General features: G+C 38.7%; 85 protein-coding genes and 1 pseudogene (1 of these 86 running past the window's edge). 45 read left to right on the forward strand and 41 right to left on the reverse strand.

What is annotated here, in order from left to right; genetic code table 11:
* A partial coding sequence (locus D0T85_RS22515) for a hypothetical protein (protein WP_203558452.1) occupies positions 1–198 on the forward strand: 198 nt, incomplete at its 5' end.
* Positions 199–375: 177 nt separating this feature from the next.
* Here the strand turns inward: D0T85_RS22515 and D0T85_RS09985 are convergent.
* The 7 genes from D0T85_RS09985 to D0T85_RS10015 all read right to left on the reverse strand — a co-directional run bounded on the left by D0T85_RS09985 (position 376) and on the right by D0T85_RS10015 (position 7,446).
* Positions 376–1,239: a phosphodiester glycosidase family protein gene (locus D0T85_RS09985; protein WP_163212835.1), complete on the reverse strand. Its 864-nt coding sequence runs from the start codon at positions 1,237–1,239 to the stop codon at positions 376–378.
* Positions 1,236–1,619 (reverse strand): LytTR family transcriptional regulator DNA-binding domain-containing protein, encoded by a 384-nt coding sequence (locus D0T85_RS09990; RefSeq protein WP_163212837.1) that lies wholly within the window; start codon positions 1,617–1,619, stop codon positions 1,236–1,238. The genes D0T85_RS09985 and D0T85_RS09990 overlap by 4 nt, the downstream gene beginning before the upstream one ends.
* A gap of 191 nt (positions 1,620–1,810) precedes the next feature.
* Positions 1,811–2,161, reverse strand: a complete 351-nt coding sequence (locus tag D0T85_RS09995) for a four helix bundle protein (RefSeq protein WP_163212839.1) — start codon at positions 2,159–2,161, stop codon at positions 1,811–1,813.
* 91 nt (positions 2,162–2,252) lie between these two features.
* Positions 2,253–5,102 (reverse strand): aminomethyl-transferring glycine dehydrogenase, encoded by a 2,850-nt coding sequence (gene gcvP, locus D0T85_RS10000; RefSeq protein ID WP_163212841.1) that lies wholly within the window; start codon positions 5,100–5,102, stop codon positions 2,253–2,255.
* Positions 5,103–5,216: 114 nt separating this feature from the next.
* Entirely contained in the window at positions 5,217–5,855 is a 639-nt protein-coding gene (locus tag D0T85_RS10005; protein WP_163212843.1) for an MBL fold metallo-hydrolase, read from the reverse strand.
* Between the two features lie 96 nt (positions 5,856–5,951).
* Positions 5,952–6,581 carry a 16S rRNA (guanine(527)-N(7))-methyltransferase RsmG gene (rsmG, locus tag D0T85_RS10010; RefSeq protein WP_163212845.1) on the reverse strand — a complete coding sequence of 210 codons (630 nt, stop codon included), beginning with the start codon at positions 6,579–6,581 and terminating at the stop codon, positions 5,952–5,954.
* Between the two features lie 4 nt (positions 6,582–6,585).
* Positions 6,586–7,446, reverse strand: a complete 861-nt coding sequence (locus tag D0T85_RS10015; protein ID WP_163212847.1) for an RsiV family protein — start codon at positions 7,444–7,446, stop codon at positions 6,586–6,588.
* Between the two features lie 235 nt (positions 7,447–7,681).
* Here D0T85_RS10015 and D0T85_RS10020 point away from each other — a divergent pair, with 235 nt between their 5' ends.
* Positions 7,682–9,898, forward strand: coding sequence for a TonB-dependent receptor domain-containing protein (locus D0T85_RS10020; protein WP_163212849.1), 2,217 nt, complete (start codon positions 7,682–7,684; stop codon positions 9,896–9,898).
* Positions 9,899–9,907: 9 nt separating this feature from the next.
* On the opposite strand, the gene D0T85_RS10025 is transcribed toward D0T85_RS10020, so the two are convergent.
* From D0T85_RS10025 to D0T85_RS10040, 4 genes are all read right to left on the reverse strand, one after another.
* A complete protein-coding gene (locus D0T85_RS10025; protein WP_163212851.1) occupies positions 9,908–11,464 on the reverse strand; it encodes an ATP-binding protein in 1,557 nt (518 codons plus the stop codon).
* 82 nt (positions 11,465–11,546) lie between these two features.
* Positions 11,547–13,769: a cation-translocating P-type ATPase gene (locus D0T85_RS10030; protein ID WP_163212853.1), complete on the reverse strand. Its 2,223-nt coding sequence runs from the start codon at positions 13,767–13,769 to the stop codon at positions 11,547–11,549.
* Between the two features lie 288 nt (positions 13,770–14,057).
* A complete protein-coding gene (locus tag D0T85_RS10035; protein ID WP_203558453.1) occupies positions 14,058–14,630 on the reverse strand; it encodes an AraC family transcriptional regulator in 573 nt (190 codons plus the stop codon).
* A gap of 4 nt (positions 14,631–14,634) precedes the next feature.
* On the reverse strand, positions 14,635–15,630 hold the full coding sequence (locus D0T85_RS10040) for a Gfo/Idh/MocA family protein (RefSeq protein WP_163212855.1): 996 nt from the start codon (positions 15,628–15,630) through the stop codon (positions 14,635–14,637).
* A 220-nt stretch (positions 15,631–15,850) separates the two neighbouring features.
* Between D0T85_RS10040 and D0T85_RS10045 the strand changes: the two genes are divergently transcribed.
* The 7 genes and pseudogenes from D0T85_RS10045 to D0T85_RS10070 all read left to right on the forward strand — a co-directional run bounded on the left by D0T85_RS10045 (position 15,851) and on the right by D0T85_RS10070 (position 22,665).
* A complete protein-coding gene (locus tag D0T85_RS10045) occupies positions 15,851–16,921 on the forward strand; it encodes an isochorismate synthase (protein ID WP_163212857.1) in 1,071 nt (356 codons plus the stop codon).
* Between the two features lie 101 nt (positions 16,922–17,022).
* A complete protein-coding gene (menD, locus tag D0T85_RS10050) occupies positions 17,023–18,690 on the forward strand; it encodes a 2-succinyl-5-enolpyruvyl-6-hydroxy-3-cyclohexene-1-carboxylic-acid synthase (RefSeq protein ID WP_163212859.1) in 1,668 nt (555 codons plus the stop codon).
* Between the two features lie 76 nt (positions 18,691–18,766).
* Positions 18,767–19,585 (forward strand): 1,4-dihydroxy-2-naphthoyl-CoA synthase, encoded by an 819-nt coding sequence (menB, locus tag D0T85_RS10055; RefSeq protein ID WP_163212861.1) that lies wholly within the window; start codon positions 18,767–18,769, stop codon positions 19,583–19,585.
* A pseudogene (locus D0T85_RS23190) lies at positions 19,585–20,616 on the forward strand (o-succinylbenzoate synthase); the annotation flags it as partial. The gene menB and the pseudogene D0T85_RS23190, both read left to right, overlap by 1 nt.
* 48 nt (positions 20,617–20,664) lie before the next feature.
* The gene (locus D0T85_RS23195) at positions 20,665–21,585 is read left to right on the forward strand and encodes an AMP-binding protein (RefSeq protein WP_370459949.1); all 921 of its coding nucleotides are present in this window, start codon (positions 20,665–20,667) and stop codon (positions 21,583–21,585) included.
* A 45-nt stretch (positions 21,586–21,630) separates the two neighbouring features.
* Entirely contained in the window at positions 21,631–22,296 is a 666-nt protein-coding gene (locus D0T85_RS10065) for a phosphatase PAP2 family protein (protein ID WP_163212865.1), read from the forward strand.
* Between the two features lie 36 nt (positions 22,297–22,332).
* Positions 22,333–22,665 carry a zinc ribbon domain-containing protein YjdM gene (locus D0T85_RS10070; RefSeq protein ID WP_163212867.1) on the forward strand — a complete coding sequence of 111 codons (333 nt, stop codon included), beginning with the start codon at positions 22,333–22,335 and terminating at the stop codon, positions 22,663–22,665.
* A 33-nt stretch (positions 22,666–22,698) separates the two neighbouring features.
* On the opposite strand, the gene D0T85_RS10075 is transcribed toward D0T85_RS10070, so the two are convergent.
* The 4 genes from D0T85_RS10075 to nth all read right to left on the reverse strand — a co-directional run bounded on the left by D0T85_RS10075 (position 22,699) and on the right by nth (position 26,564).
* A complete protein-coding gene (locus tag D0T85_RS10075) occupies positions 22,699–23,721 on the reverse strand; it encodes a porin (protein ID WP_163212869.1) in 1,023 nt (340 codons plus the stop codon).
* On the reverse strand, positions 23,718–24,470 hold the full coding sequence (locus tag D0T85_RS10080; protein WP_163212870.1) for an ABC transporter substrate-binding protein: 753 nt from the start codon (positions 24,468–24,470) through the stop codon (positions 23,718–23,720). Before D0T85_RS10080 ends, D0T85_RS10075 begins: the two co-directional genes overlap by 4 nt.
* A gap of 91 nt (positions 24,471–24,561) precedes the next feature.
* A complete protein-coding gene (gene pgk / locus D0T85_RS10085) occupies positions 24,562–25,821 on the reverse strand; it encodes a phosphoglycerate kinase (protein ID WP_163212872.1) in 1,260 nt (419 codons plus the stop codon).
* Between the two features lie 101 nt (positions 25,822–25,922).
* Positions 25,923–26,564 carry an endonuclease III gene (nth, locus tag D0T85_RS10090; protein WP_163212874.1) on the reverse strand — a complete coding sequence of 214 codons (642 nt, stop codon included), beginning with the start codon at positions 26,562–26,564 and terminating at the stop codon, positions 25,923–25,925.
* Positions 26,565–26,641: 77 nt separating this feature from the next.
* On the opposite strand from nth, the gene D0T85_RS10095 reads away from it, so the two are divergent.
* The 3 genes from D0T85_RS10095 to D0T85_RS23200 all read left to right on the forward strand — a co-directional run bounded on the left by D0T85_RS10095 (position 26,642) and on the right by D0T85_RS23200 (position 29,975).
* Entirely contained in the window at positions 26,642–27,043 is a 402-nt protein-coding gene (locus tag D0T85_RS10095; protein WP_163212876.1) for a hypothetical protein, read from the forward strand.
* Positions 27,044–28,957: 1,914 nt separating this feature from the next.
* Positions 28,958–29,668 carry an OmpA family protein gene (locus tag D0T85_RS10100; RefSeq protein WP_163212878.1) on the forward strand — a complete coding sequence of 237 codons (711 nt, stop codon included), beginning with the start codon at positions 28,958–28,960 and terminating at the stop codon, positions 29,666–29,668.
* Positions 29,669–29,723: 55 nt separating this feature from the next.
* Positions 29,724–29,975 carry a leucine-rich repeat protein gene (locus D0T85_RS23200; RefSeq protein WP_370459948.1) on the forward strand — a complete coding sequence of 84 codons (252 nt, stop codon included), beginning with the start codon at positions 29,724–29,726 and terminating at the stop codon, positions 29,973–29,975.
* A gap of 41 nt (positions 29,976–30,016) precedes the next feature.
* On the opposite strand, the gene D0T85_RS22520 is transcribed toward D0T85_RS23200, so the two are convergent.
* Positions 30,017–30,241: a hypothetical protein gene (locus D0T85_RS22520; protein ID WP_203558454.1), complete on the reverse strand. Its 225-nt coding sequence runs from the start codon at positions 30,239–30,241 to the stop codon at positions 30,017–30,019.
* A gap of 243 nt (positions 30,242–30,484) precedes the next feature.
* Here D0T85_RS22520 and D0T85_RS10110 point away from each other — a divergent pair, with 243 nt between their 5' ends.
* From D0T85_RS10110 to D0T85_RS10125, 4 genes are all read left to right on the forward strand, one after another.
* The gene (locus D0T85_RS10110) at positions 30,485–31,180 is read left to right on the forward strand and encodes a hypothetical protein (RefSeq protein WP_163212882.1); all 696 of its coding nucleotides are present in this window, start codon (positions 30,485–30,487) and stop codon (positions 31,178–31,180) included.
* A 21-nt stretch (positions 31,181–31,201) separates the two neighbouring features.
* Positions 31,202–31,549 carry a fimbrillin family protein gene (locus D0T85_RS10115; protein WP_163212884.1) on the forward strand — a complete coding sequence of 116 codons (348 nt, stop codon included), beginning with the start codon at positions 31,202–31,204 and terminating at the stop codon, positions 31,547–31,549.
* Between the two features lie 125 nt (positions 31,550–31,674).
* Positions 31,675–32,097 (forward strand): hypothetical protein, encoded by a 423-nt coding sequence (locus D0T85_RS10120; RefSeq protein WP_163212886.1) that lies wholly within the window; start codon positions 31,675–31,677, stop codon positions 32,095–32,097.
* Positions 32,098–32,179: 82 nt separating this feature from the next.
* The gene (locus D0T85_RS10125; protein ID WP_163212831.1) at positions 32,180–32,344 is read left to right on the forward strand and encodes a hypothetical protein; all 165 of its coding nucleotides are present in this window, start codon (positions 32,180–32,182) and stop codon (positions 32,342–32,344) included.
* A 279-nt stretch (positions 32,345–32,623) separates the two neighbouring features.
* Here D0T85_RS10125 and D0T85_RS10130 read toward each other — a convergent pair whose 3' ends face one another.
* The 4 genes from D0T85_RS10130 to D0T85_RS10145 all read right to left on the reverse strand — a co-directional run bounded on the left by D0T85_RS10130 (position 32,624) and on the right by D0T85_RS10145 (position 40,315).
* Positions 32,624–33,076 (reverse strand): energy transducer TonB, encoded by a 453-nt coding sequence (locus D0T85_RS10130; RefSeq protein WP_163212888.1) that lies wholly within the window; start codon positions 33,074–33,076, stop codon positions 32,624–32,626.
* A gap of 183 nt (positions 33,077–33,259) precedes the next feature.
* Positions 33,260–35,479 carry a S9 family peptidase gene (locus D0T85_RS10135; RefSeq protein ID WP_163212890.1) on the reverse strand — a complete coding sequence of 740 codons (2,220 nt, stop codon included), beginning with the start codon at positions 35,477–35,479 and terminating at the stop codon, positions 33,260–33,262.
* A gap of 126 nt (positions 35,480–35,605) precedes the next feature.
* Entirely contained in the window at positions 35,606–38,026 is a 2,421-nt protein-coding gene (locus tag D0T85_RS10140) for a beta-L-arabinofuranosidase domain-containing protein (RefSeq protein ID WP_163212892.1), read from the reverse strand.
* Between the two features lie 213 nt (positions 38,027–38,239).
* Complete coding sequence (locus D0T85_RS10145) at positions 38,240–40,315, reverse strand: family 43 glycosylhydrolase (protein WP_163212894.1); 2,076 nt, start codon at positions 40,313–40,315, stop codon at positions 38,240–38,242.
* Positions 40,316–40,519: 204 nt separating this feature from the next.
* Here D0T85_RS10145 and D0T85_RS10150 point away from each other — a divergent pair, with 204 nt between their 5' ends.
* Positions 40,520–40,885, forward strand: coding sequence for a type II toxin-antitoxin system RelE/ParE family toxin (locus D0T85_RS10150; protein WP_163212896.1), 366 nt, complete (start codon positions 40,520–40,522; stop codon positions 40,883–40,885).
* Positions 40,882–41,193 carry a helix-turn-helix domain-containing protein gene (locus tag D0T85_RS10155; RefSeq protein ID WP_163212898.1) on the forward strand — a complete coding sequence of 104 codons (312 nt, stop codon included), beginning with the start codon at positions 40,882–40,884 and terminating at the stop codon, positions 41,191–41,193. Before D0T85_RS10150 ends, D0T85_RS10155 begins: the two co-directional genes overlap by 4 nt.
* A gap of 96 nt (positions 41,194–41,289) precedes the next feature.
* Here the strand turns inward: D0T85_RS10155 and D0T85_RS10160 are convergent, their stop codons facing one another.
* From D0T85_RS10160 to D0T85_RS10175, 4 genes are all read right to left on the reverse strand, one after another.
* Positions 41,290–43,623: a glycoside hydrolase family 127 protein gene (locus D0T85_RS10160; RefSeq protein ID WP_163212900.1), complete on the reverse strand. Its 2,334-nt coding sequence runs from the start codon at positions 43,621–43,623 to the stop codon at positions 41,290–41,292.
* Positions 43,624–43,727: 104 nt separating this feature from the next.
* The gene (locus D0T85_RS10165; RefSeq protein WP_163212902.1) at positions 43,728–46,451 is read right to left on the reverse strand and encodes a glycoside hydrolase family 97 catalytic domain-containing protein; all 2,724 of its coding nucleotides are present in this window, start codon (positions 46,449–46,451) and stop codon (positions 43,728–43,730) included.
* 105 nt (positions 46,452–46,556) lie between these two features.
* Entirely contained in the window at positions 46,557–47,561 is a 1,005-nt protein-coding gene (locus D0T85_RS10170) for a type II toxin-antitoxin system HipA family toxin (RefSeq protein ID WP_163212904.1), read from the reverse strand.
* Positions 47,561–47,884 (reverse strand): HipA N-terminal domain-containing protein, encoded by a 324-nt coding sequence (locus D0T85_RS10175; protein WP_163212906.1) that lies wholly within the window; start codon positions 47,882–47,884, stop codon positions 47,561–47,563. Before D0T85_RS10175 ends, D0T85_RS10170 begins: the two co-directional genes overlap by 1 nt.
* A gap of 148 nt (positions 47,885–48,032) precedes the next feature.
* Here D0T85_RS10175 and D0T85_RS10180 point away from each other — a divergent pair, with 148 nt between their 5' ends.
* Positions 48,033–49,802 (forward strand): ATP-binding protein, encoded by a 1,770-nt coding sequence (locus tag D0T85_RS10180; protein ID WP_163212907.1) that lies wholly within the window; start codon positions 48,033–48,035, stop codon positions 49,800–49,802.
* Here the strand turns inward: D0T85_RS10180 and D0T85_RS10185 are convergent.
* From D0T85_RS10185 to D0T85_RS10215, 7 genes are all read right to left on the reverse strand, one after another.
* The gene (locus D0T85_RS10185) at positions 49,792–51,024 is read right to left on the reverse strand and encodes a DUF6055 domain-containing protein (RefSeq protein ID WP_370459950.1); all 1,233 of its coding nucleotides are present in this window, start codon (positions 51,022–51,024) and stop codon (positions 49,792–49,794) included. The genes D0T85_RS10180 and D0T85_RS10185 overlap by 11 nt on opposite strands.
* 608 nt (positions 51,025–51,632) lie before the next feature.
* Positions 51,633–52,394, reverse strand: a complete 762-nt coding sequence (locus D0T85_RS10190) for a helix-turn-helix domain-containing protein (RefSeq protein WP_163212911.1) — start codon at positions 52,392–52,394, stop codon at positions 51,633–51,635.
* Positions 52,395–52,628: 234 nt separating this feature from the next.
* A complete protein-coding gene (locus tag D0T85_RS10195; RefSeq protein ID WP_163212913.1) occupies positions 52,629–54,977 on the reverse strand; it encodes a DUF6055 domain-containing protein in 2,349 nt (782 codons plus the stop codon).
* A gap of 69 nt (positions 54,978–55,046) precedes the next feature.
* Positions 55,047–56,045 carry a DUF4859 domain-containing protein gene (locus D0T85_RS10200; RefSeq protein WP_163212915.1) on the reverse strand — a complete coding sequence of 333 codons (999 nt, stop codon included), beginning with the start codon at positions 56,043–56,045 and terminating at the stop codon, positions 55,047–55,049.
* A 7-nt stretch (positions 56,046–56,052) separates the two neighbouring features.
* The gene (locus D0T85_RS10205; protein WP_163212917.1) at positions 56,053–57,735 is read right to left on the reverse strand and encodes a RagB/SusD family nutrient uptake outer membrane protein; all 1,683 of its coding nucleotides are present in this window, start codon (positions 57,733–57,735) and stop codon (positions 56,053–56,055) included.
* Positions 57,736–57,755: 20 nt separating this feature from the next.
* Positions 57,756–60,782, reverse strand: a complete 3,027-nt coding sequence (locus tag D0T85_RS10210) for a TonB-dependent receptor (RefSeq protein ID WP_163212919.1) — start codon at positions 60,780–60,782, stop codon at positions 57,756–57,758.
* A 62-nt stretch (positions 60,783–60,844) separates the two neighbouring features.
* A complete protein-coding gene (locus tag D0T85_RS10215) occupies positions 60,845–63,277 on the reverse strand; it encodes a glycoside hydrolase family 127 protein (RefSeq protein WP_163212921.1) in 2,433 nt (810 codons plus the stop codon).
* A 259-nt stretch (positions 63,278–63,536) separates the two neighbouring features.
* Between D0T85_RS10215 and D0T85_RS10220 the strand changes: the two genes are divergently transcribed.
* Together D0T85_RS10220 and D0T85_RS10225 are read left to right on the forward strand one after the other, a co-directional pair.
* Positions 63,537–67,553 (forward strand): hybrid sensor histidine kinase/response regulator transcription factor, encoded by a 4,017-nt coding sequence (locus D0T85_RS10220; RefSeq protein WP_163212923.1) that lies wholly within the window; start codon positions 63,537–63,539, stop codon positions 67,551–67,553.
* A gap of 141 nt (positions 67,554–67,694) precedes the next feature.
* The gene (locus D0T85_RS10225) at positions 67,695–67,955 is read left to right on the forward strand and encodes a type II toxin-antitoxin system prevent-host-death family antitoxin (protein WP_163212925.1); all 261 of its coding nucleotides are present in this window, start codon (positions 67,695–67,697) and stop codon (positions 67,953–67,955) included.
* A 63-nt stretch (positions 67,956–68,018) separates the two neighbouring features.
* Here D0T85_RS10225 and D0T85_RS10230 read toward each other — a convergent pair whose 3' ends face one another.
* Both D0T85_RS10230 and pheS read right to left on the reverse strand, forming a co-directional pair.
* Positions 68,019–69,266: an MFS transporter gene (locus D0T85_RS10230; RefSeq protein WP_163212927.1), complete on the reverse strand. Its 1,248-nt coding sequence runs from the start codon at positions 69,264–69,266 to the stop codon at positions 68,019–68,021.
* A gap of 99 nt (positions 69,267–69,365) precedes the next feature.
* Positions 69,366–70,385, reverse strand: a complete 1,020-nt coding sequence (gene pheS, locus D0T85_RS10235; protein WP_163212929.1) for a phenylalanine--tRNA ligase subunit alpha — start codon at positions 70,383–70,385, stop codon at positions 69,366–69,368.
* A gap of 122 nt (positions 70,386–70,507) precedes the next feature.
* Between pheS and D0T85_RS10240 the strand changes: the two genes are divergently transcribed.
* The gene (locus tag D0T85_RS10240; RefSeq protein ID WP_163212931.1) at positions 70,508–72,121 is read left to right on the forward strand and encodes a hypothetical protein; all 1,614 of its coding nucleotides are present in this window, start codon (positions 70,508–70,510) and stop codon (positions 72,119–72,121) included.
* A 165-nt stretch (positions 72,122–72,286) separates the two neighbouring features.
* Positions 72,287–73,474 carry a 6-bladed beta-propeller gene (locus tag D0T85_RS10245; protein ID WP_163212933.1) on the forward strand — a complete coding sequence of 396 codons (1,188 nt, stop codon included), beginning with the start codon at positions 72,287–72,289 and terminating at the stop codon, positions 73,472–73,474.
* 143 nt (positions 73,475–73,617) lie between these two features.
* Here the strand turns inward: D0T85_RS10245 and D0T85_RS10250 are convergent, their stop codons facing one another.
* The 3 genes from D0T85_RS10250 to D0T85_RS10260 all read right to left on the reverse strand — a co-directional run bounded on the left by D0T85_RS10250 (position 73,618) and on the right by D0T85_RS10260 (position 76,392).
* Positions 73,618–74,709, reverse strand: a complete 1,092-nt coding sequence (locus tag D0T85_RS10250; protein WP_163212935.1) for a hypothetical protein — start codon at positions 74,707–74,709, stop codon at positions 73,618–73,620.
* 124 nt (positions 74,710–74,833) lie between these two features.
* Positions 74,834–75,964: an SPFH domain-containing protein gene (locus tag D0T85_RS10255; RefSeq protein WP_163212937.1), complete on the reverse strand. Its 1,131-nt coding sequence runs from the start codon at positions 75,962–75,964 to the stop codon at positions 74,834–74,836.
* A gap of 212 nt (positions 75,965–76,176) precedes the next feature.
* Positions 76,177–76,392, reverse strand: a complete 216-nt coding sequence (locus D0T85_RS10260; protein WP_163212939.1) for an SHOCT domain-containing protein — start codon at positions 76,390–76,392, stop codon at positions 76,177–76,179.
* A 1,171-nt stretch (positions 76,393–77,563) separates the two neighbouring features.
* Here D0T85_RS10260 and D0T85_RS10265 point away from each other — a divergent pair.
* Positions 77,564–78,631 carry a helix-turn-helix domain-containing protein gene (locus D0T85_RS10265; protein ID WP_163212941.1) on the forward strand — a complete coding sequence of 356 codons (1,068 nt, stop codon included), beginning with the start codon at positions 77,564–77,566 and terminating at the stop codon, positions 78,629–78,631.
* A gap of 347 nt (positions 78,632–78,978) precedes the next feature.
* On the opposite strand, the gene D0T85_RS10270 is transcribed toward D0T85_RS10265, so the two are convergent.
* Positions 78,979–79,941 carry a helix-turn-helix domain-containing protein gene (locus tag D0T85_RS10270; RefSeq protein WP_163212943.1) on the reverse strand — a complete coding sequence of 321 codons (963 nt, stop codon included), beginning with the start codon at positions 79,939–79,941 and terminating at the stop codon, positions 78,979–78,981.
* Between the two features lie 191 nt (positions 79,942–80,132).
* On the opposite strand from D0T85_RS10270, the gene D0T85_RS10275 reads away from it, so the two are divergent.
* The 12 genes from D0T85_RS10275 (at position 80,133) to D0T85_RS10330 (ending at position 99,629) form a co-directional block, all read left to right on the forward strand.
* Complete coding sequence (locus tag D0T85_RS10275) at positions 80,133–81,275, forward strand: 6-bladed beta-propeller (protein WP_163212945.1); 1,143 nt, start codon at positions 80,133–80,135, stop codon at positions 81,273–81,275.
* Between the two features lie 100 nt (positions 81,276–81,375).
* Entirely contained in the window at positions 81,376–82,452 is a 1,077-nt protein-coding gene (locus D0T85_RS10280; protein WP_239060693.1) for a DUF4221 family protein, read from the forward strand.
* Between the two features lie 4 nt (positions 82,453–82,456).
* Positions 82,457–83,497 (forward strand): BF3164 family lipoprotein, encoded by a 1,041-nt coding sequence (locus D0T85_RS10285; RefSeq protein ID WP_203558455.1) that lies wholly within the window; start codon positions 82,457–82,459, stop codon positions 83,495–83,497.
* A 68-nt stretch (positions 83,498–83,565) separates the two neighbouring features.
* The gene (locus D0T85_RS10290; protein ID WP_163212951.1) at positions 83,566–85,413 is read left to right on the forward strand and encodes a hypothetical protein; all 1,848 of its coding nucleotides are present in this window, start codon (positions 83,566–83,568) and stop codon (positions 85,411–85,413) included.
* Positions 85,414–85,549: 136 nt separating this feature from the next.
* Complete coding sequence (gene lepB, locus D0T85_RS10295) at positions 85,550–86,425, forward strand: signal peptidase I (RefSeq protein WP_370459951.1); 876 nt, start codon at positions 85,550–85,552, stop codon at positions 86,423–86,425.
* A gap of 1 nt (position 86,426) precedes the next feature.
* The gene (locus D0T85_RS10300) at positions 86,427–88,070 is read left to right on the forward strand and encodes an O-antigen ligase family protein (RefSeq protein ID WP_163212955.1); all 1,644 of its coding nucleotides are present in this window, start codon (positions 86,427–86,429) and stop codon (positions 88,068–88,070) included.
* A gap of 97 nt (positions 88,071–88,167) precedes the next feature.
* Positions 88,168–89,238, forward strand: a complete 1,071-nt coding sequence (locus D0T85_RS10305) for a 6-bladed beta-propeller (protein WP_163212957.1) — start codon at positions 88,168–88,170, stop codon at positions 89,236–89,238.
* 296 nt (positions 89,239–89,534) lie between these two features.
* On the forward strand, positions 89,535–90,599 hold the full coding sequence (locus tag D0T85_RS10310) for an efflux RND transporter periplasmic adaptor subunit (RefSeq protein ID WP_163212959.1): 1,065 nt from the start codon (positions 89,535–89,537) through the stop codon (positions 90,597–90,599).
* Between the two features lie 128 nt (positions 90,600–90,727).
* Positions 90,728–93,832, forward strand: coding sequence for an efflux RND transporter permease subunit (locus tag D0T85_RS10315; protein WP_163212961.1), 3,105 nt, complete (start codon positions 90,728–90,730; stop codon positions 93,830–93,832).
* A 13-nt stretch (positions 93,833–93,845) separates the two neighbouring features.
* A complete protein-coding gene (locus D0T85_RS10320; protein WP_163212963.1) occupies positions 93,846–95,351 on the forward strand; it encodes a TolC family protein in 1,506 nt (501 codons plus the stop codon).
* 8 nt (positions 95,352–95,359) lie between these two features.
* Positions 95,360–98,581 carry an efflux RND transporter permease subunit gene (locus D0T85_RS10325; protein ID WP_163212965.1) on the forward strand — a complete coding sequence of 1,074 codons (3,222 nt, stop codon included), beginning with the start codon at positions 95,360–95,362 and terminating at the stop codon, positions 98,579–98,581.
* Between the two features lie 106 nt (positions 98,582–98,687).
* A complete protein-coding gene (locus D0T85_RS10330; protein ID WP_163212967.1) occupies positions 98,688–99,629 on the forward strand; it encodes an Rpn family recombination-promoting nuclease/putative transposase in 942 nt (313 codons plus the stop codon).
* Between the two features lie 34 nt (positions 99,630–99,663).
* Here D0T85_RS10330 and D0T85_RS10335 read toward each other — a convergent pair whose 3' ends face one another.
* From D0T85_RS10335 to D0T85_RS10350, 4 genes are all read right to left on the reverse strand, one after another.
* Positions 99,664–101,355, reverse strand: a complete 1,692-nt coding sequence (locus D0T85_RS10335; protein ID WP_163212968.1) for an alpha-amylase family glycosyl hydrolase — start codon at positions 101,353–101,355, stop codon at positions 99,664–99,666.
* A 9-nt stretch (positions 101,356–101,364) separates the two neighbouring features.
* Positions 101,365–102,168, reverse strand: a complete 804-nt coding sequence (locus D0T85_RS10340) for a patatin-like phospholipase family protein (RefSeq protein ID WP_163212970.1) — start codon at positions 102,166–102,168, stop codon at positions 101,365–101,367.
* 601 nt (positions 102,169–102,769) lie between these two features.
* Positions 102,770–103,648, reverse strand: coding sequence for an ACP S-malonyltransferase (gene fabD, locus D0T85_RS10345; protein ID WP_163212972.1), 879 nt, complete (start codon positions 103,646–103,648; stop codon positions 102,770–102,772).
* 91 nt (positions 103,649–103,739) lie between these two features.
* Positions 103,740–104,564 (reverse strand): hydroxymethylpyrimidine/phosphomethylpyrimidine kinase, encoded by an 825-nt coding sequence (locus D0T85_RS10350; protein ID WP_163212974.1) that lies wholly within the window; start codon positions 104,562–104,564, stop codon positions 103,740–103,742.
* Positions 104,565–104,949: 385 nt separating this feature from the next.
* On the opposite strand from D0T85_RS10350, the gene D0T85_RS10355 reads away from it, so the two are divergent.
* The 9 genes from D0T85_RS10355 to D0T85_RS10395 form a co-directional block, all read left to right on the forward strand.
* The gene (locus tag D0T85_RS10355; protein WP_163212976.1) at positions 104,950–105,684 is read left to right on the forward strand and encodes an NUDIX domain-containing protein; all 735 of its coding nucleotides are present in this window, start codon (positions 104,950–104,952) and stop codon (positions 105,682–105,684) included.
* A gap of 92 nt (positions 105,685–105,776) precedes the next feature.
* On the forward strand, positions 105,777–107,267 hold the full coding sequence (locus D0T85_RS10360) for a xylulokinase (RefSeq protein WP_163212978.1): 1,491 nt from the start codon (positions 105,777–105,779) through the stop codon (positions 107,265–107,267).
* Positions 107,268–107,424: 157 nt separating this feature from the next.
* Positions 107,425–108,741, forward strand: a complete 1,317-nt coding sequence (gene xylA / locus D0T85_RS10365; protein ID WP_163212980.1) for a xylose isomerase — start codon at positions 107,425–107,427, stop codon at positions 108,739–108,741.
* Between the two features lie 94 nt (positions 108,742–108,835).
* A complete protein-coding gene (gene xylE, locus D0T85_RS10370) occupies positions 108,836–110,239 on the forward strand; it encodes a D-xylose transporter XylE (RefSeq protein WP_163212983.1) in 1,404 nt (467 codons plus the stop codon).
* Positions 110,240–110,439: 200 nt separating this feature from the next.
* Positions 110,440–111,018: a hypothetical protein gene (locus D0T85_RS10375; protein ID WP_163212985.1), complete on the forward strand. Its 579-nt coding sequence runs from the start codon at positions 110,440–110,442 to the stop codon at positions 111,016–111,018.
* A gap of 161 nt (positions 111,019–111,179) precedes the next feature.
* A complete protein-coding gene (locus tag D0T85_RS10380) occupies positions 111,180–112,292 on the forward strand; it encodes a Wzz/FepE/Etk N-terminal domain-containing protein (RefSeq protein ID WP_163212987.1) in 1,113 nt (370 codons plus the stop codon).
* Positions 112,293–112,296: 4 nt separating this feature from the next.
* The gene (locus tag D0T85_RS10385) at positions 112,297–112,647 is read left to right on the forward strand and encodes a UpxY family transcription antiterminator (protein ID WP_163212989.1); all 351 of its coding nucleotides are present in this window, start codon (positions 112,297–112,299) and stop codon (positions 112,645–112,647) included.
* On the forward strand, positions 112,644–113,108 hold the full coding sequence (locus tag D0T85_RS10390; RefSeq protein WP_163212990.1) for a WbuC family cupin fold metalloprotein: 465 nt from the start codon (positions 112,644–112,646) through the stop codon (positions 113,106–113,108). The genes D0T85_RS10385 and D0T85_RS10390 overlap by 4 nt, the downstream gene beginning before the upstream one ends.
* 157 nt (positions 113,109–113,265) lie before the next feature.
* A protein-coding gene (locus tag D0T85_RS10395; RefSeq protein WP_163212992.1) for a carboxypeptidase regulatory-like domain-containing protein crosses the window boundary here: on the forward strand, positions 113,266–115,343 show its 5' portion. It continues 1,198 nt past the right edge of the window; only the first 2,078 of its 3,276 coding nucleotides appear in the window; it begins with the start codon at positions 113,266–113,268; its stop codon lies off the right edge, out of view.

Consider the following 115,343-nt stretch of genomic DNA (forward strand, 5'->3'; position numbering starts at 1 on the left):
TATAGTTCTGAGGCTTGCATAAAATATTATATAAAAATTAAATGCAAAGATACAGAACAAGGAAAAGACAATATAGGCGACAAAGCGGAGACGCTTACAATGTACTTGTATGGCGCAACAGAATCAATGGTAACAGTATCTATTATAATTGTTTCTGTAACTTCTTCTACATCTGTGATTTCTGTGTTCGAAACATAAACAGTATCAGTACACGATACATAGAATGATACGGCTATAATAGCCAATAGGACAACGAAAATGTAAATGATCTTTTTCATGTTTTTCAATATTTTGAGGGTATAGAAATCCTTGTCCGTAACATTGCTGTTCGGTTTCAAACCTGTTAGATTTGCTTATTAATCTATGTGAGAATGATTATTCTTCGTTTCGCCAGATAATGTATGATATGTTTTCAGGCAGATCCGATAGTTGTTCGCCAAACTCCCGGCGGACGTGTTCTTTATTATAATACCAACCATACGCATCGCCACCTACCAGATAGATAGCATCTGTAACACCAACATCAATCAATGCCTGCGAAAAGTCGTGAAAAGATTCTTTTTGTTTGCTCTCTACCATTATAATCCGTTCGTTGCGTACAGCCAATGCCCGGCGAACGGATTTATTCTTCGGTTTGTTCTCAATCAGTTCGCCATTGTGTACCAAGGGATATTGGCGAAAGAATGAACCCTTACTGTCGATAACCTGCTGTAATAACGGAGTTGATTCGCCCAGTCCGATGGTTACTTTATTGTTTTCAATGGCACAAAAACCTTTCTTTGCCACGCCTCGCGCAAGTCTTTTGCCGGCGAGGACAAAATCACCTACAATCTGTTTATTGTCTCTACGAATGTCGGCAGCCATTGTAGCAAACAGGATGTCCGGATCTGTAACATCAGGCATTCCCAGTGCCAAAGACATGGTAAGTTTATGGGGTACATAAATCAATAGGGGAACATCATTAACTACCTCTTCTAGCACTTCAATATACCCATTTTCCACACTGCTTTGGATAGTATCTACAATAGATACCGATATACTCTGCTGGGTTTCTTCCGGTTCAAAGTAATAATCCGGCGTTTGTTCTTTATTTGAATAATAATAGAAAATGCTTCCAAGAATCAGTAAAACACATACCACAGCAAGTATCCATTTCCATGATTGTATTTTCTTTTTTCCTCCCTTTCCGGTTTCGGAACCAAGGATATAAACTTCGTTATCTTGTTTTTTATCTTTCATATTCCAATCCTCCTGCTTTTAATACTTTCCTCTAAAACCGATTTCAGTGCTTTGAGTGCTTCTTTAGATGCCGATAGTGTGAATTTATGGGCGAAGCTACTGTCGGAAAGGATTATTTGCTGTTTCGATACATTTACATAATAAATGTACCTGCCATTTATAATAAGACTTTTACCAAGTCGGATAAAAGTTTGTGCATCGGTACCAAGTTGTTGCTCAATCAGCCTTTCGAATGAAGCCAGATTGAATGAGAAAAGATGCTCATCTTTATCTATCAGGGTCATGGTAGAGTAATTGCCGTCCGACAGGATATAAACAATCCGGTCCGGCGATACCCGGACTACTTCGTTGCTGTTGGTTAATACTAGATACTTCGACATTCTTATTTGATTTGCTATTACAAAGATATGTCTTTTTCAATACTTCGTGTTATCTGTTTAACCGCATTTTATGAAATGTGTGGTTGGGTGTATGAAATGATGGGAATGGAGGATGAAATGGAAAAAGGCGCGAAAGCACGAAGGCGCGAAAGCACGAAAGCGCGAAAGGGGTGAACTTCATTATCGTGCTTTTATACTTTTTCACGCCTTGTTTTGATGAAGGAAGCAATTTTCGCAGAGAGTTGTTTTGCTTTGTCTAAGAGTTCATAAAACTCTTCAGTATTGATGTATTTAAGTTCTTTGGCAAGGTACAATTGTGTTCTTACTTCGCCACATGAACCTTTAGCTATGAAGAGAAATTGGATGAATTCTTTGTTGGTTTGTCGTTCAAAGCCTTCTGATATATTTGATGGAATTGATACGGAGGCCCGCTGTATTTGATCTTTAAAACCATAATCTCGACAGTCTTTCAAGGATCTATATATCTTAACAGTCAATCTCATCCCCTCTTTCCAAATTTCTAAATCTTCAAATGTGTTCATTGTTTTTATGAATAAAGGTACGAAAGTACAAAAGCGCGAAAGCACGAAACTTCACTTTCGCGCTTTCGTGCTTTCATTCTTTCGTGCTTATTTAAAGATTACCATATCTGGTAGTAAACAATTTCCTGTCGCCTAACGTATTATCTACGCGAGCTACATTAATCCAGAATTTGTTTTCTTTTACGGCTTCTGTTGGATAAGCTGCTTTTTCACGTGAATAAGGATGCGTCCACTCGTTTGCAACTACTTCGTATTCGGGGTGGGGAGAATTTACAAGTACATTATCTGCCTTATCGGCTGCACCTGTACGCACCTCTTCGATTTCGTTCCAGATAGTCATCATTACTTCAATGAAGTTATCCAGTTCAGCTAGTGATTCGCTTTCTGTTGGTTCAATCATTAAGGTACCATGAACAGGGAACGAAAGGGTAGGAGCGTGGTAGCCAAAGTCCATCAAACGTTTGGCAATATCGCTTTCGGTGATGCCAGTTTCTGCATTCAGTTTACGACATTCCAGAATCATTTCATGACCCACAAAGCCGTTTACGCCTCTGTAAACAACGCCGTAAGTATCATTCAAGCAGGCAGCCAGATAATTTGCACTCAGAATAGCAATTTGGGTAGCGCGGGTTAAACCTTCGGCGCCCATCATTTTAATATATCCATAAGTGATGGGAAGGATACCTGCACTTCCGTAAGGAGCAGCAGAAACTTCGTTTTGTGAGTTTCCAAAGAGTGGATGACCAGGTAAGAATGGTACCAGATGCTCAGCAACACAAATCGGGCCAACACCGGGGCCACCACCACCATGAGGTGAGGCAAATGTTTTATGCAGATTGAGGTGGCAAACGTCGGCTCCGATATATCCGGGACTGGTTAAGCCCACCTGCGCATTCATGTTGGCACCGTCCATATAAACCTGTGCTCCGCATTCATGAATGATTTCACATATTTCCCTGATATCCGTTTCAAAGATACCATGAGTAGAAGGATAAGTAATCATCAGGGCAGCCAGTTCGTCTTTATTGGCAATCGCTTTTTCGCGAAGGTCTTCCATGTTTACATTACCCTGTTCATCACAGGCACAGATCACAATTGAGTATCCTGCTTGTATAGCCGATGCTGGGTTTGTTCCGTGTGCCGATGAAGGAATGAGTACTTTGTTACGATGTCCCTGACCGATACTTTCCAGATAGGTGCGGATAACACGCAGTCCGGCATACTCGCCTGCTGCACCTGAGTTAGGTTGCAAACTCACTCCGGCAAATCCGGTTATGATTTCTAGTTCTTTGCTGAGATTGTGAATAAGTTCACGATAGCCCAATGCCTGATCTTCCGGAACAAGTGGATGGATATTCTGGAATTCGGCGCAACTCAACGGAAGCATTTCAGAAGCAGCATTCAGTTTCATAGTACAGGAACCAAGAGATATCATGCTATGTGCCAGTGAAATATCTTTCCGGTCAAGCCTCTTTATATAACGCATCATTTCGGTTTCGGTATGATATTTAGAGAAAACCTCATGAGTCATGTAAGCAGAAGTACGACGGAATTCTTTGTTGATAGTATTCTTTTCAGGGATTTCGGTAAGCTTTACAGCATCAATCTCTGCTGCAACCGAGAATATGGTAAGTAGTAAATTAGCATCGGCCAGTGTGGTTGTTTCATCGATACTGAAACCAACATCGCCATTATCAAAATAGCGTAGGTTAACTTCCTTAGCCAAAGCAATGGTTCTTATTTCCTGTGCCGATATGTTAGGAGGTAATACAAACCGCAATGTATCGAAGTATTGTTTATTAACCTGCGTGTATCCTATTTTAGTCAGGCTTTTTTCCAGTGCAGATGTAATAGAGTGAATACGTGAAGCAATTCCTTTAATTCCTTCTGCACCATGATATACAGCATAGAATCCGGCCATAGTTGCCAACAGTGCCTGCGAAGTACATATATTTGAAGTTGCTTTTTCTCTCTTAATATGTTGCTCACGGGTTTGAAGTGCCATTCTGTAACACAGTTTTCCCATTCTGTCTTTCGACAAGCCGATGATGCGTCCTGGCATATTGCGCTTGTATTCATCGCGGGTAGCAAAATATGCTGCCGACGGACCACCATAGAACAATGGAGTGCCTAAACGTTGTGTACTTCCGAAGGCAATATCAGCTCCCCACTCACCAGGAGGAACAAGTAGTGCCAGTGAAAGAATATCAGCAGCAACAGCTACTTTGCAGCCGGCTGTATGTGCATTTTCAACAAATGTACGGTAATCTTCAATGTTACCATTTGAATTTGGATATTGAAGTATAGCTGCATATATGTCTTCTGTCCATTCGCATTCGGTATATTTACCTACACGCAAAACAATTCCTTGTGGAATGGCGCGGGTATTCATTACAGCTAATGTTTGAGGGAAGATATTTTCATCCACAAACACTACATTGGCATTGCGTTTTTGCTGGTCGCGTGTACGAAGTGCATACATCATATTTACAGCTTCGGCTGCGGCAGTAGCTTCGTCAAGCAGGGAACAGTTGGATAATGGTAATGCAGTTAAATCACTTACAACAGTTTGAAAGTTCATTAATGCTTCTAGTCTTCCTTGTGAAACTTCGGCTTGATAAGGAGTATAAGAGGTGTACCAAACCGGATTTTCGAATACATTTCGTTGAATAACGGCAGGGGTAATGGTCCCATACCATCCCATACCTATATAAGAAGTGAATATTTTGTTCTTTTTAGCTAACTCGCCAATGTGTTTAGCAAAGGCATACTCGCTAAGAGCATTTTCTGTTAGTTTCATGGGCTCCTTGGGGCGGATATTAGCAGGAATGGTCTTTTCGATAAGTTCATCGAGGCTATTCACACAAATTCTTTTCAGCATTATGGCTTCTTCCTCAGGAGTAATGCCGATATGGCGATCAGCAAAAACGTCTGTTTTCATGTTTGTTGAATTTAAGTATTATTTTATAATTTGCCAATGTGATTAATTTGCCAATATGCTAATTATAAAAATGCACAGCCAATTGGCACATTGGCATATTTTCACATTAAAGTTTTATCTTAAAAATGGATTTTCCAGTTTCTCTGCTCCGATGGTTGTTGAACCTCCGTGTCCGGGATATACAATCGTTTCGTTGGGAAGAACCAGCAAGCGACTGCAAATGCCTTCGCGTAACTCATCAAAATTACCACCAGCCAAATCTGCACGTCCCACACTACCCTGAAACAGAACATCGCCCGAGAACATTACTCCATCGTTCTTTGAGTAGAATACAATACTTCCAGGTGAATGCCCCGGAACATGTATAGCTTCCAGTTGTGTGTTTCCGAAAGAAATAATATCTCCATCGCATATATATTTACCTAGTGGCACAGGGTCTTCGGGTAGTTTAAAACCAAATGATCGGGATTGTTGAGGGGCAGTTGCCAGCCAGAATTCATCGGCTTTGTTAGCTTCGGGAGATAGACCATATTCTTTCAGCATAAACGGATTGCCGAATATATGGTCAAGATGCAGATGCGTATTTAATACATGCTTTACCTTTAAATTATTCCCCTCGATATAACTTTTTAGCTTTTGTTTTTCTTCTTCGTAAAAGCAGCCTGGGTCTATTACCACTGCTTCCAGTGTTTCGTCTGATAGAACATAACAGTTCACAGGAAACATATTAAATTCGAATCTCTTTATTTTCATAAGAATAATGTGAAAATATGCCAATATGCAAATGTGCCAATTATGTGAAATGCGCAGCCAATTGGCATATTGGCATATTAGTTTATTGGCATATTGTTATATTGTTACATAAACTACTTTCTTTGTCTCGAAAAATGGCTCTGTGAAATCCTCACTCAATGAGTGAATGATTGTTTTGTTTTTAAAAGGTTTGGATTCATTTTCCAGTTCTCCCCCTTTTAAACATATCAAACCGTTGGGTATTGGATTTCGTTGTTCACTGGAAACATTCTTTCGGATAATCTTAATAAGATCGGTTAAAGGCATAACAGCACGGCTTACAACAAAGTCGAATTTTCCTTTTTCCTCTTCTGCCCGTGCATGGCGCGAAGTTAGATTCTTCAAACCAATGGCCGAGGAAACTTCGTTTACAACTTTAATTTTCTTTCCGATACTATCTACCAAATGAAACGAAACTTCAGGAAATAAGATAGCCAGTGGTATTCCGGGGAAACCGCCACCAGTGCCCAAATCCATTATTTGAGTACCGGGTTTAAAACTAATAAATTTGGCAATACCAAGCGAATGAAGCACATGATGCTCGTATAGATTAACAATATCCTTGCGGGAAATCACATTGATTTTAGCATTCCAATCTACATACAAATCATACAGTGCATTAAATTGTGCTTGTTGTTCTTCGGATAGTGAAGGAAAATAACGGGTGATAATTTCTGCTGACGACATCTTATTATTTGCTTTTTTGTAATGCCGATATAATTTTAACATCTTTCATTAAATGGGCAATTGCGCCATAAGAAAGCTTTATTTCTACCGAACCAGTTGAATAGGGGGCAATTTCGTATACATTATAAAAGAATACGATTCCCGTTTTGTCTACATAAAAGTTTTCTGTTGGTGTAAGGTCACCAGTAAGACCATAACCTATATCTTCAAGTTCTTCGCGCGAAGAAACTTTGTTGTCTTTCATCAACTGCTCCCACAAAAGTTGGGTTAGTGCATCCGAGTAATCTTCAATAAAGAGATCGTCCAGTGTGATGAGATCCCTGTTTTTCAGGTCGATATTGAGAAAATTAGTATGCTCTATTTTATCAGCTCCGCCTGTGTATTCGTTAAATTCAACACAGTAAACCAACAGGTCTCCCTGATACAATTGAATATGACTGTGGATGTTTTGGTAATAATCGTACCAGGAGGCAATTATCTCTTGATCTTCCCGGTTGTTTACTTTCTTATCTTCGATAAACATGGGTTCCATATCCATCCTGTATTCGGCAGTATAGGCTTCCGAATAGCTCTTAACTACAGTAGCCATATCTGTATCTATATATTCTTCATCAAAACAGATTGAAATGAAATGGTCATTCAGGTAAGTTAATAAAGAGTCATCATTCGATTTAGAAACATATTCAAAGTCAATAATCAGCTTAGCTCCCGGTTTGGTAGTATCGCCAAATAAATGTGCAGCTTCATTTTGTTGTATGTTACTAAATTCCAAGGCTCCTCTCTTATTCATCTTGTTATCACAAGAACTATAAAAAGTTCCTGCAGCTATTAGAAAAGCCAACAAACTTACATATTGTTTTTTCATATAGGTTTTATATTAAAATTCATCACTTTGTTTCAATATTTTTATCCACAAATATAAAACATAATTAGGTAACTGTACCAATAAAAAAGGAAAATATTAGAAAACAGAATTTAAACCCGTTATCTTTGCAGGCGTTTTTAGCCTGCATTATTCATATTCAAGAATGGAAGTAGTTAAAGGGAGTTATCAGGAGCTTTGCTCCTTAGGAGTTATAGTGTTCCATAATTATTAAATAATGAGAAAGAAAGTATTATCAACAGCATATTTACTGATTGTTTTTTCATTGGTCTGCAAAGCGCAGGTGCATGGTTTTGTAAAAGATGGTGAGGGTACACCTCTGCCGGGTGCAAATCTTATCTGGATGAATACCGGTTCTGGTGTAACCAGTAATGAAAAGGGGGCTTTCTCTTTAGATAAACCCCGGAACTCCGGTCCACTCGTTGTTAGCTTTATTGGATATGATAATGATACTATAACCGTTGCGGATAAAGATGCTTTTCTGGAAATAATCTTAGGCGAAGGATTGGAACTGTCGGAAGTAAGTGTAACTGCCCGCCGATTGGGTATTATGAAGTTACGAAGCAGCGTTATGAACGAAGATATGATAACCAGTGCCGAATTAAGCAGGGCTGCCTGTTGCAATCTGGGTGAAAGCTTTGTAACGAATCCATCGGTAGATGTAAGCTATTCGGATGCAGCAACTGGTGCCAAACAAATTAAGCTACTTGGACTTTCGGGTACGTATGTTCAGATGCTTACCGAAAACATTCCTAATTACCGAGGGGCGGCTTCGCCCTATTCACTGGGATATGTACCTGGCCCCTGGATGCAAAGCATACAGGTATCTAAAGGAACTTCGTCTGTAAAGAACGGATACGAAGCTATTGCCGGACAAATAAATGTAGAATATAAGAAACCTCAAACAGCCGATGTAGTTTCGGCCAATCTGTTTGCATCTTCTACCAATCGTTTTGAAGCAAATGCTGATGCTTCTTTACGTTTATCTCCCCGTTGGAGCACAATGTTACTTGCTCATTATGAAAATGAGACGAAAGCACACGATTCTAACAATGATGGTTTTGCTGATATTCCACAGGTGGAACAAGGAAGTATCTGGAACCGATGGGCATATATGGGCGATAATTATGTGTTTCAGGCAGGTATAAAAGCGTTAATCGAAGAAAGAAGGAGCGGTCAGGTTGATCATAAAGGCATGATGAGCAATAACCCTTATCTGATAAATATAAATACCAACAGGTACGAAGCATTCACCAAAAATGCCTATATCTTTAATAAGGAAAAAAATACTAATCTGGCTCTTATTCTTTCCGGAACATTTCATGATCAGGATGCTGGTTATGGAAATAAGTTATATGAGGTTGAGGAAACAAATGTATATGCTTCGTTACTCTTCGAAACAGAACTTTCAAAACGTCATAGTTTATCCACAGGTCTCAGCTATAATTATGATGGTTTTAATCAGGAATATCGACTGGGCAATAATTTGGATATGCCTGTGAAGAATAAACCCAATGAATCAGTAACAGGGGCTTATGCACAATATACTTTTAATTATCAGAATAAGCTTATCTTGATGGCCGGATTACGTGGAGATTATAGTGATGAGTATGATTTCTTTGTTACTCCCCGGGCTCATATTAAGTACAATCCTAATGAGTTTATAAATTTCCGCTTGTCGGCAGGTAAGGGGTATAGAACAAATCATATTCTGGCCGAAAACAATTATCTGATGGCTAGCAGCCGGTCCATAAAAATTACGGATAAACCTGTTCAGGAAGAGGCATGGAACTACGGGGCCAGTGTTGCCACTTATCTTACTATATTCGATAAAACATTGAATCTCAATGCTGAATACTTCTATACAGATTTCAAAAAGCAGATTGTAGTTGATATGGACACCAATCCGTATGAAGTTTCGTTCGTTAATCTGGATGGTAAATCTTATTCGCATGTTTTTCAGGTTGAAGCATCTTATCCTTTCTTCGACGGTTTTTCTTTAACAGCCGCCTACAGACTTAGTAACGTAAAATCGACCTATAATGGCAAACTTCTTGAAAAACCTCTAACAAGTAAGTATAAAGGATTACTAACAGCCTCTTATCAAACTCCGTTGGGATTGTGGCAGTTCGATGCTACTTTACAATTAAATGGTGGTGGAAGAATGCCAAATCCTTATTTATTAGATGACGGAACTGCTTCATGGAAGGAACGTTACGGATCCTTCGAACAGGTTAGCGCTCAGGTTACCCGTTATTTCCGCCGGGGCTCTGTGTATGTAGGCGGAGAGAATCTAACTAACTTCAAACAAAAGAATCCCATTATCAGTGCTTCTGATCCTTGGGGAAAGAATTTTGATTCAACTATGATTTGGGGACCCATGCATGGGACTAAATTTTATATTGGGGTAAGGTTTAATCTGGAAAGGGATTAATGAATAGTACTATTCAACTATATATTCATTAATATTTCTTTTTTCTGTGCTAAAATCTACTCCAATCTTAACCACCTGGCGGTTATCTACAATATAGGGAATTAAGTATCCTTTTTCATTAATTTGTTCAATAGCCTGCCGGGCTGTTCCGTTCAGTTTAAATTCGAACACATAAATATGTTCTTTGGTTTTTACCACAGCATCGGCTCGTCCGCGAGCACTACGTACTTCGGCATCAATGAATTGTCCCATTAGCTTGAAGATCAAGTAAAATACTACCTGATAATGACGTTCGGTACGTTCGTTGAGTTCATAGGGGAAGTCTGCAAAAAATGCTTGAAGCCGATGCATGAACGATGGAACGTCGCCACTACGTAGCTCTTTTACAAAATGCATAATATGGAAACCGGTTTCATTATCAGTAACCGGGGTGTAAAACGGTATCAGGAAATTCAAAAAGCCATACCGCACTTCATCGTTTGGGAATCGGAGTGTGTATATTTTAAAGCTTTTATCATAATTTTTAATTGTGAGATAACCGCTTTGATAAATCATAGGTAGCGGATTATTTGCTTCAGCTCGATATTCGGAGAATCCGGTTATGCCCACTTCAACACCATCTATCAGGGTGCGTAGATCGTAATTGCTCTCTTTTAACAAATCAACCAGATAGGTTGGGGTTCCGGTTTGAAACCAGAAGTGTTCAAAACTGCGCGACTTCAATGCGTTAAGCACACTGAAAGGATTGAACATGCCAGGCCCCTTGTAGTGAAAATGATACCCATCGTATTGCCGGGTCATCGTATCAATGGTTTCTTGCAATGACAGTTCATTACTTGTGGCCATAACTTCCAGTTCGGGCATAAAAGTAGCAGTCAGTTCATCTGAGGTTATGCCACAAATGGCAGCATAATCTTCCCACATGCTAATATCTTGCAATTGATTTAAATCACTAAATACACTAACATGTGCAAATTTGGTAACTCCGGTGAGAAATACAAACTTCAGATAGCGGTCGGAACTTTTCAGAACTCCATAAAAAGCTTTCAGCGTTTTTCGTAACTCGTCAGAGAGTGATTCGTTCAGTATGGTTTGTAGTAATGGTTTGTCGTATTCATCAATCAATACAACTACCTGAGTATTAGTTTGTTCAGCGGCACGGCGAATAATACCAGCAAAACGGGTAGATAACGAATCTTCACCTTCCGAACCGTATTGTTTTTCCCATTGTACCAAATAGCTTTCCAAGATAGTATTTAAACGCTCAACCGAATCATACTTTTCAGCATTTAAATCCAAATGTAATACGGGATACTTTTTCCATTCTTTTTCTAATTTGGAAATAGCCAATCCCTCGAAAAGGTCCTTTTTTCCTTCAAAATAAGCTTCGAATGTGGAAATAAGTAAACTTTTACCAAACCTACGAGGGCGGCTCAGGAAGTACGGTTTACCACCATTGGCAATTTCCCATACAAGTGCGGTTTTATCTACATAAAGATAATCACCAGTACGTATATCTTCAAAACTTTGTATTCCAATAGGTAATTTCCGGTTGATAGTATTCATAATACATTGCATTTAAATACAAATGTAATTGAAAAAGAAGAATTAAACAAACCTATTATTCTTAATTCAAGAATGGAAGGAGTTAATTGGAGTTATAGAAGTTAAAGCTTTTTAGTCGCAAACTATTTGTTACCACACTTACACTGCTAAGCGCCATGGCAGCTCCGGCAATCATTGGATTTAAAAGGAAACCATTTATGGGATAAAGGATTCCGGCAGCTAGCGGTACACCAATTAAATTATAAATAAACGCCCAGAAAAGATTTTGTTTAATTGTTTTAACTGTGAGTTTAGATAAATGAATAGCCTCCGGTATCTTGGTAAGATCGGAAGATATGATTGTCATTTTTGCCACATCCATAGCAATATCACTTCCTTTTCCCATGGCTATACTTAAATCTGCCTGAGCCAGAGCTGCGCTATCATTTATACCATCGCCAACCATAGCAACGGTTTTACCGTTCTTTTGAAGTTCTTTCACAAAATCGGCTTTTTCATTAGGAAGTACCTCAGCCTTATAATGTTTGATACCAGCTTTGGTTGCTATTTCCCGTGCGGTTGCTTCGTTATCACCAGTAAGCATATAGACATTTATGCCCGATGCCTGTAAATTGGTAATTGCTTTTATGGATGTTTCTTTAATAGAATCTATTATACCAGCCACAGCAAGAGCTTTCGAACTATCAGCAAACCATATTACGGTTTTTTGTTCACCAGACAAACGTTTGGATGCTATGCGTAAACTATTATCAATCGTGATGTTCTGTTCTTCAAGCAGTTTGCTGTTTCCTGCATAGTAATCAATCCCATTGTACTGTCCTTTTATTCCTTTTCCGGTTATGCTTTTGAAGTTGTTTATTGAAACCGGAGAAACACTACTAAAATAATTTACTACAGCATCGGCTAGCGGGTGTTCCGATAACTTTTCCAGACTTAAAAATACTTCTTTATCATATTCCTTATTTCCCAGCCACACCATATCCAACACTAATGGCTTGCCTTCGGTTATGGTTCCAGTCTTGTCGAGTACTATGGTATCCACCTTTCTGGCGGTTTCAAGGCTTTCCGCATCTTTTATCAGAATACCTTTTTCGGCTCCTTTGCCAATACCTACCATAATAGCAGTGGGGGTTGCCAAACCAAGTGCACATGGACAGGCAATAACCAACACAGTAACCATGGCTAGCAGTCCGTGGGTAAATCCGGATACAGGATCTAACAACAACCATATTATAAATGATAAAACAGCTATCCCAATGATTACCGGAACAAATATGGCAGCAATTTTATCAACCAGCTTTTGTACAGGCGCTTTACTTCCCTGTGCATCCTGAACCATACGGATGATATGTGCCAACATTGTTTCGGCTCCAATTTTTTCGGCTTTAAAAAGAAAACTGCCTTTCTGATTGATGGTACCGGCATATACTTTTGTATTCTTTTCTTTCAGTACAGGTACAGGTTCACCACTAAGCATACTTTCGTCTACATAAGAAGTTCCTTCAATAACCGAACCGTCGACTGCAATTTTTTCGCCTGGCTTCACAACAATTATGTCATCTATCTTTATTTCGCTGATGGAAACTTCCTGCTGTTCTCCTTTCTCATTCATAATAGTTACACTTTGAGGTTGAAGTCCCATTAGCTTTTTTATTGCCGACGACGTATTTCCTTTGGCTTTCTCCTCAAGCAATCGGCCTAAGAGGATAAATGCAATTATTACACTCGCTGCCTCAAAATAAACATGTGGATGAATGCCTTTAGATAACCAGAATTGCGGAAACAGCATATTGAAAAGACTGAATATGTATGCTATTCCAGTACTGAGTGCAACCAGAGTGTCCATGTTTGCTGAACGATGCTTCAGTTGTTTCCATGCATTAATGAAGAAGTCTCTTCCCAGCCAGAAAACCACCGGGGTAGATAGTATCCACATAATTGGGTTTGCATACGGCATATCCATGAATAGCATCCCAATAATAACAATGGGTACGGAAAAGATGATTGCCCATAGAGTCCGTTTCTTCAATTGATTATATTTTTCCGAATGTACTTCATCTACTTCATCAGCGTCAATGTTATCTATAATAAGATTATAACCGGCATCTTGTATTACTTTCTTTAAAATTTCGGGTGAAGTTTTAGTTGGATTGTATTCAACAGATGTAGTAGCCGCCGCATAATTAACAGATGCTTCCAGTACACCTTCTTGCTTGTTCAAGGTTTTATCTATCTTACTGGCACATGCAGCACAACCCATATCCAATACAGGAAAAACTCTTTTTATTGTTCTATCTTTAGCCATATTATGTACAATTAGTTTGTATTGCAAAGAACGGTACAAAAGCACCTTTTTGCATTACATAATTATGGATTTGTTTTATAGAATTTCTGAGAGTTTTGTATCATGCTTGTGGTACAAAAGTGCCACGCTTGTGATACAAAAGTATCTTAGTAGTGATACTTTTGTACCACGCTGGTTGGTACTTTTTTCTCATGCTTAAAATAATGGTGATACTTTTTTCTCAGCCTTAAAAAAGTGGTGGTACTGTAATTTGTTGATTATTAGATGTGTTGTTAGTGCGCATAACATCTATACCTGATCCAGTGGTTTCCGTTTATTCTCTTTTACTTTCTTAAAATGACTGGGAGTAAGCCCGGTTACCTTTTTAAATTGTGTACTGAGGTGGGCGGTACTTGAATAATTCAATAAATCAGCAATTTCACTTAGTGAGAGTTCATCATATACAAGAAGCTCTTTTACCCGTTCTGTTTTTTGAGCAATGAAATATTTTTCGATTGTTGTATTCTCAATCTCGGAGAAAAGATTACTGATATAACTATAATCATGATGAACTTTTGCAGCTAAATAATCAGACAGGTTTACTTTAAGGTCACCATTTTTTGTATATATCAGTTCAATAATAGCATTCTTTACTTGTTCTATAATGCGTATCCGTTTATCGTCGATAAGTTCAAAGCCAAGTGGGTTCAGTGCGCTTTTAATACTTTCTCGTTGGTGTGCAGTTAGTGGTGTTGCTGTTTCAACGATACCAAGTTCTACCTGTATAGGTTCAATACCTAGTTTTTTGAACTCTTCACGAACAACCATAATACACCTGTTGCATACCATGTTTTTTATATATAATTTATTCTTTTGTTCCATTGGCTTATTCATCCGCAGGGTAAACAACATCCAGTTGCTTTCGTATTTCGTCGATAATTTCTATGGTAATAAGAGAGTGTTCGTGGCTGTTTATTTCAGATTCTGTTTTTCCTTGTTCAACTAACGAAATAAATTCGGCCACTTCATAATAATATTCATGAATTGCATCCGGGGCAGATATATTTTTGCTGTTTCCGTTTCTATATTTTAATTCTACGTTCTTAATAATATTTATCCGGTCGGCAGTAATGGTTCCCTCTTCTCCTTGTATCTCTGTAGGAAGTGTAGAATCTGCTATCTTTGAATACATAACGGTGGCATTCATTCCTTCGTATTCAAAGTTTATCCCTCCTTGTCCGTCTACTCCTGTAGATAATTTGAGGCCTGTAGCCAACACTTTTTTAGGCCGTCCGAATAATACAACCATTGGATATATGGTGTATATACCAATATCTGCAACTGCACCGTTAGAAAGTTCGGGTTTGAAAGCATTCAACACCTCTCCGGCTTTCAAACTATCGTATCTCGAAGAATACTGGCAATAACACGAAAAGTAGCGACGGATTGTACCTAATTCCTTTATGTTGTTTCTGATAGCCAAGAAGTTAGGTGTAAGGGTTGGTTTCATTGCCTCCATTAAAACAACCTTGTTAGCTTTGGCTGCTTCCAGCATTTTTCGTACTTCTTTTGCATTTGATGCCAGAGGCTTCTCGCAAAGTACATGTTTACCATGATTCATGAACAATATGCTTTGTGGTGCATGAAAAGCATTAGGCGAGGCAATGTAAACTGCATCAATCAGTGGACTGGAAGCCATAGCTTCGAGCGAAGTAAATGTATGAGGTATTGAATGTTTTTGTGCAAATATATCGGCTCGTTCCTGTGTTCTGGAATAAACGGCCACCAATTCGAAACGCGAATCGAAGTGCGCACCTTCAATTACTTTATCTGTAATAAAGTTGGTACCAATAATACCGAATTTAAGTTTAAAAGGATTCATGGTTTTGAGTTTTGAGTAATGAGTTTTGAGTAATGAGTAGTGAGTAATGAGTTATGAGTTATGAGTAGTGAGAACGATGCCGCATGGCAACTCATAACTCACTACTCAAAACTCATTACTCAAAACTCAAAACTCAAAACTTGAATTCCATGCGAAGATAAGAAAATGATTTTTTACCTTTGCAATCCAAATCAGAAAAAGCTGATGTTATAAAGAAAAGATGACTCAAAGCGAATTTACAATATTTTTGGATGATCTGGTCGGTCAAGGCAAAAGCTTTGCTGTGTATCGTATTCCGGGCGATAACTGTCTGAATTTGATACAACAGGAAGAAGAACCATATACACTGAGTGATTTTGGATCTTTAAATAGAAAAAGTGGATTTGTAATAGCCCCTTTTGTTATAACAGAGAAAACTCCTCTTGTATTACTTACAGGGAAAGAACAAAGAATAGAGGTTGCTGATAAAGAATATTCTTCGGCAACGGTGGTAAATAACACCCATATTATAGAGGAGTTGTACAGGGAAAGATTTAATGTATTTATAACTTCTTTAAATAATGGAGAATTAGATAAACTTGTGTTGTCGCGAAAAGCAGAGTGTGAGCGGGCACAGAATTTTTCTCCGGGTTCTACATTTCTGAAGGCCTGTCAGTGGTACATTCGTTCCTATGTTTATTTATGCCATACACCTCAAACCGGAACCTGGTTGGGATGTACACCCGAAATCATCTTATCAGGCGAGGGGCAAAGCTGGCATACGGTGGCTTTGGCAGGGACGCAACCTTTGCAAAATGGTAACTTACCCGAAGTTTGGGACGAAAAAAATAAAAAAGAACAAGCATTAGTTGCCGGTTATATCAAAGCACAACTCAATACTTTAGGGATTACTGTAACAGAAAAAGGCCCTTACACGGTTCGGGCAGCCGAATTAGCACATCTTAAAAGTGATTTTGCTTTCAGTTTGCCTAATAATGATTATCTTGGCGACTTGTTAACACTTTTGCATCCAACTCCTGCTGTTTGCGGATTACCTAAAGAAAAAGCTTATCGGTTTATTCTGGAAAACGAAGGTTATAGTCGTCGGTATTATTCGGGATTTATTGGAATGCTTGATTGGGAGAAAGGAAGTAATTTGTATGTAAATCTGCGTTGCATGGAAATACTGAAAGACAAACTTTGTTTGTATGCCGGTGGTGGATTATTACCTTCTTCAACATTGGAAGAAGAATGGCAGGAAACGGAAGATAAGCTGTTTACGATAAAAAAAGTAATGAGCAGTGAGTTATGAGTTTTGAGTAATGAGTTTTGAGAACGATGCCGCATGGCAACTCATTACTCATAACTCACAACTCACAACTCACTACTCACAACTCAAAACTCAAAAAAAATATGTATTCGGATAAGAAGAACATTCTGGAATTGGTTGCTTTACTGATAAAGCATGAAATAAACAATATAGTAGTATGCCCTGGTAGCCGCAATTCTCCTATCGTACATACTTTGGTTAATCATCCCTTTTTTACATGTTATACAATTACCGATGAACGTAGTGCAGCTTTCTTTGCATTAGGCAGAGCATTGCATGGAGGCCGTCCGGTAGCAATTTGTTGTACTTCGGGAACGGCTTTGTTGAATATGCATCCGGCTGTAGCCGAAGCCTATTACCAACAAGTACCTTTATTAGTAATTTCAGCCGACCGTCCGCAGGCATGGATCGGTCAGATGGATGGGCAAACGATTCCTCAAGCAGGAGTTTTCGGCTCGTTGGTAAAGAAGTCGGTAAACCTGCCCGAAGTTCATACAGATGAAGACCTGTGGTATTGCAATCGGTTGATAAATGAAGCTATACTGGCACTCGATCATCATGGTAAAGGTCCTGCTCATATCAATGTTCCTTTATCGGAACCTTTGTTTCGTTTTAAGACGAAGGAATTACCCGAAGTGCGTGTAATTCATCGCTATCAGGGATTAAACGTGTATGAAAATGATTATAATGAATTAATAGCCCGTCTTAACTCCTATAATCGCCGATTGATGGTAGTAGGACAGATGACACTTATCTATTTGTTTGATAAACGCTATAACAAGCAGTTATATAAACATTTTGCCTGGTTTACCGAACACCTTAGTAACCGTACCATTCCGGGGCAACCCATAAAGAATTTTGATGCTCTACTTTTTTCTTTGGATGCCGAACAACAGGAAAAGCTTCGGCCGGAGTTGGTTGTTACGTATGGAGGACACATTGTATCTAAAGGATTAAAGAAATATCTGCGAACACATCCACCTAAAGAACATTGGCACATCTCGCGCGATGGTGAAGTGGCCGACTTATTTGGTACTCTTACAACTGTAATTGAGATAGATCCGTTTGAGTTCCTTGAGAAGATATCCGGCTTGCTTGATAACAAACCTACTCAATATCCAATGATGTGGGAGAACTTATCAAAGGCTCTGCCCGAACCTCAGTTGGCTTATTCGGAAGTAACAGCAATCGGAGCATTGTTAAAAGTACTTCCCGAAACATGTGTACTACATCTGGGAAATAGTTCAACAGTGCGATATGCACAACTGTATTCTGTTCCCGAAACGGTAGAAGTTTGTGGTAATCGTGGAACTGCCGGGATTGATGGCTCTTTATCTACTGCATTTGGATATGCTGCTGCATCGGAGAAAATAAATTTCATCCTTATTGGCGATCTCAGCTTTTTCTATGATATGAACTCTTTGTGGATAAAACATATTGGTAGCAATGTGCGCATCTTCTTGCTGAATAATGGAGGAGGAGAGATATTCCAGACTCTCCCCGGTCTTGAAATGAGTGAGAAAACCCATGACGCTGTAACTGGAATACATGCAACTTCTGCTAAAGGTTGGGCTTTGGAAAGAGGCTTTACCTATATGGCCGCCAATGATATGAAAGAACTGGAAGAAGCAATCCCTCTCTTTGTGCATCCCGAATTAACGGAACGTCCGTTATTACTGGAAGTTTTTACGGATGGAGAAGAAGGTGTGAAGTTGTATAAAAGTTATTTTCAAGGATTAAGAAACAAGTAGTTACAAGTTACGAGTTACAAGTTACCTATAGTTAATGACTTGTAACTCGTAACTCGTAACTCGTAACTAAAATATTATGAACAGAGAATGGACAACCATTAAAGAATACGAAGATATTCTGTTTGATTTTTATAACGGCATTGCCCGTATTACAATTAACCGTCCCCGTTATCGTAATGCATTTACTCCAACCACTACAGGAGAAATGAGTGATGCAATGGCAATATGCCGTGAAGAGCCCGATATAAGTGTAGTAGTTATTACAGGTGCCGGCGACAAGGCTTTTTGTTCCGGAGGCGATCAAAATGTAAAAGGTCGTGGTGGCTATATTGGCAAAGATGGGGTGCCTCGTTTAAGTGTACTTGATGTGCAAAAGCAAATCCGCTCAATCCCTAAACCGGTAATTGCTGCCGTAAACGGATATGCCATTGGTGGCGGACATGTACTTCATGTAGTTTGTGATTTGTCTATTGCCTCGGAAAATGCAATCTTCGGTCAGACTGGTCCTCGTGTTGGTAGCTTTGACGCAGGTTTCGGTTCATCTTATCTGGCCCGTGTGGTAGGGCAGAAGAAAGCCCGCGAAATATGGTTTCTTTGTCGTCAATACAATGCACAAGAAGCTTTAGATATGGGGTTGATAAACAAAATAGTTCCCTTGGAACAGTTGGAAGATGAATATGTACAATGGGCCGAGGAAATGATGCTTTTAAGTCCGTTGGCATTAAGAATGATTAAAGCCGGCTTAAATGCCGAACTTGATGGCCAAGCAGGAATTCAGGAACTGGCAGGTGATGCTACCTTATTATATTATCTTACCGATGAAGCACAGGAAGGAAAACAAGCTTTCCTCGAAAAACGTAAACCTGATTTTAAGAAGTATCCGAAGTTTCCTTAATGAATAAAATAACCCTTCCTCTCAATACACAAATATCCATTATCCCCAGGCAGTTACATTTTAAACAGCCAGCAGGGACTTCACGAGGTATATATTATACCCGTAATATATGGTATATTATTATTAAATCTCTGGAAGATAAAACACGAACCGGGGTAGGAGAGTGTGCCTCCTTGCCGGATTTAAGTTGTGATGCACTCCCCGATTATGAATACATTCTTGGAAATCTGTGTAGAGAGTTAGAAAAGAAAGGTCACCTCAATATTGAAACGCTACAACCGTATCCATCCATTCTATTCGGATTGGAAACTGCCATTCGCAATTATGAATCGGGTTCAATGATGTGGAATACAGCATTCACCCGAGGTGAAACAGGAATCCCCATAAACGGGCTTATCTGGATGGGGGATTATGATACAATGCTTTCCCGGATTGAAGAAAAAATGGCAGCCGGTTTCCGTTGTATCAAACTTAAAATAGGTGCAATTAACTTTGAAGAAGAACTTTCATTGTTGAAGCATATCCGGAAACACTTTTCTGCTTCGGAAATAGAAATTCGTGTGGATGCTAACGGAGCATTCTCTACATCTGATGCCTTAGATAAGTTGCATAAACTAGCTGAACTTCAGTTACATTCTATTGAACAACCCATTCGTGCCGGACAATGGAAAGATATGCAACATCTTGTAATGGAAACGCCTTTACCAATTGCATTGGATGAAGAACTTATCGGCATAAATACACTGAATCAAAAACAGGAGTTACTGGATACCATTCATCCCCAATACATAATTCTGAAACCTTCATTACATGGTGGAATACACGGATGTACCGAATGGATAAAAGAAGCCGAAAAGCGTAATATCGGTTGGTGGGTTACTTCTGCTCTTGAATCAAACATCGGACTGAACGCAATTGCACAATGGTGTTCTACCTTTAATAATCCCTTACCACAAGGGCTAGGAACCGGTCAACTTTTTACCGATAATGTAAGTATGCCACTGAGCATATACAAAGACTGTTTATGGTATCATCGTGATTTAGCTGATTTTCTTGTGCAATGGAATGATAAATCACCAGTGGTCACAGTTAAAACTTCCGGTTCTACAGGAACTCCCAAAGAAATGGTTGTGAGTAAGATCAAAATGGAACACAGTGCTCGTATTACCTGCAATTATCTGGGACTGAAACAAGGTGATAAGGCACTTCTATGTATGCCTGTAACCTATATTGCCGGAAAAATGATGATTGTGCGTGCCCTGATTGCCGGATTGGAATTAGAAATTCGTAAACCAGACGGACACCCTTTTTCTGATATAAGCGCTCCAATGGACTTTGCCGCCCTTACTCCTATGCAGGTATATAATTCGTTGCAGATTCCGGTAGAGGCTGAAAGACTTAAGCAAACCCGGATATTAATTATTGGTGGAGGCGCTATTGATCAACGTATGGAGCAAGAATTGGCCGACTTTCCAAACGAGGTTTATTCAACGTATGGAATGACTGAAACGTTATCTCATATAGCTTTACGTAGATTAAACGGAAAAGATGCATCACAGTATTACATTCCTTTTCCTTCAGCAAGGTTATCACTTTCAAAGGAAGGTACTCTTATTATTGATGCACCTTTGGTCAGTGATGAACTGTTGTACACCAATGACATTGTTGAACTTTTACCGGATGGACGTTTCAAAGTGCTTGGACGAAAAGATAATGTAATAAACTCTGGCGGAATTAAAATGCAGATAGAAATGCTGGAAGATAAAATACGTCCTTTATTAATTACCGGTTTTGCTATTACAACTATCCCCGATGCAAAATTTGGTGAAGTTATAGTTCTTCTTACCGAAACCATTTTTGAAGAAGAAAAACTGGCATTGTATCTATCAGGGTATGAACTTCCTAAACATGTTTTATGTGTTGATAAAATACCATTAACCCAAACGAACAAGATTGATAGGGCATCTTGCAAAGAATTAGCTATGCATAGTATTTCTTAATTTTTAATTCTTCATTTTTAATTCTTCATTCTTAATTCAAAAACCATGCTGGAAAAAGTATTATTATGGGAAAGAGATTTGTTTCTGACAATCAATAACTGTCATTCGTCGTTATTTGATAATGCAGTCTGGCTCTATTCGGGGTGGGTGACCTGGATACCCTTCATTTTATTGTTTTTCTTTGCACTTATTTATAAAAAGCCATTGAAAATGTGGTTACCAGTAGTTGTTTCATTAATAGTAATGACAGGACTGTGTTTGTTGGTGTCTGATGTGTTATTGAAACCTAATTTTGCCCGTTTCCGCCCAACCTACCATCCTGATTTTATGAATGAGGTAATCTACCTTTTCAATTACAAAGGCGAAGGGCTTTATGGGTTTATCTCGGGGCATGCTACTTTCTCGTTCTCCTTTGCTATGTTTACCACTCTTTTGTTCAGGTATAAACCCTATGGCTTTACTATTTTTATCTGGGCACTTATCATGGTTTATTCGCGGGTATATCTGGGAGTGCATTTCCTGACAGATATATTAGCAGGAGCTATTGTTGGCACCTTGATAGGTTGGGGAGTGTTTGCACTATATAAATGGAAAAGTGGTTGTGTGGCTTCTTATTCCGGTAATAGAAAAAAGTATGTTACTGTTGGACTAATCTGCTATGTACTTCTTTTCGTTATATTCAGTGAACAGATTGTAAGTTGCATTAAATAGACTATCTTTGCGGCTTAATTTAAAAAAGAAGTAAAGATGGAAGAAACACCCAATTGTCCGAAGTGCGGTATGGCTAACACCTATTTTGATGGTACATCATTTGTTTGCCCCGATTGTTTTTACGAATGGACAGGTGGCGAAGCAACTCAGGAGGCAGAGGATATGACTCCCAGAGATAGTAATGGTGCCGAATTGCAGGACGGAGATGCTGTAACAGTTATTAAAGACCTCAAAGTAAAAGGCTCATCAATGGTTATTAAGCGAGGAACAAAAGTTAAAAGTATTCGTCTTACCGAAGAGCCTACCGAGGTTGATTGTAAGATTGATGGTTCAAGCATTGTGCTTAAAACCTGCTTCCTAAAGAAGTAACAAACGGAATCACATATTATGCCAGGTAAGGTTTTAAAACCTTACCTGTATTTGTGCCTGTACAAGATTTGAACTTCCTGTTAACTGATTATCCCGGTACGTATATTGTGCCTGAACCCTGCAACGCGGATAAAACCAATACTGCACACCTGCAACATAATTAGTTTGCTTCATATCCAAATCCTTATTTTTATTCAGGTAATCGTACGAAGCAATAATATCGAACTTAGGTAGTACATGAATAGAGGCAGTGGTATAATAACCATTGCTTTTTACTTTGGCATCTTTACCACCCAGATACTCTGCACGTAAACTAACAGGCTTTGTTTTTATGTTGGCACCAAAAGCCCAACGGTTGCGCGAATAATTATCACCAATCTTAATGTCCGGATTAACTTCGGATGTACCTATGGCTACTCCTTTACCAGTTTGAAACGAACCACCTACTGTTAACCATTCAAGAGGATTTACCAGTAAACTACCTACAATATCTTTATTGCTGTTTTTATCTTTGGTATTGATACCTTGACCATTTAGTACAGCTACATGATAAGTAAGGTATTTGTTGAATAAATCTCCATATATCATCAAACCAAGGTCTCTTCCACCTGTGCTACCACGCAATAAGTCATGACTTCCACCCATAGCTGTATAATAGTTGGTGGCTTGCGAATAGCATTCTATTAACTCTACCGATGATGGAGACATAGGGCCTTCCAGTGTCATGGGGTTTTTGAATTGTCCCAACCGGGCCGATAATCCCGGAAAAAAATGATAATCAGTGTAGGCTTCGAGCAAAGTTCCTCCACTATTGAAATTGTACATAAAGTAGCACGACCATTTATCTGTGATCTTTCCTTCGGCCATAAATATTATTCGCTTAATATCGAATGTGTTATCAGCTTTTTCGGCATCATCGTAAGTATATCCGGCTTGAATGTACCCCGAAAGTTTGATCCGGTCTTTCAATGTATTAATCCATGTGTTTACCGTTTCCTGCGAATAAAGAGTGTAGATACTAAAAAGGAAAACTAAAGAGAATAGAGAACGTTTCATTTTATTAATTCTTTTTGTTTAAGCCATTGAATAACATGTGTAATTTCATCTTGTGATGGAGCAGATGCTTTGTGCTCTTTAACAAATACCTCAATTTCCTGCTGTTTATTGTTCAGCGACTGATTAGAAAACAGCGTAACAATTGCGGGAATAGTAGATTCTTCCAGGTCAAAAAGAGAATAATTACCATTCTCGATAGCAATATTGGCTAACTGCCCGGGGAGTACGGATGCATCAATCAGCCCGTTTTGCAGAAGATTAAGTCGTAGAGAAGCCCGTTTGATATCTGCTTTATTTACTCCGGTATCTGTTGGTATGTTAACAGATTGCAGAATACAGTCGGTAATATATTCAATAATTGTATTCTTTTCTACAGCAATGTTTCTGCCTTTAAGTAATTCGAGTGAACGGATACCATTACCGATACCTGCAACCAGATGAAAGCTGGTGTCGTTTTTCATTGCTATCTGTAAAGGAGCACCGTTTGCCTGTAGAATGGCTGCGTTCAGATAATCAGTAACAATCCCGTCAATCTTTCCGGCATATAACGCAGAATCACGTTCGGCCGAAGATAGAAAACGGATCACTTTAACTTGTAAACCTATGGAATCATTGGTTAGTGTTGGTGGAAGACTGTAATCGTCATCAATCAATATACCTATTGTAAGTGGTTGCAATTCGGTATGTTTCCTGGTATAGCAAGATACAAGTAGGATTAAAAGGAGAACAAAAGAAAGAAGTTTTTTCATTTTTATGATATAAAACAAAAGACACGGAAAACATTGAGTATTTAAACCTCTGTGCCTCCGTGTCTCTGTGTTCAATATTATTGTTTATCGATTATTCTTCGATAGCAGCAATACCCGGAAGTTTCTTACCTTCGATAGCTTCGAGTAATGCACCACCACCAGTAGATACATAAGAAACCTGATCGGCCATACCGAATTTGTTGATACAAGCAACAGAGTCGCCACCACCAACAAGTGAGAAAGCACCGTTCTTGGTAGCTTCAACTATAGCTTCGGCTACAGACAATGAACCGTGTGCAAAGTTATCGAATTCGAATACTCCTGTTGGACCGTTCCAAAGGATAGTTTTTGATTCGCGGATAACTTTAGCAAACTTCTCTTCTGTTTTAGGACCGATATCAAGACCTTCCCAACCATCAGGAATTTCGCCTACAGGAACAAATTGTGTATTAGCATCGTTAGAGAAGCTATCGGCAATCTTAGCATCATCAGCCAAAACAAGGTTTACACCATTTTCTTTAGCCTTTTTCAACAGGTCAAGAGCCAGGTCAAGCTTGTCGGCTTCGCAGATTGAAAGACCAATGTTACCACCCAATGCTTTAGTGAAAGTATAAGTCATACCACCTGCAATGATAAGGTTATCAACTTTACCAAGAAGGTTTTCAATGATTTCTATTTTCGATGAAACTTTAGAACCACCCATAATAGCTGTGAACGGACGTTGAATATCGTTCATTACTTTATCTACAGCTTTCACTTCTTTCTCCATTAAATAACCAAACATTTTGTTATTTACATCGAAGTAAGCAGCAATAAGTGCTGTCGAAGCATGTGCGCGGTGAGCAGTACCGAAAGCATCATTTACATAGCAATCAGCATACGATGCAAGTTTCTTAGTAAATTCTTTCTGACTTTCTTTTACAGCTTTCTTGGCAGCAGCTTTTTCTTCGTCGGTAGCATCTTCGGCTAAACCTCTTGGTTTGCCTTCTTCTTCAGCATAGAAACGAAGGTTTTCGAGCAATAAAACTTCACCTGATTGCAGGGCAGCAGCTTTAACGGCAGCTTCTTCGCCTACACAGTCGTTGGCAAACTGTACATCAACACCCAACAGCTCCTGTAAATGAGGAAGAATATGCTTCAAAGAGAATTTATCGGTTGGGCCTTTCGGACGTCCTAAGTGTGAGCCAATGATTACACTACCGCCATCACCAATAATTTTTTTCAAGGTAGGAAGAGCCGCGCGCATGCGGGTATCATCGGTAATGTTGAAATTCTCGTCCAAAGGTACATTAAAGTCAACTCTGACGAATGCCTTTTTACCGGCAAAATTGTAATTGTCAATTGTTTGCATAATACACTATTGTTTATTAAAAATGTAATTAATCTCTTTTAATGGACTGCAAAGTTACTGTTTTTTTCTATTATTGGAAGAAAAAAGGAGGTAAAGTGACCTCACTTTACCTCCTTCCCATAATATTTACATACTAATTGCAACCCACAGTTGTCACAATGAGGTTTTCTGGCTTGGCAAACATAGCGTCCGTGAAGAATCAGCCAATGATGTGCTTTGGGAACCAGTTCTTTAGGAATGTATTTCACCAGTTCTTTTTCGGTAGCCAGCGGTGTTTTGGAATTGGTTGTTAAACCAATTCGATTTGATACACGGAATACATGTGTATCTACCGCCATTGCCGCTTTATTAAACACTACAGATTGTATTACATTTGCTGTTTTACGGCCTACACCGGGTAGCTTAATAAGTTCTTCAAGTGTATCGGGTACTTCGCTGTTGAAGTCGTTTACAAGCATTTTGGCCATCCCTACCAAGTGTTTTGCTTTGTTGTTTGGGTAGGAAACGCTTTTTATATATTCGTAGATAACCTCAGGTGTTGTGGCAGCCATGCTTTCGGGTATAGGGAAATCTTCGTATATTTTCGGGGTAATCATGTTAATCCTCTTATCCGTACATTGGGCTGAAAGTATTACAGCTATAAGTAACTGATAAGGGTTGCTATAGTGTAATTCAGTTTCGGCTACGGGCATGTTTTCCTGAAACCATTCAATAACTTTTTTATATCGTTCTTTCTTGGTCATAACATATTTAGTATTTTAGCGCCAGATTACAAAGGTACAGATAATTTGTGATTACATAATATAATAAAACCATTCGTATGTTACAAAGAGATTTTATAATGAGAATGATACAGTTATTCTTCGAGGCACTTGCTAAGTTTCTCCGGAATAAAGGAGGAAAAGATCAGGAAGTATTGCGTCGTGAACTGGATGAACTTTATAAAACCTATCTCAAACAATCCCGCCTTGATTTTAATAAAATGTCTGTTGAAGAGATAGTAAACTCATTTAATGATGACGAAAAAGTATTTAAAACAGAAATAGTAGCCGAACTGATTTATCAGGATGCGTTAGTAGAAAATGAAGATAACGAGCTGTTGATAAAAGCACTGGGCCTATTCAAGTATGTTGATCTGATTAGTGAAACCTTTTCTGTTGACCGCCATCGGAAGATTGGGGAAATTGAGGATTTACTTAAACAGTATACTCCCAATACATAAATTGTCGGGATGTTATCAGATGTGAATATGCATTTGCATATATCACCGTTTTTTTTGTAGTCTTAACTACGTATTTAGTAATATATCTATGTCTTTATTATCAGAATAACCTAGAAATATTATGTACAGAGTTTTGTTAACTACAGTGTTGTATAGTGTACTAACTTTCTGGCAAACGGATTTTATGTGAATCAATCTGTTATCTTCGTGCAACACGTACCCCGCCAACGCACTGGATTCGTTTTTTCTATCTTTGGATTAATGGGTTCTGAGTATTGAGTTCTGAGTTACGATGACAACTCAAACTCAAAACTCAATTATAAAAATTCCACAAAAGTTGATTAGGTTAAAAAGGTTAACACAATGTTCTTATTACATTCAATAAGCTATGAACAAAAACATACCACAGTCTTATTTTTGAGTAAAATTTGCATCGTCAGCTTAACTAAACGGTTACCACCACTACCCGAAATGGTTACCATTAACAAGTAAAACGGTTACCATCATCCAGTGTAATGGTAACCGTTTTTAGGGATAATGGTAACCGTTCTGGCTGAAACGGTTACCAAACTGGGGATTTATCATGTTTTACCATTTTCTTTTCTTGTTTTTCTCTCTTCTTTATAGATGGGTAAAACCAATAAAAAGTGAACCCTGCTCACAAGGCTTATAGCGCGGCATAAAATGTAACGAATTAACACAGCCGCCCTTACAAGCTCTGTAACAAGGGTGGTGCGTATGCATTAAGGCCGCCTAGGTGCAATAAAACGGTGTAAGAATGTTCCTGAAGAGAAAAATAAATCACAACCCATCTGGAGTAAACGTTACAAGATAATCATTAAACGTAAATTTAATTCTGGTTTACATTTATCATTTGGCAGGAATAAAAGCAATAGCCAACGACTCCTGTTTGATTCCCTTGGGGTAAAACCACTTACTTTCTCACCCTCAACATGGTATTTAATCTTTTGTCCATTTTGTAAAAGAGTCATTTTACCTTTTGGTACCATTCGCACGCAACTCTCCAATCTGATGAAGACAATGAAATGTTCCGCATATATGCCGAAAACGACTAAAACGTACAGAAAATGACCACTTCATACGAAAGTTTTGAGGATTTGGAGTGTTGTTTCGTTGAGATTGCCTAATTTTGCAGTCTAAAAAATAAAGTTATAGAAGAATGTTACGTGAAATGTGTAAAATAGTGGCTGTAATGTTTGGCAGAATCGAAGATTCTGTTACACACACATTCTCACCTGACGTTTAACGCGCGTAATATACTTAAATATCAGAAAGTTCGCAGAAAGGATAATCTCCTTTTTGGCGGGCTTTTTGTGTTTTGTTCCCACCCCTGCTTCATCAGATAACTTATATATGAGAAAGAAACTGACCGGATATATATCCATATGTCTTTTATTGCTATTGCCTATACTTGCGCAAGCGCAAGAAAGCCTGCCACCCGATGACAAACCGCTTTCAGGGCGGTGGTATGTCGGCATTCAGGGCGGCATACCCTTCGGCTTCGCTACTTTCAACTCCTTTGGCGAGGACAAAACCCGTTTGGGGTACTCGGCAGGGCTGTTCGGCGGCTACCGCTTCAGTCCTGTCCTTTCGTTGGAAGCGCAGGCGGCATGGGGAAGCGTAGGTATGAGCGCGAGTGAATGTTGTGCCGCCTACTGGCTCGGATCCGATGGCAACCGCTATCTGGCTCCCGCTCTCGGCATGGAGGGCTGGGACTACGGCGACCTATATAATAAGGTAAGCACACAGCGCTACGGCTTGCAACTGAATGTGGATGTGCTGCAACTCTTCAGCCCCAACCCCGAACGGCGGTGGACGCTGGAGGTATCGCCCCTGCTTGCCGCCGTCGGCACAAAAGCAAGCGTCAAGACCATTGAGGGAGATAACCGGGTGATGCGTGGCGATAACAACTGGCACTTCGGCGCGGGTGGTAATCTCTCGGCAGGCTATCGGATTAGCGAGAACCTCTTGCTCGAAGTTTACAGCGGCATTACCTGGCTATCGGGTAATGGAATGGACGGGATGCCGAAGCACGTACGCAAGGAGAATTTCATCTGGGAAAGCGGCTTAAAGCTGGGTTGGACGTTCGGGAAGTGTGGAAAGAAAACAACCGCATCGACGATACACTCTGTCGAGCCTCTCGCACAGCAACCGCACACGCCCGGTCTGCCTGCCGAGCCGGAAGAAGAACTTGTAACTGTCGAGCCTATCGTAACCGTTGAGCCTGCTCAACCCCAACAACCCAAAGAAACGGAAAACGTTACGGAAGCCGAAGCGGTAACGATAGAGTTCCCCGCCATCTACTTTGTTTTTAATTCTATCAGCATTGCCCCCGGTGAAACAGCAAAGATGCAGGAAATACTCACCCTTCTTCGTGAGAACCCCGACCTCGGTATCACCCTTACAGGCTGGTGCGACAATCGGGGAAGCGTAGCGGTGAACAAACGCATATCCATCCAACGTGCCGTAGCCGTGAAAGCATGGCTGGTAAAGAACGGTATCAGTGCAGACCGCATACGAACCCTCGGCGAGGGCATAGACTATAACGAACCCGATGCAGGCAAAGCCCGCAGGGTAGAAGCCGGAAAGGAGGATAAGCGATGAAAAGATACCTATATATAATAGGATGTATGTTGGCAGCAACTCTCTTCGCCACTTCATGCAGCCACGACCACGACGACGAGTTCCTCATCCCCACCGACAACGGTGCACTCATCGTCGAACTGCGCTCCGAAAGCCCGAACATACAGCTAAATTGTTCTATTATTGTACTTCATTGAAGAGCATTACACTTCCCGAGGGTCTGAATATAATTGAGCGAGGTGCATTTTATGCAACGGGTATAACTGAAATTACGATACCCGCAAGTGTGGGATATATTGGGGGGAAGCATTTTGCCTCTCTCGGTTGAAAAGCATCCTATTTGAAGGTTCTTTGCCTGTAAAAACTGAATCAAGCAACTTTCCTACTCTTGAAGAAGGATTTTTGGTATTCAGCTACGCTAACATTCTTTGGTCCGTACACAATTTTAAGGTATTCCTGCCCAATATCACTAATAGAGAGATCGCAGAAACTTACTACTACTACTTTTTTAACAGTCCGTATTGCACAATAGATAATGTATGTTATAATTACACCGGCGGCGACCGGACGAATCCCCTCAACTATACGAAACATATCAACAACTATTAAACAACATAAAAAACAACAGTAAAAATGAAAAAGAACATTTTCCTTTCCATCCTCGCCGCAACAGCAATGCTGGCGACATCATGCAGCCAGACAGACGACTTGCTGCAACCGACCGATAACGGCAACGAAACCGTTGAAGTAGTATTCAATCTCCAAACCCCCGATGCCACACCGCAATTGCGCTCCACACGTGCTGGGGATGAGGAGACATCGACCATCTCGCGCTATGTGATAGAAGTGTATGAAGGCTCTGATTTCGCCGGCATACCTACGCGATACGAGAAAAGCGACGCCAGTTTCAGCCTGCTCCTGAACAAAGAAAGCCAGTACATGTTCCTCTTCTGGGCAGACTACGGTACGCCCGACGGTGATGAAAGCAACGACTGCTACAACACTGCCAGCTTGAAAGCAGTAGCCCCGACCGATGATGCACAGAAAGCCGAACCGGCTTATTTCGGCAAATCGGAAACGGCAATAACCCCCAGCAGCAGTACTCCTGTGACCGCGACGCTGACACATGCCGTAGCAAAGGTAATCCTTGAGAACATTGCCGGATTAGTTGAATCGACAAATAGTCTGGAAGCCGTTTATCCCAACTACGGCAGCTTCGATGCCTCTACCAGTGGTCCGGCAACCGCCAGCGGAACAATTACCCGTACTTATAACGACATCGGGGCTGAAGCAGGAGTAATCGTTACCGACTACATTCTGGCTCCGGCAGAAAAAGAATTGACGAACTTTTCATTCACTTTGAACAACGAAGACGCCAAAGCCATCGGAAACGTGCCCTTGCAAATCAACTACGCCACTCGCATCAAAGGAACATTCAGCAATCTTTACTCCACTACATTCACTATCGACCAAGAAGGCATAGAATGGATTGAAGACGAAGGTAATGACCCCGATTATAACCCCAACTACTAAACCGCAGGAAGTATGACAACAATGAAAAAGTACATATACTTCCCGATAATTGTCCTCGCAGCGATGGCAGTATCCTCGTGCAGTCAAACGGAAGACTTGCTGCCCGATAGCAACGACCTGCAAACAGTAACCATCAGCCTCGCCCCCGAAACCGGAATGCAACTGCGTTCGGGCTCACCGGGAACACGCGCAGGCGAAACCATCAGTGTAGACCGCTATGTGATGGAGATATACGAGAGCGACAATGATACACCTACTAAGGAAACGAATAACACCGGCGTATTCACCTCACCCTCGACCGCACCAAAGAATATACTTGCCTCTTCTGGGCAGACGAGAACAACGGGATTTATGATGCTGATAACCTGAAAGCGGTAACACTCAATACCGATGAGGAGAGCGGAGACTATCTCGTAGCCACCGGAAACGCCTACTACGGCACGCTCAACATTGATGCCGCCCAAGCTACGCACACCGTCACCCTGAAACGCGCCGTGTCTAAACTCTGCGTCTATAATTCGGATGAACTGGAAGAAGAAGCAATATCAGGAAGCATATCAAGCAGTGAGGTAAACACCTCATTCGATGTATCGAACGGCACGGCAGGTACTCAGGTATCCATATCGTGGGAGAAAACATTCACCGAAGCCGACAAGTCCGGAACAAGCACTGCCCCCGTCTTTACCGTCTATCAACTGGCATCTACCGATGAAGCGGCAACACTGCAATTCGATCTGGATGTATATGATGGTAGTGGGAGCGAAGTACAAAACACAATCTCTGCAACCAATGTCCCCATCCGTGCCAACTACGTCACCCATCTGCGCGGCGGGCTGTCGCTGGTAGCCAGCCAGCAGTTCAGCATTACGGTGGATAAGGAGTGGGCAGGAGATGATGAAACACCTTTCGGTGAGTAAATAACCCCCGGAACAAACTTTATCCTCAAAAGAGAGATTCCCGAAGCATCCCGAATTTCGGAATGTACCTTGAAAGAGGTAAATGAGTGGCCAGAAGCTGGGAGTTGGAGAAAATATGTATGATGGGGATATGCAGGAAATATATAAAGTTTCAACTTTCCGGGTGAAAGTGCGTGAAGGAGCATTTTTATCAGGTAAAGTAAAAGATATTCAGTTATATGTCCGTCCGCAGTTCTTTTTGTTTTGAATTATAAACTCTTTTGTAGTACTGTCTCTAATACTGTGTAATTATTAGGGACAGTTTCTATGTAAACGGTATACCTCCCAATTCATAAATGATCGGGTCTCATTCCCGTATTTTGTTTTTGTAAAACTACAGAGTTTTCTTTGTAAAACTACAGACTTTTCCATGGAAAGCTACAGACTTTTCCACAGAGAACTACAGAACTTTCTGAAGAGAACTACAGAGAAATCAGCAGAAAGCCACCGATTCAAAAAAAATTTTTTGTTGTCTTAACTCCGCATTTCAACACCTGAAACTTATAGGAATAACATATTTTACTCTTTTTAATTCTCCTTCTTGTGAACCCGGTATCCATTTGGGCATTATATTGATTACTCTTAAAGCTTCTCTATCAAACGATTCGTGTAATGACCGTATAACAGTTGCTTCGGAAATACTGCCATCTTTTTCAATAATGAATTGTATAATCACTCTACCTTGCCAACATCCTTCCTGCATATCTGTAGGATATTTGAGATTGGAAAAGATGTGTTTGAATAATCCAACAGTACCACCAGGAAATTCCGGCATTTTTTCTACAACATAGTGTACAGTAGTATCATTCCCGTATATTAATGTATCTGGTTCTGTATATACCTGTTCACCATTACACAAAGGATTTTTTTCAACCCCTACTTCTTTCTTTTCCTGTGCATGCAGTGGTGGAACAAGCAGAAGCAATGAACTTCCAATCATTAGTTTTAACTGACGGATAAATCTGTAGTTGTATTTATTAGAAAGCAACAACAAAATTTTATATAAGAAGCTGTATAACCGGGGTTTCATAGGCGCAAGAAATCACAAATGTAAGAAATGTTTAGAATAATACAAATTATTATTCTAAACATCGTACACACTTCAGTTTTTTAACAGTGCGTTTTACTTATTCCACTCCGGTGCATCCATTCCCATCAAGTGTTTAATCAGAAAATCACGTCGCTTGCGTTCCCCGTATTTTCCGCCCATGGTATGTCTTTCACCCGGTAGCATAACAAACTCGAATTCTTTATTGTGTTTAATCAGTTCGTCCACTACCTGTAATGTGCTTGAAGGATCAACATTATTATCAAGTTCGCCCAGAATAAGCATGAGTTTGCCTTGCAATTTATGAGCGTTTACTACATTAGAGCATTCTTCGTATTCCTTACCTACAGGATATCCCATCCATTGCTCATTCCACCATATCTTATCCATGCGGTTGTCCTGACATCCGCAGGCGGATACTCCTACTTTATAGAATTCGGGATGGAACAGAAGGGCGCCTGTAGAACTTTGGCCACCAGCCGAACAGCCATAAATACCCATTCGTTCAATATCCATTTCGGGATAACGGTTTGCAGCAGCTTTTAACCATATTATGCGGTCGGGGAAGCCGGCATCTTTAAGGTTCTTCCAGCAAACATCGTGGAATGCTTTTGAGCGGTTGGCTGTGCCCATTCCATCAATAATAACGGTGATAAAGCCAAGCTCGGTTAACTCGATAGACCAATGCCAGATGGAGAATGATTTAGGTACATGAGAATCGTGCGGCCCAGCATAAATATATTCTACCACAGGATATTTCTTTGCCGGGTCATAATTAGGCGGGCGCATGATTATTCCCCAGATATCTGTTTGTCCGTCACGGCCTTTGGCAGAGAAAACCTCAGGCATACGCCAGCCTGCTTCTACGGTTTTAGAAACATCCGGTTGTTGTTCGGGCTTATAAACGACTTTTCCTGTTTTAACTGATCGGATTACAAAGACCGGAGCCATATCAACGCGTGAGTAATAATCGGCCATATACTGATAATCTTTCGAGAAGGTTATACTATGGTTGGCATTCTCCGGGGTGAGGGGAGTGATCTTTCCGTTTTTAATATTCAGTGAATATAGCTTTTCCAGATAAGGATCTTCTCCTTTATCCATACCACAGGCTTTAAATAGAACTGTATTGTTCTTTTCGTCAACACGAACAATTGATTTCGCAACCCATTCGCCTTTGGTTAGTTGCTTCTTTACGTTCCCTGTTAATACGTCGTATAAATAGATATGGCGCCAGCCGTCCCTTTCCGAAATCCAGAGAACCTCGTCGGATTGGGGTAGCCAACGTTTTTCCAATCTGCTATAATAAATGAATGTCGGACTTTCTTCATGAATCATTGTGCGGAGCTTCCCACTTGGTGCATCTACTGCATAAACAATGTATTGTTGATGTCCCCGTTTATTAAAGTCGAAAGTAAAGAAGCGGTTCTGTTCATCCCAACGAATGTTGGATAAGTTATATTGTTTATCCACTTCGGGAACTTCACATTCAATGGACTTGTTTTCGTCTAACAGGAATAACACGGGACGGCGAATGGGAAGCGGATCACCCGGTTTTACATAATCATATTCTTCGGTGGTGGGTTGAAGCTGGTCTTTGGGTGATGAAGAGATCATCAGGAGCTTCCTTGTAGGCACCGGGCTGTAACGGCAACAGGCAATCATTTTTGAGTTGGGCGACCAATAGATGTTCGATGAATAATATTCATAAACAGAACCTTTGTTACTGATTTTCGTACTCTTTCCTGTTTCCAGATCGGTTACCCACAGATTGCCTTCGCGAATGAATGCTTCTTTTTTGTTATCAGGTGATGTTACTTTTTGTTTTGCATCCTCTTTGTAAACAGTGCCCCAGTAATAGGGAGGTGATTCCGGTTCGGTTTGCTTGGTTAGCGTATAATCTGTTAGATTGCAGGTATAGTTATCTTTCCCGATACTGAAATACATTTTATTATCAGCTTTCTGAAAGCTTATTTTCCGGAATGGTAATTTATATGCTTCGGTATCTTTGTCGGTTTCTTTGGTGAGAGCAGCGGCTAATTGCTCATGATCAAAAGCAGCAGTTACGGATTGCAACTCCGGATTAATAACTAAGAATTCCTGTCCGCGGGGAGTACGGGTTACATACCAGAATGTTGCCGGCTCGTCTGTTGGGGCGATATCGGAAACACCATAATAGAATTTGTTTGTGTAGCGTTCGCCGAAAGAATCGGCGCGTTGATACAGGCTTTTCATGTCCTGGGCGAACAGGGAGGGGGCCAGCAACAGGATTAAAAGGATAAAATATTTTCTCATGTTTCTTATTTTTTAGCCGCGGATTACGCGGATTGCACGGATTTTAATACACGGATAAAATATTAATAAATAAATCCGTGTATTAAAATCCGTGCAATCCGCGTAATCCGCGGCTAATATAATAATTTATTTTATTTCCCACTCAAATACCCCAGCCGCATTATCATCCGGCAGTTGTACTTCCAGCTTAACAGCTTTGGTTTTCACCGTATCAAAGAAAACTTCATTAGCAAAGCCTTTCTTAACACCGTAGCCACTGTCGTTAGGAACCGGTTTCCATTCTCCGCTATTATCCTTGTAGTAAATCTTCCATGCTTTAGGTACACGACATCCGCCCCAAGGGCCATCATCGTACCAGTAAACAACAGAACGTGAAACGGATGTTGCTTCTGGGAATTCGTAAGAAATCCATTCGGTAGTACCTTGTTTAGGCCACCAATGATAATAAGGGACAGACGTATCGCGCTCGTCTTTCGGTATAAGTCCGTCGCAGATGGAATTCAGTGAACCGGCTTTGTGCGAAGCTTCAATTGTACTGCTCGAAGCAAGGGTAGGAGGTGTTGCCGGACGTGATGCTCTAACCTCAATGGGCAACCATACAGCCATATTACCCGATCCACGATGCGCCCAGGCATAATATGGAATCATTGTAAGGGTAACATCTGTGGTTGTTAAACGGCCTTTATCATCGTATCCCAGTGTTTGCGCTTCTGTTTTAAGTTGGTTAAGACCATATAGCAGCTCCGGTTTATTTACTACTTCGAACTTTGGTTCGCGGTTCATGAAAACACTAAGTACATCGAAATTATTGTCGGGCCATTCGGCACAGTAAACCACCGGACCTCTTTCAACAGAAATACGACCCATATCAGCCTCTACTTTGGGGTGAGCCTTTACAGTGCGGGGTTCCATATCGAAATGAACCTCTACCTTATCACCTTTTTTCCATTTGCGGTTGATGGTAAAGTATCCGTCTTTAACCTCACCCAATGCTTCACTACCGTTTACTTTTACTGTGTACGATAAACGTTTACCATCGGTATAAGAATACAGATCACTAGGCACGACTTCATTCTGTACCCATCCCGGAACACGTACACGCAGATTCATCGGTTGGGAAGCTGCACGTGTTACTTCAATCTGTACATCACCATTCAAGGGATAGCTTGTGGTTTGCTTTAGGGATACATTCTTTCCGTTTACCTTCAAATCGGCTGTGTTAGACATGAAGAGGTTTACATATACATCGTTGTTTTTTACTGCATACACATAACCCGGCAATGAAGGTATAAAGCGGGCAATGTTTGATGGACAGCATGCGCAACCAAACCATGGTTGACGTTGGTGTTGCCCCATAGACTCAAGTGGATTGGGATAGAAGAAACCTCCACCATCCAGCGATACGCCGGAGATTAGCCCATTGTACAAGGTACGTTCCAGTACATCGTAATATTTAGATTGTCCGTGCAATAGGAATAAACGATGATTAACATATACATTACCGATTGCTGCACAGGTTTCACAATATGCCGACATGTTTGGCAATTGGTAGTTCTTTCCAAACGCTTCGCCGTGATTGGTTGCCCCGATACCTCCGGTGATATATAGCTTTTTGCTTACTATATTATCCCAGATGCGGTCGATAGCTTCTACATATGATTTATCATCTGTAAGGGCAGCCACATCGGCCATACCTGCGTACATATATGCTGCACGTACAGCATGACCAACAGCTTCATCCTGTTCGATAACGGGTTTATGTGCCTGACTGTATTCATCTGTACGGGTGGTATATCCGCGTTTATCAAGGAAGAACTTAGCCTGATCGAGGTATTTCTTTTCTCCTGTTACCAGATAGAGCTTGGCAAGTGCCATTTCGGCTATCTGATGGCCGGGAACAACTGCTGTCTGTCCGGGGCCGTCGCCTATTTCGCGTACTACACAGTCGGCATATTTAATGGCAATATCAAGGAAGTTACGTTTTCCGGTTGCCTGGTAGTGGGCAATAGCCCCTTCAACCATGTGGCCGAGGTTATAGAATTCATGGCTTAAGTCTTCTACTTTTTCCCAACGTTTAGAGCCTGCCCAGGCATGCGGATGTTTGGGGTTCATGGTTCGCGAGGTGAACAAATATCCATCCGGCTCCTGTGCAGCAGCTACAATAACCAGAACACTGTCGATATACTTTTCCAGTTTCTTATCAGGATAAGTTTGTAACAGATAGCTGGCTCCTTCGATGGTTTTGTACACATCGGTATCATCGAATGATAATCCGCCAACCTCGTAACTTTCGCTTGGGTTGGCTGCTTTTATAAAGTTCTCGTAACGGCCGGTTTCTTCACATTTGCTGAATGCTAATGGAATAGTTGTTTGCCGACTTGCCTCAAGCCGTTGACCCCAGAATTTATCGGTCACTTTTACGGAGGTAAAGGGAACCTGATCTATGGGGTAACCGTGGGCGTGATTTGGGTTTGTGCATTTGTGCTGCGCCTGTATGTTTCCGCAAATGGCGGAGGCAAGTGCAAGGGTGATTAATTGCTTTTTCATGATTTTATTTTTATGTTGCTAAGATATTATTAAAATTATTTGGAGATGTATTATCGAAAGGCCAACGGCCTTTGCACAATAGCGTAGGGCAAAGCCCTACGTACTTAGCGCGATCTCCCACTGACCCCAACGGGGTCAACACAGCGAATTCAAAGTTGACCCCGTTGGGGTCATAGTATGCAATGTTTTATCTACGTAGGGCTTTACCCTACGCTATTGCAATGAGGCCGTTGGCCTCTCTATTTCCACATCATACACTTCTAGTTTATGCAGATACCCACTAAATGGAAACTCTCCGGTGCTTTTGCAACCAAGAGTCATTTTATCGCAATCTTCTACCAAAAGGAATATATCTTTCTCTTTAACTAACTGACCATTCATATATATATTTTCCATGTAACCATCAAATGTTACAACGATATGTTGCCAGTCTTTGGTTTGTGGAATACTATCCAGTCCCATATCTTCGTACCATCCATTATGCAGTGTAATTCCACTACGTTCGGATGTACCATAACCAACGGTTATCTTACCCAGTTCTGCCCATGAGGTATTCAGGTCGATAAAGATTTCGTTCTCCTTAGGATTAGATGAGGAAACCCATGCCGAGATGGTATAAGGCGAATTTACATTAATGGTTGGTAAGCCGAAGTCTGATTTAAAATCCTGACGGCCATTGAATACAAAAGCACGTTTTCCGTTGTGTGTTTTCACTTCTACGGCCATTCCTTCGGCATTGAAACCTTTTGCAGGATCTTCGGCAGTGGTGATACGTCCCAATACATCGCCCTCTTTATAATTGTCAGCATTCAGACTGAATAATAATCCCTGCCGGGCGGGTGCCGTTTCGGTTTTCTGTTTATTGAATGGTTGAGTGTTGTTCTCGAACGGATCGATACCATCAGAGAACACTTTGATATTCCATACGGCAGGGATAAATCCGTTCTTCTCGCACCCGGTTATGGTGAGGCGAATGTAACGTGCCTTGATTTCATTACGGTCGATACGTGGACTGCCTGCATGAATGTTTTCGCGCTGATCCGAAAATACTTTCCATTCTTTACCATCCAATGAAGTTTCGTAAAGGTATTGATAGAATGCTGTAGCATGTTCAAACTGTGTCCAGATACGTTTAACAGGTTGTGCTTTTCCTAAATCAATTTCCAGCCATTGCGGTTCAGTACTTGAATTGGCTCTCCACAAGGTAGCGTTATTATCGTCTGTTGCATACTCCGGTTTAAAGTTATCATTATAATACGAGGAGGCTTTTACTGTCACTTTTTTATCCAATACAATGTTTTTAGACGGATTGGAGTTTGCTGCCAGAAATTCCACGCCCTTGTGGGTAGGTGTTACTTTATTGATACGCCCTTCAGCATCGAAAGTCATTCTGTCTACAGCTACCTGACGGTGGAAGCCACGTGTAGATTGCGGTATGTTATGACGGTGGTAAACAATGTAATACTCTCCATCCTGTTCCAGAATACTATGATGCCCCGGCCCCCATACCGTTTTATCTTCGTTACTGGCAAGAATCGGGTTATTGTCGGCAAATGTAAACGGTCCGGTTGGGCCTTCGGTACTTGTAGCGTATTGTACACGGTAAGTTCCTTCATGGCAAGAGCCGGATGAATAAGTCAGGTAATATATGCCGTTGCGTTTAAACATAAAAGGAGCTTCGAAGAAGTCGATAACATCGGTATTGGGAATAAGCAACGTATCGGCAAACGTCTTCATGTCCGGATTAAGTTTGCCCGAGCTGCAACCGTGTCCTTTATATATACCCCATGTGCCCCAGTTGAGATAAGTTGATCCGTCATCGTCGATAAATGTTTGCGCATCAAGGGTGATGGAGTTGTGTATATAGAGGTTAGGGATGAGTACAGCTTCATCAGCTCCTAATATGTTTTCCCAGGGACCTGTAGGGCTATTGGATACAGCACAATATATTTTGCATGCCTGACTGTAGTAGAAATAATACCGTCCGTCGGTTCCCTGCATAACATCCGGTGCCCATACCTGACGGGTAGTTGGCCAGTTCATAGGTTGGATGGTCCAGTTTACAAAGTCTTTGGATGTCCATACTTGCGATGGGCCTAGTCCGCCGGCTGTACCATCGGTAGTGGCGTAGATGTAGTAGGTATCGCCAAATTTGCGAACTGTTGGATCAGCAAAGTAACCGGGTAATAATGGGTTGCCGGCGCCCGGGGTGTTCCATTCTACTTTCTTCTGACTGTAAACTGGTAGTAAACAGAGAAGCGATAGGATAAAGATTGTGAGTTTTTTCATAATCGTCGTTTTTCGTATCAGAGTTGTATTAAGCGCAAAGAAAATTAAAAAGAGCGAGATAGGAGGCGAAAATAAAGCAATACACTATCAGATGGATTATTTTAGGATGGATTTGGATGATAATTATATACCAATTGGAGCGGATGATAAAAAACTATGCTTAATCAATTTGTTCCAATATAACTAATTCGTTATATTTGCAGTATGGAATCTATGGGCAGCAAAGTTACTGATATAAGAACAATATTCAAAACTGAAGAGTTTGAAGAGTTTTTTGAAAGTTTAGACGAGAAAGTAAAAAGTAAGTTTGAATACACATTTGAAGTAATACAAACAGTATATGCTATACCTACAAAATTCGTAAAACATCTGGAAGATACTGATTTGTATGAGATGCGGGTATCAGTAGGTTATAATGAATATCGAACTGTTTTATTTGCCATAGATAACAGAAATATAATATTATCAACTAAAATAGTTTTGCTTAATGCTTTTCTTAAAAAATCGTCCAAAGATTATAGTAAGCAGATAGATAAAGCAATACGAATATTAAAGGAGCTAACAGAATGATGAAGTTTGATGAAAAGAAATTAGCCGGGCTCAAGACTACCAATAGGTTGCTTGATGAAAAGTATGGTGAACATGGTACATCTACCCGTGAAGACTTTAATGGGAAAGCGGTTGCATGGTACTATGGTGAGATATTAAGAGACAGGCGTAAGGCACTAAAACTTACCCAGAAACAGTTGGCTGAAAAGATAGGTAAAGAACAAAGTTATATAGCTCGCGTAGAAAGGGGAGAAGTAGATATTCAGCTATCAAGTTTCTTTCGTATTGCCCAAGCGCTGGGTATTCAGTTTACTCCAACTTTTCTTTAAATAAATAATTTTCCGTCATTCCGAACGCAGTGAGGAATCTGTGGGGCAACCGTAGCCCAAGAGATTCCTCACTATGTTCGGAGTGACGGACTCATATTATTTCTTCATCAACCTGCAATTATAAATATTACTAACCCTATTCTTATCATCGGCTTTGAACACTATCCTGATCTTATCTTTCCCCTGTGTTACTTCCGCAGGTAGATCAATAATATGTTCAACAAAACCATCTTTGTATTCGGTAAAAGTAACTGGTGTGCTCCAATCCCCAATCTCAATAGTAAAGGTTGGTCTGCGGGTGTCACCACCATAATAAGTAAGCAGTAACTGAGTCGGATCCTGGCTCGCCACCTTGGCATCGAAGGCAAACCAGCCATTTTCGTAAGCGTAGCGATATTTGCGTAGATAGCCTTCGCCGTAGCGTGTATTTTCACCATCGAAATTATGATCGCGCTCGGGTTGCATCTCGCCAAGAACAATATAGTCGAGTGTACGTTTATCCAGTTTGGCAATACGTTCCAGTTCGGCTTTGCGTTCCTTTTCAACTATTTGCCATTCATCAGGGGAGTACACATCCCAGTAAACAGTTTGGTACTGGTCGTACACCTGATAGAAAGGCATCAGTGTTACATTATCAGGACCACCGGAAGCGAGGGTTGTAAACCGTAAAGGCTTCTCGCTGGTGCGCTGAATATATTGAGTCATACTTTTCTCTTCGTTTACAAATACGGGAATATCACCCATCTTGCGCTCTTCCGTACCAAAAACGCCGGCTACTATTGATGGGCCGTAGAATACAGCGCGACGGTCGGCATTGTCGGGCATGGCAACGGTGTACAATGACATTGGGAAGTCTATCTCTATCCTGTCGCCCTTCTTCCATGTACGGTTGAGGGTTATGTACGAACCGGCTTCACTATTAATCTTTTGCTTACTTCCATTTACTTGTACGGTTATTCCTGATGTAGCCCAGCCGGGATAGCGCAGGTTGATATCCAGTTGTTGTTTGGGTGATTCTTCGAGGCGGATAGAGATTTTTCCTTTTTCCGGGTAATCGGTTTCCATTCTTAGTTTTACACCTTTCTCTTCCCAGGTAAGAACTGAAGGGATATAGAGGTTTACATACAAAGCGTTTTCGTTTATTCCATGGCTGTAAATGGCTCCACCATATTTGGAATGGTTTTCAAATCCACTACCCATACAACAACTAAAGTTATTCGTTTTGCTGCCAAAACCTTTCTTGCTGCCCATGCCCAGAGACAGGAAGTAACATACCCTACCTTCTACCGGATGCTGCGATGCAAGGATATGGTTATACAATGCACGTTCATAGTAATCAATATATTGCGGGTTGTTTGTCCACTCATACAGGAATTGTGTGAGTCTTAACATGTTGTAAGTATTGCATGTTTCACAGGTGTTACTGCCTAAACGGTCACTTAACTTATCTGGGACTGAGAGGTATTCGCCCATACTGTTGCCGCCATTGGCATAACTATGATGATGAACAAGTGTTTCCCACGAGAATTCGGCTATTTTACGGTCGCGCTCATTTCCGGTTAGTTCATACTGGCGGGCGCTTCCAATAAGTTTAGGTATTTGAGTATTGGAGTGTAAACCTTGAAGGGCATCTGTTCCCTGTGCCAGTTTATCCTGTAGCTTTTTATGGTAAAACACATAAGATGCGTCGAGATACTTTTTATCACCCGTCAGGGCGTACACTTGTGCAAAGGCTTCGTTCATTCCTCCGTACTCGCAATCCAGCATGGTTTGTATCTGTTCGTCATTCAGGGTTGATACTACATCGGCCAGATAGTCGGACAAGTTTATCAATACTTCTTTGGCTTTTTTATTTCCTGCCAACAGATAGGCATCGCTCAGCCCCATCATGGTTTTGTGTTCATTATACCAGGGTACCCAGATACCGTTCAGGTCGAAACCCTTGGAGCGTATAATACCTTTCTTTACTTCTTTGAAAACTTTGTCGCCTCCGGGCATACCGCCGATAAAGCCGTTCACAAAGTTAATCTGGCAGGTATCCAGTTCGGTAACTATATAGTCTACTCTTTCCTTAAAACGTTCGTCACCAGTTGCTGCATACTGTTGCGAGGCGGCAGTAAGGTAATGTCCCAATGTGTGTCCGGCAATCCCCATTGATTCCCAACTACCGTAAGGTTCGGCTTTGGGTGTGAGTCCGGCGTTCTTACGGAAGTTAGAAAGAAGTCTGTCGGGTTCTAGTTCAAGCATCCATTCGGCATTCAATGTCATGGCGTTTTTGAATGGACTGTCTAGTAACCGTACGTCTTTTATTCCGAAGTACTTTACTTTGGCAGGAACTGTGTTAGGTACCTTGATACAGTGTTCGCAAGCCTTGCCGGCGGGTGCAAGCAGAGCGAAGGTCAGTGCTGTAAGAAGTAGTTTCTTTTTCATACTTTTGGCTTTATATTGAAACGCAGATTAACGCGGATTAACGCAGATTTAAATAAATATCCGCGTTAATCTGCGTTAATCTGCGTTTCAAACTCTTTTCATTATTAATGTTTTTGATTATTTTCTAAATCCAAATCAATCTCCGGAAGATACTGCAACAGGAACTGATACATATCCGGATCATACTTTTTTAACTTCCAACGTGTATTTATTGCATTATGCACACCATTTGCTGTTTCCACATACCTGTTGCAATTGAAGAATGATTGTACCGTTTCAGCAAAATATTCCTCTTTGTTGGTTATGCAGTATGTATCTTTCCATAAATCTTTGGCTATTGCATTTTGTCGCAGGTTTTCCAGTTTATCATTAAAATCGGATTCTATTCCGCAAATACCAACCAGATGGAAGATATGCGCAAACTCATGTACGAGTATGCTTTCACCCAGATAGCGATCGGTAAGTAATCCGAGTACATTCTCTTCGCCACAGCTCGCACTGAATTCATGTTCAGGTGCTCCGCCGAATCCGCGGGCGCGACGATTCCAGTAGGCTATATTCTCAGGTGTGTCACAGATGTGTGCATATTCGGGAATATCGCAAACTTCTTCCTTTTCGCCGATAATCATTACTTTACAGCCTTTCTCTACCATGTATTTTTTAATATCCGGGCGTTTAGATAACATCTGGTTTATTACCCTGCATGCTCTCATCAATGCTTCGTCTCTTACTTTCTCTGAAGATACGATGGGAATTCCATCAGCATCGAGATACTTTTTATAAAATGGATATAATCCCAGTGCAGAAGGTACATTGCCTGGTTTCCGGTCATAATCGAGCGCTTCTTCCAGACGTATTGCAAACCCTCCCCCCGAAGCCAGCCTTATATCAAGCAGGGTTTCTGTTGTTACTTCCTTTGTATAAGTTTGATAATCGGAGGCTTGTTTATCAGCATTCATGCCATCGCAAAATATGGTTGCTTTGTATAACTTCCCTTTAGGCAGGAAAGAGAAATCAACAGTAAGCATCAGCGAGTTCCAGTTGGTTAATCCGCCTATATACCACGAGTTTTCTTTGCGGCGGACGGTGATTATATATTCGCCCATCTTTCCATCGAGGATGCAGGTTTCCTCTACCTCAACCGGGATGGAGGACAGGAAACGTGTATAGGCATCTTCTTTTTGATACAAGGTTGGTGCATCGCACAGCATGGTTAGCGGAGAGTCGTACACAATGTACATAGCCAGCTGGTGACAGCGTGTTCCCTGACTCATTGGATTGTTATAGATGGGCTTGAAATCACGTTTTGTTGCATTCCTCATGGCTCCGGGGGTAAAATCCATTGGGCCAGCCATCATGCGGATAAACGGAACGGTTACATCGTATTGCGGCATATCCTTTTCAATGGTACTCCATTTGGCTTCTTCCATTCCAAATACGCCTTCAAAGTTTACAATGTGAGGGTATGTACGGTTTAGCCCGGTAGGTTTATATATACCATGAAGGTTCAATAGCAGTTTATGGCGGGCTGTTCCTTCGGCGATGCGGTAAACCATTTCTACTGCTTTCTGGTCATCACGGTCGAGGAAGTCTACTTTGAATCCGGCTATACCGAGACTGGAATAATATGCACATGCTTTTTCCAATTGATCGTCGAGCACATTGAAAACAGTCCATAAAATGAGTTTTACCCCTTTGCTGTTGGCATATTCAACTAATGCAGGCAGGTCTATTTCGGGAACAACAGTCATCATATCACCGCTTTTCGGTTCATACCATCCTTCGTCAAGAATAACATATTGCAATCCATAACGTGATGCAAAGTCAATATGATACTTGTATGTTTCTGTGTTAATGCCCGATTTGAAAGGGATATCAAAGTTACCCCAGTCGTTCCACCAGTCCCATGCAGCTTTGCCGGGTTCAATCCACGAGCAATCTCCAATACGGTTTGGGGAGGCAAGCGTGTAAACCAGATTGTTAACCGGCATATCAATATCTCTTTCAGTAATGGCCAGTATTCGCCAGGGGTATTGCCGTGTTCCTTCTGTCCGGGCAATAATATCCTGACGTTCGGTTATATATTCCTGTTTGCGCCAGGGATAGTAATCTGTTCTGGCAGGCAGAGGGGCAAATACTCCTTTCAGGTTTGTACCGTCAGCCTGCAGAAACATACCCGGATAGGCTTCAAGATCAGACTCAAGGATAGTCATTTTCAGTTGGTTGCCCAAATCTATTGTAGCAGGCAGAAAGGCGATCTGCTTAGACGATTGCGAAATAGGTTTGGCTTCGTATATATTCTGGAAAGCCATAGAGAAAGGTTCTTTTTCGTTGGTGGAGTGGGAGAGGTAAGCGGTATAATCATTGTTAAAGTTGAATCCAGCTATCTCATTTTTAATGCTTATATCTTGTTTGTGTGTAGTGTAGAATCTGTAGGCTATTCCTTCGTTGTAAATACGAAAGATGATGCCAAAGCCATCTTTGAACTTCAGGTTCAGTTCATTGCCCGAGGCAATGAACTGATTGAAGCGGTAAAAAGGTGACCGAATGTTATCCTCCGTCTTTTTTACCTTCTTGCTTGTTACTTGTGGCTGTTGTCCATGAACTGTACCATCTTCAAGAACAATACCTATGTCAGAATAAGAGAGAATTATATTGTTTTGGTGTGTGACCTGATAGGATAGCTGATTATCCGTATTGATTTCGATTTTCAGTTTCCCGTTGGGTGAGGTAAGTACATGTTCATTTCCGGTTGCCGTTAAGGGAGTGCTACCAATAAACAATAGTAGGAGAACTACGATTGAACTTAAATTTCTATTGTTTTTCATATTTCGTTAACTCTATTGTTAGAGTTGCAAAGGAATAGAAAAACATAGAAAAAGGATAGTGAAATAGTATAATGTTATGCAACAATAGTCCTAAAACTGCTCTGTTTAGTCAATATCCTTTCTTCGAAATCTATCTAATCTTGTTTTATAATTCTGTAGATACATTCTTTTTTGTTTGTCACCTAAAAAAGATGATTCTACAAGATATTCTACTTGGGGTTGTTCCATTGAATATTTCCTAATAATATTGTCAATACGGTTTTCAGGTATTCCTATCAGTTTGCCAAAGTTTATAAAGTCGGCCTCGCATGGATGTCCGGTACGGATATATGTATCCGACTTCTCCATGTTTTCGGATAATCCTTTTTCCAATGCAAAATCTGTATCATCTGTATGAATGGAAGTATCCATTAAATCATAAGCAGGTGTGAGCATATAATCTCCATCGGCTGTTGCTTGCAATGAAAAGTTTTTTAGATGTGCGTCTCCATTAGAAAAAAGATAATTGAACAATATCAAGTTATAAAAGTATTCTATTTCAACTTGCCAGTTAGAGACAATCTCCTTAATTTTTATAGCTATATCTTCATACGAACCAGAATATTTAAAATCCTTTCCATCTGTGATTGCTGTTTTACATATTAGCGATGCGAAATCTTCTTGTGCAGTTTTAGAATTGTCAGGTAAAACGTCAAATCTTTTGGTAATATAAGCTGGCCGACCATCAGAGAAAAAAATAATTCCATTCTCGGCTGTTTGAATGCCATAAACTTGTTTGGCTATTTGCATAGTTAGATGTTCGTTGGCTGGTATGTGATGCCGGAAACGCAAACGATAGGCTGGTGCAGGTTTAATAATATATTGTCCTTGCTCTCCTTTGCGTGTTAGTCGAAGCATTTTTCCATCAATCACAGCCGATAGTTTTTCCTGAACTCCCGAAACAGATATTTTTCCTTCAATCATATCATTTTGATCTTCTTCATCATCATCAAGGCTGAATGATAGTATATGAGATACTTCTTTTCCTTCAAAAAGAACTTTAATTGCTGCCGGACAATATGTGTTATGTCCTTTTTTCAATGTAGATGGGCATACAGTTATATCTTTCATTATTTTATTCTTTTGATATTAACATTTCCAATAGTGTCTTCATCGGCTGTTGCCAGAAGCAATCCAAAATCATCATTGTCGTCAATCTTAAATAACCGGCAATATCTTTGTTTGTTTACTCCTTCGGAAAGCATGTTGAAAAAGAATGGAAATAAATAATCAGAATGATATTCTTGTTGAGATAATGGTAAGTTCACAGAAACAACTTTACTGCTTTTAGTATTGAAATAGTGATCGGTGTATCTAAAGATATATTTTCGATCATCTGTTTCGGTTAATATTCCTGCTAGTGTTTTGTTAATGTATACTTCTGCTTGTCTCATTAATTGGTATTTTAGTTGTCAGCTTCAATACTGAATATTCAATTTAACAAAGATAGAAATAAAAAGCAATAAACTAAAAACACAAGCAAGTAGTTGTTTCCGAAAAAATTGTATCTTTGCCTATATACTCGAAAAAATTGTTGTTATTATGATATCGCAGCATGTAAAAAGCATTCCCTATGGAATAAGCGATTACGAACGCATTTCTCTCCGTAATTATTATTATGTAGACAAAACCCACTTTATTCCCCAGATAGAGCGATCGGTTTCTTATTTTTTCCTTATCCGTCCACGGCGGTTTGGAAAGAGTCTGCTGCTTAACATGCTCGATGCTTATTACGATATCAATAATGAAAGCGAAGACCGCTTTAAAGCCCTCTTTGGCGAGCGATGGATTTTCCAGAACCCTACCGACCTGCGGGCCAAGTTTCTGATTCTACGTTTCAACTTTTCGGGTGTAGACACACAGCCAGAGAATATGCAACGTACATTCGAGAGTCATTGCGCTTTTCAATTCAAGGAGTTTGCCGATCGTTACGAACGTTTCTTTGGTAATGAGTTTCGTAAAACACTAACTGAACTACCTACTGCTACCGACAAGTTGCAGTATGTAAACACCGAGTCTACCCGCTTGGGCTTGCGCATTTACCTCATCATTGACGAGTACGACAACTTTACCAACTCCATATTAGCCAACATTGGTACCAAAGCCTACAAAGACGCTACACATGGCGAAGGTTTTTACCGCTACTTTTTCAATGTACTCAAGCTCATTACTACTGGCAATGGCATGGCGTTGGAACGTATGTTTATCACTGGGGTAAGCCCTGTTACCTTGGACGATGTTACGTCTGGCTTTAACATCGGCACCAACTACACAACTGCCACTTGGTTTAATGGTTTGGTAGGATTCTCAGAACAGGAATTACGCACGATGCTCGAATATTATTATGGGCAAGGCGTGTTAACAATGACAGTAGACGAAATTGTAAAAGATATGAAACCTTGGTATGATAATTATTGCTTTGCTCTTCGCAGTCATGGCCAAGAATCAATGTACAACTCGGACATGGTACTTTATTATCTCAATTGGTTGATTGAGTCAGGCTTTCCTCCCGATGAAATGGTTGACAAGAATATCCGTACTGACTACAATAAGTTACACTATCTGATAAGAACTGACTACGAACTGGATGCTGGTTCAAACCTTTCCGTTATTCGCGAGATTATAGAAAAGGGCTATACCACAGGTGTGCTTAGTGATGGCTTTTCGGTAGATGAGATGCTGAAACCCGACAATTTCAAATCGCTGCTCTATTACTTTGGATTGGTTACAATAGTAGGAACCGAATTTGGAGATATCCAACTTGGTATTCCTAATCACACAGTACGCGAGCAGATGTATACATATCTGGTGAAAGGCCTTGTTGATGCCAATGCGTTCAGTCTTGACTTTTACGAACTTAACCGATTAATGAGAAATATGGCTTACCGTGGCGATTGGAAATCTGTATTTACTTACATCGGCACTGAGTTGAAGAAGCAAAGTCGCTTGCGTCAGTTTATGGATGGCGAAGCGCATGTAAAGACTTTCATACTGGCATATCTGGGCTTGACAAATTACTATCAGCTAATGCCCGAATATGAAATGGGTAAAGGCTATGCCGACTTTTACTTCCGTCCCAATCCCCGGCTTGTGGATATAGAATATGCCTATTTGCTGGAGGTGAAATATATAAAGCGTGCCGATGTTGCTATGACACGCTCTATGGAAGTGGAGGCTGGCGAACAGTTGTTGAAATATGCCTCGGACGAGATTGTAACTTCTACTATTGGTAACGCCAAGCTTAAATTAATAACTGTAGTGTTTTGCGGATGGGAAATCGTGTCAATGGTGGAAGAGGAATCTATAACTTAATCCTATACGGCCATTGAGCATCTTTCTCGTCGTGCCCGGGATTCATCCAGTGTTCCGTAGGTGCTCCCATTACTACCAGCCATAGGTGTGATAATTTAGAATCTTTGGGTGCTGTGAAACTGATACTGCCTTTCTTATCGCTGCTTGCAGCACCGTAAATAGATTCTCCATCTTCGGTAACGGCAACAAAACCATAACGCCAGCCTGCTTTATCAGCATTTATAATGTTATATCCTTTTGCATTTGTTTCTCCCTGAAATTCGACCTTAATGGTTTTTCCTTTTGGTGGAATGCTTAACGGAATAGCATTGAATCCATAGTTTTCCGGACAGTTGGATGCTGCAACCCGGTACCATCCTTTGGGTGTTGTTTCTTCCAACTCACACGTATATTGATTGGCATACGGACGGGTTTCTTTCCAAACACGTTCAAAGTCGAAGTTTATCAGGTGCCGATATGCATCGAACATTTCATCACAAAACTGTTCCTGATTAACTCCGGTTAGTTCCTTGTAAGTCATTACCGGGTCTTCCCCGATTTTACCCTTGCGGTATAGCTCTGCAATAAAAGGGAGTCCATGTTTTGTGCCCCAATATTCCAGAATATAGGGAGAGTGGTAGATGTTTGTAAGATGCAAATATGCATGATGTGTTTTCTTTGTAAACGCTTCCCAGTGATACTTCTCATCGGTTATCCATTCCGGGTTTACTTGCCAAAGCATCCATTGCGAAGTCATTTCAAAGAATCCGCAGCCGCCCCACGCATCGCCTTGTTGGTCGCAACCAATCTGTGCCTGAAAACTATGACCCAGTTCATGGGAAATACAGTTTAGTTTGTCGTCCTGTATGCGGTTGGGAGATACCCACAAGGCACCAATCTCATTGTCGTAATCACCGCCATAGGCAGTACCGTCCAGTGAGTAACTGATCATTACCATCATACGATATTTATCACACTTCGATCCCGGTTTAGAGAATTGCAAGGTATCGCGGAAGTATTGATAAAAATGTTCCAGTTTATTTTTCAGGTTGGTAAGGTTTACTTTCATATCGTGACCATCTAACTGGGGTGGGTTAGCGAGGTCTTTACCAAATCCTTTCTCCCAAAAGATAACGAAGTTTTCGGTATAGTCCATGCGGTGGTAACTCCATTGACTTTCGGGATCATTAAGATCCATTTTCTGAAGATCTTTAGGGATGTAAATGGCTTTGCCTGATGGCATAGAAACGTTGTTTGAGCAACCTGTGAGTAGTACAAGGATGCTGCAAAAGATGTAGGATAAAAGAATGTTCTTTTTCATGTTGTTTTAATTAGTTATTTATCAATTTTCGTCTGTTTTAAAGACTGTGTAAAAAGTGTGATCATTCATTTTTTCAAGTAACATAAGCCCGAAGGGCTTTAACTATGCATAACCCCGGGTGAGCAAAGCGTAACCCGGGGTAGGCTAACCCCACTCAAAACAGCCCTGAAAGGGTTGAACTCTTTCGGAGCTCAGAAAATCAAGGAGTTATACCCCGGGTTACGCTTTGCTCACCCGGGGTTATGCACATATTACCCCTGCCGGGGTAATTGCTTACAATTCGTAACTAAAGCAAAGAGCGATTGGGCTTTTACACATTCTTGAACTAACCTGCCACTTCGTGGCGAATGAGATCTTCCGAACATAACTAAGTTATACTCTGAGCTAAATCGAATGCACTCAGTGATTTAACTCCTTTAACTCCTTCCATTCTTAAAGAATACTCTAAAGTTTTCCAAAAGGAAATCTAAAGTTTCTTGCCCAAAACCTTAGACTATTATAGCTAAAAGTCCCTGCTTTTCTGCACTTGGTTATAACCATTTCTTATACCCGTGCTTTCTCCACCAACAGTAAAAACGCCTTTTGGCTTCACGTATGTTGGATATTGCATATATATCGCCCGTAACAATGATAAATCCAAGAAAATCATCGATAGAGTCGGGTGGTATACTATTATCAAGGTTTAAACGTTTAGCTGCGTATTTTAACCAGTTTTTATCAGTTAGCATTTTATCTCTTATTCTTAAATAAATCTCACACTCACTTTCTCCCCTTTGGGGGATTAAGGGGGAGAGTTTTATATAATTATGTTTTATATAGTCTGTCTCTTTTTTAGTAGTTACTACCTTTTTTGTTTGGGTAGTTTTTTCTTTCTTTGGTATAACCTCATTTTCTTTAGTAGTTATAACTAAATCTGAGTTGGTAGACACTAAATCTGAGTTGGTAGTTACTACTAAATTTGAGTCGGTAGACACTAAATCTGAGTTGGTAGTTACTTCGTTAACTTCTTCATCTACAGCAGTAAACGAGTATGAGCTTTTGGTGTGATCGGCTTTTCCTGACTGGAAACAAATAAGCCCTGCATTGATTAATGATAATCTTGCTTTTTGTAGAGTTGGTTCACTGATTGAAAGAATTTTGCACAAAGCTGCATTGGAGTAAGTAAAGCTTTTCGGCCATCTTTTGTTGTTGCAAATAGCCACTAGTTCATGATAGAGTGCTTGTGCGGTTACAGAAAATTTGTATTGTTTACGTGCACTTCGCATTTTGTGAATTAATGTGTATCCGTTCATCGTTTTTTATTTGTTTAAATTATGCACTAACCTGCATTATTCATACTCAAGAATGGAAGGAGTTAAAGGGAGTTATCAGGAGCTTTGCTCCTTAGGAGTTATAGCTCTCCTTCCATTCTGCAATATGAATAATTCAGGTTAAAATTACAGGTAATGCAAAAAGTAAACAAATATTTAAACATGAATGTGAGCACTGTTTGCAAACAGTGCTCAGAAAGTTATTTTGCTCAAGAATTACTCTACTATAAAGTTGAAGTTAAGCGTAGCTATATATTCTTGACCACCCTTGGTATAAACCAATTCAACTATCTGTGGATAGGTTTCTCCGGCAGTAATAGTTCCCGGCATAAAGCCTACTTCCATATCAGAGATTGTGTGTAGTTTGGTATAGGTACGTGCATTTTCTCCCCAACCTTGTGGCTCGCCAATTGCATTACACCAGAATCCACCTAGCTCACCTCCGCAGTTATCATCGTAGCTGTAGGAGCCATCGGTCAGTTTCAGGCGCATACAGATTTTTCCTTCAGCTAAACCTTCGGAACTGTGATGGAAAATCTCATCTATATCTTCGGGCATCAGACAGAAAGCATGACAAATGGCTGCATTGTCGTAATAAGCAATGTTGTAGCGAGCAAAGTCGTAACTCGATTCGGCAGTACCACGTACATTGATGGTCATTTTTACATGTTGAGGAGTAGCATTCGGGTCGAGCTCTATTTCAACCAGTTCGTTATAGCTGGCTACATCGGTACCACTTACTTTAATGCTGTAAGGCCATTGCTCGTCATCTGCTTCCAGGTCGTTCCAGTATTGACGATTGTATTCGCCGGGAGCGGCCATTATCACGAAGTAGAGTTCATTGGTACCTGCAGGTACGGTGAAAGAAGCTGTGCCTTTGGCTCCTTTAGTCATTGCCGAATAGGTTGGGGTACCATTTACTATGGCTACATAACCGTAACGGTAATCGGATGAAACATTGTCCGAAGCGTTATAATTCTTAGTCTTGGATACAGCCGCTCCATCTCCATCTACTTGTTGCCCCTTATCACCCTTAGCAAGAGCACTTCCGGGAGCAATGGCATTGATTGTGGTAGAAATCGTAGTACCAGAGGCAGGTACCTTCAGTTCAATAACATTAAATCCGGTGGTTCCGGGACAGCTTTCATAGCCTACTTGATATTCGAGGTCGCCTATCTTATATAAATCTGTACTATAATCTCCTTTCACAGAGCTGGGCACAGTTACCGGCTTATTCTCATTATTGGCGAACTTCAAATCAAAATACACCATGTGTGAAGCATAGTCGTAGAGATCGGCATAAAGGGTATTCAAATCATTATTGCAATAGATGCGCTGGTAAGTCTGCAAAGGATCCTCGGGGAATTCCGAATCGCGCCAAATACGTCCGTAAGCCTCTTTGCCATATTTCTCTACCCACACATGCTGTAACCAGTAGCTTGCATAGCGCATCCACTCATGGTTGAAGTGACGGTGATAATTCTTCTTAAACACGCTTAGGTGACCACCGAACATCTCTTCCGGATAATCCAACTGGGCTTGCCACTGTGCACCTTGTTCCCAGAAAGCACAACCTCCGGCTCCATCAGGACCAAATCCGTAACGGAATCCATGATGTAAGTCTGCCGGGTAACCTTGTTTGTTCACCTTGTCGGCATAAACCTGATATTGGAATGAGTGACCAATTTCGTGAGCGATAGTAGAACCTACAGGGTGACAAGTGGCCGGGTTTACCCAAAGCGCTCCAATCTTGTCATCGTAACCGGAACCTGTAGCCAACCATTCGTCTTGATAAATCAGATAAATTTGCATTTTGTAGTCGTCGAGCATTGATTTTCCTTCTCCAAGAACTGCCATACCAAGGGTGTTTATATTGGTAGCGAAGTATTGCTCAGCTTTTAAAAGCAGATCATCAATATCCACCCACATATTACTAGCTTGGTTTTCGGTTGAGTTAGGATCTTCACCAAACTCGGGCGACCAGAACACAAAGAAATGTTCCGACTGCTTCATGCGGTGCCACGAATAGTAGCTATCATGGCGCAATAAAGATTCCGGCCCGTTTTCAAAGTGAGGATTGCCGCTAGCAGGACATATATATTTATCGTAATCCTTAATATCAGCAGGATCAAGGTAGAGTACTTTATAGTGCTGGGCAATGGATATCGAGCTGGAAGATCCCTTTTCGGTAGATATGGTTACGGTAGCTGTACGAGAATTGGAGATATCCTCATTTTCCTTTAAAGTGACCGTAATAGTCAGTTCTTCCCCCGCTTCTCCACTTTCTGGCGAGATTGAAGCCCACTCGCAAGGATTCCCTTCGCTATCAATTATCGCAGCAGTCCATGCCATATCGGAATTGAAAGTGATTGTAGTGTTTTTTGTATCAGACTCCAAATTGTAATCGGCTGTACCGAATCCATCAATCGTACCCTTGTAACGAGGATCGTAGTCGGGCTTTGACTTAGACATGTCATCATCCTCGCAGCTTGCAAGCAATGACATCCCACCTACAGCTATCACAGAAACCATCAGGTGAATATAACGTCGGATATTGTATTTCATATTTCTAGTTTTAAGTAGTTATAGCATTGCTATTATGTTTTTGGCATAATAGCAATGCCTTGCTGATTATTATTCAAAAGTTGCAGTAATAAAGAACGACAGCATCTTTTCCCGGTCACTGCTTGCCACACCAAACTTCACCAAAAAGACCGTACCGGATGCAATGCCGGGAGCACGACCAATAGCAAAAGTAGCCGAGTCGTCGCCAATCCAAGGTTCAATAAAGTAAGAGAAACCACTGGCGCCCCATGTGCAAATTTCGTTGTTGTTGTTACACCAGTATCCGCCATTGTTGGCTGTCGACTCTCCATCCCACACATAAGCGTTCGTTTCTAAATTCATCATGTACAATTTGAGTGTACCATCGCTCAAGCCGCTTGTAAAATTAGCCACTGACGTACCAAACGTAAAGTCAATATTATCGGCCACATCATTGAAGTCAAGTTCATAAGCCTTATAATCACCTGCTGGGATTGTTACGTTTTTAAATACAAAACTGCGGTCGTAAATGGTGATAGCAAAAACAAAGCGAACACCAGTATTGTAGTTAGGACCATTAATGGCAAAACCAATTTCGATAGAGGATGCACCACCGGCATTTTCGTCGGCATAGAAGTTAAAGCAACGCGATGCAGGATCAAAGTCGAGTGCGCCATATAAGGCTTTGTCGTCGGCCTTGCACACATTACCAGACTTGTTAACATACCATCCGTATTTTTTTCCTTCTATATTGGCTTTTGCCTTGTTCCAAACATTTCGGGAGGGGTTAATGGGACATACCACCACTGTTCCTTTCTCAATGTTGGCAAGTAACTCATCAACCGTCATACCGAGCTTTTTCTGGATAACGTCTTCGTATAAGTCGATATTCAGTGATATGGGTGTAGCACTACCGGCTTGCATTTCATAAACACCGGATACTGTAGAAGCAGCATCACTCTTGACCGGCGGATTTTCATCGGGTCCATACACATGAGGTGTTGAAGCATCCTCATAATCATTGGAGCAGGCAGATGCCATAAACAAAGCACTGCATAGCATCAATGTATATATTAATTTTGTTTTCATAGTCTTCTTATTTTGTATAACCGGGGTTTTGAATTAATTTAAGATTTGCATCCAGATTATCTTTCAGGATAGGGAATATATCCAGATGGCGGTCGTTTGGATTGCTGTTAGCGCTCTTTCCGAACCATGATTTACCATTGAACACATTACATCCATTAGTCATTTTAAAACGTATCAAGTCTTGACGACGGTGGTGTTCATACACAAATTCCCAAGCAAGGTCATCGAGCAATCCACCAAGAATGATATCATCGCCTCCCTCGTGGGTTTCAATAACATTAATCTGGGTGAGGTTCTTGTCGTCATCGAGAACACCTTGTGTTTCGCGCAATCCATAATCATATACGCTACCTCCCTTGAGTTGTGCAACAGTACGAACAGCTTTTTCGGGATTGTCTTTAAATGCACGGCGACGAATCATTGTTACTATGTCGGCTGCATCCTGCTCGGTTTCACCGTTATAACCTCCCAAGCGAAGAAGACATTCAGCTTTAATGAAGTAAGCATCGGTAAGACGGAAGAAAGGAACATTATCATTACTTGTACCTATATCGCCAGGCTGAATTTCGTAAAGCCACAAGCGTGCACCTTGGTAATCGCCGGCACCCGGCTTTTCGATAGCCCAAACTTCGGGTGTTAAATTAACCTCTTTACCATTATCGTAAATGATGTTTCCTTGCGTATCTCTTTGTACTCCCCATTTCCATGTGTCGGCCTTGCGGGTATCAGCAGCATCGTAAGAATTGAAGAACTGGGGAACACAGGCACTACCATTCCATGGGTCGAATGTTACACCAAATACGTTTTTACACACAGCCGGGAACCATTTACAGAAGTGGTTGGTACCATGACCTGCATACTTATTGTCGTACATCAATTCAAAAATGTTTTCTTTACTTCCGGCTGCGGAGAATGGTTCGCGATAACTGGATGCAAGCGTGTAAACACCGTCATTAATTACTTCATTAACCTCATCGATAGCTAACCCATAGTATTTGTTGTCGGGCGAATCGGGAAACCAAGCATCGTGATTCAAATACATCTTGGCAAGCAACATACACGCTCCGTAATAGTTGATTTGTCCTTTTTCTGCTACTTTTGTTAGCAACGGCTTGGATTCTTTCACCTCTGTTACAATAAAATCATAGGTGAATTGAGGAGTTTCCTGTTCAGGCGAAAAACCATCGGGAACCTTTAGTGTTGTAGTAACTGGAATATTGCGCCACAAATCGAACAGTACGTAATAAAACAAGGCGCGGAATGTGCGCAATTCTGCCACTGCTTTTTCATTCTGGCTGATGGTTTCGTCATCGAGAAGTTGGTTACACGAGTTTATACCTTGATAACAAGAATACCATGGACGATAGAGGTGAGCAATTGTGGAATGAAACTCATGCTTGTGCAGCGACACATATTGAGCGCCCCAGCCACCGTAAGTACGATAAGGTGTCATAAGTAAATCCCCACACTCCTGACTGATGTCCTGGTATCCTTCCCAACCGTCGTACATATCACGAAGACGATCATATATCACACCATATTGTGCCTGTATTTCATTTTGGGAAAATTCATAACTTCCGTCTCCGGGAAGCTCTCCGAACACTTTTTCGTCAAGGTCGGTACAGCCGCAAAACGCCATCGAACTGGCAACAAGGATGCCAACTATATTTTTAAAAATGGAATGTTTCATAATCAAAATACTTTAATGAATTAGAATGTAACATTAAGCCCCACTGTAAACGAACGTACCGTAGGATACTTGTCGCGGTCATCTACACCGGCATACCAGAAGTTATTACTTCCGAGTTCAGGATCTGACCCTTTATACTTGGTGATTGTAAATACATTATCAATGCTACCGTAAAGTCTGATGTCTTTTATGTAAGCATTCTGCTTGATGCCGAATGTATAACCAAGAGTCATGTTAGTCAATTTGAAGTAATCTCCGTTTTCAATGTAATAGCTAGTCACCGCCTGCACTTGTTGCGCAGAAAGCGAACGGATGCCACCAATCTTATCGGCTGCCGATTTCAATTTGTTGTAAGCATGTGCATTGTTTTCATAAAACACACGTTGCTGATTAATAATCTTGAACCCGAATTGTCCGGTAGTTTGCAAAATGAGGTCAAAGTTCTTATATCTGAATGTATTGTTCCATCCCATAGATACTTTAGGAATACCGTTACCCATACGTTGATACCAACCGTCGCGGTCGTCACGCATCTCTTGGTAGAACTCGGCTGCTTGTCCTGTAAGGGGATTTTCGATCAAAAACAGACCAGTATCTTCTGATACTCCCACCGCCTTAAGCGAATAGATTTCACCAAAACTCTTACCTACCTCAACCTTGTGTGTATATTGTGACACCGGGTCGCCTACACCTCTCAACCATAGAACATTTTCTGTTTGGTACAAGTCATTAGACAGGCTCACCAGTTTATTTGTATTGTGTTGCAGTGTCAATGTAGAGTTCCATTCAAAGTCCTTTGTTTGAACAGGAATTCCGCGAACAAGTATTTCAATACCCGAATTGCGCATCTTACCTACGTTTGCCTTTGTTGAAGTATGTAAGTTGGGTGGGCTGGGTACCTGGTAATCATAGAGCATATCCGAAGTATTCTTGATGTAATAGTCTACTGTACCTCCCAAACGATCATTCAATACGCTCCAGTCTAAACCAACATTGAACTCTTTAGCCTTTTCCCACTTCAATTCGGGGTTCGGATTGGATATGGCTTTCAAACCTTTCGACCATTTGCCATCTCTGTAGTAATTACCTCCGCTAAATGTATAACGAACAATTGAGAGATAAGGGTCAGCAGGGATTACACCGGTAATACCATATCCGGCACGCAACTTAAGGTTAGACAACCAGTTGCTGGTGTTTTCCATAAAAGCCTCATTGTGCAGGTTCCATCCCAAAGATAAAGAAGGAAACGCACCCCACTTATGGTTAGCACCGAATTTCGAAGAACCTTCGTAGCGAATAGATGCCAGCACGTTATACCGATTATGATAACCATAGCTAACGCGACCAAAGAATCCGATAAGTTTGGATTGATTTTTTTCACTGGACATAGTAGCTTTTCCATCAGTAAGATATTCACCAGCTCCGATGTTGTTGTATCCGAAATAGTCGGTTGGGAAGTTGGCGTTCCACATACTAGCACCTTCGTATTCATTTTCCGACCAGCTATAACCCACCAAACCTTCCAAACGATGTACCTTGTTAAAGGTATTGTTGTATTTAGAAGTCAATTCCAGATAATCAGTCCGGTTATGAGAGTCGCCCAACGATGCTTCACCCGTACGATTGCCTATAGCCGTGGTTGTATGATATTTGGTTTTATATGCGCCGGACTTGCTGGTACTCTGGTGTGTGGCAATCATTAAATTGGTTTGCCAGCCTTTAATTGGCTCAAATGTGATGTTTCCGGTCATACGCGTGCTCTGCGATTTATTCTCGCCGGTATTTTCGTTTTGCAATGACACCGGGTTGTAATACTGTAACAGCGAACGTTCATTATAGGAACCATCTTCATTCCAAATCGGAGATGACGGGTTGCGGATAACCGCTTGACGGTATATGTAAACCGCATCATTGATTTCATACTTATAGTTGTCGGATACAAGATTCAAGTTTACCTTTAGCATATCGTTGAGCATCCAGTGGCTAAGGTCGAAAGACATACTCAAATCTTCATTGCCGGTTTTCTTCATTACACCTTCCGCCTCACGATAAGAAACATTTCCATAGTAGGAAGTTGATTTAGACCCGCCGGTTATACTAAAACTATGATTCTGCGTAACGGCTGTGCGGCTAACGGCTTTCAGCCAGTCAGTATCATACCCTTCGTCGTTGTACTGCGTTTTACCTGCACGTATATCCTTTGCAGTCATGAAATCTGCTTTTTTTGCCCAGTTGGAGAATGATACATAGCCTGAATAAGTGGCAGTAGCTTTCTGTTCGCGCAAACCTGTTTTGGTAGTAATTAATATAACACCACCTGCACCACGCGTACCGTAAATAGCGGCAGCAGAAGCATCCTTCAATACATCGATAGATGCAATGTTTTCCGTAGGTATAGTCTCAAGGCTACCGGGGACTCCATCTACCAGTACAAGCGGAGCAGCATTACCCGATACAGATACAATACCACGCAAACTGATTTCTGTTCCTGCGCCGGGGTCTCCCGAAGGTTTGGTTATTGTTAACCCTGCCACTTTACCTTTCATCAGTTCACCTGCATTGTGAAAGTTACCAACCAAGAAGTCTTCTGCCTTCACACTTGCAATCGCACTTGTTACATCTCCTTTTTTCTGGGTACCGTAACCAATTATCACTACTTCGTCAATAAGTTTGCTGTCTTCTTCCAGCGTAATGCTTAAATTGCTGTTGTTACCAACTGTAACTTCCTGTGTTTTATATCCAATATAAGAAATTACAATTACCGATTGATTGCTTCTGACGTTCAATCTGAAATTCCCGTTCAGGTCTGTAATCAAACCGTTTGTTGTTCCTTTCTCAAGAATGCTTACCCCAATCATGGGCTCCCCATCCTTGTCTTTAATAGTTCCCGTTACTGTAACAGTTTGCTGTACAATTTCGGTAGCATCTTTTGTTAAACTTGCAGATGTACTGGCAAGTATAGGACTTGCCCCCGCAGTAAGAAAAACAAATGTAGCAGCTCTCAGAATATTCCTCCTGAGTAGTGCATCAGAATAAAATAAATTCATGTTTTTCATTAGGTTTTAAATTAATATTAAGTTTTGTTGTGGCTAAACAAATGTTGTTTTTGTTAGTTTACCTTCCATTCAATAACCCCTCCCGAAACCCCGTTCTGTAACTGAGCGGCAATCTTGAGGCCTGTGGTAGTAACCGGTTTAAAATCAAGACTGTTATAGCAATCCTTCTTTACGGTGTACTTGTTTAAAGCTTCCACTTCTTTCCACTTATTACCATCTTTATAGTAAAGTTTCCAGCTTTCGGGAACGCGGAAGTCTCCATCGTAATGATCAAAATCCAGCCAGTACACCTCTACATTCGATACGGTTTCCGGTTTATCAAATTCGTAGGCCAGTGTTTCTTGTGTTCCTCTTTTCAACCACCAGTAATGATATGGCTTAGAGATATCCGACGAACGTTTGGGTTCCCACTGATCGTTTACTCCCCAAGCTTCCTCTTCCTTCTGGGCCGAAACAGGAGCATCCTTCTGAATGGGTAACTGTATCATTAATGTACGGGCACGCGAAGCAATGGTTGACTCCGGAGTAGGACGGGCATATTCCGCACACTCAGGTATCCATACTACCATCTGATCGGCTCCGCGGTTATTCCATGTAGAGTAGGGAATAGCAGTTACGGGAACTTCCTTGATACTACCATCTTTTTCAACTTCATAAGCAGTGGTATTCAGAACCATAACACCGTTTAAAAACTCTTCCTGATAAGTTGATGCAAATTTAGTATCTTCCGGAATATACTTATTGAATACGTGACCATCCGGCTGATCTTTTCCTTCCAAACAATATACAATAGGGCCACGGCTGATAGCCAGCTTACCACGATCGTCCTCCACGTTTTGATGTGCTCTTATCTGGCGTATATCCATTGGTAGATTGATTTCAATCATATCGTTAGCTTTCCAGTTCCGTACAATACTGATGTAACCATCGCCTTGTGGAATATCCATTTTCTTTCCGTTTACAGATACCGTAAAGTTGGAAGGTTTGTTTGTAAACGTATAAAGATCGGTAGCTACAGGAGCGTTTTGTGCCCATGCGGGGATACGAAGCCTGATTGCCAATTCTTCTTCTTTTCGAGGAGTAACAGTAATTTTTATATTGCCATCCCATGGATATGTTGTGGTTTGTGTTAGTGCAACAGTATTATTGGCGGTTTCAATTTCTGCTTCCCCTTCAATATAGAGGTTTACATAAATGTCATTCTCTTGCGTAGCATACATATAATGAGGAACCGAAGCCATAAAACGGGTAACATTTCCCGGACAGCAAGCACAACCAAACCAGTGCTGGCGTTCGTGTTGGCCCATAGACTCTAATGGATTATCATAAAAGAATTTATCTCCGCTTAAGGATACACCTGCAATTACACCATTGTACAATGCACGTTCTAATACATCTACATATTTGGCCTGACCGGTAGCCAGAAACATACGATGGTTCCAATACACATTGGCTATCGAAGCACAGGTTTCGCAATAATTGGTATGATTGTGTAACTCATAGTCTGGTCCGAAACCTTCTCCCTGCGGACGAGAACCTATTCCACCGGTAATGTATAGCTTCTTACTTGCCATATTGTCCCAAATCCGGGATAATGCTTTAAAGTATGCAGTATCGTTGGTAAGTGTAGCAATATCTGCCACTCCCGAATAGAGGTAACCGGCCCTTACGGCATGACCTACTATTTCTTCCTGCGCAAGAATAGGCATATGATCCTGACTGTAAGCATTCAAGCGATGCCCGTCGGTACCACGGCCTGTTTCCTCAATAAAATATTTGGCTAGTGCCAGATACTTTTCATTTCCGGTAACCTTGTACAGTTTGGCCAGAGCCATTTCAACAATCGGATGACCAGATGGTACATGTTTCTGCCCCTCGTTTGGTCCGAAGACTTCACAAATGAGGTCGGCATTCTTAATAGCCACATCCAGTAGAGAACGTTTCCCAGTAGCCTGATAATGAGCTACAGCAGCTTCATATAAATGTCCGCTGTTGTAAAGTTCGTGGCTGTTAATCTTTTCCCAGCGCGATTGTCCCCACCAGCCCGATAAACGGTGGCATTTGTTGGTAACACACGTTGTAAGATAACCATCGGGTTCTTGGGCAGCAGCAATCAGTGTGATAACACTATCCAGATAAGCATCCAGATGCGCATCGTATTCAACAGCCAGCGAATAAGAAGCACCTTCTATAATCTTATAGGGATCGGTATCATCGAAAGAGAAATCACCTTGATGTTCACCTTTAATCAATCCGCCGGCAAGAGCAAAGTTATCAAAGCGACCATTCTTTTCGCATTCGCGGAAAGCAGAAGGTATGGATACTTTTCGGTTTGCTTCAATGCGGGGACTCCAAAAGGCATCATGCAGATGAACCTGTGTAAAAGGTACCTCTTTTATAGGTGCATTGGGTTGAGTATATGGCTTGGTACAAGCATACATGCCAACAACCATGCAACCTAAGAGTATGAGCGGTTTGTGTTTCATAAGCATTATAGTTTTATGTGTGGATTATAATTTGTTTAACTGTATGCAAATTAAAGGTAATAAGATGGGATCAGGTAGAATAATAATCCATAACTCTGAAAAAATAGTCTGTTAGTTGCCAAGGATAATAAAAGTTGTTTCTGTTGATAATCAATGTTTTACGTTTTTGTATTGGACGATTGTTTGTCTTTTCTGGATTTTATTTCGCTTACGTTATAGTAATTTGTAGTAATATTGCAAAGAGAATAAAATTCATAAAATGAAACACCTTACTTCATTACTGCTTTTTCTGATCTATACAATCTATTCGTTAGCCGGATCGGTCCAGCCTTCTTTTCGTTTCCGTCATTACACGGTTGAGGATGGATTATCAGCAAATTCTATCCGCAGTTTACTACAAGATAAAAGAGGATATATCTGGATAGGGACCGAAAACGGATTGAACTGTTTTGATGGCGTATTAGTGAAGGATTATAGTAAGAGCGAACAGGGGCATCCTGCAAACAATTCGATAAATACACTGTGCGAAGCCGATGATGGAACAATCTGGATAGGAACAGATGTAGGTGCGTTTTGGTATACACCTCATGAGGACAGTTTTCAGGCTTTCGACATGAAAGCAACGAACGGTACAATACTATTGTCCATAGTTTATGCTGTTATGCAGGATATGGATAAAAATATATGGTTTGCAACCTACGGGCAGGGTATTTTTAGGTACAGCAAAACAAATAATGAACTGATACAATACAAAATACAGGATTGTTTTAATAATACATATTGTGTATATGCAGATAGCGAGAATAGTATTTGGGCTACAGGCAATTCTCCCGGGAAGACTGCTGTATACAAACTCAATAAGAATACACAGGAATTTGAAAGATTTACACTTAAATACCCCCGCGGTGGACGATTCTCGAATGCGCTTACCATTTTCGAAGATTCTTCGCATAACCTTTGGTTGGGAACCCGCGAAACCGGAGTACAACGGGTAGATCGCTATTCGGGCGAGGTTACTGTATTCCTGTCTCCGGCATCCGGCAGTGGAATAATGCATATACATTCAGTTATGGAGTATGCACATCAGGTGTTATTAATAGGTTCCGATGATGGGTTGTGTATGCTTAACACATTTAATGGAGAATATACCCACTATATGCCCGAAGAAACCAATCCTTCTTCATTATCCAATCAGTTTATTTATCCCATACTGAAAGATAAAGAGGGAGGATTGTGGATAGGTACGTATTATGGTGGGGTTAATTATGTTTCGCCCCGCAACGGACAATTCGAAAGTTTTGTTCATACCCAATATGCCAACTCGGTAGGTGGCACTATAATCAGTTGTTTTGCTGAGGATAAAACAGGCAATATCTGGATTGGTTCTGATGATGGTGGTATCAGCCGTTTCTCTCCTCAAACAGGAAAGTTTACCAACTATATGCCACAGGAAGGACGGAACAGTCTATCGTACCACAATATTCATGCACTTTGTTTCGATGGTGATAACTTATGGATTGGTACCTACTCGGGAGGTCTAAATGTGTATAATACCAAAACCGGAACATACCGTTTATACACATCGTCCGATGATGTACATAGTATAGACCAGAATAGTATTTATGCTATATTTAAAGATAGAAATGATAATATCTGGGTAACTTCTATGATTGGAGTTAACTTATATAACCGCGAAGAAGATACGTTTAGCCGGGTAAAAGAACTGGGCTGCGTTACCATGGATATAAAGCAGGATACCAAAGGCGATTTATGGTTTGCTACCCAAGGGAAGGGTGTATACCGATTAAACACAACCAGTAGGAGTTGGAAAAACTACCAACACAGCAATAAAGAAGGTGCTTTGGCTGGGAATATGGTTAATTGTTTACATGTAGATTCGTATGGCGACCTATGGATAGGTACAACAAACGGATTATGTAAATATCATCCGGCTACCGACTCATTTGAAAAGATACTACTTGCCGGCGAGGTTCAAAGTGTAAACTGTATTATTGAAGACGATCATAACTTCTGGATAACCACGGCAAAAGGTCTGATTCATTATGTACCAGGCGAGGGGAGTACAGTTTTCAGCCAGACCGATGGTTTGCAGAGTGACCTGTTTCTGCCAAGTGCCGGACTGAAATCGGCCGACGGCAAGATATACCTGGGAACAGTGAATGGGTTTAATGCATTCTACCCACATCGTATACGGCGGAATGAGTTTATCCCTCCTGTGGTATTAACAGGACTGGAAATATTCAATAAAGATATTCCTGTAGTATCCGGAACAGTTTTACCAGCTCCGTTGAATGAACTGAAACAATTAGACCTATCGTACAGGGATAATGTTTTTAGTATACGGTATGCAGCATTAAGTTATGCCATTCCCGAAAAGAACAGGTATGCCTTTATGCTCGAAGGTTTCGATAAGGAATGGAATTATGTAGGTACACAATATAAAGCAACCTACACCAATCTTCCGGCAGGAACCTATACATTTAAAGTAAAAGCTTCTAATAACGACAATGTTTGGAATGAAGAAGGTACACAATTAAAGATTGTTATTCATCCTCCATTTTACTTAAGTACCGGATTCAAGGCAATGTATGTGTTTCTTATTATAATGGGTATTATTGCAATATTCAGGTTTATTATTCATAGAACAGAAAAGAAGCATCAAAAAGAAATAGAAGAATTAAACCGATCCAAAGAAAAAGAAATGCACGAAGCCAAAATAGGCTTCTTTACAATGATAGCGCATGAAATACGCACACCGGTTTCACTTATAATCGGTCCGTTAGAAAAGATAATGTCTTCGGTTCGGAATATTCCGGAAGAAATACGTAGCGACCTGAGTGTGATTGACCGCAACAGTCAGCGGCTTTTATCTTTGGTGAATCAACTGCTCGACTTCCGTAAAGTTGAACGCGAAGGGATAAGTTTAAAACTCGGTCGTCATTCAATTCACGATATCATTAAATCGGTAAGCGATCGGTTTACTCCTTGGGTTACACAAAGAGGGGCCCGGTTTATTGTTGATTTGCCCGAAACAGATATCGAAGTAATTGTGGACCGCGAAGCTATAACCAAACTAATAAGTAACTTACTAACCAATGCCAGTAAATATACAAAAGATGAGGTTATACTTTCCTGCCGTTGTTTACAGGAAGAAAAGCTTTTTGTTATTGTTGTAAAAGACAACGGTTGTGGAATAACAGCCGCAGATAAGCAAAAAATATTCCATCCGTTTTATCAGGGTAGCGATACCAAACCCGGAACGGGCATTGGTTTAAGTATTGTAAACAACATAGTACAGGCTCATAATGGAACAATTGAAGTAGATTCCGAAGTGGGTAAAGGATCGGCGTTTATTGTTACTTTGCCCATTGAACAGGAACTAAATGAATACAATAGTACAGAAAGCAGCATTCTACAGGAAAAACTTCCGGAAGATATCTTGTCGGATATACCTTTGAATGAAGACGACAAGAAAGATAAACCGGGAATGCTTATTGTTGATGACAACATTGAAATGCTGAACTTCCTGTCCGAAAGTTTTTGCGATGAGTACAATATAATAACGGCAGAAGATGGTGAAGAAGCATGGGGAAAACTTCAGAATGCGAATGTTGCCCTTATCGTTAGCGATTGGATGATGCCTGTAATGAACGGAGTAGAACTTTGCAGCAAAGTACGATCTAATCAGGCCACAAGCCATATACCGTTTATATTGTTAACAGCAAAATCGGATATCTCATCTAAGATAGAAGCCATGGATTTTGGTGCAGATGCATATATCGAAAAACCATTTTCGTTGCAATATCTCAGGTCGTGTATACGCAATTTGATTGACTTACGCGAAATGCTTTATCAGAAATTCTCAAAGATGCCTCTGGTACCACTAAACAGTATTGCAGGTAATAAGTCGGACGAGAAGTTCCTGATACGAATGAATGAAATAATTGAAGAGAATTTCTCTAATCCTGATCTATCTGTTGATTATCTGGCAGACAGGTTGTGTATTAGTAGATCGGGACTATTTGCCAAGATTAAAACATTGGCCAATGTAACCCCTAACGAATTAATTCAGTTAGTACGTTTAAAGAAAGCAGCACTATTGCTATCGGAGAATAAATACAGGATCAATGAAATAAGTTATATGGTAGGGTTCAATAATCCGTCATATTTTTCCAAGTGTTTCCTTAAACAGTTTGGGGTAAAGCCAAACGAGTTTCTAAAGAAAACAAATAATCTGGCTAATGAAGATATTTAACCAGCATTTTATATTCAAGAATGGAAGGAGTTAAAGGGAGTTATCAGGAGCATTGCTCCTTAGGAGTTATAGCTCTTGTTTATATGGCAAATAATATTTATATTTGTACCATAATGGTACACGATTAAAAAAGATACGCCAATGTTAGTAATCAGCAGTAGAGAATTCCGAGATAAGCAAGCCGAATACTTTGATCGGGTTGATAATGGTGAACAAATTATTGTTCAAAGAGGTAAAGACAAAGCTTATAGACTTACTCCGGTAACGGAAAATGATGTACTAATTAGTAAAGAGTATATACTTGAGCCCGATGATGATTTGGCAAGAGCAATATCTTTTGATGAATTTAGAGAGAGTGCAATAAACCATATTCGGGAACTCTATAGGCAAAAAAGAAAATGAGAGTAGAAATTCTACCTACATCAGCAATAATCATATGATAGCACAATATTTATAAAAAGAACATTACCTCAACTTATATTTTTTAAAATGCGGCGTAACCTTTACCCTAAAAAATACAGCCGATACTACAGTTAAGCAAGCTCCAAATAAATAAGTCACATCAAATGAAATATGTTGTGCAATATATCCGCCAAGAGTTAAACCTATACCAATCCCCACATCCCACGAAGTAAGATAAGTTGATGTAGCTGTACCGCGCTTATTATGAGGTGCCAGATTAACAAAAAGCGAATTGAATGCCGGAAACATTGTACCAAAACCAAGGCCCAACAACAAAGGTATAATAAAGAAAAGTACCGTTGTAAACTGTGCATTCACCTGCATTAATTTTCCGCAAGCAGCCAACAGGAAGAAGCAAGAGCAAACAAGGTAAAAGCCTAAGGATATAATTTCGGTAATTCTACCTTTATCTACCTGTTTTCCTGAAAATAACCGGGAAACGGCCATTCCCACTGCCATGAACGTGAAAAAAAGTCCTGTATTAAGTGATATGCCTATCTCTTTTGCATAAATGGCAACATAAGTGGTGGTCATTCCATATGGTATAGAAAGTAATAATAAAGAAATCCCTGCCGGAATTCCTTTGAGTAGTATAAAGCGATCCAATGATATCGGTTCTCGTTCAACTTGTTGCTTGGGTGGCGTTTTAACTAAACAGGCCATAATGAATCCTAGGCTTCCTGATATCAGCGAACAAAGGAAGATTGTTTCGAACGGACAAACATCGTGCAGAAACAATCCTACCATTGGACCGAAGCTCATGGCTGTATTATTCATTAATCCGTAGTAACCAATTGCCTCGCCACGCCGGGACGATGGTGTTATGTCAATAACCAATGTGTTTCCTGCTACCGTAACCATTCCAAAAGCCAATCCGTGAACCACCCGGAACATAATAAACAATGAAAGAATACCCGCCAGCATATATCCGGCAAAGATGGCTACAAACACAAAATAAGCAATAAGATATAACGGCTTACGCGAGAAGGTATCCAATAGAAAACCCGAAAACGGACGAATACAAAGTGCAGCAATAGTGTAGGAGGACAGGATAAGTCCTATCGCAGCATTATTGGCATTAAAAACTTCTGTAAGGTAAAACGGAAGTATGGGAAGTATCAGATAAAAGGCAAAGAACAGTAGGAAGTTGGCTGCCAGAATAAAACAATAGCCAGGGGTTATAAGTTGAGAGTTAACAGTTGAGAGTTGAGAGTTGGCTGCGCTATCATTCTTTTTATTATTTCTTTCCATAAATATATACTATTACTATTAAAATATAAGATACAAAAATTGAGAGTAAAGAACCACCCGCAGGTAACTCTCAACTCTCAACTCTCAATTCTCAACTATTTAATTTGCTGCTTCGAACTCTTTCAGGAAGCGAACATCATTTTCGGAGAATAACCGCAGGTCACTTACCTGATATTTCAGGTTGGTAATACGTTCTATACCCATACCTAACGCATATCCGGTATATACTTTGCTATCAATACCCGAAGCTTCGAGTACATTAGGATCAACCATACCACAACCAAGGATTTCAACCCAGCCGGTATGTTTGCAGAATGGACAACCTTTACCACCACAGATATTACAACTGATATCCATTTCGGCACTAGGTTCTGTAAATGGGAAGTACGACGGACGTAAACGTATCTTTGTATCGTTACCAAACATTTCCTTAGCAAAAAGCAACAGTACCTGTTTAAGATCGGTAAATGAAACATTCTTATCAATATACAATGCCTCTATCTGGTGGAAGAATGCATGAGCCCGATAACTGATAGCCTCGTTGCGGTAAACACGTCCCGGACAAATAATACGGATAGGAGGTTGCGCTTTTTCCATAACCCTTACTTGTACGGAAGAAGTATGTGTACGCAATACAATATCCGGATGAGCTTCAATGAAGAAAGTATCCTGCATATCGCGGGCCGGATGATCGGCAGCAAAGTTAAGTGCAGAGAAAACATGCCAGTCGTCTTCAATCTCCGGTCCTTCGGCAATGCTAAAGCCTAAACGGGCAAATATATCAATAGCTTCATTGCGCACAACAGTAATAGGGTGACGGGTTCCGAGTTTTACAGGATAAGCCGAACGGGTAAGGTCCAGTTCATTGTTATCACTATCCTGATTCTCGAACAACTCTTTTAGTGAGTTAATCTTTTCCTGTGCAGCGGTTTTTAGTTCGTTCAGTTTCATACCAACCTCTTTTTTCTGGTCGGCTGCTACATTACGGAAATCCGCCATCAGGTCATTAATGGCACCTTTTTTACTAAGGTATTTAATGCGGAGAGCTTCGAGTTCTTCGGCATTTGAAGCTTTTAAGACTTCAATTTCTTCAAGCAGTTGCTTAATCTTAGCTATCATATCTTGGTATTCTAATATTGCAATTAAAAAAACGATGCAAAGATAATTCTTATTCCTGATTATACGAAGTTTCGTAGAGTTTTGTTTTCTTTGCATAATACAATTACCTCTATAAATAAAACATGAAAATCAAAATCGGCATACTTATATTTATCATTATACAAGTTAGTTGTACACAACGGAATAAACTGCACATCTTAGATAAAGCAGAACAATATGCATATCAATACAATGATAGTGCACTGATTTTAATAGAAAAAATAGCATCCGGTAAGTTAACAGAAGAAGAACTCGCCCGGTACTATTTAATAGAAAACATGATTTCCTACACAAAAGAAAAAGGAAAAATATCCGATTCAACACTTCATATATCCGAGGATTATTTTCGTCGGGTGCTTGATAATAAGCGCCTTGCCGAAGTATTGTTATTGCAGGGATGGAGTCGTTATATGATGAAAAATTTCGACCACTCGCAGCAAAAGTATAACGAAGCTTTAGGCTTATGGATGCTTTTGAACGATTCATCAAAAATTATCCGTACTTACCGCGAGCTGAGCTGGGTGGCCAATCGTACCAATCAATTAGATAGTGCTTGTTTATTAATGTATAAAGCATTGCCTTACGGTACATCTTTAGATCGGTTACATATTTTCATGAATCTGGGCGATTTGTATGCTGCGAAAGGTAAGTTGCAAGAAGCCATCGATGCTTATAATCAATCTTACGTCGAAGCACAGAAAAGGGATAGTCGAAGTATTTATCAAACTATTCGGAATAAATTGGTCGACTTATATCTTCACAACAATATGCACGAAGAAGCTTTTCGGGAATTAGACGCCTTCCGGAAGATGCGCAAAGGCAGGTACGAGATTTCTTACAGTACTTTGGCCCGTGCCGAGATATGGATGAAGGTACATCAATATGATTCAGCTTGTTATTACTACACCTTAGCTTCGCAATCATTAAATAGCCATGTAGCAACCGAAGCCAACTCGCGCCTGGCCGATCTTTATTCACTGAAGGGAGATTATAAAGATGCAGTAAGCGCCTTACGTACTTTTGCCGAATTGTGGGAGTCAAAAGCAGGTACTATGGAGAGCGACCATCTGCGAAAAGATTATGAAGAAGTGAAATTGAAGAACGAACTAAACGAAACCAAACTGGCTAAACGAAATCGTGAACTATATCTGCTTATATTCTTCATTATTGTATCTCTCAGTATAATAATAGGATATATTTTTTATTTACGTAATAAAAAGAACAAGGAACAACAACGCTTGAAACAACAAGCCGAGATATTAGAGAAAGAAAACAAACTATTAAAGCAGGCCGAAGAGTTAAGTACATTGCGCGAAAAAGAATCGGGATTGCGCGAAGCATTATTTAAAAAGATGACTGTGTTTCATAAAATACCATCTTTAGAGAGTGGAAATTCAAAAGATACAGATGATAAGAGGATAATACTGTCGGATAAAGATTGGGAAGAGTTGATGCAAATAGTGAATAGCAGTTACGATGGATTTGCCGACCGCCTTAAAAAGGAATATCCTTTATTAACAGCCAAAGATATTCAATTTTGTTGCTTGGTGAAGATTAATGTTACCTTGAAAGACCTTTCGGATATCTATTGTGTGAGTAAATCGGCTATAACCAAAAAGAAATTCAGAATAAAAACGGAGAAGCTTGGATTTACCGATCCCGATAAAAGTCTGGATGATTTCTTAGAGGGTTTTTGATAGTAAAAGCATAGATGTCCACCGAGTTTTTTGCAGATTTAGTCTTTATGTGGTTGATTAGTAGTTGTTTAATGTTATAGTTGTAAGCGGGTACTGTCCACCTGATTTCCTTGATGGGGTTGGGTAAAACCTTTACTTTTGCCACAAATCAATATTATAGGCATTATGAAAAAGATTAAATTACTCTCGTTAATTGCAATTGCTTTGGTGGTATTTCCTATTAATGGAACCTCTCAGGTTGATCCTTTTAAAAAGGCAAAAAAGGTAGCAACCAAAGAAAAAGTAGGAAATAGTTCGGTAATAGTAGGCAACCCTAAATTGTTTACCGATACCCTTGAAATCCCTTTAAGCTACCTGACCGAAAAAATAGAAGTTCTAAGGCTAGACGATAGGGAAGAGGCTCTTATTGGAAGAGGCCGGATCAGCATTTCGGATAACTACATTCTGATAAGTAATCAAAAACAAACTCCTTTTAAACTGTTTGATAAAAAAGGTAAATTCATTACCAATATTGGAGTTTACGGACAAGGCCCCAATGAATACCTCAACACATACGATGAGCAATTAGATGAAAAGAATAACCGTATTTATATTCTTCCCTGGCAAAGTAATAAACTATTGGTTTTCGACCTCGAAGGGAATGCGCTTCCTCCCATTCCATTGGCTTTAAGAGTTCCTAAAGGCAAGTTTGTGGTTGATACCCCAAATTCATTGGTTACTGTAACCACATTACCCTTCGAAGGAATGCCGGCTGTTGTATGGACACAAGATTTGCAAGGTAACAGAAAGAACTTTGTACCAGCCGGTCATCTTACTGTTCCCAGAGATTTCAGCAATGAAGTAGATGCAGGTCGCAACACATCGGCCTACGATGTTATGTTGATGGTAATTGTACCACCTCGCCAAGATTCATTATATCATTATAACCATGCAGCTAACAAGCTTGAACCCCGTTTCACCTTGAATTATGGAAATACTGAAATCTCCTGGCATTCGTATTATGAACTACCTAATCACTTCTGGGGGAATTTTCAGGTTCCGGTTAAACAATCCGCAAATATAACAGTTGGTTCAAAACCTGCATTCTTTATCGTTGATAAAGAAACATTGTTAGGTAATTATTTTTATGTGTACAATGATTTGGTTGGTAAATCAGATAGGTTAGGATGGCCTTACTTTAATAATGGTTATTATATTGAAAATCTTGAACCAGCTCAGCTAATTGAAAAAATAGAGAAAGAATTGGCAGACAGTAAATTACCCAAAAACAAAAGAAGTGAATTACAAAAGCTTCTTGAATCACTCGATCCGGAAGGAAACAATGTATTGATATATGCTAAACTGAAAAAATAGGATAACTTCATAGAATGGAAGGAGTTATCGCTTCGCTAGGAGTTAAAGGAGTTAAAGCTTTAGATGCTCTGGAGTATCTTAGAGCTATAACTCCTAAGGAGCAAAGCTCCTGATAACTCCCTTTAACTCCTTCCATTCTTAAATTATTCCATCGTCATAAACAAATACACAAGCCCTGCTATCGCTATAATACCCAAAAGAACAGCAAAGAAAATCTTCCATTTACTATACGGTCTGTCGCCATGAATCTTCCCTGTACAGCCATTTACATAAAAATGATATAATTTATTGTTGAACGAATAAGAAGACATAAATAACGGTAGTAATACCAACTTAAACTTTATATCCTGAAATTCGGTATGCGATGACGAAATCCGTTGATGGTCGCCACCAATATCCCTTCTGATGTCACCTTGGATAACCGCATCCATTTTTGTTTTTGCTTGCTCAAATCCATCAGTAAACGTAAGGGAGTATTTTTCTGTCAGCATGCCGGCAAGATACCGGTTATCAAATTTAATATACGCATTCTTATTCCAGTTCTCCAGTTTTCCCAATATGTTTTCCGGAATCAGGCGCGAAGCAGGTACCATTACATCGTCAAAGAACCGCGAAACTCTTCCGCTAACATAGCGCCATCGTGTTCGGGTTTCTGTTCTTCTGTTTTTGCCACTTCCCACTGTAACAGTGTAAGTATCTCCGCGTTGCCCTTTATAGTCTGTATATGTATTGGCATCATACGTCCAGTAAGGAATAAATACGCCTTTCAGCTGGTTAGTGTAGGCTGCCTGTTTTGCTAGCTTGTTGGGAGCAAACCATAGTTTCTTAATCCATTTACCCATCTGGAGTTGTACATCGGTTTCGGCAACACCAAAGGGCTGAATATAAGCAGGCTTTATTAAACGCTCATAATGAACGTCTGCTTCCAGAATGGCTGTTCCGCAATACGGGCATACCATCGACTTTTGCTTTTCTTCGAAAGTAGACTGAGCATCGCAATGATGACAGTGAACTACTTTGGTCGATTCATGATCGAAACATTCTTCTTCAAAGCGATAAGATTCAAAATCCAGTTCCTCGATATCAGAAACAACTTCAGCCTCTAATAACGTTTCGCTACCGCAATAGTCGCAATGCAGGCTTGTTGTTCCTGGTTTATATTTAGCATAAGCACCACAATTGCCACATTTATATGAATCGACCAGTATTGACTCTTTTTCCTGGTTCTCAACCATACTATTTGTTATTTTGACACGGATTGCACGGATGACACGGATTTTAAGAAACACGGATTATTCATTATTAAATAATATCTGTGTATTATAATCCGTGTCATTCCGTGCAATCCGTGTCTGAAAATTAAATATTTAAAGGCGGTGGCATCAGCGTCCACAAAGACTGAAGTTCGTTTAAGCTACCCGCTTCTACCCATTCTGCTAAACCTTTTTTCCAAACCAGAGTTTCTTTTGTGATAACCTGTTCTTCGGCCAGTTTTTCCAGCATCTGCATATTGTACGGCCCATTTTGCTGTCCACCAATAGCTATATAATAAGCCACTTCTGTTGGTATTGGTGGCGGAGTATCACTTGTAGGAGCATTAGTGGTAGGTTGGGTAGAAGTAGGCTGAGTAGAAGTAATATTCCCTGTCGACTGCATCATTTGTTGTGCCATTGCCATTCCTGCTCCCAGTCCGAGGCCCATACCCGATGTTCCCGACGGATTATTGGCAGCAGCTTCCATAGCCTTAGCAGCTTTCAGTTTTGTCAGCTTGTCCAGATCAACAACATTGAGTCGGCTTAACTCAAATATCTCTTTCTTCACTTCGTCGGGCATCGAAATATTTTCGATCAGGAATTTGGTAATATCCATACCATAAGCCGAGAAGTCATCTTTCATAAAGCCGAATATCGCTTCCGAAAGTTCATTCAGGTTCGAAGCATAAGCCTCAATAGGTAGGTTCGATTCGCCTACAGCATCCGTAAAGCGGGTTACAATAATACTCTTCAGCTGCTCGCATATATCCTGAGTGGTAAACGTTTGCTGTGTACCTACAATTTCTTTGATAAAGGTTCCCGGATCGGTAATTTTGAATGTGTATACCCCAAATGCCCTAACCTCGACCATACCAAAACGGTTGTCGTTCAGTATCATCGGATTTTTGGTACCCCATTTCTGGTCAAGGAAGTTCTTGGAACAAACAAAATAAACCTCTGCCTTAAAAGGACTATTGAAACCATATTTCCATCCTTTCAATGTACTAAGAATAGGTAGGTTCTCGGTATTTAACGTATATGTTCCCGGAGTAAAAACATCAGCCAATTGTCCTTCGTTAATAAACACTGCTGTTTGTCCTTCGCGTACAATTAGTTTGGCATTGTTTTTAATTTCGTTGCCGTGACGTTCGAAACGATGTACTATTGTATCCTGAATATAATCGGGATATTCAATAATATCAATAAATTCACCTCTAAGTTTTTTTAAAAAGCTCATGATATTTAATTTTATAATGTGCCAATATGCTAATGTGCCAATAGTTCTAATGTGCCAATGTGCTAATGTGCCAATGTGCCAATATGCCAATGTGGATAATGTGCTAATTTCTAATGTGCTAACGTACCAATACAATTAATAATTATATAATTAATGCGCAGCCAATTGACACATTGGCATATTCTCACATTGGCACATTAGAAATTGGCACATTATCCTATTAATTTCTTTTTTTGTTTTTGAAATTCTTCTTCAGTAATGATTCCTCTGTTTTTGAGTTCATTCAGTTTATAAAGTTCTTCTGATATAAAATCTGCATTTCGTGTACCCGGAAACTTGCCCGGATGTCGTTTGGCCAGGAAAGATCTGACCAATCCTGATATGATGGCAACAGCCAAAACTATAACAATGATTCTTATTATTCCCATATAAAACACGAAGATACATCTTTTTAGCAAAAAGTGATGTATTGTGACGTAAATGTGACGTAAAAAAGTTGTTCGTAAGTTGTTATAATCATAAATTTGTATCCCAATAAGTTAATCCTTTTTTAAAGAATAAGATATGAAAAACATTTATTATTTTCTATTGATATGAATGCCCTACGGGCAACTGCATACAATATGGACTACGCCTAATGCTCCTAATGCCCAGAGGGCATTCATATCAATAGAAAAAACAAAACATACAAATACAAATCCCCGTAGGGGATTCATAAAATAAAAAATATAAAACACTTAAAACACTTGTTTTACCTCTCAGAAAATGTTTTTTCGCAATTTTGCTATCACTGCTATCACTAACCATTTTAATAAGCTGAAAATCAATTAATTATGCTAGTGATGGATCTAGTGATAGTAAAATATATCTACCACTGGTGTCACTAAATTAATTAAGGAAATATGTATTAACTACTTCATAATCAAGAATATAGATTATCGGGAACTTTGCTCCTTATACTAAAGCGATAACGCCTTCCATTCTGTAATATCAAGGATTCGTGCTATATATAACTTGCCGATAAGTCTATACTATTCTATGGAAAACTATGGATTATTTGACCAAATAGTCTGGACTATTCTACCGAAAAGTGCCTTGATATAATTGAAATACTAAGTTGTGCTGAGTTTTTTTGTTTGATAATCAGTAAATTACAGTACCACTGATTTTTTTATCCTGAAACAAAAGTACCACGGTTATTTTAGGCTTGAGAAAAAAGTCTCATGCTGGTGGTACAAAAGTATCACAACTAAGATACTTTTGTATCATGCTTGTGGCACTTTTGTACCACAGGCGTGATACAAAATAAAGAGTTCACAAGCAATTACCCTTTAGGGTAAAATTTGAACTGCATTTGCACCTTAAATGAACTGCATTTGCATGCTAAATGAACTGCATTTAAGGTGCAAATGAACTGCATTTGAGGTGCAAATGAACTTCATTTTTGGTTCAGTTTGGGGCTGTGTTTTTATTCAATTCCCAATCTGATTTGAACCAAATTGATAATGCAGGCTAATTTGAATCCATTTTTATATGTTAATTGCAAACTTATAATTATGTTTGCATACTAATACGAATAAACAATTATACCTAGGCACAATGAGGCATAAAATACTATTTATCTTATTTCTAATTATAACCATAGTAACTATTTTAAACTTTGTTTTCTCTTTATATATTACCGGAAACAAGAATCTTGCTAAAAAAGCAGATTTAACATTGCGGAATGCTGTAAGAGAAGAACTCAGCATTCGTTTTGCAGAATTGAATATTCCATATGCCTATAATCCTTCCAAATTAGCTTCTTCTAATGCAGATACAATAACCATAATTTCTGAAGAGAGGGAGCAAAAAATAAGATTGAATGATAAGGAAAACATAACTACTAATAAAGAGGAACAATTTAAACAAACAAGTGCATTGTTGTATGGGGTGAGCATTGATGAGTTGAAACTTCAGGAAATATGGAAAAATGAATTAGCATTCTATATCTCTGATAAAACAATCGAAACTCTGGCTTTTGTTTTTGATGGAAAAGCAAAAACGAATGTCGAAAATCTTCTCTCACTGAATGGATGTAAATATCAACAAGTATATTATTTAGGAATACCTAATGATATAATATTGTTGGTTGGACTGAAGTATAACCAATGGAGTGCACTGACGAATGGTGATTTTTGGACTTGGAAAATGTATCTATCATTGTTGATGATAATACTGATGTTGGTGTATTGTGTTTTTATAGTAAATCGGAAACCTTGGGCAAAATTGATTTTGAAACCACAATTAGAAATTCAAGATTCTGATGCAAAAGAACTGTCTGTAAATAATTCGGAATTAATTTGTAAGTTTAAAATAGGAGATTGTGTTTTTGATGGCTTATCAAATACTTTAATGAAAGATGGGCAGGAGGCTATTTCTGTTTCTGCACAAATGAATGAATTGTTGGTATGCTTCTTAAATCAACCGGGTTATTTTATAGACGAATGCATACTTATGGAAAAAATGTGGAGTGATGCTCCTACTGGTGCAAAAGAAAGATTGCAAAAAGCAATAAGCAATTTGCGGAAGTTTTTGCAGAATCGTTTACCCGAATTAGTAATAGAGCATAGAAATAAAGGATATGAGCTTATAACCAATGCTGAAATTAGCAAAATAACAGACTGAATTGTTGCTGAACATGTTCAGCGGACTCATAATATAAGATGCTTTGTGTAAAAAAATATAAAAAAAGACTGGTTGGACTAATTTCATAATTACCTGATAATCATTAAATTGAACGGCCGCTGAACTTGATCAGCGGATTTTTCAGCAATTTTTCAGCATCCTGAACACGCTTTGTTACTCCTTTTGATATAGATTTGCTGTGTGATTAATAATTGACAAAACGTAAAACACTGCAATTATGAGAAATAAAATTAAATGCCTTGTTATTCTTGGATTCTTAGTAAAGCCTGTATCCAATCTTTTATTAGAAAATATTGAAGCTTTAGACACAGATGAATCAGGAGGTTTTAGGGATCCTGTTTCTTTTTTAGGATATAGAATGAATCGTTTCTATTGCATGTAGTTATTGTGTAATCATAATTCTCATTTATCAATGTGTCTTTAAGTCTTTTTATAGCAGTAGTCATATTGGTGATGGCGTTTTCATGATTAGGCCATAAAGCCTCTTTTAATCTATCTTTATGAACACGATAGTCTGGAGCTTCCAAGAACATTTTCATTATTATTTGTTGTTGTTTGGTTAGGCCTTGAATGTCAATAACTATTTTGTTATTGTCATCTGCTGGAGAGGCATCATTTTTTGCTATCTGTTTTTCTTTTCGTTTTTGAATATTGATAAAAAAGAGAACCAGAAGAATCAATATAATACCAAAAGTTGTGTAACGAACAATTTGGGGTGCCAGTCTCCAATAAGTGTATGGAGTAAATTCCATATATGCATAGTAATTAATGTCTTCGAACTCACCTTGTTTATATATTGCTGTTTTGTGAGTGATTACGATGTTGGTTGTATCACGACTTAGTTGATTTACTTTTTTGTAAAAATTAGCCGTAACCCCTATAGCTGAGTTAGCATAAATGTTGTGTGTGTGGCAAATGCTATCGAAGATTTGGTTGATAGTATTAGCAGAAAGTGTTTCTGTTGCTAGTAATAAAGTTTCAATGTTTCTGTGGATTTCTGTTTCTAAATCGACAATTTTAATACGGAAGGTAAAGGTAGTATCAGAGAACTGAACCGTTTTATCTTTATACTTTCCTATTTGATTTGGAATGTGTTCGTGTTTGTTAACAAAAAAATAAGTACTGTCTTTTTCTTTGTGGATATAGGTTTTTAAAGTCTCTTTTAAAAGTAAAGGGAGAACTTGTTGAACCTCTTTTTTGCATTCTATGTATGAATGAACAAAGCAGTATGAGAATAGAATTGTACAAAGAATTGTAGCTAATACAGTGTGCTTTTTATATGTTTTCATGTATGTGACGTTAATGTGACGCGTTGTGACGTAAATGTGACGTAAGAAAATTGTTTGTAATTGCTTGTTGTAATACATTTGTCAGCACAAACTTAATTAAAAATTCTGAGACATGGAAAAGATTTTTTTAGCTGGTTTTATTGGGGTACAGTATTACTTTACATGAATAAGTTGCGTTTTGATTTTCTATTATGAAAAAGAATAATTATATTATTTACATATGTCTCTTTTTAACAGTCAGCATAAGTAGTTGCAAAAAGAAAGAGATTGTTTCAAGTGATGCTATTCTTGGTAAAATATTGATAGACAATAAAAAAACATCTTCTTTAGATATTAATGCTATAGGCGATTTTGATAAAATCATTTTATTGGAAACCATTCCTGAAAGTATGATAGGTGAAATTGAGAAGGTATTTCTTACAGACTTATATATTGTTATATGGGATTCTAAAATGCATAGAGTTCTATGTTTTGATTTTGAAGGGAATTTTATTAGATGCATAGGGAAAAACGGTGGAGGACCAGAGGAATATATTAAGATTGCAGATGTATATATGAAAGACGAAAATTGTATTTCTATTCTGGATAGTAGTACAAAACGAATAATAGAATATAATATAATTGGAGAGTATAATTCCTCTTATCAACTGCAAGAGTATTTATATTCATTTTACCCAGATGAAAATGGTTTTTGGGGTATAAATGGTTATCAAAACGACCAAAAATATGATCTAATTTATATATCGTCTGAAACCAATAAAATTGAAGCTGGTTTTTTTCCAGGTAATTCAAAAATAGCAATGCGTCCTACAAATCATTTTGTGAAGAATGAAATAAGTAATGAAATTCTTTTTCATTCTCAATATATTGATGTTATTTATAAGATAGAGTCTAAAAATGTAATACCATGGCTTTGGATTGATTTCGGAGATAAAAGGAACCCTTATACAGATTTGACAAGTTCTAATATAGATGTTGATTTAGCTTCTGCAGAATTTATGGGTCATATAAACAATTTGCATATATATAAAGATAACCTGTTTTTTTCTTTTCATGATTATCATGGATTGTCGAAATCTTATGATTCTTATAATGTTTATGTGTCGTTGAACAATATGAATTCTATTGTATATCAATATGATATAAAACATTCGCCCGATCTGAAAATACAACCACTTCCAGATATTGTTGGTTTATCTAAAGGTAAACTCATTTATCAGATTAATCCGGAGTTTTTACCAGAAAATATTTTTCAGGAAAAATATGCAGGAACACAATTAGAGAATATTACATCTGAATCTAATCCTCTTTTAGTATTATATAATCTCAAATAAATAATAAGTAAACTATGAGTTCCTTTATTATATGAAAAATGTTTTTTTTATTTTATTATTCCTTTGTCTTATTTCGTGTGAAGACACAAAAGTAGATTTGATGTCACTTGTAGGAAGTAATAAATATATTACTTTTCCAATAGATCATAGCACAAAATTACCAGAATTGTTTGTTTTTCCTTTTTCTGACAAAGGAAAAGAATTTTTGAGTTTTCAAAATCAAAGAAATGAAATTTTAATTTACGAGAATATTACAGGAAATTTTGTTAAACGGGTGAAGATTGATCTGGAAGGTAGCAATGGAATCCCCGGTGGATTTTTAGGCTTTCATATTCATAATTTTGATAGTATTTTTATATCTAGCCTAATTACACCAACTCTTTTTCTGGTAGATACAACAGGAATTTTAAAAGAAAAAATAGATTATAGTATAACCAAAAACCAAAAACAATTATTAGGTGTTGTACTTGCTGCTGATAATCCTTTAACAATATTTAAAGAAAAAATATTTGTGCCTCAATACATTAATATGCTTTATAAAGAAAATATGGCATCTAAAAGTCATATTGGAGCTATAATTAATTCATTAGATGGTTCAATAAATGAGTTGCCAATGAATTTTCCACCCTTAATTGATTATACTGATATTGGTACTTCTGCTGGATTTGGTGCTCATTACAGTAAATGTTTTGATGGAGAGAAATTTGTCTATCGCTTTTTTCATGATGATAAACTACGAATAGCATCGATATCTCATGAATCTATTGAAGAAAAGCCCATCAAAAGTAAGTATATGCCAACTGCAGAAGTTTTAAGAATGAACTCCCAAAATCCTTTTGAAGTAGTAAAAGCAATGTATGAGCATCCTTCGTATGGTAGTATTATTTATGATAAGTATAGAAAGGTGTATTATCAGATAGTGTTCCCTAAATTTGAAATGGATTCTAATGATGATCCATTTAAATTGTCATCTTCAGGAAGGGCTCTTTTTTCTATAATGATACTCGATCAAGAATTAAACTGTATTGGAGAAACTATATTTCCTAAATATATTTATAATTCAAAACTATTCTTTGTTTTAGAAGATGGACTATATATTAGTACAAGTCATATTAAAAATTCCAATTACAACGATGATGTCTTGAAATTTGAGAGGCTTGATTTGGTGAAAAGATAAAGTGATGTCAATATTTAAAGTATTTATGATGAAAAATTTTATAATTTTATTGATTTTTATTGGAACTATTTGTTCTTGCAAAACAGAAAACACTTCACTTCTGTTGATTGACAATTTTGAAAAAGTAAAGAAACTGACTTTACATGAATATAATTACCCCCATGATTCGCTGATGAAGCCTAGTGTTATCTATTCGTATGGAAATTATATTGTTTCATCTGATCTCGGATCAGATTATCTATTGTCTGTATTTAATGCAGAAACACAAAGTTATGTTCGTTTTCTAAAAAAAGGAGAAGGTCCCGAAGAACTACTTGATATACAGCAATTGGGAGGCTATGATGATTCTGTTTTTGTGAAGAGCACTTTTGGGAAAATGCTTTTTATTTATTCTTTAAAAGAAAATTTACTATCAAGAGTGTCTATACCAGAGAATACTGTTTCTTTATTTCTTGATGATCATTTAATGATAACCACCAACAATGGAAAGAGTAGATATGGTATACATAATTTAAACACAAAAAGTTCTAAAGAGTTTGGACTGACCATCCCTTCGCAAGAAGAGCTTTCATGTGTTTTACAAGGATTGTGTACAGGAAATGCAATTAACGACAGAATAGCTTGGTTTTCAATGTATGGCGATGTATTCGAAATATACGATTATAGCAATATGTCGGAAATAAAAGACATAAAGCAGTTTGTTGGAGCAATGCCTATTGTTAAAATGGAAGGAGGCGCACCGATTTTTTCTTTAGATTCAAAATTAGGAGTACCATCAGTTACCTCTAATAACGATTATATCTTTGTTTTATATAGTGAAAAAACATTGAAGGATGCAGTGACATTAAGGGATGAAGTGTTTTTGTCAAATAAGATATTGGTGTTGGATTGGAATGGAGCATTTATTGAAGTTTTAGAATTAAATCATCCTGTACGTTCTATATCTTATAACCAAGAAAAAGAAATGTTATTCTGTTTAGGATATGATAATGAGATGAATCCAAAAATATTATTTGCGAGAAAAGATGAGTTTATATTTGATTGAATAATTCTAGATTTTGTATCTCAGTTTGCTATATTTAACATTGTTATTTAAAATGATTTATTTGACCAATGACTAAATTAAAATTCTTGTTGCTTTTAAAATTGATTCTTGTTGCTTTTTCTTGTCAACAAGAAAAAAGTAAATTGGATCATGCAAAAGAATTTGCAGGAAATAATAGAATAGAGTTAGAAAAAGTATTGAAACATTATGCAAATGATAGTTTAAAATATAAAGCAGCCTGTTTTTTGATAGAAAATATGCCTTATTATTATTCTTACAAACATGAACGTATTAATCAATATCAAAAGGAATATTATCAATTAGTAGAAAATAATCAATCTTATGATAAAGCAATAGAAATTCTTCGTCAGAAATATGGTGTTCTCAATCCGAATGAATACGAAGTAGTATATGACGCTCACATTATCACTGCCAACTATTTAATAAACAATATTGATTGGGCATTCAAGGTTTGGGAGGAAAAGCCATGGAATCGAAATCTTAGTTTTGAAGAATTTTGCGAAACCATACTTCCATATAGAATTAGTACCGAACCATTAGAATATTGGAGAGAACATTATTACGTTACTTATCAACCAATTTTAGATTCTTTATTGATTAACTCGAACGACCCTAAAGAAGCCATCGAAGTTTTGTGGGAATCCATTCATGCAAAACAATGGCTTTATAACGAACAAAAACCATTCGGCTATCCGTTTCCTGGTGCAGTAACGTTAGATACAGTTCATCGTATTGGTGATTGTTACGAATTTAATAATTTTGCAATTTATTTAATGCGTGCATTAGGTATTCCGGGAGGAACGGATGCTTATCTAAAATACCCGTACGACGATGATCGCCATTTATGGAATTATGTTCCTGATGCGGATGGTAACCTGTGGATTTTTTCCATAAACGGATATCTTCCAGAGCTGGGATCGGGAAAAGAATTCCCTATGATGGGAAGTGTATTTCGCACCTGTTTCGGGGTTCAAGAAAACAGTTTACCAATCATTACCAACGGACGAAAAGATTTGCCACCTTTATTAAATACTGTTTTCAAAAAAGATGTGTCGCATTTGTATCTACACAATGCTTCGATAGAAATCGAAATCGAAAAAGAGAATCTAAAAGATTCGCTGTTGTATCTCTGTACATTCAGTCGGAATGGATGGACACCGATTCGATGGTCGGTTTGGAAAGCCGGAAAATTTATTTTTCCGACAGTTGAAAAAAATACGTTGTATGTTCCTGCTTATTACATTAACGGCAAACTTTTTTTTGTTCAAGGAGCAGGTAAGGTAAATGATGATGGAGTTTTTGTTTCGTTCATTGCCGATACAATTAATACACAAACTTTATCTGCCAAACGAAAATATCCATATAAAAAATCATGGTTCAGCTATCGCAAGCGAATTATCGGTGGTAAATTTCAAGTCTCGAACGATTCAACTTTTCGAAACGCCATAACCTTACATACCATCAATAAAGAAACAGAGATGCGTTGGTATAATGTTAAATTGAATACATCCGGAAAATATCGATATATACGTTATTTATCCGGACCAAGAGGACATTGTAATATGGCTGAATTAGAATTTTTTGATAAAGAAGGAAAAAAACTTCACGGCAAAATAATCGGAACAGAAGGTTCGTATCAAGGTAGAAATGATAACCAAAAAGAAGCCGTTTTCGATCGCGATCCTTTAACGTTCTTTGATGCCATAAACGCAAAAGAAAGTTGGGCTGGGTTGGATTTAAGTGAACCGAAAGAAATAAAAGAAGTCAATTACCTCTTTCGGAACGATGATAATAACATTCGTTTGGGCGACGTGTATGAATTGTTCTATTTTGGAGAAAAAGGATGGAACGTTTTCGTAAATAAGTATATTTGTATCGGCATTTTTTTTCCCTAACGATATCCTACAAAGGCTTTGTTTTGGTTAAAGAATCATTCGCGTGGAAAAGAAGAAATTCCTTTCTTTTTCGAAAACGGGGAACAAGTATTTTGGGAACTAAATTGAAGATGCATTGAAAGATAATTTAAAAGATATACTAAGGCGAATAAAGCAGCTTTTTACAAAGATACTAAACCTCTGTTTTTATCTTTGTCTAGCTTTTATTGTCTTTCTGTTTCTTCAGGTTTTCTGTTTTGCATCCTTTCGTATCCCCTCCGACTCAATGGAACCCTCTTTGAAAGAAGGAGATTATATATTAGTAAACAAATTAATTCAGGGAGCTCGGCTATTTAATATACAAGCTGCTTTTAACAATGAAGAATTTAAAATACGCCGCATGTATGGATTTGGCAAAATAACATATAACGATGTATTGGTTTTTAACTTTCCGTATGCCAAATCTTCCTGGGATAGCATAAGTTTTGATATAATGCGTTATTATGTAAAACGGTGTATAGCGTTGCCGGGAGATACATTGGAAATACACAGTGGAGTTTATAAACTAAAAAACAAAGAGTTACATTTAGGAAACAGTCAATCGCAAAAAGATATTTCTATGTTGTCAGATTCGTGTAAATATGTTCAAATGGAAACCTACCCCTGGAATAAAGATATGAACTGGACCATCAAAGAATTTGGTCCGCTTGCAATACCCGCAAAAGGACAAATTATTGCGGTAGATAGTATGACCCATATTCTGTATCATCAACTAATTTCATGGGAACAGAAAAAGAAACTGAATCGTAAAGAATCACAAATTTGTTTGGGCGATAGTGTTATATATCAATATCAGTTTAAGCACAATTATTATTTTGTTAGTGGCGATAAACTGGAAAATTCGCAAGACTCCCGTTACTGGGGGCTGCTTCCGGAGGAATATATTGTAGGTAAAGCTACAAGAATTTGGAACTCAAAAGATCCGTTATCGAATAAAATCAGGTGGAATAGAATATTGAAAAAGATTGAATAATATGCCGAATTTGCTCAGAAATATTACATCTTCACTGCTACTGATAATTGGAACAATTATAGTTTTGGGTACTGTTTGTATCACTTATCCCGAACTATCATCCGGCGAAACAGCTGGACAGCTGTATTATATTGGTTGGACTTGTATCATTTTTTGTATAGCAGGATTAGTTGCTGCAATTCTTTCCGTGCCTCAAAAACTATTCTATCCAAAGTTTTCCTGCATACTTTCATGGATACTAATTGGGTTGGGAAGCATACAAGCCATTTGGGGTTTGCGACAGATTTATGGCTTTACTACTTCCAATCATTCTTTATTCAATCTTACCGGATCGTTTTTTAATCCCGGTCCTTATTCAGGATACCTGGCAATGGTATTACCTATCTGTTTATACGAGTGGTTAAGGGTGAGAAAAATAAAATCAAAGAATTATTTTATTCAATTAAGATATTACATATCCCTATTGGGGATGTTATTGATTGTGTGTGTACTTCCTGCCGGTATGAGTCGTTCGGCATGGATAGCAGCAGTTGTATCTTGTTGTTTTGTGTGTTCAGTTCATTATTCATGGTTTGTGAAATTAAAGCACGCATGGAGTGTATATAGAAAGCAAATGGCAGTTGGTAGTATAATATTGTTTATCTTGTTGGGCCTCATTGTTATCTTTTTGTTTTCTATTAAGAAAGATTCTGCAAGTGGTCGCCTCTTTATGTGGAAAATCAGTACACAAGCAATTCTGCAAAAACCACTAACCGGCCACGGAGCAAACAGTTTTGCAATAGCTTATGGCAATGCGCAGGAAACATACTTTGCATCAGGTAATTATACAGAACAAGAAGAACTGGTTGCCGGCAGTCCTGAGTATGCATTCAATGAATACCTTCATATTGCTTTAGAATGGGGCATCCCTGTGCTGGTTGCTGTTTTATTAGTTATATTTATTTGCCTCTATCTAGGCATAAAGAAACAACGAATCGGTATAAGTGCAGCTATTATTTCGTTGTTGATATTTGCTTTCTCTTCTTATCCATTTCAATTACCGGTTTTTGTTATTACATTTATTTTTCTGTTAACAGCTTGTGTTTTAGAGGCAAATAGATACTGGTTAGGTTTATTTGCTCTGTCTCTTGGTTTTATGGGTTTTGTTTTACAGAAAGATAGTATGTATAAAGAGTGTTGTAAATGGACCCAAAGCCGGATGCTTTATCAGGCAGGTGCTTACGAATCGGCCATCAAAGAGTATGCCGTATTGTATCCTTCCTTAAAAAGACATCCGGCTTTTTTATTTGAATATGGGCATGCACACCATAAACGAAGTAACTATGTACGTTCAACAGAAATATTAAAAGAGGCTGCACAGTATAGTTGCGATCCGATGATATTTAATGTGATAGGTAAGAACTATCAGGAGCAAGGACAATATGAGGAAGCAGAGTACTGGTTATTGCGTTCAACAAACAGGCTTCCGGGAAGAATTTATCCTTATTATTTGTTGGCTAAATTATATGCAGAACCAGCGTTCTATCAACAGGAAAAGTTTAATAAAATGGCTGAATTGGTGTTGACTAAAGAACCGAAGGTACAGTCGACGGCTATCAGGCAGATGCGGGAGGAGATACAGAAAATGGTTCCGAAATATAAGTAGATTGTATGCAAAGAATGAATTATTGTTAAATAATTAGGGAGAATAAGAAATAATACTTTTCTTGCGATTAAATCAAGAAACCATTTAAAATCAAAATATGATGAACCCTATTGCAATTTTCCTGCTCTCTTTTTTAAGTATCTTAGGTGTTAACAATGCTAAGAATCAACAATCTGATGTTGAAGTGATTAAAGTTGATTTCCAGAAAGAGTATAAACATAAAAAATTTCCATACACAAATTATTCCATGACCATTCAGAAACTGGAAGAAAGTGAAGACTATCCAATAGGGCAAGTTGATAAATTAATTGTAGATCATAATAGAATTTATATATTAGATAGCTCAAAAGCAAAGTCTTTATTTGTTTATAACAGAGATGGTAAGCTACAACATATCATAAATAAAAAAGGAAGAGGACCTGGTGAGTTTGTACTTCCTGATAATTTTAATATTGAGAAAAAGACAGGCAATATTGTTATCATGGATACCAATTCACGTAAGTTTATATATTATTCCCCCAAAGGAGAGTATATAAAAGAAATCAAATATGATTTTATGGCTGTCGACTTTATATTAGATAAGGACGATAATATCATTGTGAACAATGGAAATTTTTCCGCGGAAAAAACTGATGGTTTCTTTTTATTTAAATTGAGCCAAGATGGAAAGATGTTGGATAAGTTTTTCCCTTCTACACCTTTAAACCCTTCTGTTGCAGCATTTAATCCGCGGAAGTCATTAAGGAAATATGGTACCGGAATATCTTTTCTTCCAACAGTAAGCAATTGTATTTACTTGTTAGATGGCAATAAATCTAAAGCTATGTATGAAATTGATTTTGGTAAAGATTGGCCCTCGAAAGACTTTTTTGAAAAAGCAGCTAATATGCATCCATTAAAAGTAAGAGAACAAATACTAGATAATAATTATGCTTTCTTTCTGAATTATATTCAAACGAAAGATGTTTTACACATTGATTTTTATAAAGGAAAAAATTATTCGTTCTATTACAATAAAAAAACAAAGCAATCACTCTTATTAAGTATGGAGGATGAAAATGTTTCATTTCCACTTGCTACTTATAATGATGAATTTATTTTCATAAAGTACAATGAAGATACTGGCGAACCAATTGTTGTTTTCTATACAGTTGATTTTGATTTGTAGGTTATAGAGTAGATAAAGGTTATAAAGTAGATAAAGATTATAGAGTTAGTTCATTTTATAATGCAACATCAATATTTATGCTTTTATCAACTTTATCATCTTTATCTTCTTTATTATCTTTATCAACTTTAAAAACAATATGTCCATTGAAAAAGAATAAACGAAATACAGTAAATGTTTAATTTATAGCAGTTTAGTTTATGATGTCAACAAGCAGTTTGTCCACCTCTAAACAAGAGGAATTATTGAAATAATAAATTATCTTTGTCTCATTCAAAGCAAAAAAACAATACAGCATGAAAAGCAATCTGGCTATATTCTTTGTCTTCGCTTTAGTAAGCATAGTAACTGCCTGCTCTGGTGAAAAGAAATCTGAAACTACCGAAGAAGGAGTTTCAACAGTTCTTCCTGATATGAAAAATGAGGTTACTGTTCTGCCTCTTAACCGACAGGCTTTTAACCACGAGTTAATAAGCAATGGTAAGGTTGCTGCCCGCAGCATGGCTGATCTGTTTTTTCAAAGCTCCGAAATAATAGCTAATATCTGGGTAAAGAACGGAGATAGGGTGCGCAAAGGACAAAAGATAGCCGAACTGGATAAGTTCCGTATTACCAATAAACTAGCTCAATCTAAAGATGCGATGGACCGGGCCGAACTCGATTTGCAGGATGTACTAATAGGGCAGGGGTATAATCTGGATAATCTTTCACAGGTACCCGAAGATATTATGAAGCTTGCTAAAGTTAAGAGTTCTTATGACCAAAATAAATATTTGTATGAACTGGCTCAACACGAAGAAGAAAAAGCAACCCTGCTGGCTCCATTCGATGGAGTTGTAGCAAATCTGTTTGCCAAACCATACAATATGGCAAACACTTCCGAAGTTTTTTGTACTATCATTGATAGCCGTGGAATGGAGGTCGACTTTACTGTTCTTGAAAGCGAACTACCGCTTATTAAAACCGGCGATAAAGTAGTGGTGAGCCCTTTTGCCGAAATCTCATCTAAATATAATGGTAGCATTACGGAAATTAACCCTCTTGTTGATGAAAAAGGAATGGTACGTGTAAAGGCCCGTGTTGATAGCAACAAATTATTTACTGGTATGAATGTAAGAGTAAGTGTGCATCGTTCACTGGGCGAACAACTGGTTGTACCTAAAAGCGCTGTAGTATTACGTTCGGGTAAACAAGTTGTATTCACATATAAAGATGGAAAAGCCATGTGGAATTATGTACAAACCGCTTTAGAAAACGCTGAATACTATACCATTGCAGATGGCCTAAAAGAAGGCGATACAGTAATTGTTTCAGGCAATATAAACTTGGCTCACGAAGCACCAGTAAGTGTAATAAATTGAACTAATAAATTGAACTAAGTATAATGAATAACATTTCAAAACGCAGATTAACGCAGATTGACGCAGATTAAATATAAACTAAAAATCTGTGTTAATCTGCGTTAATCTGCGTTTCAAAAATATATTTAATGATAAAATTCTTAATACAGCGTCCAATAGCAGTCCTGATGGCATTTACAGCCTGTTTCATTGTAGGACTGATAACATACTTCACTCTTCCAGTGTCGTTACTGCCTGATATTGCTATACCCGAAATCACAGTACAAGTATCTTCTCAAAACACATCTGCCCGTGAATTAGAGAATACCGTTGTAAAACCCATTCGTCAGCAACTAATACAAGTTGCCCGTCTGCGGGATATGCAAAGCGAAACTCGTGACGGAGCCGGAATAATCCGCCTTAACTTTGATTATGGAACCAATACCGATCTGGCATTTATCGAAGTAAATGAAAAGATAGATGCTGCCATGAACTATCTTCCCAAGAATACCGAAAGACCCAAAGTAATTAAAGCCAGTGCAACCGATATTCCGGTATTCTATTTGAACCTGACATTGAAAAGCGATAAAGAATATACCGAAACAGATGAAAAAGCCTTTCTGAACCTTTGTGATTTTTCCGAATCGGTTATTAAAAGGCGGATTGAACAATTGCCCGAAATAGCAATGGTTGATGTTACCGGACTAATAGAGCGTCAGTTACAGATAGTTCCCAATCCGGATAAAATGGCTATGTTGGGGTTATCGTTAGGCGATATTGAAAACGCCCTGAACCAAAACAATGTAGAACCTGGTAGTATGACTGTTCGTGATGGTTACTACGAATATAACATTAAATTTGCTACCCTACTAAGAACCGCAGAAGATGTAGAAAGCATCTATTTACGCAAAGGAAACAGGATTATGCAACTGAAAGATTTCTGCAAAGTAGATATTATCCCAGTGCGCGAAAAAGGTTTCTCTATATACAACGGTAAACGAGCAGTAACACTGGCAGTAATAAAACAAGCCGATGAGAACATGGATAACATGAAAGCTGCCCTTACCGAAACAACCGATTACTTTGCTACTGTTTATCCTGACATAGAATTCAACATAAGCCGTAACCAAACAGAACTACTAGACTACACCATAACCAACCTGAAACAAAACTTTTTTGTTGGCTTCCTATTGATGTGCTTTATTGCCATACTTTTTCTGGGAGATGCCAAGTCACCATTTATCATAGGATTAAGCATGCTGGTTTCTATTGTAATCTGTTTCATGTTTTTCTATGTTTTCAAAATGTCTCTGAATATAATCTCCCTGTCGGGTTTGATTCTGGCATTGGGTATGATGATTGATAACTCAATTATTGTTACCGAGAATATATCCCAATACCGGGAGAAACGATATTCTTTGCGACGGGCGTGTATAGCAGGTACCACAGAGGTTATTACGCCTATGCTAAGTTCTTCGCTCACTACCATAGCAGTGTTTGTGCCTTTAATATTTATGAGTGGCATTGCTGGGGCTATCTTTTTCGATGAAGCATTCTCTGTTACTGTAGGGTTGTTGGTATCTTATTTTACCGGAATTATCTTACTACCGGTTCTATACTATCTTATTTATAGAGTAGGGACCCGTAAAAAGAAAGGTTTCTTTGCCATCAAGGTAAACAATCCTTTTAAAGAACATACATTAGATGCATTCTACGACAAGGGAGTTGATTGGATTTTCAGTCACAAAACTCTTACTGTAGTGTTTTGCATATTGTCTGTACCAGTTTGTGTCTTTATGTTCTTTTTCATAAATAAGTCTCGTATGCCCGAAATTGATGAAAACGAATTGATGACGCGGATTGAATGGAATGAAAATATTCATCTGGAAGAAAATCGCCGAAGAATATTTCACCTGTTTGAAGATCTGCAGAAAACAACAATAGAACATTCTGCGTTTATTGGGCAACAGGATTTTCTGTTAAACCGCGATCAGGAGTTATCTTCTTCCGAGGCCGAGCTTTATTTCAAAATGGAAAAGCCCGAAGAGGTGATTCCTCTCCAAAAGGAAATATACAACAAATTGAAACAAGATTATCCTTTAGCTGTTGTTTCCTTCTCGCCACCCGAAACTTTTTTCGAGAAGTTATTTGTAACCGGAGAAGCTGATGTAGTGGCCGAATTATATTCCCGGAACAGGGAGTTAGCACCGGGTGCCGATAAACTAAGGGAAATGGAGCTGCAGCTTTCTAATAAAACAGGACTGACACCCAGTGGAATTGCTTTTGAAAATCAATTGAATATACGAATTCTTCAGGAAAAATTGCTTCTATATAATGTATCGTATGACGAATTGTACCGTACATTAAAAACAGCTTTCAAAGAAAATAGTGTAGCTATGTTACATTCTTATCAGCAATATTTGCCGATAACTATATCTGGTGATGACAAAACCGTTAACTCTGTGTTGAATGAAACATTGATTCAAACAAATGCAGATAAAGAAGGAAATGCTGCATATCTTCCATTGCGTGAGTTTATATCAATTTTTCCATCGGAAGATTTGAAAAGTATTACTGCCGGACGAAATGGTGAATATATCCCATTCAGGTTTTATGATGTAAACAAGCCTGAACAGCTAATGAGCGAAGTAAAAGAGGTTACAGAGGCTACAAATGCATGGGATCTGACTTTCTCCGGAAGTTTCTTTTCCAATCAGAAAATGTTGAATGAACTGGTTGTTATACTGCTTATCTCAATCCTGCTGATGTATTTTATTCTGGCTGCACAGTTCGAAAGTTTCCTGCAACCACTTATTGTTTTAATGGAGATTCCTGTGGATGTGGGTTTTGCACTTATTATATTGTGGCTTTGCGGACATACTTTAAATCTTATGTCGGCCATTGGATTGATAGTAACCTGTGGTATTATAATCAATGACTCTATCCTTAAACTGGATGCTATAAATGAATTACGTAAAAAAGGTGTACCCCTGATGGAAGCCATACACGAGGCCGGTCGCAGACGTATACGTCCTATTGTAATGACTTCGCTCACTACTATATTTGCTATGGTTCCTTTCATGTTTTCGTCGGATATGGGTTCTGAATTGCAGAAACCTTTATCCATAGCAATGATTGGTACCATGGTAATAGGAACATTGGTTAGTTTGTTTATTATTCCTCTTATTTATTGGTTTATTTATAGGAAGAAGGAAGTAAAGTCAGGTAAAGGAGGTATAGTAGGTAAAGAATAAAAGATATATAGATATGAAGAATTATAAAATAAATAAGAATAGAATACTTTCCGCATGGATTCTTACTCCTTGCTTCTTACTTCTTACTTCTGTTCTCCATTCCCAGCAGGTTATGCAATTGAACTTGCAGCGTACCATTGATCTGGCTAATGATAGTTCATTACAGGCTTTTCGAAATGAAAATATGTATCTGGCTGGTTATTGGGAATACCGGACTTTTAAGGCAAACCGTTTGCCGAGTCTTACCTTAAACACTACTCCGGCCGAATATTATCGGGATATTACAAAAAGATATGATTCAGGACAGAATATAGATGTATATCGTAGTCAGCGAAGCTTTTCGGCTTACGGCAATCTGGCCATCAGACAGAATCTGGATTTAACAGGAGGTACATTCTTTATTGATTCCGAGCTAGGGTTTATGCGTAACTTTGGCGAGACAACCTTTAACCAATTTACCACTATCCCCATAAGAATAGGGTATCAACAAAGTTTGATAGGATATAACGCTTTTCGATGGGAGAAAAAGATAGAACCTCTTAAATACGAGAAAGTTAAAAAGGAGTTTATTTACAATATGGAACAGGTTTCGGAAACTGTTACCGAATATTTCTTTGCCCTTGCAATGGCACAGGCCGAATTTCAATTGGCAAAAGACAATGTGATGTCTTCGGATACGCTTTATCGTATTGGAACACAGCGTCATAAAATAGCTTCTATATCCCAAGCCGATTTATTAACCCTAAAACTTGATTTTGTAAATGCACAAAATACATTGCAAAATAAATCTACTGCTCTTAAACGTGCAATGTCGGCATTGGCAACCTATCTTAATCTGGATCGTAATACAGAAATAAAACTAGATTTGCCCAATCGTTCGGGCGATTTGATTATATCCATTGATGAAGCTTTGTTATTTGCACGACAGAATAATCCTGATTATCTGAACCTGAAACAAAAAATATTGGAAGGCGAAAGAAATGTGGATAAAACTAAAAAAGAATCCCGGTTCAATGCCAGTATATCCGCCAGTCTTGGGTATAATCAATCGGCATATAAATTCAAAGATGTATATACTGATCCAACAAGACAGGAGTTGATATCAGTTAGTGTATCTATACCATTGATAGACTGGGGTGTGCGAAAGGGAAAATATAACATGGCTCGCAATGATTTAAATGTATTGAGAATCTCTGCCCGGCAGGATGAAATCAGTTTGGAAGAAGAGGTAATTATGACTGTCAATGAATTTAATATTCAACAAAATATGATTGCCAGTGCCGAGGAAGCACTTGATCTTTCGGTATTGGCTTATGAGCAGACACGACAACGTTTCATTATCGGCAAGGCAGATATTAATAGTTTAACCCTTTCATTAAACCGTCAGCAGGAAGCACAACGGAATTATATATCTGCTTTACAAAATTATTGGTTGAATTATTATAAGATAAGGAAGCTTACTTTGCATGATTTTGAAACTGGCGTTTCGCTATCAGATGGTTTTGAATACAAATTTTAATGTAACAAATGGCTAACAACTCTCAACTTTCAACTCTCAACTCTCAACTAGAAGAAAAACGACGTATTTCTTCCTTTACTCTTATTGTTGCGTTTATATGTGTTGCATTGGTGGGGTTAGCTCTTATACCTTTATTACCTGTAAAACTAAATCCTTCCCGATCCCTTCCCGGATTTACTGTTCAGTTTAGCATGCCGGGAAGTTCGGCCCGTGTTGTGGAACAGGAAGCCACGAGTAAACTCGAAGCCATGCTAGCCCGTATCAAGGGCGTAAGAAAAATGGATTCGAACTCCGGAAATGGATGGGGAAACATTACCATTGAACTGGATAAACATGCCGATATTGATGCTGTTCGTTTTGAAGCATCCACCATTATCCGGCAAACATGGCCGCAATTGCCCGAGGAAGTAACATACCCCTACATCCAAATGAAGATGCCCGACGATAATGCATCGCGGCCCTTTATGACATTTACACTGAATGCTCCTGCCACTCCAATAGTGATACAACAATTTGCCGAAGAGCATATTAAAACACGTTTGGCTCAAATACCAGGTATATACCGTATAAATGTAAGTGGCGCAACGCCTATGGAATGGAGGCTGGAATACGATAGTGAGTTATTGCGTACCTATGGTGTCACTATTCAGGATATCAAACAAGCAGTTTCACGGCATTATCATAAAGACTTTTTGGGTACCTGCGATATGGAAACAATGAATGGGGAGAAGGAATGGATACGGTTAACCTTGGTTCCAGAACATGATACCACCCAATTTAATGCGTCGGATATTTTAGTAACCAGTTCGGAGGGTAAATTAATTAAGCTGGATGCACTGGTTCGGGTAGATTATGTTGAAGAAGAGCCCCGAAACTACTTCCGCATCAACGGGCTGAATTCAATATACTTATCAATTACAGCAGAAGAAACAGCAAACCAGCTGCAACTAAGTACGGAGGTACAAAACGAACTTCAAAATATTCGCCGGATTTTGCCGCAAGGTTATGAAATGCACATGAGCTATAATGCAACAGAGTTTATTCAGAAAGAACTGGATAAAATTTATCTACGCACAGGCTTAACTGTCTTAATACTTCTGGTATTTGTTTTCATAATCACCATCAATTTCAAATATCTTCTGTTAATTGTTATCAGTTTAACAATAAATGTAGCAATTGCAATTATCTTTTATTATCTGTTTGGTTTAGAGATGCAATTGTATTCACTGGCAGGTATAACAGTATCATTGAATCTGATTATAGATAATACCATAGTAATGACCGATCATATACTCCATCGCAAAAACCTGAAGGCATTTATGTCTATTCTGGCTGCTACACTTACCACAATGGGGGCATTGGTTATTATATTTTTCCTGGACGAGAAAATAAGATTGAATTTACAAGATTTTGCGGCTGTAGTTATTATAAGTCTGGCTGTATCACTGTTTGTCGCACTGTTTTTGGTTCCGGCATTAATTGATAAAATCCACCTTCGTAAAAGTGGAAACAAGACAACCCGATTCCGTTTGGCTTTTGGAAAACATAAAAAAACATTTTATAAAAGAGGAGCTGTTTATTTCACCCGGTTCTATGCTGTACTGATACGTTTCCTATGTAGGTGGAGAATAGCTGTATGTGTTTTAATGATTCTGCTTTTCGGCCTACCAGTATTTATGCTGCCCGATAAGCTGGAAGGAGAGGGGAAATGGCCCGACTTTTATAACAAAATGTTCGGATCGACTACCTATAAAGAAAACATAAAACCCATAACTGACAAAGTATTAGGAGGAAGTTTACGTTTGTTTGTGCAAAAGGTTTACGAAGGAAGTTATTTTACCCGAAACGAAGAAGTTGTATTGTACATCAATGCTAATTTGCCCAATGGTAGTACATTGGAACAAATGAATAACCTTATAAAACGGATGGAAATATACTTGAGTGAGTTCAAAGAAATCAAGCAATTCCAAACATCTGTATACAGTCCGTTACGGGGTAGTATCAATATCTATTTTACTGACGAGCACCAGCGGAGTGGTTTTCCTTATACCTTGAAATCTAATATCATAAGTAAAGCTTTGCAACTGGGTGGTGGCAGCTGGGGAGTGTTTGGATTGCAGGATATGGGATTCTCAAACGATGTACGCGAAAGTGCCGGTACTTTCGAAATTAAAATATATGGTTATAACTATGATGAACTGTATAGTTATGCCGAGAAACTAAAAGAACGCTTATTGAGCCATCGGCGTATAAAAGAGGTTATTATCAGTTCGGAATATTCATGGTGGAAAGATGATTATCAAGAGTTCTATTTCAACTTGAATAAATCCCGAATGGCCGAGGAAGATATTTCTGCAATGAATTTATTTGCTTCCTTACAGCCAGTTTTTGGTAAGAATATGGAAGCCGGAACAGTTATAACAGAAAATGGTTTGGAGAAAATCAAGTTAAACTCCCGTCAATCGCATGAATATGATATATGGGCTCTTCAATATTTTCCTTTTCCAGTGAATAGTAAGTATTATAAAATAAGCGAATTGGCAACAGTAGAAAAAGGACAAATGCCCCAGAAAATAGCCAAAGAGAATCAACAATATCGTTTACATTTACAATACGAGTATATTGGCTCTAACGAACAGGGTCGAAAATTGCAAAAGCGTGATCTGGAAGAATTCAAGGATGAACTTCCGATGGGATATACAGTTGAAGCAGGAGGAACAAATTGGTATTGGAATAAAAAAGATAGTAAGCAATATCTTTTGTTATTAGTTATTATTGCTATTATTTTCTTTATATCCAGTATTCTTTTCAATTCACTAAAACAGCCATTGGCCATTATATTTGTTATACCGGTTTCGTATATAGGGGTGTTTCTTACATTTTATTGGTTTAAACTTAACTTTGATCAGGGTGGTTTTGCTGCCTTTGTTTTACTTTGTGGTATAACAGTAAATGCCAGCATTTATATCCTGAACGAGTTTAATTCCATTCGTCGTCGTATTCCTAACATATCACCATTAAAAGCATATACCAAAGCATGGAATGCCAAAGTTATGCCAATTTTCTTAACTGTTGTTTCAACCATACTTGGATTTATTCCTTTTATGGTTGGTACTGATAAAGAATCATTCTGGTTTCCGCTGGCAGCTGGAACGATAGGAGGATTGGTTATGTCGCTAATTGGTCTTTTCTTTTTATTGCCGGTGCTTACCCTCAAAAAGAGAGTGTAGGCTTTTCGTTGTAATAATCTACATTATAAAGAAACCTAAGCGAAAAATATTCATTTTCTAATATTTAAGAGTATCTTTGTTATAACATTATACTAAAAAGAAAAATATGAGTAATCCTTGTTTAATTCGTTTCGACTGGGCTATAAAAAGATTATTGCGCAACAAATCTAACTTTGTAGTTCTTGAAGGTCTCCTCACTGTACTGCTTGGTGAAGAAATGCATATCCAACATATATTAGAAAGTGAAGGTAATCAAGAAGCTTATGATGATAAGTTCAATAGTGTTGATATGCTTGTACAAAATAGTAAAGGTGAACTTTTACTTATTGAGGTGCAAAACAATCGTGAACTCGACTATTTTCACCGTATGCTCTATGGTACTTCGAAAGTAATAACCGAATATATACATCGTGGTGAAGCGTACGGCAAAGTACGTAAAGTATACTCTATCAATATAGTCTACTTTGAATTAGGACAAGGTACCGACTATGTGTATCATGGAAAAACAGATTTTAGAGGAATCCATACTAACGACCTGCTTCAACTTTCGGTTCACCAACGTGAACGTTTCATTAAACAAGAAGCTGGTGAAATATTTCCTGAGTACTATGTGCTTCGTGTGAACGACTTCGATAAGCATGCCATTGAACCTCTTGACCAATGGATTTCTTTTTTGAAAACAGGCGAGATAGATGAAAATGCTACTGCTGCCGGTTTACCTGAAGCGCGTGAACGGTTACGCATGGATGCTCTTCCTGATGACGAACGTAGAGCCTATATTGCTCACATGGATGCTGTTGCTTATCAACGAAGTGTTCTTGAAACAGGACATTATGAAGGATACCAGGAAGGAAAAGCAGAAGGAAGATTGGAAGGAAAAGAAGAAGGAAGACTGGAAGGAAGACTGGAAGGAAGATTGGAAGGAAAAGAAGAAGGGAAAACAGAAGGAAAACTCGAAGTGGCTTCCATAATGAAAGCAAAAGGTATTTCAATAGAAAATATAGTAGAGATAACAGGGTTAACACATAAAGAGATAGAAAATTTATAAAGGAGGGCTTTGGGCCCTCCCAATTTTTTGTGAATTATAAACTTATCTTCAACACTTTCCCATTATACTTATCTATAGATATATCTGTAGCTTTATAAGGCAAACAGCATATATTTTCCTTTTTACCAGTTAACAAATCAGTAGCAACACAAGTTTCTAAAGGAGGTATTCGTAGAAAATCAAATGCATGCGAAGGTATATTGATAGCAATATCAACAGGGGTAGAATCAAAATTTACTGCAATTAGTAATAATTCCTTTTCATGTTTGCGTAGGAAAACATACTGTTTGTGCTCATTGAAACGCCAGCCGTTTTCATTTGCATACATCAAATCAAAGAATTCTCCTTCGCTAATAGCCTTTTCATTATTGCAAATAGTAAGAATCCTTTGATACATATCGCGCAGTGATTTTTGTTCTTTAGTTAGTGCCTTACTTCCAAAATATCCACCATTTCTCCATTGGCGTATGCTGTTTACACTCCAATAATCGAATATAGTAGTACGTCCGTCACAACCACTGAACCCTTCATTATCCATTCCAGGTTCGCCCAGTTCCTGACCAAAATAAACCATTACCGGATTTGTATTCATACATGCTGTTACAATGAATGCGGGAATACCTTTTTGTGCATTGCCTGCAAAAAAGTTAGATGCAATTCGTTGCTCGTCGTGGTTCTCGAGGAAATTAAGCATGCGTTTCTCTATTCCATTCAAAGACTGCCAACTGCGGGTAATGGCTTTAGCCGACTCGTAGCCACACATTACATTACGTAATGTATCATATAGTCCTACCTTATCATATAAATAATCAAATTTTCCTCTGAATAAATAATTCTTGTATTCATGTGGATTATATACTTCAGCAATAAAAATGATATCCGGATAAATGTCTTTAACCTGTGGAATAACCCATTCCCAGAACTCAACAGGCACCATTTCGGCCATGTCACACCTGAATCCATCTACTCCTTTTGATGACCAGAACAAAAGTACATCCAACATTTTAAGCCAGGTATCAGGTGTGGGGTTAAAATGTTTGCTGCCTCCGTTCAGATAATCTATGCCATAATTCAGTTTAATCGTTTCGTACCAGTCGTTAATAGTAGGGTAGGGGTCGAACCGGTCGTTACCGGTTGCCTTGGCAGGCTTTTCATGATAAGAACTATCGGCACCGGCTTTCATATCGAACTGTGCATGCAGATCGTGTCCGGGTATGTAATAGAAGTTATTATACGGACTAAAAGCCAGTGTATCGTCATCATTGGCACCTAAATCAATACTGCCATCCGGTTGAGCATCCGAATGATATTGTCGGGCAACATGATTTGGAACAAAATCCATAATAACCTTAAGGTTGTTTTCATGGCTCCGGTCTACCAAATCTTCAAACTCTTTCATTCTGCCGGGCACATCTTTTGCCAAATCCGGGTCAATGTCGTAATAATCTTTAATAGCATAAGGCGATCCGGCTTTTCCTTTTACCACAGCCGGATGATCCGGACGGATATTGTATTGTCTATAATCCGTTTGAGTGGCATGTTCAATGATACCTGTATACCAAATGTGTGTAGCCCCAAGTTTCTTTATTTCCTTCAGGGTCTGATTGGTAAAGTCGGCCATTTTTCCACATCCATTCTCTTGGATATTACCATTATGTATACAATGATTGTTGTCGTTTCCAAACAAACGTGTAAATACCTGGTATATGATAATTTTATTATTCATTCGTTGTATTTATCTATTTAATATTTTTCCTTTTGCCTGAATTAGTTGTTCTAATATCTCGTTGGCTGTTGTATATCCTTGCTCAAATATCTCATCTGCTTTTTCTAGTTCGTGGTTACTGTAACCTTGCAGATTATAAGGTTCAATCAATAAGTCACAATTTTCTTTTTGTGGCAATGAGTTTGCACAAAAAACAAAATGATAGGATCGCATAGCAATACTCACAATGTTTTTTTTGTATTCTTCGGCTACCAATGGACTAACATTGATGGCAATAACTTTTTCGCAGGTTCTGCGTATGGTTGATACTGGCAGGTTCATAAATAAACCCCCATCTACATAAGATGTTCCATCAATTTCAATAGGAGCAAACATAACAGGCATACAACAGGATGCTGCAATTCTTTCTGCCAGGTTGCCCGTAGTAAAATGAACACTTTTCCCTTTATCAAGGTTTGTGGCAGTAATTATGAATGGAATTTTCAGCTCTTCAATATTTTTGGCCTTTAGGTTTGTATTCAGAAAGTCAATGAATTCGCTCAGGTCGAACAATCCTACTTTAGGAATAACAAGCTTGGTAAGATCCTGAAATTTGTGTCCGGCAAAATATTTTAAAACCTCATACGGTTCATTTCCATCAGCATAGAATGCTCCTGCCAGTGCTCCTGCGCTAACTCCGGATATAACATCGGGTTTAATATCATGCTCCAATAAAGCCTGCATAGCTCCCAAGTGTGCAAACCCTTTTATAAACCCTCCACTTAGTGCAAAGCCTATTTCGTATTTCTGTGTAACCTGGTTTCCTTCAATCATAACCACTTAGAATCTATTTTCGCCACGAATATAATAAATATATTTAGAGTTTTGAGTAATGAACAATGAATTTTGAATTAATATGTTCATTTTTATTTATTCGTTAATCATTACTGTTTTTTATGCTGCAAATCGTCATTTCAAAATGCAGCATTTCACACTTTCGAAATGCAGCATTTTGATTGAACGAAATGCAGCATTTCATCAATGCAAAATGCAGCATTTTGAAAATGAACAATAAAATCGGCTCTGTGAGGCGTATAAGCGATGTGGTTAGGGCGATTTTCCTGTTTTTGTTGTTTTTGATAGCAGTGAAATAGCTAAACAGAAGAGTTTGTTTTGGACAGATTTTTTATCGTATTAAAGACTGGAAGGACTATAGACTGGAAGGAGTTATCGCTTCGCTAGGAGTTAAAGGAGTTAAAGCTTTAGATGCTCTGAAGTATCTTTGCTATAACTCCTAAGGAGCAAAGCTCCTGATAACTCCCTTTAACTCCTTCCATTCTGGAACATGAATAAGTTTGGCTAAAAAAATCCCCCTTCAGCAGTAGTTGGTATTTCAACTATCACTAAAGGGGGAAAATTTGTTATTGTGATTCTCTTAATTACCGTGAGCAGTAACTCCAGATTCAATTTTTTTAATTAAACCTTGTAGAACAGCTCCAGGACCACATTCTGTAAAATCAGTAGCTCCATCGGCAACCATCTTTCTTACTGTTTGAGTCCATTTTACAGAAGCTGTAAGCTGAGCAACCAGATTTTGTTTAATCTCAACAGGGTCCGTGTGTGGCATAGCATCAACATTCTGATAAACCGGACATTTCGGGGTTTTAAATTCGGTAGCTTCAATAGCTGCTTCAAGTTCTACTCTGGCTGGTTCCATTAATGGCGAATGGAAGGCACCACCTACTTTTAAAGGCAAAGCACGTTTTGCGCCGGCAGCCTTCATCAATTCGCAACCTTTTTCTATTCCGGCAATGGTTCCTGATATTACAACTTGTCCCGGACAATTGTAATTAGCAGGTACACATATATCATCTGTAATAGAGGCACAAACTTCTTCAACCTTTTCATCTGGAAGTCCGATAATAGCTGCCATTGTTGATGGAGTAATTTCGCATGCTTTCTGCATGGCCATTGCGCGGGCATATACAAGCTTTAGTCCATCTTCGAAAGATAAAGCACCGGCAGCAACCAAAGCTGAGAACTCACCAAGTGAATGCCCGGCAGTCATTTCAGGCTGAAAATCATCACCTATACATAGAGCTGATATTACTGAGTGTAAGAAAACAGCAGGTTGAGTAACTTTTGTTTGGCGAAGTTCTTCATCCGAACCCTCGAACATAATATCGGTTATTCGATATCCAAGGATATCATTTGCTTTCTCAAATAATTCTTTGGCCAAAGGATGGTTTTCGTATAAATCTTTACCCATTCCTGAGAATTGAGCGCCCTGACCAGGAAAAACAAATGCTTTCATTATTATACTATTTTTATGTTAAATGCAGCTGCAAATGTAAGCATTATTATTTAATAAGGAATAAACGGTACCTTTTTTATTGGTTCACGATCTATTTATTAAGGTATGTTCGCATAAGAACCGAATTGGCAAGTTCCGGAAGCATTGATAGTGCCATTGGATCATCAACTGGCTGATTGTTAATGACATATTCTATAAACTCTCTAGCTGTTTTTATGGCAACATGTAATTTTTCGCCCAATGCCAGATGTGTAGCAATACTAGCCGAGAAAATGGTTGAGGCCCCATGAATGTTAGTGGTATTAATTTTGTTACCAAAGAATTCCCAGTTGTCACCATCGGGTATGTACAAAACATCATAAGTACCACTATCCAGAAAGTTTGCTGCTTTTATTAATATGGGTATTCGGTGGTGCTCGGCCAAAATCCGGGCTGTTTCTTTAATATCATCCTGTGTTAGATGCCTGATACCTGTGAATACTTCCGCCTCTGGCAGATTGATTGTCATCAGGTTGGTAAAATGCAATAACTCATCTTTTATAATTCTTAGTGTTTCTTCATCTGTAATGTTGACATCGTCGGCAGTAAGCAAAACCGGATCATAAACTACATATTTGGGGTGATATTTGCGTAGGCAATCGGCAACAACTGTGGCCGATTCAGCATCACCAATCATACCAATCTTTACAACATCCGGTCGCATGTTTTCCATCACAAATTCAATCTGTTCGCGGATAATGTTGGCAGGAATTGAGTGGATGGATTTTATACCTTCTTTTTTCATTAATGCTATTGCTGTTATAACTGTTGTAGCATAAACACCTTGAGTGGAAATGGTTTTGATGTCAGATTGAATGCCAGCTTCACCTGTGTTATTAGAACCAGCAATGGATAAAACAGTAGGAAATTTCTTCATGTTATTCTTAGATTAATGTGGTGAAAGCAAATATAAAAATAAAAAATAGATCTCACCAAAATAGTTACAGTTTTTTCCGGAACAGATTAATAAAAAGACATTCAGAACAATACAATAACTACATAATGAACAAGTGTGAGAAACGATTCTTGATTAGACTGGTTTTTAGAAAGTTAGATGCTTTATGTAAGCTTTACAATTACCACTTAAACTTACGTTGTAAAATACATATTGTATTTTGTATGATAACTTAATTTGTTCTTATTGTACTTGATAAGATATTTATCTTTCTGATAAAGAGTGTTTTATAACATATCGAAAAGTCTATTTGTGATATTGATAAAACAAAATTAGTTTGTATGTTTGCAAATAAAAAGGAGATATTATGCAAGCTGAATCAACAAAAATACCTTTAGCCAATAACCATATATCGGTAGACTGTGTGGTGTTTGGCTTTGATAATGAGCAACTGAAAGTATTGTTGATAAAACGAATGGGGGAGGAGAACGGAACTGTTTTTCATGATATGAAACTGCCAGGTAGTTTAATATATATGGACGAGGATCTGGACGAAGCTGCTCAAAGAGTTTTGAAAGAACTTACCGGCGTTAAAAATATAAAGTTGATGCAGTTCAAAGCTTTTGGTTCTAAAAACAGAACAAGCGATCCAAAGGATGTACATTGGTTGGAACGGGCAATGGAATCGAGAGTGGAACGGATAGTTACTATTGCTTATGTTGCCGTTGTAAAAATAGACCGGGCTTTGAGCCAATCTCTTTTAGATGAATATGAGGCATGTTGGATAGGGTTAAAGGATATTCCTACACTGGCTTTTGACCATAACCTTATTATAAAGGAAGCATTGAAACATATTCGCCAGTTTATAGAAGTTAATCCTTCTGTTATGTTTGACTTGCTTCCCCGCAAATTTACAGCTTCACAGTTACGTGTATTATTTGAATTGGTATATGAGAAAGCTGTCGACGTACGCAATTTCCATAAAAAAATAGCAATGATGGAATACGTTGTTCAGTTGGAAGAGAAGCAAAAAGGAGTTCCTCACCGGGCAGCACGTTATTATAAGTTCGATCGTAAGATATATAATAAAATTAGAAAATAAGTATTGAGTTATGAGTTTTAAGTTGCGATACTGCATAGAAACTCAGAACTCACAACTCAGAACTCACAACTTAAAACTCAAAACTCAAAATTATGTTTTTATTAGGTTATGATATTGGCAGTTCATCTGTAAAAGCAAGTTTGGTTAATGCCGAAACAGGTAAAACCGTATCTTCGGCATTTTTCCCAAAAACAGAAGCAAATATTATTGCAGTAAAACCCGGATGGGCCGAACAAGACCCGGAAAGTTGGTGGGAATACCTGAAATGCTCTACTGCAGAAGTACTAAATGAATCAGGTATTAGCTCCGCAGAGATTAAAGCAATTGGGATATCTTATCAAATGCATGGTTTGGTATGTGTGGACAAAGATCAGAAAGTGCTTCGTCCATCCATTATCTGGTGTGATTCTCGTGCGGTTCCTTATGGAGAGAAAGCTTTCAATACATTGGGTGAAGGTAAATGCCTGTCCCATCTGTTGAATTCGCCAGGTAACTTTACGGCTTCAAAACTAGCATGGATTAAAGAACATGAACCCGATGTATATAGTCGTATTCATAAAATTATGCTTCCTGGCGATTATATCGCTATGCGTTTGAGTGGCGAGATTTGTACAACAATATCGGGATTATCCGAAGGAATATTCTGGGATTTTAAAGAAAACAAATTGGCTGGTTTCCTGATGGATTATTATGGATTTGACTCTTCGCTTATTGCAGATATTAAACCAACTTTCTCTGAACAAGGCAAAGTAACCAGAGCAGTAGCCGAAGAGTTAGGATTGAAAGAAGGTATTCCAATTACTTATCGTGCTGGCGATCAACCCAATAATGCACTTTCATTGAATGTGTTTAATCCGGGCGAAATTGCTTCGACAGCTGGAACATCGGGAGTAGTATATGGAGTGAATGGAGAAGTTAACTACGATCCTCAATCCAGAGTAAACACATTTGCTCATGTTAATCATCAGGCAGATCAAACACGTTTGGGAGTACTTCTTTGTATCAATGGTACAGGTATACTTAACTCATGGATTAAAAAGAATATCGCTCCGGAAGGTATATCGTACAACGAGATGAATGTGCTTGCCTCGAAAGCTCCGATCGGAAGTGCAGGCATCAGTATATTACCCTTCGGTAATGGTGCAGAGCGTATGTTGAACAACAAAGAAATAGGTTGTAGTATCCGTGGAATTGATTTCAATATGCATAGTAAACACCATATTATCCGTGCTGCACAGGAAGGAATTGTGTTCTCATTTAAATATGGCATAGACATTATGGAACAAATGGGAATCCCAGTTAAGAAAATACATGCAGGTCATGCAAACATGTTCCTGAGCCCAATATTCCGTGAAACACTGGCAGGAGTTACAGGTGCAGTGATTGAATTGTATAATACCGATGGCTCGGTTGGAGCGGCCAAAGGTGCTGGTATTGGTGCCGGCATATATAAAGATAACAATGAGGCTTTTGCAACTCTTGAAAAACTGGATGTGATTGAGCCTAATATTGCTCAACGGCAGGAATACGCAGATGCCTATGCACGTTGGAAACATCGTTTAGAAAAATCAATGGCTAATTAATATGCCAATGTGCTAATATGCCAATGTGGCTAATTGGCTGCGCACTTAAAAGTACAGAATACTATCAATTAAATTTATTAATAATAACATTGCCAACATCAATGAACCTACTAATTTGGCACATTGGCATATTGGCACATTAATCACATTATTTATTATGGCAACAAAAGAGTTTTTTCCCGGAATAGAAAAAATTAAATTTGAAGGTAAAGACAGTAAAAATCCAATGGCTTACCGTTACTACGATCCTGAAAAGGTTATTAACGGCAAAAAAATGAAAGATTGGTTGAAGTTTTCAATGGCTTGGTGGCATACATTATGTGCCGAAGGAGGCGATCAGTTTGGTGGGCCAACAAAGAAATATTCATGGAATACGAATACCGACAGAATAGCAAGAGCCAAAGAAAAAATGGATGCAGGTTTTGAATTCATGCAGAAGTTAGGAATTGAATACTACTGTTTCCATGATGTGGATTTGGTTGACGAAGCAGATACAATTGAGGAGTATGAAGCTAATCTGAAAGAAATTGTAGCTTATGCAAAACAAAAACAAGCTGAAACCGGAATCAAACTGTTGTGGGGTACAGCCAATGTGTTTGGTCATTTGCGTTATATGAATGGTGCAGCAACTAATCCAAATTTTGATGTGGTTGCCCGTGCTGCTGTTCAAGTTAAAAACGCAATTGATGCCACTATCGAATTGGGTGGTACTAACTATGTTTTCTGGGGAGGACGCGAAGGTTATATGTCTTTATTGAATACTGATCAAAAACGTGAAAAAGAGCACTTGGCTCAAATGTTGACTGTAGCCCGTGATTATGCTCGTGCACGTGGATTCAAAGGTACATTCCTGATTGAACCCAAACCAATGGAACCAACTAAACATCAGTATGATGTAGATACTGAAACTGTAATCGGATTCTTAAAAGCGCATAATCTGGATAAAGATTTCAAAGTAAATATTGAAGTAAACCATGCTACATTGGCAGGACATACTTTTGAACACGAATTAGCTGTTGCTGTGGATAATGGCATGTTAGGTTCAATCGATGCTAACCGTGGTGACTATCAGAATGGTTGGGATACAGACCAATTCCCGATTGATCAGTTTGAACTGGTACAGGCTATGATGCAAATTATCCGTAATGGTGGTTTAGGTGATGGAGGAACAAACTTTGATGCTCACATCCGTCGTAATTCTACCGATTTGGATGATTTATTTATTGCTCATATTGCAGCTATGGATGTTATGGCACGTGCATTAGAAAATGCAGCTAACTTCCTGAACGAATCTCCATATAAAAAGATGTTTACTGAACGTTATGCCTCTTTCGATGCTGGTAAAGGTAAGGAATTTGAAGAAGGCAAGCTCTCTCTCGAAGATTTAGTAGCTTATGCAAAACAAAACGGTGAGCCTAAACAAATAAGCGGCAAGCAGGAATTGTACGAAGCAATTTTAAATATGTACATTTAATTTAGTTGAGAGTTGAGAGTTTACAGTTGAGAGTTGCTTTGCAATTCTTGATCACTAACTCTCAACTCTCAACTGTCAACTCTTAACTAATATCATGGACAACGGTAGTAAAATTTATCTTTATGGTATAACAGCAGTGGCTGTTATAGGTGGATTACTTTTTGGGTACGACACTGCGGTTATTTCGGGCGCAGAGGGTGGCCTTGAAAGGTTTTTCATGAGTGCCACAGATTTTGAATACAATAAAGCATGGCATGGCATAACAGCATCGAGCGCATTGATAGGATGTGTTATTGGTGGTGCTATCTCCGGAATACTTGCTTCGCGATTAGGCAGGAGAAACTCATTGCGTTTTGCTGCTTTACTTTTCTTCCTTTCTGCATTGGGATCTTATTATCCCGAATTCTTATTCTTTGAATACGGAAAACCAACTTATAATCTATTAATCGTTTTTAATCTATACCGTATTTTGGGAGGTATTGGGGTTGGATTGGCTTCGGCAGTCTGTCCGATGTATATAGCCGAAATAGCTCCGGCAAACATGCGTGGGCGTTTGGTTTCCTGGAATCAGTTTGCAATTATCTTTGGTATGTTGGTAGTCTATTTTGTGAATTATCTTATTCGCAGCAATTTGCCTACTGCCAATGTGTTGGCCGATGCAATGGCGTCAGTTGGTTGGAGAAGAATGTTTCTGAGTGAAGCATTTCCAGCTGCATTGTTTGGTATCATGTTGTTCTTTGTACCCAAAACTCCACGTTATCTGGTATTGAGTGGACATCCCAATGAGGCACTCGGAATCCTTGAACGCATTAATGGGAAAAAGAATGCAGCATCTATTTTAGAAGATATCAAAGCCACAGCCAAAGAAAAAAGTGAGAAGATATTTACGTATGGAGTAGGTGTGATTATCATTGGTATATTATTGTCGGTATTTCAACAGGCTGTAGGTATCAATGTGGTTTTGTATTATGCTCCCCGTATTTTTGAAAACATGGGATCAACAGGCGATGTTTCTATGATACAAACTGTTGTAATGGGCATCGTAAATATAATTTTCACAGTGGTAGCTATTCTTACTGTAGATAAATTTGGACGTAAACCTCTGTTAATTATAGGTTCTGTAGGAATGATGATTGGTATGCTTGCTTTGAGTATCCTTTCGTTTATGGATGTTATCGGAATTGCAGCTTTGGTATTTATCATAATCTATACAGCATCGTTTATGATGAGTTGGGGACCAATCTGTTGGGTGTTAATCTCGGAGATTTTCCCTAATACCATTCGTGGTAAAGCAGTCGCTATTGCTGTGGCTGCACAATGGATAACAAATTTCCTTGTATCAAGTACATTCCCATCTCTATCCGAATGGAGTATTGGTGGCACTTACCTTATATATGCTACCTTCTCTTTGTTATCAGCACTATTTGTATTGAAATGGGTGCCCGAAACAAAAGGCAAAACATTAGAAGACATGTCTCGTTTGTGGAAAAAGAAATAAAGGAGTTATCGCTAGGAGCTAGTAGTTAGTAGTTAGTAGTTAGTAGCTAGTAGTTAGTAGTTATGATACCGCATGGCTAGTAGCTACTAACTACTAACTAGTAGCTACTAACTACTCCTTTAACTCCTTCTCTTCATCAAAAATAAAACTATATCTGTTATTGGTTGTTTAATATGATAAATATGAAAACAACATAGATTATGAAAAAAATATCAGTTATAGTTTTTATGGTTTTACTGTTTACTTCTTGTATGACTTATAATACGTTAGATTTAAGTCAGTTAACTACAGGAATGACCAAAGCGCAGGTAATAGCCAGAATAGGTAGACCTCAAAGAATTCTTGCCGTGAATGATACCGAAGAGGGATATCAGGAAATACTGGAATATCGAACTGCAAGAGACGAGATTTATGCATTAGAATTCTGGAATGACAATCTCACGGGATATGAGTTCTTATATGACGACATTAATTATGTTCCACCTGTGGCCCCTCCTTTGTGGTATCCGGATTATGGCAGGCCAATAGTTGTTTATCCCGATAGACCTCCTTATTATCCAAACACACCAAGCAGGCCGAGTCAACCTAACCGACCTAATCGTCCGAACAAGCCCAATCGTCCGAACAAGCCGAACCGTCCGAGCAGACCAGAAACCAGTCGTCCTGAAATAAGTAGACCGGAAACGAGCCGTCCTGACTTAACAAGACCAACTCCCGGAACAGGGCCAAGTAGTCGTCCATCTACAGGTGGTAATACTAGCAGACCTACTCCACGCTAATTTCTGTTTTTAGTAACAATATTCCAAAATGCCCCGGTATTTATCAATGCTGGGGCACTTTTTATCTACAATTTACACTTTACTCTTAAGGAATATTTAATAATAATGTTACCTTTGTGCACAAAATTCGAAGTCTGTTAAAAGAAGTGATATAACTAATCATGAAAGAAGAACTGAAAACGCAACAAGGTATTGAATCAACACAGGGAATAGAAGAACAAGAAATAGACTTGATTGAGTTAGCCCATAAAGTTTGGGACGAGAAAAAACTTATATTCAAGTGGTGTGGAATTGCAGTTGTTGTTGGGCTGATAGTAGCTTTTAGTATCCCAAAAGAGTTTTCGACCAGTGTAACGCTTGCTCCTGAATCAAAAGGGAAATCTTCTATGGGAAACATGGGTGCTTTAGCTGCAATGGCTGGAATAAATCTGGGAGGTTCCTCGGGTGAGGACGCTTTATCTCCGGAGTTATATCCTGATATTGTAAGTTCAACTCCTTTCCTTATTGAACTGTTTGAAATTCCTGTGCAATCTGCTGATGGCAAAATAAATACTACATTATATAATTATCTGGACGAACACCAACGTTCACCTTGGTGGGGTACTGTAATCTCTGCTCCATTTAAATTATTAGGATGGGGGATGTCTTTATTTCGGGAAAAACCGGAAGAAGGTGACGGAAAGTTGAATCCTTTCTGTTTAACACAAGATGAATCTAATATAGCAAAAGCTTTAAGCGATCGTATCTCTGTATCGGTAGATAAAAAGACAGGTGTAACTACCCTTTCAGTTATGATGCAAGATCCTTTGATTTCTGCTACCATGACCGATACGGTAATGGTGAGGTTACAAAATTACATTACTGATTATAGAACAAATAAAGCAAGAAATGATCTTGGCTTTACCGAAAAGCTTTACGAAGAAGCAAAAACAAACTATCATTTAGCACAACAAAAATATGCCAGTTATATAGATGGCAATATGAATGTTGTACTGCAAAGTTACAGAACGGAACAAGAACGTCTTCAAAATGAAATGAATTTAGCTTATAGTCTCTATAATCAGGTTGCGCAACAATTACAAATGGCCAAAGCTAAAGTACAGGAAATAACACCAGTATATACTGTAGTGCAGCCTGCAACAGTTCCTTTAAGAGCAGCCAAACCTAGTAAACCAATGATTCTTATCGGATTTGTTTTTCTGGCAGGTGTAGCTAGTGTAGGCTGGATATTGTTTATAAAAGATTTCATCGCAAACTGGAGAAATAAAAAATAAGCAGATGTCAACAACAGAAGAAACAAAATGGTATGCTTTTCACATTATTCCTTATAATGAGAAAAAGGTGGTTGATGTACTTAATATAGCTGGTATTGAATTGTACATACCATTTCAAAAAGTAATTCGTAGATGGGGCGATGTTAAAAAGGAGATGAGTGTTCCGGTATTTCCGGGATTGGGATTTGCATCTGTCGATGAATTAGATTTTGGTGTGTTGGAAATGATGAATGAGATAACATTATTCAGAGATAATGCGAATCAATATGTAACAATTCCGTCATCCCAAATAGAAATGATAAAAGAGAATCCTACCAATATATATAATGTTTTCCCTAAAACAGATCGTGAATGAAAATTATTTCGGAAGAGTTATTAAATGAGGTTAGTAAACAGGCAAAAGAGAACGAACGCCTGCGAATGAATTATAATTTTCATGAATCTTTGGATGAACCTATTCATAGATTATTAAATGCTCTTGAACCTGGTACTTATTTACCTCCGCATCGTCATAAGAATCCTGATAAAATAGAAACATATCTTATTCTGCGCGGAAGTTTAATCGGTGTATTATACAATGATGAAGGAGATATTATAAAGAAGCTCGAACTTAATCCACAAAAAGGAATTTATGGTATGGAAATACCTGCCGGAATGTGGCATAGCATTGTTGTATTAGAACCAAATACTGTTATTTTTGAAATTAAAGATGGTCCTTATGCACCAATAAGTGCTGAAAACATTGCTCCATGGGCTCCTGATCCATCAGATGATTTGGCTGTGAAGTTGTTTATGGAGGATATTCTTAAAGATTAATAGTAATAAAATAGCCTAATTAGTACAAAAGAGACGTATATTTAAGAATATACGTCTCTTTTTTGTGTGAAAATGAAACGTAAGTATACAATAATATATATATCTTTGCATTGATTTAGATATTTCTATTTATATACTTAATTAATTAACTTACGTTATGTCAAAAAGAATCCGTTCTTTTTTAATGATGGCACTGCTAATGTTGGTGACTAACATTAGTGCTCAGGTGACCACAGCTAGCTTTAAAGGTAAAGTTACAGACACAATGAAGGAGCCTTTGATTGGAGCGACAATTAAAGCAACTCATACTCCTACAGGAACTGCATACTTTACTATAACACAATCTAATGGTTCATATATATTGCAGAACGTTCGTATAGGGGGGCCATATACAGTTGAGTTTTCTTATATTGGTTTTACGTCAGTAGTACGTACTGATTTGCATTTAGAGTTAGGAGAAGAATTGACTCTGGATACTGAGATGGTAGAAGATTCACAAGTATTAGGTGATGTGATTGTTGTTGCTGATAGAAATCCTATAATATCTGGTAGCCGTACTGGCGCACAAGAAGTGATAACTAGAGAAAAAATGGATAAGTTGCCAACTTTGAATCGTTCTTTGAGTGATTTTACAAAGTTAACACCTATGAGTAGTGGAAATAACTTTGGAGGTACTTCGTATCGTTTTAATAATGTCACTGTAGATGGTGCTTCATTTAATAATTCATTTGGCTTAAGTTCTTCTTTAGGAGCAGCAGGAACAGAACCGATTTCGTTGGAAGCTTTAGAACAAGTTCAAGTTATGATTGCACCATTTGATGTTCGTAATGGGGCATTTACAGGTGCTGGTGTAAATTCAGTAACTAAATCAGGTACAAATAATTGGCATGCATCAGCATATATGTATACTAAAAGTCCATCAATGACTGGATGGAGGCAGAAAGATGAAATTAATGAAGTTACAGAGTTTTCTAATCATCAATATGGGGTGAGTTTATCTGGACCATTGCTTAAAAATAAATTATTCTTTTATATTAATGGAGAACTTGATCGCCAGGAAACACCTATAAATTATAAGGCTCGTGAAGATGATAAAGCTCCGGTAACAGGACAATATTCTTTTGCTGATGCAAAAACTTTAACAGAATTGTCGCAGTTCTTACAAGATAATTTTGATTATAATCCAGGGACTTTTAATGTAACTAAGCGTCCAACAGAAGCAGACAGATTAACGGCTCGCTTGGACTGGAATATCAATTCAAAAAACACTTTAAGTCTGAAATATTTCTATTTGAAATCTTTTACTACTAATAGACCCAGTACATCTGGTGCACCCAAGAATGGACGTGGACCAAATGAATATGCCATTCCATTCTCTTCTTCATACTATCGTACTAATAGCAATTTTAATATTATAATGGCAGATTGGGTAACTACAATCAATGATCGTATGTCGAATACTTTGAAAGTAGGATATTCTGCTTTGAGAGATTTTCGTGATATGGATGGTGGATTTTTCCCTCAGGTAGATATTTTAGATGGAAATGGAACAGCCTATACAACATTTGGTACAGAGGTTAATTCATATAATAATATGTTGAATTCGGATATTTATCAAATTCAAGATAATCTAACATGGGCTATTGGTGATCATCAATTAACAATTGGAACACAAAGCGATTACCGGAAATTTAAGAATGGCTATGGTTATTCTTTTGCTGGTTCATGGCGGTATTCTAGTATAGAATCTTTCTATCAAGATGCAAATGCATATTTAGCTTGGAAAGAGGCTGGTTCAGATCCTGCAAGTAGACCGACCACTATTGCAACTTCTTTTAGTCAAAAGTATGCAATGCAAGGTAAAGGATTTCCATATGCTTATGTGGATGTACTTTCTTTAGGGTTTTATGTGCAAGACAAATGGGCTGTGACACCAAATTTCAACTTAACTTTGGGATTGCGTGTAGATACTCCAATATTTTTAACTGATTTAGATAAAAACCCAGCTTTAGATGGTTTGACATTTCAAGATGGTATTAAAATAGATGTTTCTAAATATCCAAAAACGTCTCCTTTATTCTCTCCTCGCGTGGGCTTTAATTGGGATGTTTTTAGTGATAGAACTTTTCAAGTGCGTGGTGGAACAGGGATGTTCTCTGGAACACCTCCTTATGTGTGGTTAAGTAATCAGGCAGGAAACAATGGATTGTTATTTGGTGATTTGAATAAAGGTCG

The organism is Bacteroides sp. 519 (assembly GCF_010500955.1).
Taxonomy (GTDB): Bacteria; Bacteroidota; Bacteroidia; order Bacteroidales; family Bacteroidaceae; genus Bacteroides.

What these genes read in the sequence shown, in the direction of transcription:
- D0T85_RS09985 (WP_163212835.1), bottom strand. Translation starts at nt 1,239, where the DNA reads ATGAAAGATAAAAAACAAGATAACGAAGTTTATATCCTTGGTTCCGAA.
- D0T85_RS09990 (WP_163212837.1), bottom strand. Translation starts at nt 1,619, where the DNA reads ATGTCGAAGTATCTAGTATTAACCAACAGCAACGAAGTAGTCCGGGTA.
- D0T85_RS09995 (WP_163212839.1), bottom strand. Translation starts at nt 2,161, where the DNA reads ATGAACACATTTGAAGATTTAGAAATTTGGAAAGAGGGGATGAGATTG.
- gcvP (WP_163212841.1), bottom strand. Translation starts at nt 5,102, where the DNA reads ATGAAAACAGACGTTTTTGCTGATCGCCATATCGGCATTACTCCTGAG.
- D0T85_RS10005 (WP_163212843.1), bottom strand. Translation starts at nt 5,855, where the DNA reads ATGAAAATAAAGAGATTCGAATTTAATATGTTTCCTGTGAACTGTTAT.
- rsmG (WP_163212845.1), bottom strand. Translation starts at nt 6,581, where the DNA reads ATGTCGTCAGCAGAAATTATCACCCGTTATTTTCCTTCACTATCCGAA.
- D0T85_RS10015 (WP_163212847.1), bottom strand. Translation starts at nt 7,446, where the DNA reads ATGAAAAAACAATATGTAAGTTTGTTGGCTTTTCTAATAGCTGCAGGA.
- D0T85_RS10020 (WP_163212849.1), top strand. Translation starts at nt 7,682, where the DNA reads ATGAGAAAGAAAGTATTATCAACAGCATATTTACTGATTGTTTTTTCA.
- D0T85_RS10025 (WP_163212851.1), bottom strand. Translation starts at nt 11,464, where the DNA reads ATGAATACTATCAACCGGAAATTACCTATTGGAATACAAAGTTTTGAA.
- D0T85_RS10030 (WP_163212853.1), bottom strand. Translation starts at nt 13,769, where the DNA reads ATGGCTAAAGATAGAACAATAAAAAGAGTTTTTCCTGTATTGGATATG.
- D0T85_RS10035 (WP_203558453.1), bottom strand. Translation starts at nt 14,630, where the DNA reads ATGGAACAAAAGAATAAATTATATATAAAAAACATGGTATGCAACAGG.
- D0T85_RS10040 (WP_163212855.1), bottom strand. Translation starts at nt 15,630, where the DNA reads ATGAATCCTTTTAAACTTAAATTCGGTATTATTGGTACCAACTTTATT.
- D0T85_RS10045 (WP_163212857.1), top strand. Translation starts at nt 15,851, where the DNA reads ATGACTCAAAGCGAATTTACAATATTTTTGGATGATCTGGTCGGTCAA.
- menD (WP_163212859.1), top strand. Translation starts at nt 17,023, where the DNA reads ATGTATTCGGATAAGAAGAACATTCTGGAATTGGTTGCTTTACTGATA.
- menB (WP_163212861.1), top strand. Translation starts at nt 18,767, where the DNA reads ATGAACAGAGAATGGACAACCATTAAAGAATACGAAGATATTCTGTTT.
- D0T85_RS10065 (WP_163212865.1), top strand. Translation starts at nt 21,631, where the DNA reads ATGCTGGAAAAAGTATTATTATGGGAAAGAGATTTGTTTCTGACAATC.
- D0T85_RS10070 (WP_163212867.1), top strand. Translation starts at nt 22,333, where the DNA reads ATGGAAGAAACACCCAATTGTCCGAAGTGCGGTATGGCTAACACCTAT.
- D0T85_RS10075 (WP_163212869.1), bottom strand. Translation starts at nt 23,721, where the DNA reads ATGAAACGTTCTCTATTCTCTTTAGTTTTCCTTTTTAGTATCTACACT.
- D0T85_RS10080 (WP_163212870.1), bottom strand. Translation starts at nt 24,470, where the DNA reads ATGAAAAAACTTCTTTCTTTTGTTCTCCTTTTAATCCTACTTGTATCT.
- pgk (WP_163212872.1), bottom strand. Translation starts at nt 25,821, where the DNA reads ATGCAAACAATTGACAATTACAATTTTGCCGGTAAAAAGGCATTCGTC.
- nth (WP_163212874.1), bottom strand. Translation starts at nt 26,564, where the DNA reads ATGACCAAGAAAGAACGATATAAAAAAGTTATTGAATGGTTTCAGGAA.
- D0T85_RS10095 (WP_163212876.1), top strand. Translation starts at nt 26,642, where the DNA reads ATGTTACAAAGAGATTTTATAATGAGAATGATACAGTTATTCTTCGAG.
- D0T85_RS10100 (WP_163212878.1), top strand. Translation starts at nt 28,958, where the DNA reads ATGCGTGGCGATAACAACTGGCACTTCGGCGCGGGTGGTAATCTCTCG.
- D0T85_RS23200 (WP_370459948.1), top strand. Translation starts at nt 29,724, where the DNA reads ATGCAGCCACGACCACGACGACGAGTTCCTCATCCCCACCGACAACGG.
- D0T85_RS22520 (WP_203558454.1), bottom strand. Translation starts at nt 30,241, where the DNA reads ATGTTTCGTATAGTTGAGGGGATTCGTCCGGTCGCCGCCGGTGTAATT.
- D0T85_RS10115 (WP_163212884.1), top strand. Translation starts at nt 31,202, where the DNA reads ATGAAAAAGTACATATACTTCCCGATAATTGTCCTCGCAGCGATGGCA.
- D0T85_RS10125 (WP_163212831.1), top strand. Translation starts at nt 32,180, where the DNA reads ATGAGTGGCCAGAAGCTGGGAGTTGGAGAAAATATGTATGATGGGGAT.
- D0T85_RS10130 (WP_163212888.1), bottom strand. Translation starts at nt 33,076, where the DNA reads ATGATTGGAAGTTCATTGCTTCTGCTTGTTCCACCACTGCATGCACAG.
- D0T85_RS10135 (WP_163212890.1), bottom strand. Translation starts at nt 35,479, where the DNA reads ATGAGAAAATATTTTATCCTTTTAATCCTGTTGCTGGCCCCCTCCCTG.
- D0T85_RS10140 (WP_163212892.1), bottom strand. Translation starts at nt 38,026, where the DNA reads ATGAAAAAGCAATTAATCACCCTTGCACTTGCCTCCGCCATTTGCGGA.
- D0T85_RS10145 (WP_163212894.1), bottom strand. Translation starts at nt 40,315, where the DNA reads ATGAAAAAACTCACAATCTTTATCCTATCGCTTCTCTGTTTACTACCA.
- D0T85_RS10150 (WP_163212896.1), top strand. Translation starts at nt 40,520, where the DNA reads ATGGAATCTATGGGCAGCAAAGTTACTGATATAAGAACAATATTCAAA.
- D0T85_RS10155 (WP_163212898.1), top strand. Translation starts at nt 40,882, where the DNA reads ATGATGAAGTTTGATGAAAAGAAATTAGCCGGGCTCAAGACTACCAAT.
- D0T85_RS10160 (WP_163212900.1), bottom strand. Translation starts at nt 43,623, where the DNA reads ATGAAAAAGAAACTACTTCTTACAGCACTGACCTTCGCTCTGCTTGCA.
- D0T85_RS10165 (WP_163212902.1), bottom strand. Translation starts at nt 46,451, where the DNA reads ATGAAAAACAATAGAAATTTAAGTTCAATCGTAGTTCTCCTACTATTG.
- D0T85_RS10170 (WP_163212904.1), bottom strand. Translation starts at nt 47,561, where the DNA reads ATGAAAGATATAACTGTATGCCCATCTACATTGAAAAAAGGACATAAC.
- D0T85_RS10175 (WP_163212906.1), bottom strand. Translation starts at nt 47,884, where the DNA reads ATGAGACAAGCAGAAGTATACATTAACAAAACACTAGCAGGAATATTA.
- D0T85_RS10180 (WP_163212907.1), top strand. Translation starts at nt 48,033, where the DNA reads ATGATATCGCAGCATGTAAAAAGCATTCCCTATGGAATAAGCGATTAC.
- D0T85_RS10185 (WP_370459950.1), bottom strand. Translation starts at nt 51,024, where the DNA reads ATGCCATCAGGCAAAGCCATTTACATCCCTAAAGATCTTCAGAAAATG.
- D0T85_RS10190 (WP_163212911.1), bottom strand. Translation starts at nt 52,394, where the DNA reads ATGAACGGATACACATTAATTCACAAAATGCGAAGTGCACGTAAACAA.
- D0T85_RS10195 (WP_163212913.1), bottom strand. Translation starts at nt 54,977, where the DNA reads ATGAAATACAATATCCGACGTTATATTCACCTGATGGTTTCTGTGATA.
- D0T85_RS10200 (WP_163212915.1), bottom strand. Translation starts at nt 56,045, where the DNA reads ATGAAAACAAAATTAATATATACATTGATGCTATGCAGTGCTTTGTTT.
- D0T85_RS10205 (WP_163212917.1), bottom strand. Translation starts at nt 57,735, where the DNA reads ATGAAACATTCCATTTTTAAAAATATAGTTGGCATCCTTGTTGCCAGT.
- D0T85_RS10210 (WP_163212919.1), bottom strand. Translation starts at nt 60,782, where the DNA reads ATGAATTTATTTTATTCTGATGCACTACTCAGGAGGAATATTCTGAGA.
- D0T85_RS10215 (WP_163212921.1), bottom strand. Translation starts at nt 63,277, where the DNA reads ATGAAACACAAACCGCTCATACTCTTAGGTTGCATGGTTGTTGGCATG.
- D0T85_RS10220 (WP_163212923.1), top strand. Translation starts at nt 63,537, where the DNA reads ATGAAACACCTTACTTCATTACTGCTTTTTCTGATCTATACAATCTAT.
- D0T85_RS10225 (WP_163212925.1), top strand. Translation starts at nt 67,695, where the DNA reads ATGTTAGTAATCAGCAGTAGAGAATTCCGAGATAAGCAAGCCGAATAC.
- D0T85_RS10230 (WP_163212927.1), bottom strand. Translation starts at nt 69,266, where the DNA reads ATGGAAAGAAATAATAAAAAGAATGATAGCGCAGCCAACTCTCAACTC.
- pheS (WP_163212929.1), bottom strand. Translation starts at nt 70,385, where the DNA reads ATGATAGCTAAGATTAAGCAACTGCTTGAAGAAATTGAAGTCTTAAAA.
- D0T85_RS10240 (WP_163212931.1), top strand. Translation starts at nt 70,508, where the DNA reads ATGAAAATCAAAATCGGCATACTTATATTTATCATTATACAAGTTAGT.
- D0T85_RS10245 (WP_163212933.1), top strand. Translation starts at nt 72,287, where the DNA reads ATGAAAAAGATTAAATTACTCTCGTTAATTGCAATTGCTTTGGTGGTA.
- D0T85_RS10250 (WP_163212935.1), bottom strand. Translation starts at nt 74,709, where the DNA reads ATGGTTGAGAACCAGGAAAAAGAGTCAATACTGGTCGATTCATATAAA.
- D0T85_RS10255 (WP_163212937.1), bottom strand. Translation starts at nt 75,964, where the DNA reads ATGAGCTTTTTAAAAAAACTTAGAGGTGAATTTATTGATATTATTGAA.
- D0T85_RS10260 (WP_163212939.1), bottom strand. Translation starts at nt 76,392, where the DNA reads ATGGGAATAATAAGAATCATTGTTATAGTTTTGGCTGTTGCCATCATA.
- D0T85_RS10265 (WP_163212941.1), top strand. Translation starts at nt 77,564, where the DNA reads ATGAGGCATAAAATACTATTTATCTTATTTCTAATTATAACCATAGTA.
- D0T85_RS10270 (WP_163212943.1), bottom strand. Translation starts at nt 79,941, where the DNA reads ATGAAAACATATAAAAAGCACACTGTATTAGCTACAATTCTTTGTACA.
- D0T85_RS10275 (WP_163212945.1), top strand. Translation starts at nt 80,133, where the DNA reads ATGAAAAAGAATAATTATATTATTTACATATGTCTCTTTTTAACAGTC.
- D0T85_RS10280 (WP_239060693.1), top strand. Translation starts at nt 81,376, where the DNA reads ATGTCACTTGTAGGAAGTAATAAATATATTACTTTTCCAATAGATCAT.
- D0T85_RS10285 (WP_203558455.1), top strand. Translation starts at nt 82,457, where the DNA reads ATGTCAATATTTAAAGTATTTATGATGAAAAATTTTATAATTTTATTG.
- D0T85_RS10290 (WP_163212951.1), top strand. Translation starts at nt 83,566, where the DNA reads ATGACTAAATTAAAATTCTTGTTGCTTTTAAAATTGATTCTTGTTGCT.
- D0T85_RS10300 (WP_163212955.1), top strand. Translation starts at nt 86,427, where the DNA reads ATGCCGAATTTGCTCAGAAATATTACATCTTCACTGCTACTGATAATT.
- D0T85_RS10305 (WP_163212957.1), top strand. Translation starts at nt 88,168, where the DNA reads ATGATGAACCCTATTGCAATTTTCCTGCTCTCTTTTTTAAGTATCTTA.
- D0T85_RS10310 (WP_163212959.1), top strand. Translation starts at nt 89,535, where the DNA reads ATGAAAAGCAATCTGGCTATATTCTTTGTCTTCGCTTTAGTAAGCATA.
- D0T85_RS10315 (WP_163212961.1), top strand. Translation starts at nt 90,728, where the DNA reads ATGATAAAATTCTTAATACAGCGTCCAATAGCAGTCCTGATGGCATTT.
- D0T85_RS10320 (WP_163212963.1), top strand. Translation starts at nt 93,846, where the DNA reads ATGAAGAATTATAAAATAAATAAGAATAGAATACTTTCCGCATGGATT.
- D0T85_RS10325 (WP_163212965.1), top strand. Translation starts at nt 95,360, where the DNA reads ATGGCTAACAACTCTCAACTTTCAACTCTCAACTCTCAACTAGAAGAA.
- D0T85_RS10330 (WP_163212967.1), top strand. Translation starts at nt 98,688, where the DNA reads ATGAGTAATCCTTGTTTAATTCGTTTCGACTGGGCTATAAAAAGATTA.
- D0T85_RS10335 (WP_163212968.1), bottom strand. Translation starts at nt 101,355, where the DNA reads ATGAATAATAAAATTATCATATACCAGGTATTTACACGTTTGTTTGGA.
- D0T85_RS10340 (WP_163212970.1), bottom strand. Translation starts at nt 102,168, where the DNA reads ATGATTGAAGGAAACCAGGTTACACAGAAATACGAAATAGGCTTTGCA.
- fabD (WP_163212972.1), bottom strand. Translation starts at nt 103,648, where the DNA reads ATGAAAGCATTTGTTTTTCCTGGTCAGGGCGCTCAATTCTCAGGAATG.
- D0T85_RS10350 (WP_163212974.1), bottom strand. Translation starts at nt 104,564, where the DNA reads ATGAAGAAATTTCCTACTGTTTTATCCATTGCTGGTTCTAATAACACA.
- D0T85_RS10355 (WP_163212976.1), top strand. Translation starts at nt 104,950, where the DNA reads ATGCAAGCTGAATCAACAAAAATACCTTTAGCCAATAACCATATATCG.
- D0T85_RS10360 (WP_163212978.1), top strand. Translation starts at nt 105,777, where the DNA reads ATGTTTTTATTAGGTTATGATATTGGCAGTTCATCTGTAAAAGCAAGT.
- xylA (WP_163212980.1), top strand. Translation starts at nt 107,425, where the DNA reads ATGGCAACAAAAGAGTTTTTTCCCGGAATAGAAAAAATTAAATTTGAA.
- xylE (WP_163212983.1), top strand. Translation starts at nt 108,836, where the DNA reads ATGGACAACGGTAGTAAAATTTATCTTTATGGTATAACAGCAGTGGCT.
- D0T85_RS10375 (WP_163212985.1), top strand. Translation starts at nt 110,440, where the DNA reads ATGAAAAAAATATCAGTTATAGTTTTTATGGTTTTACTGTTTACTTCT.
- D0T85_RS10380 (WP_163212987.1), top strand. Translation starts at nt 111,180, where the DNA reads ATGAAAGAAGAACTGAAAACGCAACAAGGTATTGAATCAACACAGGGA.
- D0T85_RS10385 (WP_163212989.1), top strand. Translation starts at nt 112,297, where the DNA reads ATGTCAACAACAGAAGAAACAAAATGGTATGCTTTTCACATTATTCCT.
- D0T85_RS10390 (WP_163212990.1), top strand. Translation starts at nt 112,644, where the DNA reads ATGAAAATTATTTCGGAAGAGTTATTAAATGAGGTTAGTAAACAGGCA.